This window comes from Pseudomonas sp. JZ134, assembly GCF_051027695.1.
Taxonomy (GTDB): domain Bacteria; phylum Pseudomonadota; class Gammaproteobacteria; order Pseudomonadales; family Pseudomonadaceae; genus Chryseomonas; species Chryseomonas luteola.
Genome location: NZ_CP069251.1, coordinates 518,735 through 633,514 on the forward strand (window position 1 = coordinate 518,735; position 114,780 = coordinate 633,514).

General features: G+C 54.0%; 109 protein-coding genes, 3 pseudogenes and 1 riboswitch (1 of these 113 running past the window's edge). Of the genes and pseudogenes, 58 read left to right on the forward strand and 54 right to left on the reverse strand.

The genetic code is table 11. The annotated features are described in order from the left end of the window. The 6 genes in view from narH to JQR86_RS21830 are tightly spaced (at most 59 nt apart) and all read left to right on the forward strand, a layout consistent with a single transcriptional unit that may run on beyond the window. Positions 1–1,005: the 3' portion of a nitrate reductase subunit beta gene (narH, locus tag JQR86_RS21805; protein ID WP_434155028.1), read on the forward strand. Its footprint begins 528 nt before the window's first position; only the last 1,005 of its 1,533 coding nucleotides appear in the window; its start codon lies off the left edge, out of view; its stop codon occupies positions 1,003–1,005. Positions 1,006–1,009: 4 nt separating this feature from the next. Then, entirely contained in the window at positions 1,010–1,717 is a 708-nt protein-coding gene (gene narJ / locus JQR86_RS21810; RefSeq protein ID WP_074825623.1) for a nitrate reductase molybdenum cofactor assembly chaperone, read from the forward strand. Between the two features lie 11 nt (positions 1,718–1,728). Next, positions 1,729–2,433 (forward strand): respiratory nitrate reductase subunit gamma, encoded by a 705-nt coding sequence (narI, locus tag JQR86_RS21815; protein WP_010798583.1) that lies wholly within the window; start codon positions 1,729–1,731, stop codon positions 2,431–2,433. Continuing rightward, on the forward strand, positions 2,430–2,987 hold the full coding sequence (locus tag JQR86_RS21820) for a fused DSP-PTPase phosphatase/NAD kinase-like protein (protein ID WP_010798584.1): 558 nt from the start codon (positions 2,430–2,432) through the stop codon (positions 2,985–2,987). The genes narI and JQR86_RS21820 overlap by 4 nt, the downstream gene beginning before the upstream one ends. Before the next feature lie 4 nt (positions 2,988–2,991). Beyond that, positions 2,992–3,876: a peptidylprolyl isomerase gene (locus JQR86_RS21825; RefSeq protein ID WP_434155030.1), complete on the forward strand. Its 885-nt coding sequence runs from the start codon at positions 2,992–2,994 to the stop codon at positions 3,874–3,876. Positions 3,877–3,935: 59 nt separating this feature from the next. Continuing rightward, positions 3,936–5,153, forward strand: a complete 1,218-nt coding sequence (locus JQR86_RS21830; RefSeq protein ID WP_434155477.1) for an MFS transporter — start codon at positions 3,936–3,938, stop codon at positions 5,151–5,153. 164 nt (positions 5,154–5,317) lie between these two features. Here JQR86_RS21830 and JQR86_RS21835 read toward each other — a convergent pair whose 3' ends face one another. After that, positions 5,318–7,522 (reverse strand): OsmC domain/YcaO domain-containing protein, encoded by a 2,205-nt coding sequence (locus JQR86_RS21835; RefSeq protein WP_434155031.1) that lies wholly within the window; start codon positions 7,520–7,522, stop codon positions 5,318–5,320. Positions 7,523–7,997: 475 nt separating this feature from the next. Here JQR86_RS21835 and JQR86_RS21840 point away from each other — a divergent pair, with 475 nt between their 5' ends. The 6 genes from JQR86_RS21840 (at position 7,998) to JQR86_RS21865 (ending at position 13,566) form a co-directional block, all read left to right on the forward strand. Then, positions 7,998–9,734: a glycoside hydrolase family 5 protein gene (locus JQR86_RS21840; RefSeq protein WP_407363478.1), complete on the forward strand. Its 1,737-nt coding sequence runs from the start codon at positions 7,998–8,000 to the stop codon at positions 9,732–9,734. Between the two features lie 197 nt (positions 9,735–9,931). Further along, positions 9,932–10,054, forward strand: a complete 123-nt coding sequence (locus tag JQR86_RS21845) for a hypothetical protein (protein WP_258019980.1) — start codon at positions 9,932–9,934, stop codon at positions 10,052–10,054. A 634-nt stretch (positions 10,055–10,688) separates the two neighbouring features. Then, the gene (locus tag JQR86_RS21850; RefSeq protein ID WP_010798589.1) at positions 10,689–10,937 is read left to right on the forward strand and encodes a hypothetical protein; all 249 of its coding nucleotides are present in this window, start codon (positions 10,689–10,691) and stop codon (positions 10,935–10,937) included. A gap of 162 nt (positions 10,938–11,099) precedes the next feature. Further along, a complete protein-coding gene (locus JQR86_RS21855) occupies positions 11,100–11,615 on the forward strand; it encodes a cupin domain-containing protein (RefSeq protein ID WP_010798590.1) in 516 nt (171 codons plus the stop codon). A gap of 426 nt (positions 11,616–12,041) precedes the next feature. Then, entirely contained in the window at positions 12,042–13,235 is a 1,194-nt protein-coding gene (locus tag JQR86_RS21860; protein ID WP_434155032.1) for a GAF domain-containing sensor histidine kinase, read from the forward strand. Positions 13,236–13,329: 94 nt separating this feature from the next. Beyond that, positions 13,330–13,566 (forward strand): hypothetical protein, encoded by a 237-nt coding sequence (locus JQR86_RS21865; protein ID WP_010798593.1) that lies wholly within the window; start codon positions 13,330–13,332, stop codon positions 13,564–13,566. A gap of 47 nt (positions 13,567–13,613) precedes the next feature. Here the strand turns inward: JQR86_RS21865 and JQR86_RS21870 are convergent. Next, positions 13,614–14,227, reverse strand: a pseudogene (locus JQR86_RS21870) (NAD(P)-dependent oxidoreductase). A 111-nt stretch (positions 14,228–14,338) separates the two neighbouring features. Here JQR86_RS21870 and JQR86_RS21875 point away from each other — a divergent pair. Next, complete coding sequence (locus JQR86_RS21875) at positions 14,339–14,713, forward strand: winged helix-turn-helix transcriptional regulator (protein WP_407363482.1); 375 nt, start codon at positions 14,339–14,341, stop codon at positions 14,711–14,713. Between the two features lie 18 nt (positions 14,714–14,731). Here JQR86_RS21875 and JQR86_RS21880 read toward each other — a convergent pair whose 3' ends face one another. Further along, the gene (locus JQR86_RS21880) at positions 14,732–15,781 is read right to left on the reverse strand and encodes a DUF1615 domain-containing protein (RefSeq protein WP_074829387.1); all 1,050 of its coding nucleotides are present in this window, start codon (positions 15,779–15,781) and stop codon (positions 14,732–14,734) included. A gap of 338 nt (positions 15,782–16,119) precedes the next feature. On the opposite strand from JQR86_RS21880, the gene JQR86_RS21885 reads away from it, so the two are divergent. Beyond that, positions 16,120–17,271, forward strand: a complete 1,152-nt coding sequence (locus tag JQR86_RS21885; protein ID WP_312271507.1) for a dienelactone hydrolase family protein — start codon at positions 16,120–16,122, stop codon at positions 17,269–17,271. A 19-nt stretch (positions 17,272–17,290) separates the two neighbouring features. Further along, complete coding sequence (locus tag JQR86_RS21890) at positions 17,291–17,629, forward strand: YceK/YidQ family lipoprotein (RefSeq protein WP_010798598.1); 339 nt, start codon at positions 17,291–17,293, stop codon at positions 17,627–17,629. A gap of 232 nt (positions 17,630–17,861) precedes the next feature. Here JQR86_RS21890 and JQR86_RS21895 read toward each other — a convergent pair whose 3' ends face one another. Next, the gene (locus JQR86_RS21895) at positions 17,862–18,038 is read right to left on the reverse strand and encodes a hypothetical protein (RefSeq protein WP_197873173.1); all 177 of its coding nucleotides are present in this window, start codon (positions 18,036–18,038) and stop codon (positions 17,862–17,864) included. 494 nt (positions 18,039–18,532) lie between these two features. On the opposite strand from JQR86_RS21895, the gene JQR86_RS21900 reads away from it, so the two are divergent. Beyond that, entirely contained in the window at positions 18,533–18,718 is a 186-nt protein-coding gene (locus JQR86_RS21900; protein WP_122044094.1) for a hypothetical protein, read from the forward strand. 74 nt (positions 18,719–18,792) lie between these two features. Here JQR86_RS21900 and JQR86_RS21905 read toward each other — a convergent pair whose 3' ends face one another. Together JQR86_RS21905 and JQR86_RS21910 are read right to left on the reverse strand one after the other, a co-directional pair. Continuing rightward, on the reverse strand, positions 18,793–18,933 hold the full coding sequence (locus JQR86_RS21905; protein ID WP_019364986.1) for a hypothetical protein: 141 nt from the start codon (positions 18,931–18,933) through the stop codon (positions 18,793–18,795). Between the two features lie 154 nt (positions 18,934–19,087). Beyond that, the gene (locus JQR86_RS21910; RefSeq protein ID WP_434155033.1) at positions 19,088–21,145 is read right to left on the reverse strand and encodes a UvrD-helicase domain-containing protein; all 2,058 of its coding nucleotides are present in this window, start codon (positions 21,143–21,145) and stop codon (positions 19,088–19,090) included. 708 nt (positions 21,146–21,853) lie between these two features. On the opposite strand from JQR86_RS21910, the gene JQR86_RS21915 reads away from it, so the two are divergent. The 3 genes from JQR86_RS21915 to JQR86_RS21925 all read left to right on the forward strand — a co-directional run bounded on the left by JQR86_RS21915 (position 21,854) and on the right by JQR86_RS21925 (position 26,391). Then, a complete protein-coding gene (locus JQR86_RS21915; protein WP_434155035.1) occupies positions 21,854–23,275 on the forward strand; it encodes an OprD family outer membrane porin in 1,422 nt (473 codons plus the stop codon). Between the two features lie 337 nt (positions 23,276–23,612). Continuing rightward, positions 23,613–25,160, forward strand: coding sequence for a TerC family protein (locus JQR86_RS21920; protein ID WP_434155036.1), 1,548 nt, complete (start codon positions 23,613–23,615; stop codon positions 25,158–25,160). 223 nt (positions 25,161–25,383) lie between these two features. Then, on the forward strand, positions 25,384–26,391 hold the full coding sequence (locus tag JQR86_RS21925) for a TerC family protein (protein WP_150346384.1): 1,008 nt from the start codon (positions 25,384–25,386) through the stop codon (positions 26,389–26,391). A 48-nt stretch (positions 26,392–26,439) separates the two neighbouring features. Here the strand turns inward: JQR86_RS21925 and JQR86_RS21930 are convergent, their stop codons facing one another. Continuing rightward, positions 26,440–27,747, reverse strand: a complete 1,308-nt coding sequence (locus tag JQR86_RS21930) for a glycoside hydrolase family 5 protein (RefSeq protein WP_434155038.1) — start codon at positions 27,745–27,747, stop codon at positions 26,440–26,442. A gap of 486 nt (positions 27,748–28,233) precedes the next feature. After that, a riboswitch (Fluoride riboswitch) is annotated at positions 28,234–28,295 on the reverse strand. Between the two features lie 43 nt (positions 28,296–28,338). Then, positions 28,339–29,229 carry an LUT family class A beta-lactamase gene (blaLUT, locus tag JQR86_RS21935; RefSeq protein WP_312271513.1) on the reverse strand — a complete coding sequence of 297 codons (891 nt, stop codon included), beginning with the start codon at positions 29,227–29,229 and terminating at the stop codon, positions 28,339–28,341. A gap of 312 nt (positions 29,230–29,541) precedes the next feature. On the opposite strand from blaLUT, the gene JQR86_RS21940 reads away from it, so the two are divergent. The 3 genes from JQR86_RS21940 to JQR86_RS21950 all read left to right on the forward strand — a co-directional run bounded on the left by JQR86_RS21940 (position 29,542) and on the right by JQR86_RS21950 (position 32,614). Next, positions 29,542–30,561, forward strand: a complete 1,020-nt coding sequence (locus JQR86_RS21940; protein WP_010798608.1) for a 2-hydroxyacid dehydrogenase — start codon at positions 29,542–29,544, stop codon at positions 30,559–30,561. 12 nt (positions 30,562–30,573) lie between these two features. After that, entirely contained in the window at positions 30,574–32,193 is a 1,620-nt protein-coding gene (locus JQR86_RS21945) for an L-lactate permease (RefSeq protein WP_286786801.1), read from the forward strand. A gap of 61 nt (positions 32,194–32,254) precedes the next feature. After that, positions 32,255–32,614 carry a DUF5064 family protein gene (locus JQR86_RS21950; RefSeq protein WP_286786802.1) on the forward strand — a complete coding sequence of 120 codons (360 nt, stop codon included), beginning with the start codon at positions 32,255–32,257 and terminating at the stop codon, positions 32,612–32,614. A gap of 95 nt (positions 32,615–32,709) precedes the next feature. On the opposite strand, the gene JQR86_RS21955 is transcribed toward JQR86_RS21950, so the two are convergent. Beyond that, a complete protein-coding gene (locus JQR86_RS21955) occupies positions 32,710–32,961 on the reverse strand; it encodes a hypothetical protein (RefSeq protein WP_010798611.1) in 252 nt (83 codons plus the stop codon). Positions 32,962–33,284: 323 nt separating this feature from the next. On the opposite strand from JQR86_RS21955, the gene JQR86_RS21960 reads away from it, so the two are divergent. Next, entirely contained in the window at positions 33,285–34,118 is an 834-nt protein-coding gene (locus JQR86_RS21960; protein WP_125889164.1) for an isocitrate lyase/PEP mutase family protein, read from the forward strand. 6 nt (positions 34,119–34,124) lie between these two features. Here JQR86_RS21960 and JQR86_RS21965 read toward each other — a convergent pair whose 3' ends face one another. Then, a complete protein-coding gene (locus tag JQR86_RS21965) occupies positions 34,125–34,505 on the reverse strand; it encodes a hypothetical protein (protein ID WP_074829344.1) in 381 nt (126 codons plus the stop codon). Positions 34,506–34,695: 190 nt separating this feature from the next. After that, the gene (locus JQR86_RS21970; RefSeq protein WP_434155041.1) at positions 34,696–35,595 is read right to left on the reverse strand and encodes a LysR family transcriptional regulator; all 900 of its coding nucleotides are present in this window, start codon (positions 35,593–35,595) and stop codon (positions 34,696–34,698) included. A 168-nt stretch (positions 35,596–35,763) separates the two neighbouring features. On the opposite strand from JQR86_RS21970, the gene JQR86_RS21975 reads away from it, so the two are divergent. Both JQR86_RS21975 and JQR86_RS21980 read left to right on the forward strand, forming a co-directional pair. Further along, positions 35,764–36,924 carry an aspartate aminotransferase family protein gene (locus tag JQR86_RS21975; RefSeq protein WP_434155478.1) on the forward strand — a complete coding sequence of 387 codons (1,161 nt, stop codon included), beginning with the start codon at positions 35,764–35,766 and terminating at the stop codon, positions 36,922–36,924. Between the two features lie 2 nt (positions 36,925–36,926). Continuing rightward, complete coding sequence (locus JQR86_RS21980; RefSeq protein ID WP_434155042.1) at positions 36,927–37,679, forward strand: SDR family NAD(P)-dependent oxidoreductase; 753 nt, start codon at positions 36,927–36,929, stop codon at positions 37,677–37,679. A 152-nt stretch (positions 37,680–37,831) separates the two neighbouring features. On the opposite strand, the gene JQR86_RS21985 is transcribed toward JQR86_RS21980, so the two are convergent. After that, a complete protein-coding gene (locus JQR86_RS21985) occupies positions 37,832–39,028 on the reverse strand; it encodes an MFS transporter (RefSeq protein ID WP_434155043.1) in 1,197 nt (398 codons plus the stop codon). Positions 39,029–39,114: 86 nt separating this feature from the next. Here JQR86_RS21985 and JQR86_RS21990 point away from each other — a divergent pair, with 86 nt between their 5' ends. Both JQR86_RS21990 and alaC read left to right on the forward strand, forming a co-directional pair. Continuing rightward, positions 39,115–39,612, forward strand: coding sequence for a MarR family winged helix-turn-helix transcriptional regulator (locus tag JQR86_RS21990; RefSeq protein WP_434155045.1), 498 nt, complete (start codon positions 39,115–39,117; stop codon positions 39,610–39,612). Positions 39,613–39,746: 134 nt separating this feature from the next. Continuing rightward, positions 39,747–40,991: an alanine transaminase gene (alaC, locus tag JQR86_RS21995; RefSeq protein WP_434155046.1), complete on the forward strand. Its 1,245-nt coding sequence runs from the start codon at positions 39,747–39,749 to the stop codon at positions 40,989–40,991. Between the two features lie 27 nt (positions 40,992–41,018). On the opposite strand, the gene ddlA is transcribed toward alaC, so the two are convergent. The 5 genes from ddlA to JQR86_RS22020 form a co-directional block, all read right to left on the reverse strand. Further along, positions 41,019–42,113: a D-alanine--D-alanine ligase gene (gene ddlA, locus JQR86_RS22000; protein ID WP_434155047.1), complete on the reverse strand. Its 1,095-nt coding sequence runs from the start codon at positions 42,111–42,113 to the stop codon at positions 41,019–41,021. Between the two features lie 135 nt (positions 42,114–42,248). Continuing rightward, positions 42,249–42,440, reverse strand: a complete 192-nt coding sequence (locus JQR86_RS22005) for a hypothetical protein (protein ID WP_010798621.1) — start codon at positions 42,438–42,440, stop codon at positions 42,249–42,251. A gap of 373 nt (positions 42,441–42,813) precedes the next feature. Further along, positions 42,814–44,583, reverse strand: coding sequence for a D-lactate dehydrogenase (gene dld, locus JQR86_RS22010; protein ID WP_434155048.1), 1,770 nt, complete (start codon positions 44,581–44,583; stop codon positions 42,814–42,816). 370 nt (positions 44,584–44,953) lie between these two features. After that, positions 44,954–46,756: a glycoside hydrolase family 15 protein gene (locus tag JQR86_RS22015; protein WP_434155050.1), complete on the reverse strand. Its 1,803-nt coding sequence runs from the start codon at positions 46,754–46,756 to the stop codon at positions 44,954–44,956. Between the two features lie 11 nt (positions 46,757–46,767). Continuing rightward, the gene (locus tag JQR86_RS22020; RefSeq protein WP_074829320.1) at positions 46,768–47,661 is read right to left on the reverse strand and encodes an SDR family oxidoreductase; all 894 of its coding nucleotides are present in this window, start codon (positions 47,659–47,661) and stop codon (positions 46,768–46,770) included. A 453-nt stretch (positions 47,662–48,114) separates the two neighbouring features. On the opposite strand from JQR86_RS22020, the gene JQR86_RS22025 reads away from it, so the two are divergent. Then, the gene (locus JQR86_RS22025; RefSeq protein ID WP_434155479.1) at positions 48,115–48,444 is read left to right on the forward strand and encodes a DUF2809 domain-containing protein; all 330 of its coding nucleotides are present in this window, start codon (positions 48,115–48,117) and stop codon (positions 48,442–48,444) included. A 23-nt stretch (positions 48,445–48,467) separates the two neighbouring features. On the opposite strand, the gene JQR86_RS22030 is transcribed toward JQR86_RS22025, so the two are convergent. Next, positions 48,468–48,848: a c-type cytochrome gene (locus JQR86_RS22030; RefSeq protein WP_074829311.1), complete on the reverse strand. Its 381-nt coding sequence runs from the start codon at positions 48,846–48,848 to the stop codon at positions 48,468–48,470. 274 nt (positions 48,849–49,122) lie between these two features. Between JQR86_RS22030 and JQR86_RS22035 the strand changes: the two genes are divergently transcribed. Both JQR86_RS22035 and JQR86_RS22040 read left to right on the forward strand, forming a co-directional pair. Continuing rightward, positions 49,123–49,347 (forward strand): curlin repeat-containing protein, encoded by a 225-nt coding sequence (locus JQR86_RS22035; RefSeq protein ID WP_404628363.1) that lies wholly within the window; start codon positions 49,123–49,125, stop codon positions 49,345–49,347. Positions 49,348–49,365: 18 nt separating this feature from the next. Continuing rightward, on the forward strand, positions 49,366–50,481 hold the full coding sequence (locus JQR86_RS22040) for a hypothetical protein (RefSeq protein ID WP_434155052.1): 1,116 nt from the start codon (positions 49,366–49,368) through the stop codon (positions 50,479–50,481). Between the two features lie 125 nt (positions 50,482–50,606). On the opposite strand, the gene JQR86_RS22045 is transcribed toward JQR86_RS22040, so the two are convergent. Next, the gene (locus JQR86_RS22045; RefSeq protein ID WP_434155053.1) at positions 50,607–51,806 is read right to left on the reverse strand and encodes an N-acetylmuramoyl-L-alanine amidase; all 1,200 of its coding nucleotides are present in this window, start codon (positions 51,804–51,806) and stop codon (positions 50,607–50,609) included. 830 nt (positions 51,807–52,636) lie between these two features. Then, entirely contained in the window at positions 52,637–55,030 is a 2,394-nt protein-coding gene (locus JQR86_RS22050; protein ID WP_434155055.1) for a TonB-dependent siderophore receptor, read from the reverse strand. 256 nt (positions 55,031–55,286) lie between these two features. Between JQR86_RS22050 and JQR86_RS22055 the strand changes: the two genes are divergently transcribed. Next, positions 55,287–55,463 carry a hypothetical protein gene (locus JQR86_RS22055; RefSeq protein WP_167517189.1) on the forward strand — a complete coding sequence of 59 codons (177 nt, stop codon included), beginning with the start codon at positions 55,287–55,289 and terminating at the stop codon, positions 55,461–55,463. Between the two features lie 75 nt (positions 55,464–55,538). Next, complete coding sequence (locus JQR86_RS22060) at positions 55,539–55,694, forward strand: hypothetical protein (RefSeq protein ID WP_159435118.1); 156 nt, start codon at positions 55,539–55,541, stop codon at positions 55,692–55,694. Between the two features lie 69 nt (positions 55,695–55,763). Here JQR86_RS22060 and JQR86_RS22065 read toward each other — a convergent pair whose 3' ends face one another. From JQR86_RS22065 to JQR86_RS22075, 3 genes are all read right to left on the reverse strand, one after another. After that, positions 55,764–56,384, reverse strand: coding sequence for a LysE family translocator (locus JQR86_RS22065; protein ID WP_434155056.1), 621 nt, complete (start codon positions 56,382–56,384; stop codon positions 55,764–55,766). A 188-nt stretch (positions 56,385–56,572) separates the two neighbouring features. Then, complete coding sequence (locus JQR86_RS22070; protein WP_434155480.1) at positions 56,573–57,160, reverse strand: glutathione S-transferase family protein; 588 nt, start codon at positions 57,158–57,160, stop codon at positions 56,573–56,575. Beyond that, positions 57,160–57,585, reverse strand: a complete 426-nt coding sequence (locus tag JQR86_RS22075; RefSeq protein ID WP_434155058.1) for a VOC family protein — start codon at positions 57,583–57,585, stop codon at positions 57,160–57,162. The genes JQR86_RS22070 and JQR86_RS22075 overlap by 1 nt, the downstream gene beginning before the upstream one ends. Positions 57,586–57,699: 114 nt before the next feature. Between JQR86_RS22075 and JQR86_RS22080 the strand changes: the two genes are divergently transcribed. The 4 genes and pseudogenes from JQR86_RS22080 (at position 57,700) to JQR86_RS22095 (ending at position 63,624) form a co-directional block, all read left to right on the forward strand. After that, the gene (locus JQR86_RS22080) at positions 57,700–58,608 is read left to right on the forward strand and encodes a LysR family transcriptional regulator (protein WP_434155060.1); all 909 of its coding nucleotides are present in this window, start codon (positions 57,700–57,702) and stop codon (positions 58,606–58,608) included. An 816-nt stretch (positions 58,609–59,424) separates the two neighbouring features. Further along, entirely contained in the window at positions 59,425–62,472 is a 3,048-nt protein-coding gene (locus tag JQR86_RS22085; RefSeq protein WP_434155062.1) for an ATP-binding protein, read from the forward strand. A 158-nt stretch (positions 62,473–62,630) separates the two neighbouring features. Further along, positions 62,631–62,849, forward strand: a pseudogene (locus tag JQR86_RS22090) (aldolase); the annotation flags it as partial. A gap of 112 nt (positions 62,850–62,961) precedes the next feature. After that, on the forward strand, positions 62,962–63,624 hold the full coding sequence (locus tag JQR86_RS22095) for an HAD-IA family hydrolase (protein WP_010798637.1): 663 nt from the start codon (positions 62,962–62,964) through the stop codon (positions 63,622–63,624). Positions 63,625–63,710: 86 nt separating this feature from the next. On the opposite strand, the gene JQR86_RS22100 is transcribed toward JQR86_RS22095, so the two are convergent. The 4 genes from JQR86_RS22100 to JQR86_RS22115 all read right to left on the reverse strand — a co-directional run bounded on the left by JQR86_RS22100 (position 63,711) and on the right by JQR86_RS22115 (position 70,267). Beyond that, the gene (locus JQR86_RS22100; protein ID WP_434155065.1) at positions 63,711–65,930 is read right to left on the reverse strand and encodes a beta-glucosidase; all 2,220 of its coding nucleotides are present in this window, start codon (positions 65,928–65,930) and stop codon (positions 63,711–63,713) included. A gap of 391 nt (positions 65,931–66,321) precedes the next feature. Beyond that, positions 66,322–67,956, reverse strand: a complete 1,635-nt coding sequence (locus JQR86_RS22105; RefSeq protein ID WP_434155066.1) for an APC family permease — start codon at positions 67,954–67,956, stop codon at positions 66,322–66,324. 84 nt (positions 67,957–68,040) lie between these two features. Further along, on the reverse strand, positions 68,041–69,297 hold the full coding sequence (locus tag JQR86_RS22110) for an NAD(P)/FAD-dependent oxidoreductase (protein ID WP_434155067.1): 1,257 nt from the start codon (positions 69,295–69,297) through the stop codon (positions 68,041–68,043). A 7-nt stretch (positions 69,298–69,304) separates the two neighbouring features. Further along, positions 69,305–70,267 carry an ornithine cyclodeaminase family protein gene (locus JQR86_RS22115; RefSeq protein ID WP_434155069.1) on the reverse strand — a complete coding sequence of 321 codons (963 nt, stop codon included), beginning with the start codon at positions 70,265–70,267 and terminating at the stop codon, positions 69,305–69,307. Between the two features lie 105 nt (positions 70,268–70,372). Between JQR86_RS22115 and JQR86_RS22120 the strand changes: the two genes are divergently transcribed. Next, positions 70,373–71,149, forward strand: coding sequence for an AraC family transcriptional regulator (locus JQR86_RS22120; protein ID WP_010798642.1), 777 nt, complete (start codon positions 70,373–70,375; stop codon positions 71,147–71,149). A 352-nt stretch (positions 71,150–71,501) separates the two neighbouring features. On the opposite strand, the gene JQR86_RS22125 is transcribed toward JQR86_RS22120, so the two are convergent. Together JQR86_RS22125 and JQR86_RS22130 are read right to left on the reverse strand one after the other, a co-directional pair. Further along, a complete protein-coding gene (locus tag JQR86_RS22125; protein WP_376739000.1) occupies positions 71,502–72,071 on the reverse strand; it encodes a methyl-accepting chemotaxis protein in 570 nt (189 codons plus the stop codon). Continuing rightward, a pseudogene (locus JQR86_RS22130) lies at positions 72,051–72,812 on the reverse strand (PAS domain-containing protein); the annotation flags it as partial. The pseudogene JQR86_RS22130 and the gene JQR86_RS22125, both read right to left, overlap by 21 nt. A 322-nt stretch (positions 72,813–73,134) precedes the next feature. Between JQR86_RS22130 and JQR86_RS22135 the strand changes: the two are divergent. Continuing rightward, positions 73,135–73,512 (forward strand): VOC family protein, encoded by a 378-nt coding sequence (locus JQR86_RS22135; RefSeq protein ID WP_434155070.1) that lies wholly within the window; start codon positions 73,135–73,137, stop codon positions 73,510–73,512. Positions 73,513–73,612: 100 nt separating this feature from the next. On the opposite strand, the gene JQR86_RS22140 is transcribed toward JQR86_RS22135, so the two are convergent. Together JQR86_RS22140 and JQR86_RS22145 are read right to left on the reverse strand one after the other, a co-directional pair. Next, the gene (locus JQR86_RS22140; protein ID WP_026003721.1) at positions 73,613–73,954 is read right to left on the reverse strand and encodes a carboxymuconolactone decarboxylase family protein; all 342 of its coding nucleotides are present in this window, start codon (positions 73,952–73,954) and stop codon (positions 73,613–73,615) included. A 153-nt stretch (positions 73,955–74,107) separates the two neighbouring features. Next, positions 74,108–75,043 carry a LysR family transcriptional regulator gene (locus JQR86_RS22145; protein ID WP_434155072.1) on the reverse strand — a complete coding sequence of 312 codons (936 nt, stop codon included), beginning with the start codon at positions 75,041–75,043 and terminating at the stop codon, positions 74,108–74,110. A gap of 145 nt (positions 75,044–75,188) precedes the next feature. Between JQR86_RS22145 and JQR86_RS22150 the strand changes: the two genes are divergently transcribed. From JQR86_RS22150 to nfsB, 7 genes are all read left to right on the forward strand, one after another. Continuing rightward, entirely contained in the window at positions 75,189–75,362 is a 174-nt protein-coding gene (locus JQR86_RS22150) for a hypothetical protein (protein ID WP_434155074.1), read from the forward strand. Between the two features lie 40 nt (positions 75,363–75,402). Further along, the gene (locus JQR86_RS22155; protein ID WP_434155076.1) at positions 75,403–75,954 is read left to right on the forward strand and encodes an ester cyclase; all 552 of its coding nucleotides are present in this window, start codon (positions 75,403–75,405) and stop codon (positions 75,952–75,954) included. Positions 75,955–76,206: 252 nt separating this feature from the next. Further along, positions 76,207–77,214 carry a zinc-binding alcohol dehydrogenase family protein gene (locus tag JQR86_RS22160; protein ID WP_434155078.1) on the forward strand — a complete coding sequence of 336 codons (1,008 nt, stop codon included), beginning with the start codon at positions 76,207–76,209 and terminating at the stop codon, positions 77,212–77,214. A gap of 20 nt (positions 77,215–77,234) precedes the next feature. Then, positions 77,235–77,750 (forward strand): DJ-1/PfpI family protein, encoded by a 516-nt coding sequence (locus JQR86_RS22165; RefSeq protein WP_434155080.1) that lies wholly within the window; start codon positions 77,235–77,237, stop codon positions 77,748–77,750. Continuing rightward, entirely contained in the window at positions 77,747–78,916 is a 1,170-nt protein-coding gene (locus JQR86_RS22170) for an L-dopachrome tautomerase-related protein (RefSeq protein WP_434155082.1), read from the forward strand. Before JQR86_RS22165 ends, JQR86_RS22170 begins: the two co-directional genes overlap by 4 nt. Positions 78,917–78,932: 16 nt before the next feature. Beyond that, positions 78,933–79,709 (forward strand): glycine betaine ABC transporter substrate-binding protein, encoded by a 777-nt coding sequence (locus JQR86_RS22175; protein ID WP_434136554.1) that lies wholly within the window; start codon positions 78,933–78,935, stop codon positions 79,707–79,709. A 17-nt stretch (positions 79,710–79,726) separates the two neighbouring features. After that, on the forward strand, positions 79,727–80,380 hold the full coding sequence (gene nfsB / locus JQR86_RS22180; protein ID WP_434155085.1) for an oxygen-insensitive NAD(P)H nitroreductase: 654 nt from the start codon (positions 79,727–79,729) through the stop codon (positions 80,378–80,380). Positions 80,381–80,466: 86 nt separating this feature from the next. Here nfsB and JQR86_RS22185 read toward each other — a convergent pair whose 3' ends face one another. The 8 genes from JQR86_RS22185 to JQR86_RS22220 form a co-directional block, all read right to left on the reverse strand. Then, a complete protein-coding gene (locus JQR86_RS22185) occupies positions 80,467–81,228 on the reverse strand; it encodes a ParA family protein (RefSeq protein ID WP_150346359.1) in 762 nt (253 codons plus the stop codon). Between the two features lie 92 nt (positions 81,229–81,320). Next, a complete protein-coding gene (locus JQR86_RS22190; RefSeq protein ID WP_074829264.1) occupies positions 81,321–81,500 on the reverse strand; it encodes a hypothetical protein in 180 nt (59 codons plus the stop codon). Between the two features lie 409 nt (positions 81,501–81,909). Continuing rightward, positions 81,910–85,002, reverse strand: coding sequence for an error-prone DNA polymerase (locus JQR86_RS22195; protein WP_434155087.1), 3,093 nt, complete (start codon positions 85,000–85,002; stop codon positions 81,910–81,912). Then, positions 84,978–86,393, reverse strand: a complete 1,416-nt coding sequence (locus JQR86_RS22200; protein WP_434155090.1) for a Y-family DNA polymerase — start codon at positions 86,391–86,393, stop codon at positions 84,978–84,980. The genes JQR86_RS22195 and JQR86_RS22200 overlap by 25 nt, the downstream gene beginning before the upstream one ends. A gap of 10 nt (positions 86,394–86,403) precedes the next feature. Next, complete coding sequence (gene imuA, locus JQR86_RS22205; protein WP_407363522.1) at positions 86,404–87,021, reverse strand: translesion DNA synthesis-associated protein ImuA; 618 nt, start codon at positions 87,019–87,021, stop codon at positions 86,404–86,406. Next, complete coding sequence (locus JQR86_RS22210) at positions 87,018–87,371, reverse strand: hypothetical protein (protein WP_407363523.1); 354 nt, start codon at positions 87,369–87,371, stop codon at positions 87,018–87,020. Before JQR86_RS22210 ends, imuA begins: the two co-directional genes overlap by 4 nt. After that, positions 87,355–87,543, reverse strand: coding sequence for a hypothetical protein (locus JQR86_RS22215; RefSeq protein WP_407363524.1), 189 nt, complete (start codon positions 87,541–87,543; stop codon positions 87,355–87,357). Before JQR86_RS22215 ends, JQR86_RS22210 begins: the two co-directional genes overlap by 17 nt. Positions 87,544–87,695: 152 nt before the next feature. Continuing rightward, positions 87,696–88,574: a LysR family transcriptional regulator gene (locus JQR86_RS22220; RefSeq protein WP_407363525.1), complete on the reverse strand. Its 879-nt coding sequence runs from the start codon at positions 88,572–88,574 to the stop codon at positions 87,696–87,698. A 156-nt stretch (positions 88,575–88,730) separates the two neighbouring features. Between JQR86_RS22220 and JQR86_RS22225 the strand changes: the two genes are divergently transcribed. From JQR86_RS22225 to JQR86_RS22235, 3 genes are all read left to right on the forward strand, one after another. Next, a complete protein-coding gene (locus JQR86_RS22225) occupies positions 88,731–89,819 on the forward strand; it encodes an NADH:flavin oxidoreductase (RefSeq protein ID WP_407363526.1) in 1,089 nt (362 codons plus the stop codon). 301 nt (positions 89,820–90,120) lie between these two features. Further along, positions 90,121–90,495, forward strand: coding sequence for a hypothetical protein (locus JQR86_RS22230; protein WP_434155092.1), 375 nt, complete (start codon positions 90,121–90,123; stop codon positions 90,493–90,495). Next, positions 90,492–90,686, forward strand: a complete 195-nt coding sequence (locus JQR86_RS22235) for a helix-turn-helix transcriptional regulator (protein ID WP_074829234.1) — start codon at positions 90,492–90,494, stop codon at positions 90,684–90,686. The genes JQR86_RS22230 and JQR86_RS22235 overlap by 4 nt, the downstream gene beginning before the upstream one ends. Positions 90,687–91,100: 414 nt before the next feature. Here the strand turns inward: JQR86_RS22235 and JQR86_RS22240 are convergent, their stop codons facing one another. The 4 genes from JQR86_RS22240 to JQR86_RS22255 all read right to left on the reverse strand — a co-directional run bounded on the left by JQR86_RS22240 (position 91,101) and on the right by JQR86_RS22255 (position 93,336). Beyond that, on the reverse strand, positions 91,101–91,481 hold the full coding sequence (locus JQR86_RS22240; protein WP_407363528.1) for a hypothetical protein: 381 nt from the start codon (positions 91,479–91,481) through the stop codon (positions 91,101–91,103). Positions 91,482–91,573: 92 nt separating this feature from the next. After that, positions 91,574–91,909: a hypothetical protein gene (locus JQR86_RS22245; RefSeq protein ID WP_407363529.1), complete on the reverse strand. Its 336-nt coding sequence runs from the start codon at positions 91,907–91,909 to the stop codon at positions 91,574–91,576. Positions 91,910–92,005: 96 nt separating this feature from the next. Then, the gene (locus tag JQR86_RS22250) at positions 92,006–92,617 is read right to left on the reverse strand and encodes a hypothetical protein (RefSeq protein ID WP_407363530.1); all 612 of its coding nucleotides are present in this window, start codon (positions 92,615–92,617) and stop codon (positions 92,006–92,008) included. Positions 92,618–92,634: 17 nt separating this feature from the next. After that, positions 92,635–93,336, reverse strand: a complete 702-nt coding sequence (locus tag JQR86_RS22255) for a hypothetical protein (protein WP_407363531.1) — start codon at positions 93,334–93,336, stop codon at positions 92,635–92,637. A gap of 159 nt (positions 93,337–93,495) precedes the next feature. Here JQR86_RS22255 and JQR86_RS22260 point away from each other — a divergent pair, with 159 nt between their 5' ends. Then, the gene (locus JQR86_RS22260; RefSeq protein ID WP_407363532.1) at positions 93,496–94,539 is read left to right on the forward strand and encodes an IS110 family transposase; all 1,044 of its coding nucleotides are present in this window, start codon (positions 93,496–93,498) and stop codon (positions 94,537–94,539) included. 227 nt (positions 94,540–94,766) lie between these two features. Here the strand turns inward: JQR86_RS22260 and JQR86_RS22265 are convergent, their stop codons facing one another. The 6 genes from JQR86_RS22265 to JQR86_RS22290 form a co-directional block, all read right to left on the reverse strand. Then, on the reverse strand, positions 94,767–95,069 hold the full coding sequence (locus tag JQR86_RS22265) for a hypothetical protein (protein ID WP_407363533.1): 303 nt from the start codon (positions 95,067–95,069) through the stop codon (positions 94,767–94,769). A gap of 80 nt (positions 95,070–95,149) precedes the next feature. Next, a complete protein-coding gene (locus tag JQR86_RS22270; RefSeq protein WP_289929747.1) occupies positions 95,150–95,416 on the reverse strand; it encodes a hypothetical protein in 267 nt (88 codons plus the stop codon). 75 nt (positions 95,417–95,491) lie between these two features. Continuing rightward, complete coding sequence (locus tag JQR86_RS22275) at positions 95,492–95,968, reverse strand: HEAT repeat domain-containing protein (protein ID WP_407364037.1); 477 nt, start codon at positions 95,966–95,968, stop codon at positions 95,492–95,494. A gap of 60 nt (positions 95,969–96,028) precedes the next feature. Then, on the reverse strand, positions 96,029–96,946 hold the full coding sequence (locus JQR86_RS22280) for a hypothetical protein (RefSeq protein WP_407363534.1): 918 nt from the start codon (positions 96,944–96,946) through the stop codon (positions 96,029–96,031). 97 nt (positions 96,947–97,043) lie between these two features. Further along, positions 97,044–97,784, reverse strand: a complete 741-nt coding sequence (locus JQR86_RS22285) for an HNH endonuclease (protein WP_150346350.1) — start codon at positions 97,782–97,784, stop codon at positions 97,044–97,046. An 89-nt stretch (positions 97,785–97,873) separates the two neighbouring features. Then, positions 97,874–98,161, reverse strand: coding sequence for a barstar family protein (locus JQR86_RS22290; RefSeq protein ID WP_407363536.1), 288 nt, complete (start codon positions 98,159–98,161; stop codon positions 97,874–97,876). Between the two features lie 544 nt (positions 98,162–98,705). Between JQR86_RS22290 and JQR86_RS22295 the strand changes: the two genes are divergently transcribed. Genes JQR86_RS22295 through JQR86_RS22305 form a run of 3 tightly spaced genes read left to right on the forward strand, consistent with a single transcriptional unit; the run spans position 98,706 to position 104,383 of the window. Continuing rightward, positions 98,706–99,857 carry an efflux RND transporter periplasmic adaptor subunit gene (locus JQR86_RS22295; protein ID WP_434155098.1) on the forward strand — a complete coding sequence of 384 codons (1,152 nt, stop codon included), beginning with the start codon at positions 98,706–98,708 and terminating at the stop codon, positions 99,855–99,857. A 3-nt stretch (positions 99,858–99,860) separates the two neighbouring features. Then, entirely contained in the window at positions 99,861–102,995 is a 3,135-nt protein-coding gene (locus JQR86_RS22300; protein WP_407363538.1) for an efflux RND transporter permease subunit, read from the forward strand. Next, positions 102,995–104,383 carry an efflux transporter outer membrane subunit gene (locus JQR86_RS22305; RefSeq protein ID WP_434155100.1) on the forward strand — a complete coding sequence of 463 codons (1,389 nt, stop codon included), beginning with the start codon at positions 102,995–102,997 and terminating at the stop codon, positions 104,381–104,383. Before JQR86_RS22300 ends, JQR86_RS22305 begins: the two co-directional genes overlap by 1 nt. 51 nt (positions 104,384–104,434) lie before the next feature. Here the strand turns inward: JQR86_RS22305 and JQR86_RS22310 are convergent, their stop codons facing one another. Continuing rightward, on the reverse strand, positions 104,435–105,091 hold the full coding sequence (locus JQR86_RS22310; protein ID WP_289929754.1) for a response regulator: 657 nt from the start codon (positions 105,089–105,091) through the stop codon (positions 104,435–104,437). Further along, a complete protein-coding gene (locus tag JQR86_RS22315; RefSeq protein WP_434155102.1) occupies positions 105,091–106,554 on the reverse strand; it encodes a HAMP domain-containing sensor histidine kinase in 1,464 nt (487 codons plus the stop codon). Before JQR86_RS22315 ends, JQR86_RS22310 begins: the two co-directional genes overlap by 1 nt. Before the next feature lie 196 nt (positions 106,555–106,750). On the opposite strand from JQR86_RS22315, the gene JQR86_RS22320 reads away from it, so the two are divergent. Further along, positions 106,751–107,269 carry an STN domain-containing protein gene (locus JQR86_RS22320; RefSeq protein WP_434155104.1) on the forward strand — a complete coding sequence of 173 codons (519 nt, stop codon included), beginning with the start codon at positions 106,751–106,753 and terminating at the stop codon, positions 107,267–107,269. A gap of 115 nt (positions 107,270–107,384) precedes the next feature. Here JQR86_RS22320 and pgm read toward each other — a convergent pair whose 3' ends face one another. The 3 genes from pgm to JQR86_RS22335 all read right to left on the reverse strand — a co-directional run bounded on the left by pgm (position 107,385) and on the right by JQR86_RS22335 (position 109,724). Next, on the reverse strand, positions 107,385–109,049 hold the full coding sequence (pgm, locus tag JQR86_RS22325) for a phosphoglucomutase (alpha-D-glucose-1,6-bisphosphate-dependent) (RefSeq protein WP_407363543.1): 1,665 nt from the start codon (positions 109,047–109,049) through the stop codon (positions 107,385–107,387). 239 nt (positions 109,050–109,288) lie between these two features. After that, positions 109,289–109,435, reverse strand: coding sequence for a hypothetical protein (locus JQR86_RS22330; RefSeq protein ID WP_010798681.1), 147 nt, complete (start codon positions 109,433–109,435; stop codon positions 109,289–109,291). Positions 109,436–109,529: 94 nt separating this feature from the next. Next, positions 109,530–109,724, reverse strand: a complete 195-nt coding sequence (locus JQR86_RS22335) for a hypothetical protein (protein ID WP_074829165.1) — start codon at positions 109,722–109,724, stop codon at positions 109,530–109,532. 174 nt (positions 109,725–109,898) lie between these two features. Here JQR86_RS22335 and JQR86_RS22340 point away from each other — a divergent pair, with 174 nt between their 5' ends. The 5 genes from JQR86_RS22340 to JQR86_RS22360 all read left to right on the forward strand — a co-directional run bounded on the left by JQR86_RS22340 (position 109,899) and on the right by JQR86_RS22360 (position 114,312). Continuing rightward, a complete protein-coding gene (locus JQR86_RS22340) occupies positions 109,899–110,090 on the forward strand; it encodes a hypothetical protein (RefSeq protein WP_074829162.1) in 192 nt (63 codons plus the stop codon). Between the two features lie 201 nt (positions 110,091–110,291). Then, positions 110,292–111,542 (forward strand): M20/M25/M40 family metallo-hydrolase, encoded by a 1,251-nt coding sequence (locus tag JQR86_RS22345; protein ID WP_407363544.1) that lies wholly within the window; start codon positions 110,292–110,294, stop codon positions 111,540–111,542. A gap of 182 nt (positions 111,543–111,724) precedes the next feature. Next, the gene (locus JQR86_RS22350; protein WP_010798685.1) at positions 111,725–111,937 is read left to right on the forward strand and encodes a DUF2934 domain-containing protein; all 213 of its coding nucleotides are present in this window, start codon (positions 111,725–111,727) and stop codon (positions 111,935–111,937) included. 522 nt (positions 111,938–112,459) lie between these two features. After that, positions 112,460–113,926 (forward strand): family 43 glycosylhydrolase, encoded by a 1,467-nt coding sequence (locus tag JQR86_RS22355; protein WP_434155107.1) that lies wholly within the window; start codon positions 112,460–112,462, stop codon positions 113,924–113,926. A gap of 191 nt (positions 113,927–114,117) precedes the next feature. Further along, entirely contained in the window at positions 114,118–114,312 is a 195-nt protein-coding gene (locus JQR86_RS22360) for a hypothetical protein (RefSeq protein ID WP_010798688.1), read from the forward strand. Positions 114,313–114,780 lie beyond the last annotated feature (468 nt).

Consider the following 114,780-nt stretch of genomic DNA (forward strand, 5'->3'; position numbering starts at 1 on the left):
ATGTTTCTCCCTCGTCTATGTGAGCATTGCCTGAACCCTACTTGCGTTGCCGCGTGCCCGTCAGGGGCTATTTATAAGCGCGAAGAAGATGGCATTGTCCTGATCGATCAGGAGAAGTGCCGCGGCTGGCGCATGTGCGTAACCGGGTGCCCTTACAAGAAGGTTTATTACAACTGGCATACGGGCAAGTCCGAGAAGTGCATCTTCTGTTATCCGCGCATCGAGAGCGGTCAGCCGACCGTGTGTTCGGAAACCTGCGTGGGCCGTATTCGCTACCTGGGCGTGATGCTATACGACGCCGACCGGATTCTTGAAGTCGCCTCCCAAACCAATGTTCAGGATTGCTATCAGGCGCAGCTGGACATCTTTCTTGATCCGCACGACCCGGCCGTAATCAAGCAGGCTCGCAAAGACGGCGTGTCGGATAACTGGATCGAGGCGGCCCAGCGCTCGCCCGTTTATAAAATGGCCTGTGAGTGGAAGGTGGCCTTCCCGCTTCACCCTGAATACCGAACCGTTCCGATGGTCTGGTACATCCCTCCCCTGTCGCCGATTCAGGAGGCGGCCGATGCAGGCGCCCTGGCTACCCTTGAAGGCATCCCGGACGTAGATAGCCTGCGTATCCCGGTCCGCTACCTGGCTAACCTGCTGACGGCGGGAAAAGAGGAGCCCATCCGCGACACGCTACGCAAGCTGCTGGCGCTGAGGGCCTACATGCGTCGGCGCAATATCGAAGGGATTGTCGATACCACCGCGCTCGATGCGGTCGGTCTGACAGAGCGACAGGCCGAGGAGATGTACCGCGTAATGGCAATTGCCAACTACGAGGACCGGTTCGTGATCCCGACCTCGCATAAGGAAGTGGCCGAAAATGCTTACGACCAGCGCGGCATTGCCGGCTTCCATTTCGGGCAGATGACTTCCGAAGGGAACAGCCGTTTCATGCTGTGGGGCCAGGACACCCGCAAGACCCGGGGTGAGCGCTTCCCTCTCGACAGGAAGTAACGTGATGATAACGTGCAAGGCACTTGCCGGACTGTTGCTTTACCCCGACCAAGCCCTCATGGAGGCCTTGCCGGATATTCGATATATCCTGAATGACTCACCGCTGCCCGCCACACAACGTGACCAGGTCATCGCTTTTTGCGACCATCTGGCAGCGTCTGATCCTTTACAGGCGCAAGGGAATTATGTGTCGCTGTTTGACGGTGGCTCACGCGCCCTCTCGCTCTATCTATTCGGTCATGTGCACGGCGACTCACGGGATCGGGGCCAGGCCATGGCTAACCTCGTCGAAGATTATCGAGCCGTTGGGCTAGAGCTGTCAGGCGATGAGTTGCCTGATTTTCTACCGGTCTTTCTGGAATACGTTTCGTGTCATGCACCTTCCGACGCCGCCGTCCTGCTCGGTGAGATTGTAGAGATCGTTGCGCTTCTGGCCAGTCGTCTCGAGAAACGCGGAACACCGTATGCTGCAGTGCTGCGCGCTATCGAGGCGTTAGGCTCACGGCCAGCAGACACCGAGGTAGTCGCCTCCAGACTGGCCGAGGGAGAACAAGAGGATACCCCTGAAGCACTGGATGCCCGCTACGAAGAAGCACCTGTCAGCTTCATGGAGCCCGCAGTTGCCGATAGTGCCTGCTCGAACGCAGCCGCCTTGGTTGCACAGTTCGAACGTGATGTGCAGGTTTCACCCATCCGTCTCATAGAACGCTAGAGGTATGCCGCATGAATTGGCTCAACCAGTTCCTGTTCGGGTTTTACCCGTACCTGTGCATGATCTGTTTTTTTCTGGGCAGTTGGGCACGATTTGACCGCAGCCAATTCTCCTGGCGAAGTCAGTCAAGCCAGTTTTTGAGACGCCGCCAATTGGTGTGGGGCAGTAATCTTTTTCACATCAGCATTCTGGGCCTTTTTGTCGGCCATACTGCGGGGTTACTTACGCCGCCTGAGGTCTACCATGCCCTCGGCCTGACCGTGAAAGCCAAGCAGATCCTGGCTATCGTGACGGGTGGTGCGCTCGCCGCCCTCGGCGTAGTGGGCGGAATTTTGTTGATCCATAGGCGCCTGACGGATGCCCGCATTCGCCAGACCAGCAAGCCGACCGATATTTTCATCCTGCTCTTCATCTTCTTCCAACTCTGCCTCGGGATCAGCACGCTGCCCGAATCGTCGCAAAATCTGGACGGCACCTACATGCTGGTGCTTGCCGAGTGGTCTCGCAGCATTCTCTTGTTCCGCCCGGGCTCGGCGCAGCTGGTGGCCGACGTGCCTTGGGTCTATAAGCTGCATCTGGTTTGCGGTATGACGCTGTTCCTTCTTGTGCCTTTTACCCGGCTCGTCCATGTTTGGTCTGCGCCTGTCTGGTACCTGGGCCGCCCTGGATGGCAGATCGTTCGCAAGAACGCCAACATTTCCAAGGAGGGCGTATGACGCCTTTCCAGCGAATGCTCTGGCTGTTATCCGGTGTTCTGTTCATGGAGGCAGCCCTGGCAGCGGGCGCTGCCGATGATGTAGCGCCACAACCGGGGATTGCGCCGTTCGGGGATCAGATTGCCGAGCAGCGATTGCCGCTTTACCACCGTGTTGCGCCGCTGGTGGCTATCGCTGGACCGATTGAGGACGAGGGTGTGGTCGAAGCCAAGCGCGTAGGTTTCGCCATGATTGTGGATCTGAGGCCAGCGGAAGAAATCGCATCCGAAAAACAACATGCGGAATTCGCACGCATCCGCTACGCCAACCTTCCCGTTCAGGACCTGCCGACACAGGAGCAGGTCAAGCAATTTTCGGACTTGCTGGCCGATCGCAGTAACCTACCGCTGTTACTGCACGGAGGAACCACCGACCAGCCCGGTGCCATGTGGGCCTTGTACAGGGCCTCGCTCGGCGTTCCGCCCAACATTGCGCTGGACGACGGCATAACAGCCGGACTACAGCAGAGCACCTCTGCTGTCCGTACCCGGCTCGACGAGCATAAAAAAAAGTAGGGACATGACAATGATCACCGTTGACGGTATTGCCATTACTGATGACCTACTTTCGCTGGAGGCCCAACTGCAGGATGCCAATGACCCAGCCGCTGCCTGGGAACAGGCCGCACGTGCACTCGTCGTTCGAGAGCTGCTTTTGGCCGAGGCTACACGCCACGGTATCACCGGTCAGGATGCTGAGCCCGGTGAGGAGGCCGACGAGGCCGCCATCAGGCGTCTGCTCGAAACTGAGCTGAAGCTTCCAGAGCCAACCGAGACAGAGCTGGAGCACTGGTACCAGCACAACCTTGATCGTTTGAAGCGTCCTGACCGTTGGCAGGTCCAGCACTTGCTGATCGCAGCGAACCCCGGTGATGAACGCGCCATTGGGGCGGCACGGGAAAAGGCAGAAACGATGCTTGCAGAAGTGCTTGATGACCCGACAGCACTGACCGTGTTGGCGGCCCGCTTCTCTGACTGTCCATCAAGCACGCAGGGCGGCGATCTAGGATTGATCGAGCGTGGAAGCACAGTGCCGGAATTCGAAACCCACCTTGCCGGACTGGCAGCAGGTGAGGTATGCCCCACAGTCGTTCAAAGCCGGTTCGGCCTGCATATCATCCGTGTGCTGGCTTGTCATAAAGGACGGGTACCGCCACTGCAGGCAGTACGCCCGCGAATTATCGCCTTTTTGCAGGAAACCAGTTGGCGGCAGGCCGTGCAGGGCTATATCGCCTCACTGGCCGCACGCGCCAGCATCAAGGGCTTCGACCTTTTTGCAGGCGAAAGCGCCCCTGCTTGCCCATCAGCGTGGCCGGCAGGATCATCGTGCACCGCCGCGGGCGCTTCCGCTGTTCACGCCCCGAACCGAGACCCCGTGATCATTCCCGCGAGGAACTGCTCTTGAAAATCGGATCGGCAGCAATCGCATCCTCAACCAGCACACAGTCCTTGCGTGTGCTCGTGATGAGCACCTTGGCATTTCTGATCTCCTTTGCCGTCTGGATGATGTTTGGTGTGATCGGCATCCCCATTCAGACCTCCCTAGGGCTCAGTGCATCTGAGTTCGGCCTGCTTACCGCCACGCCAGTCCTGACCGGCGCCATTTTCCGGTTGCCGCTGGGTATCTGGACAGACCGCTTCGGTGGTCGAACAGTGATGACCCTGCTGCTTCTGACGTGCACCGTTCCCCTCTGGCTCGCCTCCTACGCAAACCAGCTCTGGCAATTCCTGTTGTTGGGGCTGGCACTCGGGCTTGTGGGAGCATCATTCTCGGTTGGAACGCCCTACGTGGCTCGCTTTTTTCCCAGCGAGCGCAAGGGATTTGCGATGGGGGTATTCGGAGCAGGCACCGCTGGCGCCGCCATCAACATGTTCCTGGCGCCCACCCTTGTTGCCCGCTACGGCTGGGAGAGCGTGCCGCGTGTGTATGCCGTGGCGCTTCTCGTGACGGCGGTTCTGTTCTGGATAATTGCCGCACCGGATACCAGAGCCCCTGGACGCTCCGTTCCGGTTAGACAGCAGCTGGCTGTTCTGCGAGATGGGCGCGTCTGGAAATACTGTCAGTATTATTCCGTTGTATTCGGGGGCTTCACAGCGCTCTCGATCTGGATGCCACAGTATTACCTGAACGAATACGGTCTCTCGATTGCTCAGGCTTCACTGCTGGCAGCCTGCTTCTCCCTTCCTGGAGGTGCCCTTCGAGCGCTCGGCGGCTTGCTGTCAGATCGGCTTGGTGCTCATGCTGTAACGTGGTGGGTATTGTGGATCGCGTGGATCAGTCTGTTTTTACTCTCCTATCCACAAACCGATTTTACCGTTCAAACTGTCCGGGGACCGATGAGCTTTCATCTTGGCCTTCCGGTTTGGGGAGCAACAGCACTGCTATTTATTCTGGGTATCGCTTTTGCCTGCGGCATGGCTTCTACCTTCAAATACATCGGCGATGATTTTCCACAAAACATGGGCATCGTTTCAGGCATCGTCGGCATGGCGGGAGGACTGGGAGGGTTCCTGTTGCCTATCCTGTTTGGCACACTGCTCGACTTCCTGGGTATCAACTCAAGCTGCTTCATGCTGCTCTACGGCATCGTGTGGGTGTCGCTGGTCCTGATCTACATCACCGAAGTACGACGATCACCTCCATTGGGTACCTCCTCTAAAGAGCAGACCCATCATCCGTAGCCGGGCAAAGGGCAGTTCTCCTCTGCCCCAACGCAGTAACAGGTCCGTCTTGCGAGTGCGCCTGATTACTCAAATAGCAGGTAATCAGGCGATTGCACTGCTGGCATCCGCCAGGCGTATAGTCACTGGGAGCGACTCTAGCCACTACGCTCCTTCAACGACAGCTAATGGGCAGAGGCAGCGGCCTTGGCACGTGCAGTATGCAGTTTCTTATAGCTGTCGATCAGTCGCAGGTGTCTATCCAGCCCCTCCAGCTTCATGCTGGTGGGCGTCAGGCCAAAGAAGCGGATGCTTCCATCCACTGAGCCCAGCACTGCATCCATGCGCTGATTGCCAAACATCCTGCGGAAGTTGACTTCATAGTCGGCCAGCTCCAGCTCCTCGTCCAGCGATACCTCAAGTACTGCATTCAAAGCCTGATAGAACAGGCCACGCTCAACGGTATTGTCGTTGAACTGCAGGAAGGCACCGACCAGTTCATGCGCTTCCTCGAACTGCTTCAGTGCCAGATAGATCAGCAACTTCAATTCAAGAATTGTGAGCTGTCCCCAAACAGTGTTGTCATCAAATTCGATGCCAATCAGGGTAGTGATGTCGGTGTAATCATCCAGCTCACAGTTTTCCAGGCGCTCAACCAACGCTTCCAGAGCGGCGTCATCCAGACGGTGCAGATTCAGAATATCAGCGCGAAAGGACAGCGCCTTGTTGGTGTTATCCCAGATCAGATCCTCTACCGGATAAATCTCCGAATAGCCCGGCACCAGGATACGGCAAGCCGTTGCCCCCAGGTCCTCATATACCGCCATGTACACTTCCTTACCCATATCCTCGAGGATACCGAACAGGGTCGCGGCTTCCTCAGCATTGGCATTTTCACCCTCGGCTGAAAAATCCCATTCGACAAATTCGAAATCCGCCTTGGCACTGAAGAAACGCCACGACACCACACCGCTGGAATCAATGAAATGCTCAACGAAGTTGTTCGGCTCGGTCACGGCCTGGCTTTCAAACGTAGGCTGAGGAAGATCATTGAGACCTTCGAAGCTGCGCCCTTGAAGCAGTTCTGTGAGGCTGCGCTCAAGCGCTACCCCCAAGCTTGGATGCGCGCCAAACGAGGCGAATACGCCGCCGGTACGTGGATTCATCAAGGTGACGCACATCACCGGGAACTCACCTCCGAGCGATGCATCCTTTACCAATACCGGGAAGCCCTGCTCTTCCAGTCCTTGGATGCCAGCCAGAATAGCCGGGTATTTTGCCAGCACGTCCTGCGGTACGTCAGGCAGGGCAAGCTCCCCTTCCAGGATTTCACGCTTCACCGCGCGCTCGAAAATTTCCGACAGACATTGCACCTGCGCTTCAGCCAGCGTGTTACCAGCACTCATGCCATTGCTCAGGTACAGGTTTTCGATCAGATTGGACGGGAAATACACCACCTCGCCGTCCGACTGACGTACAAAGGGCAGCGAACAGATGCCGCGCTCGACGTTGCCGGAGTTGGTGTCATACAGATGCGAGCCGCGTAGCTCCCCATCAGGGTTGTAGATTTCCCGGCAGTATGCATCGAGAATTTCAGATGGCAATGCATCCTTACGGCCTGGCTTGAACCACCGTTCGTTCGGGTAATGCACGAACTCTGCATTGGCAATGTCTTCACCCCAGAACTGATCGTTGTAGAAGAAGTTACAGTTCAGACGCTCGATAAACTCGCCCAAGGCTGACGCCAACGCGGCTTCCTTGGTGGCCCCCTTGCCATTGGTAAAGCACATCGGAGAATGAGCGTCGCGTATATGCAGCGACCACACGTTGGGAACGATATTTCGCCATGAAGCGATTTCAATCTTCATGCCCAGGTCGGCCAGAATCCCCGACATGTTGGCAATAGTCTGCTCAAGCGGCAGATCCTTGCCTGCAATAAAGGTGCTCGTGTCAGAGGCCATGCTCGGTATCAGCAGCGCCTGAGCATCGGCATCCAGGTTGTCCACTTCCTCAATGACAAATTCCGGGCCGGTTTGCACCACCTTCTTTACCGTACAACGGTCGATGGAGCGCAAAATGCCCTGGCGGTCTTTGTCAGAGATATCTGCCGGCAACTCGACCTGAATCTTGAAAATCTGCTGATAACGGTTTTCAGGATCAACAATATTGTTCTGCGAAAGACGAATGTTGTCGGTAGGGATATTGCGTGTCTGGCAATACAGCTTCACGAAATACGCAGCACATAACGCTGATGAAGCCAGGAAATAATCAAAAGGCCCAGGCGCCGAACCGTCCCCCTTGTAGCGGATAGGCTGATCGGCTATGACCGTGAAGTCATCGAACTTAGCCTCAAGCCGAAGGTTATCGAGAAAATTGACCTTGATTTCCATGCAAAACTACCGAAACGTGAATAAGCGAATTGGCTGCCATTATCCCGCATCTCGACAAGAAGTTTTTGCTTTTGGACGAAAGCGAAAATAGATCATGAAAATATTCAAGAAATATCGAGCCGGATAGGCGAAAGCGCCAGAATGGTCTCGCCTGAAAGCCAGATTTCTGACTGCCCAAGGGGTCCCTTCTTGACCAGGCACTGCCTACTCGACCTGAAAAATCAAACCCGATAAACGGTCTTCCTGCTGAAAGCATTGCGCCATCAAGTATTTAGCAAAGCTATCAGGACTTTAATCCTAAATGTTTCCCTATGTGTAAAGGTTTTGGCACGTCATTTGTAATCAAGGGCACAAGCGTCAGGATGCGCCTCTTGGTACCTCCAGTACCAAGACCTCATTACTTTTTATTTAGGGCAGCCCCTCGTATTCATGGACGCGAGACCTAGCCCATCACTAGCAGAGCAGTATGGTGATTATGAGCACGTCCATTCATTTTTCTAAGCGATTCTTCAAGAGCTTGCCCCTTCTCGTGGGTCTTACCTTTGGCTCGGTAGCCGCCCAAGCCGAACCGGTCGATCTGGTTAGTCTGAACCTGTCCGGTGCGGGATTTGCTCCCCATGTTCTACCTGGAATCAATGGCACCAACTATATTTTTCCAGTGGAATCCTATTTCCAGCAGTGGAGCGCCAGGGGTATCAAGACCTTCCGCTTCCCCATTATCTGGGAGCGCCTGCAACCCAAGCTGGGTGGCCCGCTGGATCCAGCCTATGTTGCGTTGATCGACCGCACCTTTGGTTATGCGCAAAAGCACAACATCAAGATCATTCTGGACCTGCATAACTATGCACGCTATCGCGGCCAGGTGATTGGCACCAGTGGCGTTCCGTATGCTCGCTACCAGGAGATCATGACCAAGATTGCCCAGCAGTGGAGTAACCAACCCGCCCTGTACGCCTACGACATCATGAATGAGCCCAACGGGGCCCTGGCCTATTGGGCGACCGCCGCACAATACGGTATCAACGGTGTGCGCGCAGTGGACAAGACCCGCCCGATCATTGTGGAAGGTAACGGCTGGTCGAGCGCTACGCGCTGGGCGGAGTGGAATGATCCCTTGCTGAACCTGAAGGATCCGTCCAACAACATCATTTTCTCGGCGCACTCGTATTTCGATGAGAACGCCGGTGGCAGCTATGGTGACGTAGACGTCAACAAGCTGGACGTGATGTATGGCGTGAATCGGGTCAAGCCGTTCGTAGAGTGGCTGAAAAAGCATGGTAAGCGTGGCTACATTGGTGAGTTCGGCGTACCGGATAACAACCCGCGCTGGAACATCCTGATGGACAATATGCTGGCCTACCTGAAAGAGAATTGCGTACCGGCATCCTACTGGGCGGCAGGTCCGGGTTGGGGCAATTATTTCATGTCGGTTGAGCCGGTAAATGGGCAGGATCGCCCGCAGTGGCCGACCCTTAAGAAGTATATGGACAGCAGCAGCTGTACGGAAATAGGCCCGAAGAAGGCAAGCTCCTCCTCCACGACGCCAACGCCATCCACTCCGTCTGTGGGTAAAGCACCGGTTGCAACCGCGCCGTCCGCCGGTATTGGTTCCTCAACAACACCGTCGACTTCAAGACCATCAGTGGTGGCTCCAACCACCATACCCGCTGGAGCGACAGCCAGTGCAGTTAGCAGCGTAATCAACAACTTTACTAACGCCGATTGGCTCAATGGTGTTTATCGCAAGAAAGCCGGTTTCTCGATCCCCGCTACGGCCGCCAATAAGGCTGCCTTCATAGTAGGTGCTTCGGTGCGACTTGCTAACGGAGAGGTCAGAAAAATTACCTCTGTCCAGATCGGCACTAATATGGCTGTGTACCTGGAAGGCGCTCCGGTAAAGGGATCGATCGTAGGCTATCCCAACAAGCTGGCGCTGGTATCAGCAGTACTTACCACAAGCACGATCAATAACTTTACCAACGCTGACTGGCTCAACGGAGTGTACCGCAAGAAGGCTGGCTTCTCGATTCCTGGCACCTCAACCAACCAGGCGGCATTCAAGGTAGGAAAATCTGTACGCCTTGCCAATGGCGAGGTTCGCAAGATTACCTATGTCCAGGCAGGTAAAAACCTTGGGGTTTATCTCGAGGGCGCTCCGGTAAATGGATCGACCGTAGGTTATCCCAAGACATTGGTGGCGCTAGCCAACTAATCGGAGCTATGCATCCAGAGCCTCTTTCGCCAAGAGGCTCTGGAACTTAATCGTTGTCCTGCATAGCAATTGATTCGGTTCATCATAAGTCCTTGAAACATAATGAAAGCATTTATAAGCGTAATAATCAGGCATCCTTGTAGTTACTGTCTTTAATGAACCAACACGTTCATAAAATCAGTTAAGTGAATCCGCTATTGAATGCTTTTATAGAATGGCTGCTGAGCGAGCCCAAGCGCACCAGTGATTGGGACTGGTTAGGTGATCTGGAAGCACGTAGCGCTGAAGAGGAGCGTGACGATACAGATGTTACGTTTTAAGCATATTGAGGCGTTATCGGTATGCTTCATTTTCTGCAGCTTGCCGCCGTGTTGAAAGCCTTTATCCGCTTAATATAACGTTAGCTACCTCTTCCCCATGATGCGATCCGTGAGAGGAAAGCTGCCTCAAGCTTAAAGCTTCTGCTTTATCGGATAACGCCCTTTTCTTTTCGACTGATAAGGTTTGATATACAGAGAAGCCTTATCCTTACAACCGAACACCCGCCTTGCCACGGAATGAAAACCAAGCGCTCTTTACTAGCAAGCTTTCAACGGCAACTGGCTAAGAACTGGAAGGAGCGGAGCATACTTTTGCAGGGTCAGTAACTCAGGGACAGCGGGCAGCACGAAGCCCTGCATGCTCCAGCAAACCTCGTTATCATTGCTTCCGCTCCAATAACTCATCTCACTTGACCACTCTTCATCAGGCGAAGCCAACTTCCTTTGTTAAGATCTCTCCTTCTTCAGATCACGCCGGTTTTCTGACGGGCCCAGCATCAAGCGTATCAATCACCATTGTAATTGGCGCCTATCGGCCATAAGTGATCGTTCGGAGGATGATGCTCGGAAAAGCATCGTTGCAATGCTATTAAAGTAGCCAGGCAAGCAATCAGACTTGCCAGGTAGTTGGACTATGGAAACGAGTGATCGCCCCGTGAAACCTGACAATGTGGTTCATGAGTACACGTCTGCATTAGTACTGGGCATTCGCTTCGTCTGTGTATTGGCGCTGTCTGCAATGATTGCCGGTAAGCTTTCCAGGCTTATGGGTACTGACAATGTTGTTGTTTATTTCCTGGTGTTTATTGCGCTGGTCGTGCTGTTGAACAAGATTCTGGAAAGCCTGTTTGCGCGCCGCAAGTTGGTGCCGGAAGAGGAATGAGATTTACATTACTGCTTCCTATACGATCGGCACCATTGATCGCTGACGCGGTTAGCGATCGCACTTCATGGTATCGCTTGCACAAAGGAGCAAAAACGGAATCCGTCATCGCTCTATGATTGTCTATGCTGCATAACCAGACGCCCCACGGATCTCGCAGCCATGACAACAATTCCCTCCAACAAGGCAGCCGTACTGGCTCAAGCGCTTATTCGCAACCTGAACAATGCGTCGCTGACGCATGAAACCTACGGCCCTTTGTTTGAAAGTCAGAGCGGCAGCCTTTCTGAAGGAACAGCCGCACAAAAGCTTGGTTTTTCGCTGGATATCGTTCCGCCAGGCAAGCGCTCATGTCCCTATCATTTTCACCATGCTCAGGAGGAGGCATTTCTCATTCTGGAGGGCACGGGTACGTTGCGGGTAGCAGGCGAGCATGTGCCGATACAGGCCGGCGATGTGCTTTTTATTCCCGCCGGCCCTGACTATCCACATCAGATCATCAATACGTCTCACGCTGAGTTGAAATACCTGTCAATCAGCACGAAAGAGTCGCCCGAAGTCGTGGAGTATCCAGATTCGGGTAAGTACCTTGCGACTGCCAGTGCCAAGGGAATCAAGGCGTTTCGCGCCCTACAGAGGACCGAGGCCAACTTGGACTATTGGGAAGGTGAAATCTGAACACGGCTGTGTTCTGGAGGCCTCCCTATGCCCGAGGTTATGTCGTTAGAGAGGCATTGCTTGCTGCCGTGACCTGTATGGGCGTGCGCTTTTTCCATTTCCAGCCAGCAGCCATCCTGCTACAGGCACAGTCGTTATAGAACGCCGTTCTGCTGATACGGCAGCGCTTCACGCTCAACAGCGTCCTACTGTGTAAGCCTCCGGGCACGCCTAAGCCAGGGATGTGTCATGCAGGCGGCTCTTGAGCCATCCGAGGGTAAAAGACGGCAATGGCAAGCGACTTTGAAAGTCGTCTCCCTGGCCAGGAGTCTCACCTGTGTAAACTGTATACGTCCAAAGGTTGTCAACGATACGATAATCGCGTTCACTACCCTGATCTATCGTCAGGGGCAGCCGTGAAGTACGCCTCGCTTCAAGGTATAACTCATGATGCGTACACTCGAGAATGATCTTTCCATCATCGCTAGAATCAGTGCTGTTGGCGTTATTCTCAAGGTCATATCTGAAAGCACCCTTCTTCGTTTTGTCGCAATCGCACGGGTAACTGAAGATTCCTGGACAACCTGTGCCGTATTGGACCTGATCGGCTTTGGGCTCAAGGTAGGCGATCCTCTGGATGTCACCACAACACTGTGCCGCGACGTCCATGCAAGCCAGGACTCGATCCTGATCAATCACGCCAGTGCAGATACGCGCTACTGCAGTCACCCAACCCCTAAGCAGTATGGTTTTGAAAGTTATATCTCGGTTCCCCTCTTCCGGCGCGATGGCAGCTTCTTCGGCACGTTGTGCGCATTGGATCCAGAGCCCGCGAATCTGGACGAGACGAAAACCTTGGCAATGATGAGTTCGTTTACTCATCTGCTTTCGCTGGAAATAGAAACCCAGGAAAACCTTATCGAAACCGAAAGCAAGCTGCTTGATGAAAAGCTGACGGCCAAATCCCGAGAGCATTTTCTTGCCCTGGTTGGCCATGATCTGCGCAATCCACTGTTCTCCATTTGTGCGGGTGCACAGCGGCTGCTGAAAACACCGCGCGAGGATCAGGAGCGCTCGCTGGTCGAACTGATCCACTCTTCTGCCCAGCGAGCCCTACGAATGGTGGAAGACATCTTTGATTTCTCCAGAGGACAGCTGGGTAACGGCATCCCGCTAGCCAAGGAGGAGCGCGGCAACCTGGAACTGCACCTTCGGCAGGTCGTCAATGAGCTACAGGCAACCTACCCTGATCGCTGCATTGAAAGCGCGGTAAGTACATTGGGGACGGTCTATTGCGATTGCGACCGCCTGGCGCAGCTTCTGTCGAACCTGACAGCCAACGCCATTCAGCACGGCAATCCGCAAAGCCCTATTCTGATCCGTGCAGAGGTGGAGAATGGTTTACTGACGCTATCCGTTCACAACGATGGCGAGCCTCTTTCTGAAAACATCCTGTCCGGCCTGTTCCAACCGTATTGGCGAGCCAGCCGAACGACGCTTCAGACCAACCTGCAACAGGGGCTGGGTATCGGGCTGTACATCGTCAATGAAATCGCCCGCTCCCATGGTGGCCATATGAAGGTAAATTCCAACCGAGGCAGCGGGACGGTATTCACCCTCACCATGCCAGTAAATCGCTAGCAAGCAAGCGCTCTAGCATCGCCTTTCGAGCCGAATGGCAGGAACATCGGCGGTGCTGTACCTGTCGAAGTGAAAACATCGACAGAATGGTTTTATGACAGTGAACGCCTTGAAATACCGCCTTGCCTCGCTCGATCCGCCCGTCAAGTACACACTTGAGAGTCGCGGCGATGTATTTGTCATTACGCTCATCGACCCGCGAACACCTGCCAAGGTTGAGCGGAGCCTGCTTAATCGTCATGCCGCGAATCAGGAACTCATGAACACCATCATTGAAGATGCCATCCATGAGCTCCGTCGCAAAAGTTCTGCCGTTGCACGGGATTTATAAGCGCAACCGCTTACGAGCAAGCGAACGGTAACGATTCTGTCCTCGTTTTAGTACCCGACGGTAAACCGGTTGCGGAGATGCCTGCCTTGCTCCAGTTCGTCAACCATGGCGATTGCATAATCTTCGAATGAAATGTGGCTCCGTCCCTTCTGATCTACCAGCAGGCTGTCTTCACCCAGTCGAAACGCCCCAGTGCGTGGCCCATGTACGAATTCGGCCGAGGGCGAAAGAAAGGTCCAGTCAAGCGCTGGCTCCCTTTGTAACCGCTCGAGAAAGAGAGCACCCGCCGAAGCCTCTGGCTTGTATTCCGCTGGGAAATCAGGCGTATCGATTACTCTGACTCCGGGTGATACCTCAAGGCTTCCCGCGCCCCCCCCACTACCAGATAACGTCTGATCCCAGCCTTTTTTACCGCTGAGATAAGAATTTCCGGGTTGCTGCTGGTAAACATGACGGCACTGATAACGGCGTCATGACCCTTTAGGACACCCGTTAGTTCAGCTTCGTTATTCGCATCGACCGCTACCGGTAGTACACCTCCTGCCTTTTCTATACGAGAGGCATTTCTGGCAATTGCAGTCACTTGATGCCCTCGCTTCACCAACTCATCCTGAATGCACGAGCCGGCATTTCCTGACGCGCCAATTAATGCAACCTTCATGTATAGTCTCCTTCCGTTAGTTAGTAACTTTCGGAAACCACGTTAATTGACGCGGTACGTTCCGACAAGAACGCACTTTTTTCTCACTTGGTTACTTTGAGGTGACTGCCAATGAATCAAGCGGCTCTGGCACCCGACACATTTAGCGCTGACTGTCCAACCCGACGGATACTGGATCGAATTGCAGATAAGTGGACGGTGCTGATACTTGATCTTCTGCTGGAAAGCCCCCTAAGGTTCAATGAGCTATTGCGCCGAATTGGCGGGCTTTCCCAGAAGATGTTATCGCAGACATTGAAAACGCTCGAGCGGGACGGTCTGGTCTTGCGTACGGCATTTCCCACCGTTCCGGTCACCGTGGAATACCGTATCACCGAGCTGGGCGTTACCCTCGCCGAGACGCTCCAGCCACTTCGGTTGTGGGCAGAGGCGAATATGGAGGCGATCGATCAGGCCCAACTGCGCTACGACAGCACGCCTCGGTAAACCAAGGCGTGCTGCACGTCACTTCGCACGCGCCAGACAGCGCTGGTAGCGCTCCTCGACACGCTTGGCAAACCAGGCGGTGGTTAGTTTGCGGGTAATCTTGGGGCTTTCGAGCGTAATGCCTGGCAATATGGCCCGAGGTAGCGATTTACCCGCTTTCTTCTCAGCCAGCTCGAAAACGCGGGTGTACAATTTGGATTCCTCGAAATCGAGTGTTTCTCCTTTTTCAAGCGCACGTCGTATGGCCAGTTCACTCATGTCCAGTCGTTTGCCCAGCTTACGGACGGCCAGTTCGGTTGCACTCGGCTCCAGTGAGCCATAGCGGATCAGATCGCCGTCCAGCGCAAGAGAAACGCCTGTCAGACTGCTCACTGCCCGCTGAAACGCAGCATTACGGCTCGAATACCAACCGGCATTGTAATCGGCAAATCGGTAGATCTGTTGGGTGTAGCTGACCGGATAGCCAAGCAGGTGTGCCGTCCCGAAATAGACACCGCCGCGTCGGGTAAAGACCTCGTTACGGATCGATCCGTCAATCGTATAGGGATAACCTCTGGATTGGCGCTCAGCGAACGCTACGCTAACTTGCATCGGCCCGCCAGTTTCAACAGGGTTGAAGCTACCAAAGAGTGTCTTGCCCAGCGGAACCATGCCAATGAAGTCATCAAAGATATCGCTCAGCTCTTTTTCAGTATGCGCCGCAGCAAGTCGCTCGTTATAGGTTTTGCCGTTGGGTGACCGTAGGCTTAATGCGGTACGGACCAGAAAGGCCGGTATATGCAACTTGCCTGCGCGGCGATCGATTTCCTTCTTCGCAATCGAGCCCATGCCTGGCACTCGAGGGTTTGCCTGAAACGTGGACTCCTGCTCGGTCACCGCCAATACGGAACAGATGTTTTCGGTCGTTGGAGGAATTTTTTGCGCATCGAACGCCGTATAAATATCCCTGGCCCAGCCCTGGCGCTCAGACACACTACCAGGCATGAGCCTGACAATCCTGGCTTGTACTTCAGTTGGGCTGGGCGCAGATACCTGCTGCGGAGAGTGTGTTCCACATCCTGCCAGCATCAATAGGGCTGTAAGTCCAAGAGCGTACCGGCCATAGCGTAAACCGCTATCCAGTCCCCTGGAAATGGAGTGGAATGATACAAGGAACGTGGCCACCGTGGGTGTGAGACGGAGGGTCTGCAAGGATTATGGTTCCCGTGTCGAGGTGAGATGCGTGTGAGACCTGCCCCCTATCAAAAGAATTCCACCTCGATAGCAAACGTAACGGCCTGCCTCATCCTATCGGATATCCGCCTGAACAGCTGAGATCCGGATTGCCAGAGGGCCCATCCATTTTTAAGTTGTCATACTGCTGTCTATACTCTCGCCTCAATAACAACAACAGCCGGAGTCGCACCTTGAATATTCTGAAATCTCTCGTGCTTTGCGGGATCAGCCTTGCCGCAACGGCAAATGCCCAGGCCCAGTCAGCTTCCGCTCCCATTACGGCCGACGCACTTCCCGGCAATTACCTGCTGCTCAAACAGAAGATGACCTATCCAGATAGCTGGCTGTCAGGTCATTACAAGCACTTTTCAAAATGGCGTACCCATGCCCAAACGCTACTGCGCGAGGCGTTGCTAACGCCAGATTCAAAGCGTGCCTTCAACGCTCAGGTTATTGATCAGCAGCAGCGTTCAGGCTACAGCGCTCAGAAGATCAGGTTCACGCTGACGGATGAAAGTCGTGTCAACGCTCTGCTTCTCTTGCCTGATACGCCCGGCCCTCATCCCGCGGTGCTAATGCTGCATGACCATGGGGCGCGCTTTGATATTGGCAAAGAGAAGATGGTCAAACCATGGGGTGATCAAACAGTATCTGCTTCCGCGCAGCAGTGGGCCGACAAATATTTCTCTGGCCGCTTTCCTGGCGATGAGCTGGCCAAGCGGGGCTATGTCGTGCTTTCGGTCGATGCCCTGGGTTGGGGTGAGCGCGGCCCGGTGACATACGAACAGCAACAGGCGCTTGCCAGCAATTTCTTCAATTTGGGACGTTCCCTTGCCGGAACAATGGCCTATGAAGACATGCGCTCGGTCGATTTTCTGGCAACGCTCCCCATGGTCGACGCACGTCGCATCGGCGTTGTCGGGTTCTCCATGGGAGCTTTTCGCGCCTGGCAGTTAGCAGCCCTTTCAGACAAGGTTGCGGCAACTGCTGCCATTTCCTGGTTTGGGACTTACCAAGGCCTGATGACGCCGGGGAATAACACATTACGCGGCCAGTCATCGTACTACATGCTGCATCCAGGCATACCGGCCCGGCTCGATATTCCGGACGTTGCCGGAATTGCTGCACCCCGTCCGTTGTTGCTTTTCAACGGTGGAAAGGACACGCTGTTCCCTTCAGAATCGGTCGAAGCGGCTTACGCCAAGGTGCACCGCATCTGGCGTTCTCAACAGGCCGAGCTGAATCTCAACACACAGCTGTGGCCCGAACTTGGCCACGTGTTTGTGCAGGAGCAACAGGAAGCCGCTTTTGTCTGGCTTGATCAGTGGCTCAAGCCACGTTGATATAGAAGGAACGATAGGCATGAAGCTTGACACGATTGCCATTGGCGTCCTGGCGCTGAGCCTGACTGGGTGTGGAACCCTCAATACGGTGTTCCAAGACGATGCGACTACCAGCTACAAGCTCAGGCAGCAGAAAACCTATTGCGAGTCCATAAGCCGGGTCTATAGCGGCGTGGCGTACGATTTCTGCTCACTCAACGCTCCGCCCGTTATCTATCCCCCACCTCAGGAAAAACATGCTGTTCCACTGATTGCGGTAGATATGGCGCTTTCTGGTGTGTTGGATACGTTGGTATTGCCTTACACGATCTATCAGCAGAACAAATACGGCAGTATGGAAATCAAGGGCCAGAAATAGTTTCTCCTTTTCCTTGCAGCCAGTAGTACCCGCTCGTAAGCGTTTGGATCTGCACTCGGTTAACCAGGTGTAATCGAGTACAGATGCTTACAGCGTGAACTAGGAATCGACCGAAGAACGGCCCAGGGCCAGAATACTGCACGGAGGCGTAGCCAGCAGTGTCTCGGCAAAACTTCCCAGCTAGAGCAAGGGATAGTGCTCCGTACGACCAACTACCAACACATCCACCTCATCACGGCTGCAATAGTTGATCACTGCAGCAATGGGCTGCAATCGCCTCGACATAATCAAACATAACCAGGTGCAATGCCGCTCGGCTGGCTTGCGCCAGCGCTTGGGCACGCTTAGAGGCAGCAGTCCGCTGACAGCTGTTGTCCACCACAAAAAGGAGGCGTTGATAGCGATTCATCGCGCGGCTCCTTTGGGGCTCTCCCCCTACCTGATGCCACTATCGTCATACGCCTGTAAAGCCAAGGCTTGATACACATCAAGGAAATGAAGCAGACCTGCGTATTGCGGGACACCATAAGTCACGGCACGTGATGTCACCCAGGTAGAAGATGTTTCTCAGCCTGCCCCCAGTTATGGATATCGGCAGCGCCGATTATCCATACGTCGCCAGGTTTCGCATATGACGCAAAGGAGTGCTTAGCTTGGAGGTACGTTCAAGTGGGGCCTACGGAACTGACTGACATGGTCCAGGCTACCGCGCTCCGCTCAAACGACAGTCTGTAGTACGGCACGTCGGTTACCTACGTAACCAAGGCCATGATCGCTGGCGGTGAAATAAGGCTGAAATGAAAAGAGCGGTATGTATACAGCACGCACAAGCCTTGATGTAAATCAGTACCAGACGCTCTACATGAGCGTAACTATGGACGAAACCTTACATGGTCCCTGCCCATGAACATACTTATCAAACAGTCACCAGCCCACTCCCTGCTCCAGCTCATGATTCACGGTTGCGATCTACAAGCCGGAACAATGTTGGCCCAGGAGCGCCAGCATGAGCAGTCAGGCCCCATTCGCCTGTCCAGACATTTGAGACAGGGCTCCACTGCTTTTTTGGATCTTTATCAAAAGCGCTAATCGCTGTCAGGTTAATGTGTCATCCCTTGTGCTTACGCAACAGCTCGCATCAAGCACGAGGGATGGCACCCGTTTCAACGGACTGGATCAATGTTGCCAGTCGCCTTTTTAAGCTGTACCTGTTTTTGCGTACCCAGCAGAAAAGCCGCTTTTTCGGCAAAACTGGTGTGGATATGCAAGGCATTGGCTGGATTACGAAACAATTGATGAGTCATGGCGCTACCCTCTTTAACTGGTGGGCTCTTCAAGGAAGAGACAGGTTCACCATAGGCAGCGCAGGCGCAGGCTAGAAATGTTTTGTAGCACTAGTCATCATCAGCCAAATCGATAATCGGAGAAACAGATTCCTTTTCAAGGGTTTAGCCGCTATCAACATGGCCCTCTCGATTTGGTCGTATACCAGAGTACACGACTAACTCCTCGTGTGATCGCGACATAAGAGAGCCTTGATGACTCATCGGCCATTGCTTGATCATAGGTGTTCTGAAAAAAACCAGACGCTCTATACAATGCGTTGCGCAGCGGATGGGGTAAGGCACCGGCTCCGTCGTCCACAACAATGGCTACTTCAGCCTGTAATCCCTTCGCGCGGTGAATGGTATAGCAGCGAACAGGTAGCGCCTTGTCGAGATGGCTTTGAAGAGTCTTGAGCGTCTCATTGCGTCGGCTCAACACCAACACCGCAGTCCGCTCCGAAGAGTTCCGACTTGCAGCGTGGGCGCACTGAGCCTCGATCTCCTTTACCACTTCCGGCAGGCGACTCTTGAAATCGAACCGTGTAACCGCCTGCACGCCATGATCACCTCGCTTGACAGTCCTGGCGGCCTGGCAGGTCTTTTCCTGCTTGAATACTACGCCAGCCAATACTCTCTCAGCGTCCCGAATAATGGGTTCCACGGAGCGGTAGTTGGTAGCCAGCGTCAGAACGGTACTTTTTCTGTTTCGCCCCTGGCTTGGAAAATGACGGTCGAAGTTCATGAAGAGTTCGGGAGAGCTTCCTCGCCAGCCATAAATGGATTGCCAGTCATCCCCTATCGCCATAAGACTGATTGCCCGCTTCTGACGGGCCAGATATCCATGGACGGCTTGTAGCCACAATACGATCTGTGGGGAGATGTCCTGAAATTCATCGATCAGCAGATGACTGAAGGGCATCAGCATTTCCGGACAGATACTCCGATCGTTTCGATTGAGCCGATCGGTAAGCTCCTGAAACGCACGGTTGAACGTCAGCAGGCCCCTCTCTTTCAGACAGGCTTCAAACGTTTTCCAGAAGAGCCCCAGGGCCTCGATAAAGATCTGCTCGCGAACGGAACACTGCACGCTATCGCTTTGTAGACGATCTATCCGTAGTCCCAGGCTTTCGATAAAGCCCGCCTGGACGTAGAACGCCTCAAAAAGCGGAACCGCTACGAACTCGCCCTCCAGCTTGAACGGCTTGAGTGGAGCGGGCCTGTTTCCTTCGCTTTCATCGCTTTCGTTAGCGATATTCAACAGCTTGTCGACCTTCCTCTTGAACGCCGGGACGTCTGAATAGGCACGCTGGTAGGCCTGTTTGAGCAGGTCCAACTGCACAGGATGAAGACGGCCGCCTGTCAATGGATTGTCCAGCTCGGTAGCCGATGCTTTGCGATCGGACAGCTGCTCAAACCATACCGGCGCACCTAATGCGTCCTTGGCGAGCATACCCATCGCCGAATGAAAGGTCCGTACGCAGCTGCGCGCCTGCTCAGCTGAAAAAGAGAACTTCCAGAAGGACAATACCTTGATAAGCTGCTCGCGCAGCTGCGCGCAGGAGTCGTTAGTAAACGATATGACTGTGAGCTGTTCGGGCTTGATATCCAGATGGCACAGCATGAAGACTACGCGCAGCACCAGCGTAGTGGACTTACCCGACCCTGCACCTGCAAAGATGCGCGTAGCCGGGCTGCGGCTGACAATCATACCCCACTGCTCGTCTGACGGCGCCCGGATCACTCCTGCTTTGACGGCTTCGGCTACGCGCTCATGCATCGCCTGAACGTGCTGCTCGGTTATAGACAGTAACGCAGGCCCATAGAGTCCTTCCGTGGTAGCTCTATGGGCCTTGGGCTCAGACTCCAAAGGCTTCTTGGCTCGTCCGCTCGGCTTCGTCGATCGCTTGGTCGCAGTCGCACTCTTGCTTTGAGCTTTTTTAGCTGTGGGAGCCGGCTTGCCACGCTTTGGAGAACCTTTTGCACCGTTTTCAGGTTTTTTGCGTGGGTTGACTTTCTGGGTGGGCTTACGGGCGACCATGGACTTGAGTTTATTGGTCAGCAACGAGCCCGCCTGCTTGCTTGGCTTGGGATGAGACAGCGGGCCATCACCATTGCTCTGCAGGTATTCCGTGGTACGTGGAAAATAGTTCGATAACGCCCCTGCTAGGTAGCGTTTAACAGCAGACAGCATGTGGATTCTATCCGGTTGAAACTCACCCTCAATGATACGGCGTTTTGGCTCGTTGTGCTGGATAGATAATCAGGGGAATGCTCAGTGTGGCTGCAACGAGCAGAAGCAAACTACCGGCAGCCAAGCACCCTTTTGAAAAACCATGCACCATTACAGAGCACACCTGTGCACAGTCGGTGCGCATTTCATTACCAATATCTTTCTCAGGCGTAACAATGGTTTAGCGACTGTTACCAAATGTATACAGGCTTAATGATATCGAAACTGCCCTGATTTTATGCATTTACGCCATAAATATATGTGTAACGGACAAACATAAACCTGACTAATCAGTCATGTTTCCTTAGGTACAGCTTCTGCATAGAGCCCTGCGACGGGCATGAAATCCTGGAACTGTTTCTATGGATCTCCATGCCGTTAAATGGCCTGCTTGGTTGCCTTGGCCCTGTCTCGATACGCCATTCGGGAAGTGAGCAAAGCGCAATAGAAGCAGAAACCCATTTTATTCAAATTGACTCGGCGAGACGGGTTTCTAAGCCATGGGCCTAGTACGTCTCGATTGAGGGAGAGCAAATACGTAAGCGTTGCGTTAACCGTCCTGGCAGAGCGTATGGCGCCGCGCCGCGGACACTTTCCTTCTGCCTGTCAGCAGGAAAAGCACCATGGGGCGTTTCACTCGAACTCCTATAAAAATCATAAGGAAAATAGATGTCTACTTTGTACCGCGCCGGTTTTACCCTTTCGCTACTTGCACTTTCGCTTGCAGCTCAGGCTCAGTCTCCGGCCCCTGATGATCCCAGCTACATCAATGAAGTCCAAAGCCTTCCCAATGTACAGAAGCCGGTCAAAGGCCAGGCAGGCGCCAAGGGATTTTTTGAAGACGATACGCTAACGCTGACCACGCGGAACTTTGCTGCTCGGGAGATCGGGCAAGACCGTTTCGGTTTCACCTATCCTAAGAACGGCTCCCGTCACTTCACTCATACTCGTAATACCTGGGTTCAGGGCACAGCGCTCAAATACAGCTCCGGTTATACGCAAGGTACCGTGGGGTTCGGTATCGATGTTGCTGGGTTCAATGCCATCAACCTGGAGCGAGGCAAGGGACGAATCGGTGGTGGCGGCAACCGTACGCTGGCAGACAGTGACGGTCATGGCCACGATGAATGGTCAAAGCTAGGGGTAGCTGATGTCCGTTTGCGTGTGTCCAATACCGAGCTTAAGGTCGGTCGCTTTCTGATTGATACACCCGTGGTCAGCTATAACGACAACCGCGCTCTGCCCTCCAGTTTTACCGGTGTCGGGATCGTCAGCGATGAATGGGACAACCTGTCGCTTCAAGCCGGCAGCTTCCGCCGTGCCAGTCCGCGAACCGGTGCAGGCGATGAGAAATTCACGACCGAATACGGTACACGCGAAGTCATTGGTGATCATTTGAGTTATCTGGGCGGTAACTACAAGCCGCTGGACGGGTTCGAGATCAGCCTCTACGGCGCACAGTTTGAAGACGTCTGGAACCAGTATTACTTGGGATTGAGCAAGACCGGCGGTGATATCAAGACGTTTGGCTGGAAAGCTGCATTCAATGGTTATCGTACCCTCGATCAAGGCGATGCGAAGGCTGGCAATATAAACAATACTGCCTGGAGCATGGCGCTTACCGGCAGCCATCAGGCTCACAGCCTGACGTTCGTGTATCAGCAGATTGAAGGAAACGAATACTTCGACTATGCCCACGAGACCGCTGCGATCTACTTGGGCAACTCAATGTTTTCGGACTATAACGGGCCAAACGAGAAGTCCGCCCAGGTCCGGTACGAGACCGACTGGAGCTACTTCGGCGTTCCGGGCCTGACAACGGGCATCTGGTACGTTAAGGGCTGGGACATCGACGGTACGCATTACAATCCCGGCAGTGGCAATTACGCTAACTATGCCGAAGTACTACAACAGGACGGGGAAACCCACCACGAACTCGGGCTGGTCGGCACATACCAGGTCCAGTCCGGCCGGATCAAGGACAGCAAGTTCCGCCTGATGCTGACCCGTCACAAGGCTAGCCAGAATCAGGTAGACGGCAGCTTCAAGGAGATCCGCCTCGTTTCCACATTGCCATTCAACTTCCTGTAATACCGAAGGACGCGCTTCGGCGCGTCCTTTCTCACCCTGCTGGTCCATAGCAAATTGTAATAGTTTCGCTTTAGGCAAATGTCTATCACCCGGTTAAGCTCTAGGCTTTCCACTCTATCCAAGGTGTTATGAACACGTCCTCCGAACCTCCCAGTCGACGCTTCCCTTCCATATCGAGCAGCCCTGCTCCGCGTCACGTTGCCACTTCCTTACGCCCTTTCTGTTTACCTCACAATGCCCTCTCGTTGCCACGGTGCCTGCCCGATCATCCCATCGCGCACACCGATACTGCACACGTTCGGCTATTCAACTTCCAACAGATAGAGGCCTGATCCACATGGAATGGATTGCTGATCCCACCGCGTGGCTGGGGCTTGCCACGCTGATCGTGCTTGAGCTGGTCCTAGGCATCGATAACCTGGTGTTTATTGCCATTCTGGCAGACAAACTGCCGCCTCACTTACGTGACCGCGCCCGCATCATCGGCCTGTCGCTGGCGATGCTGATGCGTCTGGGTCTGCTGGCCGGCATTTCGTGGCTGGTAACCCTTACCGCTCCGTTGTTCGAGGTATTTGGCAAGAGCTTTTCCGGGCGCGATCTCATTATGCTGTTTGGCGGTATTTTCCTGCTCTTCAAAGCCACGATGGAATTGCATGAACGCCTTGAAGGACATGTCGTTCAGGCACGAAACAGCAAAACCTACGCGGCTTTCTGGCCTATCGTCGCTCAGATCGTGGTGCTGGACGCGGTCTTCTCGCTGGATTCCGTGATTACCGCGGTCGGCATGGTCGACCATCTCTCCATCATGATGATCGCGGTGATCGTCTCGATCGGGGTAATGATCGTTGCGAGCAAGCCTCTGACCCACTTCGTCAATGCACACCCTACCGTCATCATGCTGTGCCTGGGCTTCTTGATGATGATCGGTTTGAGCCTGACCGCCGATGGTTTGGGCTTTCATATTCCGAAGGGCTACCTGTATGCCGCGATTGGCTTCTCGATTCTGATCGAGCTGCTCAACCAGATCGCACGCCTGCGACGTCGTAAGAAGCTGCACGGAAACCATCCCTTGAGGGAGCGCACGGCATACGCGGTCATGCGCCTGTTGGGCGGGCGTAAGTTTGAAACGGACGAGGTGGATGACGAGATCACCGACCTGCTGGATGATGACCATGATCAAAGCGTCTTCCATCGCCAGGAACGCATTATGATCAGCAGTGTATTGAACCTGTCCGAACGGCCGATTCGCAGCCTCATGACGGTACGCTCCGATGTGGACTACATCGACCTTGCCAATACAGATGAGCACAATCGCCAGCGTCTGATGGACTCCCCTCACTCACGCCTGCCGGTCATACGAGACGGTAAAGTTGATGAGCCGCTGGGATTCATTCATAAGAAAGACCTGCTTCGTGAGTTGCTGGCAGGACACGATGTAGCATTCGATAGCGCTATTCATGTTCCTATCGTATTGCCAGAAACCTGCGGGGCCTTGCATGCGTTGGAGCAGCTTCGCCATGCGTCGACGCACATCGCGTTTGTAGTCAACGAATTCGGTGATTTCGTAGGTGTGCTGACCATTACCGATATGCTTGAGGCCATTGCAGGTGATCTTCCAGACGCCAGCGAAATGGAAGTGCCTGATATCCGCAAGGACAAGGACGGTTTTATCGTCAGTGGTGGACTCCCGCTGGATGTTCTCAGGCAGCGCCTGGGCTTTCAGGCCAAGGCCACTCAGGACTATCAGACGCTGGCCGGCCTCGTCATGAGCCTGCTGGATCGGTTGCCTGTCAAAGGTGATCGCGTGGAATGGCTAGATTGGAGTCTCACCGTGACCGATATTGACGAGCGACGCGTTAGCCGCGTTTATCTTCGCAAGCGATAAGGCCATTGTCAGGGCTCTTGGAAAAGGCGGCTTCACGCCGCCTTTTCTGTTCACCCGCATTTGCTCGTTCCCCTCATGAAGTCGCAACGTTTTGTCAAACTTGTCAGTTGAGACGCTGCAGGAAAGGACTTAACGTAATCAGCGTGACGCCGGGCCCCTCTGACGGTTCCTACCGCCATGTCGGAGTCACAGCTGGTACAACTTCGACTGTAAGGAGGGGCTCATGAACACCCTAGAAGCGTTTCTGTTCGCCGATTTTCTTGGTACGGCCACATGGTTGTGGCTTGCATTTCTGGCTGTCGTCATCACCCTACTCACGCTTGATCTTGGGGTTCTGCATCGTGACAATCACGAGATAGGGATCAAGGAAAGTCTATTCCTCTCGGCAGGCTATATCAGCATGGGCCTGTTGTTTGCCGTATGGGTATGGTTCCAGAAAGGCGGTGACGCCAGCATGGACTACCTGACCGGCTTTCTAATCGAAAAGTCGCTCTCCATGGACAATGTGTTTGTCATGGCGATCATCTTCAGCTTTCTTGGTATTCCTCGACAGTATCAGCACAAGGTGCTGTTCTGGGGAATCATGGGTGTAATCGTCCTCCGAGCGCTTATGATTGGCCTGGGCGCAGCCCTTATCCATCAGTTCAGCTGGATCCTCTATGTGTTCGGGGTATTTCTTGTCGTCACCGGCATCAAAATGCTGTTCGCCAAGGTGGATGAAGCCCCAAACCTGGAAGATAACGTCCTGGTCAAGTTCTTGCGCAGACGGATGCGCGTTACGAATGAGCTGCACGAGCAGCACTTCTTTGTAAGGAAACCTAATGCTGCCGGTCACACAGTCTGGTGGGCAACACCGTTGTTCCTCGCGTTGATTTTGATTGAGTGTGCTGATCTGGTGTTTGCGGTGGACAGCGTACCGGCGATCTTCTCGATCACACAGGACCCGTTCATTGTCTACACCTCGAACATCTTTGCGATCCTGGGTTTGCGTGCACTCTACTTTGCGCTGGCTGCCCTGATTCATCGCTTCGCCTACCTCAAGTATGCGCTGGCGTTGGTTCTGGTGTTCATCGGGAGCAAGATCTTCCTGGTGGGCATCATTGGCAAAATACCTGCCGCCTTGTCATTGAGTGTAACGCTGGGCTTGCTGGCGGGTGGCGTACTGGTATCACTCTGGAAAACCCGGTCAACGGAACCTGCCAAGATCGAGCGCCCCAACGCTGAGCGCTGATCAGGTTAATGCTCAAGCCCTGGCGCCTTACTCGCCAGGGCTTCTGCTTTACCAATGCCACCAATAGGCGTGCGTGTTTGTCTTTGCCTGGCAGATTGGAAGCCATGATGTCAGTGCAAACTGACAAACGAATGGCTTAGGTAGGGGAGCCGGTGCAGGCTGAGGTACTGGCGCGGGCTCAGGTACGGGCTGCGGTTGTGGAGCCGGTACTGGCTGTGGAATAGGCACGGGCTTTGGTTGAGGTTGCGGCTCAGGCCTGGGTTGGGGCACGGGCGGAGTTGGGCTTGCCGCTTTTTGTGGCCCAATAGACACACACGAATTACTAGTCTCCACGTATTTACGCAAGATCGGCCATTGGATGCGGTCCTTGCCGTCAACAGGCTCCACACTCAATACATAGTCGTCACCCCATCCTGGCCCGGCAGCCCAGACAGAAGCAGGGATACAATTTTCAGCGAGGTACTTGAGGGTATTGTCGAGCGCAGGTAACCAGGCAGGATTATTGTTCGGAACACCGATTTCTCCTAGATAACCTTTCTTGTTGTTAGCTTTCAACCACTCTACAAACGGCCTGACCCGATTGACACCAACCATAGGATCATTCATCCCAGCATCCCGAGGATTGGTGTAAGTGCCAGAGTTATTGTCGTCCAGGTAGGTATGCGCTGAATAAAGAATCTTGTCGGCCGGATCCTTGACGGAGAGCAGACCTGCACTTGAAGACGACGACCATAACCAGGCACTAGAGAAGTTTTCACCTTCCACCAGTATGTAATGGGTATTATCGATGCGGCGAATACCATTGATACCCGCCTGCATGATGGACGCCACCGTACCCGACGTCGCATAGGGTTCATTCATCACGTCATAGGCGAACAAGGCAGGGTGACTTCCCCATGCCACTGCCATTCGATACGTGACATCACGAAACGCGTCTAGCGGGACATTTCGACTGCCAATCAGCTGATTTTTGTACCGCGCAAAGTTATGCAGGTCCAGAATAACCCGCATATTGTATTTGTGGGCGTAGTCCAGCGTCTGGGTTACAAGCCCAGCATAAGTTGGATCAAACGATGCGTAGGTGGTTTTCTGCAAACGTTCCCACAGGATGGGGAAACGAATGGTCTTTATGCCCTTTGCGCTCCACGCCTTGAAATGCTGCTCCGTAGGAAAGATGTAGTTAACGCCATTAGCGCCCGGCAGCACCTCGGCTGCAAAACTTGCACCCGACATGTTCAGACTTACCAGGTCGATGCCTGCTTCGGCCGTTGACAACATGGATAACAATCCAGCGGCCAGCACTATCTTTGTGGCGGCCACGGCAAAACCTCGGGGCTTTAAGATCGCACCCTTCATAGCAGCTTCCTTGCATGAGTTGAAGTCTCCCTTCCCGCCTCTGTGTAAACAGAGTGCGGGGTAAAGGCCTCTCCAGCGCAGCGCTGGAAGGCCAGGAAGAACTATACGCGCTACGTTTGAAATCAAAGTGATAGCAGCGTCATAGTTATTTAGCTTTCACGATATGCCTCATGAGATTTGACGCAATCTTGTGCGCCAGATGTACTTTTGGGTTCAGGCGAAGCCCGCTTAGAAGATTGATCACACCTCCACGCGCGACATCTTCTGAATAGCGTATCGATGCTCCGGAACCCAGACCGGTCATGAATAGCGCCCCCAGTTGGAAGGAGGGAAATCGTTACACCACGCCAAAAGCGCAACGAGCAACGAGCAACGAGCAACCAGGAGAGCTACCGGTTACAGCGGCGGGAAAAGCAACGTACATGATTGATTTTTCCTGATATGGACGGAAAGATACAGGCACACGCCTACGAACCCTTCTAGACAGGGTTCGTAGGCATCATTAGCCCAAGAACAGTTAAAGGAGGAATACCATCTCCTGTACACCAGTTTAACTACCCGCTGCGCATGAGCGTAGCGTATGGGCTAGAATCAGCCTGTCACCCATTCAGCCACAATGCGCGCCGCATCGGCCAGTACGTCATTGCGCGCTTCCGCCTGCGGGTTTTCAAGAGCGGAATAGAGAGCCAGCACAACGGGTGCACGGCGAGGCGGCCAGAGGATAGCCACGTCGTTGGCCGAGCCGTAATCACCCGTACCTGTCTTATCGCCTACCTGCCAGCCAGCCGGTACCCCGGCCCGGATACGCTTGCCACCTGTGGTATTGCCTTTCAACCACGCCTGCAACTGATGCTGTTTATCCGCAGCCAGCATGTCACCCAATGCCAGACGTTGCAGGCTCATTGCCATGGCCTGAGGGGTACTCGTATCACGAGGATCTCCCGGAATAGCCGAATTGAGTTCGGTTTCCCACCGATCGAGGCGAAAATGCGTATCGCCTATCGAACGGGCAAATGCGGTGACCGCTTCAGGGCCCCCCAGCTTTTTCATGAGCACATTGGCCGCGGTGTTATCACTGTACTGAATGCCTGCGGCGCACAATTCGGCAACGGTCATCCCAGTGGAAACGTGCTTTTCCGTCACGGGAGAGTATGTGACCAGATCGGCCCGGGTGTACGTGAGCCGTTCTTCGAGGAGCCCCGGTTCGTCTTGGCTTCGGGCGAGAAACGCTGAGGCGAGCATGACCTTGAACGTGCTGTTCATGGCAAACCGCTCATTGGCGCGATAGCCCAACTGTGCTCCATTTGCGGTATCGATGGCGCATACCCCAAGCCGTCCATTCAGCTGCTGCTCCAACTTAGCCAGCCGATCTTGAAAGGAAGCATCATCCCGATTAGCGCCAGCCAGCGTACCTAGCGAATAAGACGCAGACACCACAGCGCTAGCCAATAAAAACGTTCGACGGTTCAGGATGACATTCATGGCGCGGGCTCGTAATCGACTATGTAGGAAAACAACCTGCTGGTTACAGACGTCACGTCGCCGGTAACCAGCAGGGAAACGGTGCAAGCGTAGCGCTGATGGAAGTCGGCTTACCAGCACAAGCTTTCTCAGGATGTTTGCACAATTCGCAGTTTTCGTGCTCAGGCTCAGTGAACCCCACGTTGAAGTAGCAGCCTAGACGGTTTCGTCTAGGCTTGGGGTATCTGTATCAGACGTGGGCATTGCCATACTGGCCGCGCAGTAGCAGACGTGGGACGACCACTTCGTTCTTTTGTGACTTGAGGAGATCGCATGAAAATCACTGTTTTCAGCGCCCAGCCCTACGATCAGCGGTTTCTTGACGAAGCCAATAGACACCATTTCGCCCATCACAACTTCGAGTTCACCTATCAAAATGTCCCGCTCTCGCTTCAAACCGTTGCGCTCGCGCAGGGCAGCGACGCCATTTGCACCTTCGTCAACGATCAACTCGATGCGCCTGTTCTCGAAACACTCAAGGAATATGGGGTTAATGCGATTCTCCTGCGTTGTGCAGGTTTTAATAATGTAGACCTCGACGCTGCCGAGCGACTAGGACTCTTTGTTGCGCGTGTCCCTGCCTATTCACCCGAAGCAGTGGCCGAGCACACCATTGCGCTTATCCTTACGCTTAACCGGCATACGCATCGGGCTTATAACCGCGTCCGCGAAGGCAATTTCATGCTGGAGGGGCTGCTGGGGTTTACGCTGCATGGCAAAACGGTCGGGGTTATCGGCACCGGCAAAATCGGTTTGGCAACGGCCCGCATCCTGAAAGGATTTGGCTGTCGCCTGCTGGGATACGATCCCATGCCTGCGCCTGAATTCAAGACGCTTGGGGATTTCGTTGACCTCGACATGCTACTGGCACAATCGGACATCGTGACGTTGCACTGCCCCTTGATGGACGCAACCCGCCACATTATCAATGAACGCACCTTGGCCGAGATGAAGCCCGGCGCCATGCTCGTCAATACCTCCCGCGGCGGACTGGTGGACACGGCCGCTGTTATAGAGGCACTGAAGAGCCGTCAGTTAGGCGCCCTGGCCATTGATGTGTATGAGCAGGAAAGTTTCCTCTTCTTCCATGATCGCTCATCCGACATCATTGATGACGATGTCTTCCAGCGGCTGATGACCTTTCCCAATGTAATTGTGACCGGACACCAGGGCTTCTTTACCGTCGAAGCGCTACGCGAGATTTCCGAGGTGACACTCCGTAACCTGGAATGCCTGGTGAACGGGACAGCATGCTCCAATGTGCTGATCAACAGGGATCCGGCCGGCCGCTAAGGGAGCCCCGTCATGTGGCAACAACTATACGACCCGCTTGGTAACGCCTATCTCTCGGCTTTGGTGGCCGCTGTTCCTATCTTGTTCTTTCTGGCAGCACTGACGCTTCTCAAGTTGAAAGGGCTGACCGCCTCCCTGCTGACCCTGGGCATTGCCGTGGTCTCCTCTCTGTTTCTGTTCGGCATGCCCCTTGGCAAAATCCTGAGCGCCGCGCTGTTGGGGATCGCCAACGGTTTATGGCCGATTGGCTATATCGTGCTGATGGCGGTGTGGCTTTACAAACTGGCAGTCAAGAGCGGCAAGTTTGATGTCATCCGTGGCAGTATTGCCACCATTTCTGAAGATCAGCGCATTCAGGTCATCTTGATTGCGTTCTGCTTTGGTGGCTTTCTCGAGGGTGCTGCAGGCTTTGGTGTACCTATTGCCATCTGCGCGGCGCTTCTGGTCGAGTTGGGTTTCAAGCCGCTCAAGGCTGCCATGCTGTGCCTGCTGGCCAATGCTGCGGCTGGCGCCTATGGCGCCATCGGAATCCCGGTAATTGTTGGCGCGCAACAAGGCTCTGTGCCGCTGGATGACATGGCGCTGATGATGATCGCCATTGTTCAGCCAGCCACCCTGCTTATCCCGATGCTCTTGATCCTGGTACTGGATGGGTTGCGTGGCATCCGTGAAACATGGCCGGTCCTTTTGTTGATCGGCGTGCTATTCAGTGGTCTGCAGACGCTTACGCTGTATCTGCTAGGACCGGAGCTGGTGGATATCATCGCTCCGCTTGTATCCATGGGGGCCCTAGCGCTATTCATGCAGGTCTGGCAGCCCAGCCGTATCTATCGCGAGTCTGACGCACCGCCACGCTCTACACAGCGTTGGTCTCTGATGCAGGTTCTGGCAGCCTGGTCGCCTTTTTATATTCTGACCGGAATCGTGCTGCTGTGGAGCCTGCCCGCATTCAAATCGCTGTTTGCAGCGCAGGGCCCGCTAGCGGCCAGCGTGCTCAAATTGAATGCCCCGTTTCTTCATCAGCAGATCGAAGAAATTCCACCAATTGCCGCTGTAGCTCATACCTTACCCGCTACCTGGAGCGTTGCGCTAATCAGCGCGCCGGGAACAGCCATTCTACTTTCAGTACTGTTAACCACACTGCTTTCTCCTACGCTTTCATGGCAGGGTGCAGGCGAGCAGTTGAAGCAGACCATAAAAGAGCTGTGGCGTCCCTTGATCATGATCTGCCTCATCATGGGTGTTGCCTATATCGCCAATTTTTCAGGTGCCTCTTCTACCATCGGGCTTGCCTTGGCAGAAACCGGAAGCATCTTTCCACTGCTTTCTCCTGCTATCGGCTGGCTGGGCGTTTTTATCACCGGCTCGGTGGTCAACAACAACACGCTATTTGCCCATCTGCAATCCGTGACAGCGCTTCAGATTGGCACCAGCCAGGCACTGCTTGTCGCCGCCAATACCAGCGGAGGCGTGATGGCCAAGCTGATTTCACCGCAATCGATCGCCATTGCCGCAGCCGCCGTGGATCAGGTAGGCGCTGAATCTTCGATTATGAGAATGGTGCTTCAGTACAGCCTGGCACTGTTGGCGTATGTTTGCGTCTGGACATTCATACTGTCGCTGCTGATTTGACGGTTACATCATCCACCAGCAGCGTTGAAACGTTAGTGATCATTTCTGCAGGAGTTTGCTCATGTTCGTGCCCGGCCGCATCGAAGTCGATCAGGTTGCCAATGGATACCTTCCTGCCATGCATTTGCTACTGGAATATACGGTCGACCCTGTTTCCTCAAACCAGCATGCTCACTTTTACCTCTCAGGTCACGTGGGCCAACGTGCGGTAGAAGAAAAGTTTTCCATGCACCGAGACGAAGCCTATAACTTCCTGGCGGAAATTGATCATCGCCTGCGCCGCTATGGTGTGCCTCTACCCAAGGCGAGCGTCTTTACGCATCACGAGGATTACGACCAGATGTTTGAAGATTTAAGAGAAAAACTGCATACCCAGCCGGGAGACCCCATAGATCTCGACCGGTTGGTAGGTGGTGAGTAAGCTGTCAGGGAGCGTCTAACAGCTCCAGCTTTATCGCCTGTCCGAGTCGATGCCTGCCTGAGCTCTAGAACTCAGGCGCATGAGGCGGACTTTTATTACTGCTTGATACGCTCAAGAATCTGATTGGTCGTTGCGATGGCTTGCTTGTTGTTCTTTTCAACATCTTCACGAATCAACATAGCCAGAACGGTCAGAATGGAGGACCGGCAGATCTGAGACATCTCGCCTGACTCTTCCATCAGCAGGCGATAGAGAATCGATGAGGCAAGCTTACGGTCATAAGGTGGCAGTGAGTCGCTGCTGGCTAAAAGGGTAAGCTCTTCATTAAGCACGGCGTAGGCGTCCATTCGGCATATCCATAATGTTGAGCCTGGGCGCGGCTCTGATAAAAATGCCCTGAAAGTGAAGATCCTGACGATGGATCCCTGTACGCGAGCTTTGAGACACGACGTTTAAAAGAGTTTAGTGCCAGCTGTCGCCTCCATAGGCCATTGATGAGATTAGTCGACTCCGTCTCAATTCAGTTTAGGAAATCGCATCCGTTGTTTCCGCTGACAGACGGCGGTCTGCTCCAGCAATGACTGCGTCAAGATGCAGGACCCGGTTTGACTGCACGTCGTCAAAGCAGCTGCAAGAATTACCTGACTATTGAGCCTGAAAGGACCTAGCCATGGATGTTTTCGAGAAAGCGGCACTCTTCAAGAAGCTTCATACGTATGATCAACCGCTGATCCTGCCCAATCCATGGGATGCCGGTAGCGCCCGCATATTGAGCCGGCTTGGCTTCGAGGCCTTGGCAACGACCAGCGCAGGATTAGCCTTTAGCCTGGGGCGCCAGGATGCACGCGGGAGCCTTTCCCGTGATTGCGTGTTGGCCAATGCGGAAAGTATCGTTCTGGCAACCGACCTGCCGGTCAGCGCAGACCTGGAAAACGGCTTTGGTGACTCGCCAGAAGCAGTGAGCGAAACGATACAGCGGGCGGCTGAAATAGGACTGGCAGGCGGCTCGATCGAGGATGCCACCGGCAACGCAAGCTCGCCTCTCTACGACTTCAACCATGCGGTGGAGCGTATCGCGGCTGCAGCTGAAGCCGTAAAGGAGCTGGGTTACCCTTTCATGCTGGTCGCACGTGCTGAGACCTATACCTGTGGTGGTGCAAGCCTCGATGATACGGTGCGGCGTCTCCAAGCCTACGAAGCAGCAGGAGCAGATGTCTTGTATGCGCCCGGGCTGCCTGATCTGGAAGCCATACGGCTGATTTGCGAGTCCGTATCCAAGCCAGTCAATGTTGTGATGGGCCTGTCTGGAGCGAACTATAGCGTGAGTGAGCTGGCCGAAGCGGGAGTCAAACGGATAAGTCTGGGTAGCTCATTGGCGCGAGCGGCATGGAGTGGATTTATCGCAGCGGCATTGGAAGCTCGCGATGAAGGCACATTCGGCTTTGCCGAAAGCGCCGTTTCTTTCGCAGAAATCAACAGCTGGATGAACAGAGACGGAGAGTAAAACGCATCATCCTACTGAAGGTACCTCATTGCTTCCAGGCTGGCCCATCAATTGCCCAACCAGGGCACGTGCCAGCTTGAGGCATTCGAGGGCCGCCTGCTCCAGTGTTTCCTGACCGGAAAAAGAGGAAGCATCGATCAGCGTCATGGCAGCATCAAGCATCTGGGCCTGATTGGAAAACTCGCTCCTCAGCTCTGTATCTGAAAGATCAGTCATTAAATTGGCGTCTGCCGCTTGACCATCTGCACGTCCATCATTGGACGCGTGCTCCCTCAGGATCAGATTGATGAACGCATATTCATCCTTTGTAAGATCAAAAGCGCTACCCTCCTGCTGTGCAGCAGGATTTAGCAATCTGTTCGCCGTGCCTGTATAACGTGTTTTCATGATTGATCGTGATGAACTACATCTGAATGTTCAGTATCAATTCGCTCGACCAGTGCTATTGACAAGTCATTAAGCACATGATCCACCTGTTATACGTATCGGTTATCGAGGCGTTAACTTAAGGGCAGCAAGATAAAAGCAACAGTTGTGCCAGTTAGCGACAGCTATGTTTGAGCGGAGAGCAGCATCCTTACCTAAATGTCTCTAACGCATAATCAACAAAACTGCGGAGTTTGGGTGAGCGATAACGGTCCTGGGAATAGACTAGGTGCATGGGCCTGCTGGGCAATTGATAATGGTCCAGCAGCTTGACCAACCTGCCCTGCTGCAGATCTTGCCACACCAGGACGTTAGGTAGCATAACGATTCCGATCCCACTGAGCGCGGCCTGCCGAAGCCCCTGGGCACTGTTGACTATGACACGGCCACTGATATCGATGGAAACCTCGCCTTCCGGTCCGCCCAAGCACCAACGCTTTTCGGTCCATCGCCACTCCGTGCCGGCAGGATAGGCGAAGGACAAGCATTCATGGTGGGAAAGCTCTTCCGGCCGCTCTGGGTAACCATGCCGCTGTAGATACTCAGGCGATGCACATATCGTCAGGCCATATTCCATCAGTGGTCGGGCAATGAGCCGTGACGCATCCAGCGTGCCCAGGCGAATGGCGACATCGAAACCCTCCTCAACCAGATCGACTACTCGATCCGTTAATACCACGTCGAGCCTGATTTCTGGGTACTGGGCCAGATAGTCTGCCAAGGCAGGCATCAGGCATTCCGAGCCAAACGTGGGCGGTGCCGTGAGACGTAAGACTCCATGAGGATTAGCCTGCGCCTGCTCAGCCAGACGCTCCGAATCGGCTACGAGACCCAGCACCTCGACGCACCGCTGATAATAGACCGACCCGAACTCTGTCAGACTTTGCCGCCGAGTAGTCCTGCGCAAAAGACTCATGCCGAGGCGCTTCTCCAACGCGCGGAGATGGTTGCCGATCATCGTAGTGGACAACCCACACTGTTCACCTGCTGCAGTCATGCTGCCACTTTCGACTACACGTACAAACACCGTCATGGCTTGATAAAGATCCATTTTAAAGCCTGGATTCAAAGTGATAGAACAATCATAGCGTTTATCTCATATTGCTACATAAAGATACTCAAGCCTTCTCTAATAGGAGGCTTTATGACAGCTATCTCTTCAACCTCTACCTTCGGATTTGGCCAGACGTCTGCATTTACAGGCTCATCCCTGCCCTTGATGCAGACATATAGCCCGTTGACGGTCAGCTTTGTAAGGGGCAAGGGAACGCGAGTGTGGGATCAGCAAGGAATTGAATATCTAGATGCTGTTGCGGGTATTGCAGTAACCAATATCGGTCACTCCCACCCGCGGATTACCCAAGTCATTCAGGAGCAGGCCGACCTGCTGATGCACACCTCCAATCACTACAGCATTACCTGGCAGCACGAGTTGGCCGAGCGTCTGACACAACTTACGGGTATGCAGCGCGTGTTCTTTGGCAATTCGGGCTCGGAGGCCAACGAGGCCGCTTTTAAACTTGCCCGTCGGTATGCTCAGCATAAAGGCGTCTTAACACCCAAGGTGGTCGTGATGGAAAATGCATTTCATGGGCGTTCACTCGCCATGATATCCGCCAGCGACAGCCCTAGTGTTCGCAACGGCTTCGGGCCGTTGATCAACGACTTTGTCAGGATACCGTTTGGTGACTTGGACGCACTTGACGCCGTAACCCAACGGTATGGTGACCAGATTGTAGCATTGCTGGTTGAGCCCATTCAGGGAGAAGCCGGCGTGATAGCGCCACCCGTGGGTTACCTTACCGCGTTACGTACGCATTGCACGCGCAACGGCTGGTTGCTCATACTGGATGAAATTCAGAGCGGCATGGGTCGTACAGCTGCCTGGTTCGCCTATCAACATGAAGGCATCCAACCCGATGTCGTTACACTCGCCAAGGCGCTTGCCAATGGCTTGCCTATTGGCGCTTGCCTGGCAGCCGGCATTGCTGCCGATCTTTTCACACCAGGAAGCCATGGCAGTACCTTTGGTGGAAATCCGCTCGTATGTCGAGTGGGATGTGCGGTGCTGGATGTTATCAAGGAAGAAGGCTTGGTCCTGCATGCGGCACAACGGGGTACACAGCTCAAGGACCGCCTCGAGAACCGCTTGAGCCACCTCCCACAGGTTCAGGCAATACGCGGCCATGGTCTCCTGCTGGGCATTCAGTTGAATAAGCCCTGCCGATCATTGATGCAACGGGCGCTTGACCGGCATCGGCTGCTAATCAATGTCACACGGGAAAATACTATTCGCCTGTTACCGCCATTGATCATCAGCGAAGCGGAAGTCGACACGCTTGCGGACGCCATACACGATCTGGTTAGCCAGGAGTGGTAATCATGGATATCTGTCTTGATGACAAGACGGCGCTGGTCACGGGTGCAAGCGCTGGCATAGGGGCTGGTATTGCAAAGCTGTTGGCTGCCGAGGGTGTCAACCTCGTTCTGCTTGCCAGGGATACGGATCGGTTGCAGGCCGTCGCTTGTGAGGCGTCCATGCTGGGCGCCCCTACCGTAAAGCTTCTTACAGGGGACCTGGCTGACGAAGATGCGTTGCACAGTATGCTTGAAGCGATCGAAGGCAGCGTCATTGATATTCTGGTCAATGCCGCAGGCGCCTCGCGTCCTGTCGCATTGATGGCAAGCGAAGAGGAGTGGCGCCAAGCCTTTCTGCTCAATTTCATTGCAGCCCGGCGGCTGACTCATGCCGTACTTCCCGCTATGCAGAACAGACGTTGGGGTCGGATCATTTCAATCAGCGGGTCCATGGAGCCGCGCAGCTTGAACGCGGCGAGCGCAGCCAAGGGTGCCCTGCATCTCTGGTCGAAGGGACTGTCCTGTGAGGTCGCCGTGCAAGGCATTACCGTCAACTGTATTGCGCCGGGTCGAATCCATAGCAGGCAAGTCATGACCCAGCTGCACCCTTCTGCTGAAGCCAGGGCCGACTTCGTTCAGCGTCATATTCCGGCCGGTTATTTTGGCGAGCCTGAAGACGTTGCTGCATTGGTCGCGTTTCTCGCCTCACCACTGGCACGCTACATCACCGGCGCGGTTATTCCGGTAGATGGCGGTATGCATTATTTTGCACACTGACATACGAACCCTATCTGATTTTATCTCCAGAGGGTCCAGAAAGGCTTCGTTGCCCCTGCCACACAGCCGCTCGACTCAAACCGGGATGCGAGTCAGCCACCCTAAATGGAAAGGCGATCGGTACTGGACCAGACTGACCGCCAAGGTAACACCTAACGAGGCTGTAAACGCCAGCTATGAGACTCGAACTGAGCGGCAGGCTTAAAACGCATCACGATTGCCATCAGCACCACAATACCGAATGCCATCAGCAGCCATGCCTGGGAAAGATTGGTTGAGTGTTCTCGTATCAACCCCGCCAGGAGGGGCATACCGCTGGCAATGATATAACCACCCCCTTGTACGAACCCCATCAACGCGCCGGCGCCTTTGGCATCGCTGACGTGATCCATAGTCACGATCAGGGAGAGCGGAAACAGTGCGCCGATTCCGATACCGAGCAATACGGCGGCGGGAATGGCCATTGACAAGGGCGCGATCACGAGTCCTGCCAACCCTGCCAATATCAGCAGCAACATACCTAATAACGGAACACGCCGATCAGGAAAGCGGCCGATGAACATTGATACGGAAAGCCCTGCTGCTACTTCCGTTAGCGTCAGTGCGCCGAGCAGATAGCCGCTGTCAGCTGCAGACCACCCCAACTGAACATAGAACGGCGGGAGCCAGGCGAGTACCAATGTATACGCACCAGTACCGATACCAAAAGCCGCCATCAGCAACCAGGCTCTACCGGCACCCAACGGGAGCCGGACGGGCGCGGTGGCGGCTGGTGCAGTTTCATGTGAGGCAGTCTGCCTCCACGCCAGCGCACCCAGGACTGCAGGAACGGACCACAGGGCAAAAGTGATTTCCCAATTACCGGTGATCTGTGTCAGCGGCGACGCTGACGCTGCAGCAAGCGCGGCCCCACCCATGATACCGGTGGTGTAAAGGCCCATCAGCATACCTACACGGGTAGGAAAGTGACGTTTGATATAAGCGGGCAGTAGCGCCTGTACCAACGCGATGCCCAGCCCTGCAAGCATGGCCGTCAGGACAAGCCCGGTTGTCGAAGGCAGCAGCCAGCGTAATACACCTGCAAAGGCAATCGCCACTACGCCAGCCATAACCCCTTTATATTCCCCCAAAAGCACCTGAAGCCGTGAACCAAACAAGGCACCCACGCCCATTGCAAATACGGGCAATGTCGTCAGCAGACCTGCCGAAGCATTGGTAAGCCCAGTCGTATGCTGGATTTCATCGAGCAATGGTCCAATCGCAGCCAGGATGGGCCTTAGGTTAAGGCTGACCAGCATCAGGGCCAACACTACTGGCCAGGTTCTATAGGTGTGGTTCGAGGCAGTCATGCACAACTCTTTTTGATTGTCTGGATTAACCTCTCTATGATTACCTTAATACAAAGTATCTTAACGTCAGGATATGAGGATATAATATGACTGATCGAGCCCTGCTTGCTGCTCAGCAATGGAAAACTCAACGGCCGGATATAGACCCCTTCCCTATGCAGGTCCTGGGGAGATTTGGCGAGCTTGCCCAGCTGATTACGCGGGATTACATCAACCCCTTCTTTGCCCGCTATGAATTGCATCCGGGCGAGTTTGATGTATTGGCCACTCTTCGGCGCTCGGGAGAGCCATTTTCATTGACACCAACGGCGCTTTATGAGGCGGCAATGATCTCTTCAGGTGGCATGACCAACCGCCTGGATCGTCTGGAGCACGCCGAATTGATAGAACGGCGCAAACATCCCTCTGACCGCCGCGGTACACTGGTCGCCTTGACAGACAAAGGGCGAATGCTGATCGATGAGATGCTGGCGCCACATGTTGAAAACGAGCGCCAGGTATTGGCCGCACTGACCGACTCAGAACAGCATCAACTGGATCAGCTCCTGGGCAAACTGATCGCAGGCCTTTCGAAGGGTGTGTAATACAGAAGGTCATTAAATAAAAAGAAAACTGTCTATGCCGCTTCGCTGTTCTCTCGGCTACAGTCATGTCACGTCACATGCTGTGACCTGCGTCGCTCGGACGGTTCCGGGCGCTTACGTCTATCGAGGAAAACATGGCTGACTCCAGCTCCATGCGTCGCTTCACGCGTATTGATCGTCTCCCCCCTTACGTTTTCAACATTACCACTGAACTCAAGCTGGCCGCTCGCCGTCGTGGCGAGGACATCATCGACCTGAGCATGGGTAATCCGGACGGCGCCACACCGCCTCACATTGTGGAAAAGCTGTGCCAGGTCGCCCAGCGTGAAGACACTCACGGCTACTCCAGCTCTAGAGGCATTCCTCGCCTGCGCCGCGCCATCTCGCGCTGGTATCAGGATCGTTATTCAGTCGAAATTGATCCGGAGTCCGAAGCCATCGTCACGATTGGGTCAAAGGAAGGTCTCGCCCATCTTATGCTGGCAACCCTGGACGCCGGCGACACGGTACTGGTACCCAACCCCAGCTATCCGATTCATATCTATGGTGCTGTTATTGCAGGTGCCCAGGTACGCTCCGTACCGCTGGTACCGGGTATGGATTTTTTTGCCGAGCTTGAGCGGGCTATTCGCGAAAGTATTCCCAAGCCAAAGATGATGATCCTGGGGTTTCCATCCAATCCCACGGCTCAATGCGTTGAGCTTGAATTTTTCGAGCGCGTCATCGCCCTGGCCAAGCAATACAACGTTCTGGTCGTTCACGACCTTGCCTATGCCGACATCGTGTTTGACGGCTGGAAGGCACCTTCCATCATGCAGGTGTCAGGCGCCAAGGACATCGCCGTCGAGTTCTTCACTCTGTCAAAAAGCTACAACATGGCCGGCTGGCGAATCGGCTTCATGGTAGGCAACCCCGAGTTGGTCAGTGCGCTGGCGCGTATCAAGAGTTATCACGATTACGGGACATTTACGCCATTACAGGTAGCTGCGATTGCAGCACTGGAAGACGATCAGCAATGCGTACGTGATATTGCTGTGCAGTACCAGCAACGTCGGGATGTATTGGTAAAAGGTCTGCATGAAGCGGGCTGGATGGTCGAGAACCCAAAGGCATCGATGTATGTCTGGGCCAAAATCCCTGAAGCCTATGCGCACCTTGGCTCGCTTGAATTTGCCAAGAAGCTGCTGGCGGATGCCAAGGTATCGGTCTCACCCGGGATTGGATTTGGAGAATACGGGGACGACCATGTCCGCTTCGCGTTGATCGAAAACCAGGACCGTATTCGTCAGGCCGTGCGGGGTATCAAGGCCATGTTTCGGGCCGACGGCATCCTTGCCAAACCTGCGGCTCAAAAGGCTGTAAGGCTGAACAAAGGCTAAGGCAGACTGCCTTAGCCTTCTTCTCGACTAACGTGAATGCTTAAGTGCACGCTCCTGGGCATGACGCTCCTGCGCCAGCTCAATCAGCCGAGTGATCAAATCCTGATAAGACAGCCCGCTAGCTTCCCAGAGCTTGGGATACATGCTGATATTGGTAAAGCCCGGGAGTGTATTGACCTCATTGATCAAGACCTCGCCACTGGCTGTCAGAAACACATCGACCCTTGCCAAACCCGAACATCCCAGCACCTTGAATGCGTCCAACGCCAGTGAGCGTATGCGCTCGCTGATCGCATATGGCAGATCCGCCGGGACATTGACCTCAGCCGCTGCGTCATCAATATATTTGGTGTCGTATGAGTAGAAACCACTGTACACAACGATTTCTCCGCACGCACTGGCGACCGGCTCCTCGTTTCCGAGAACTGCACACTCGATTTCACGCCCCTTGACGGCTTGCTCCACCAACACCTTAGTATCGTAGGCAAATGCCTGAGCCATCGCATCAAGGTATTCGGCTTCCGTTTCCGCCTTGCTGACACCTACGGACGATCCTTGATTGGCAGGTTTGACGAACACCGGCGTCCCTAACGCTGCGGTGACCTCACTGAATGAAGTGCGGGCAGCGGTCAGGCGGCTGAATGTCAGGAAGGGAGTAACCGGTAATCCTGCATCGCGCAGTAGCCGCTTGGTAACATCCTTATCCATGCAGACAGCAGACCCCAGCACGCCAGACCCGACGAAAGGCAGATCGGCCATGCGGAGAAGCCCTTGAAGAGAGCCGTCTTCGCCCAAGGGGCCATGTACAATCGGGAAAATGACATCAATTTGCCCCAGCGCCCGGGCAGAGGAGGTTTCAATCAGTTGCTGCTCACGCTGTCCTGGCACAAGGGCCATGGCTCGATTGGACCGATTGAGTGCAATGAGCGCGGGGTCTTCAGCATGAAGCAGATAATTGGACGCATCATTGAGATGCCATCGGCCTTCCTTGTCGATTCCGATAAGAATGACCTCGAAGTTCGCCTTGTCGATGGCGTCGACAATATTTTTGGCGGATTGTAATGAAACCTCATGCTCCGAAGAGCGACCACCAAAGATGACCCCTACTCGCGTCTTGCTCACGACCCTGCTCCTCAAGCGTTATACGCAGCCATAGGATACAGGGCAGAAGCGATTTGAAAATCGGGGCTATTGAATTATCGATTAGAAAACTGATTACGCGAACCAGAATCGCCCAGCCTGAATAAAACACAGTTGTCAGGCACTAACGCCCTGATGCTGCCATTCGGCTTCAAGCTGAGCCTCCAGCAAACTCAAGGTATTATAGGCTTCCGAGTAATCCAGAAAAGTTTTCTGGACGAGCAGGCGGGCCTGGTCTACCTTTATTTGGTACTGACGAATTTCCTTCTGCAGCTCTACGAGCCGTCTCGCCTTATCTCTTTCCGCCACGCCATCACCCTCCATGAGACCTGAAAAGAGGCGGGCTATTATGTGCTGCAGATCACATTACGGAAATGCCGTCTGTCTATCTTTTTAAACCGTTCAGCGGCTTTATCATTGACTAATATCAAAATGATATCTAGCGATATGGCTACGGTCTTTTACCTCTTCTAAATTAAAAACAGACATACCAAGCCTGAATCTTAGTTCTTGATGATCGGAGACATACTGGTAAGCCGTCATCCTTCCTTCATCGTGCATTCATCATTTCTTCACATTCGATACGTAACATTTATATCGACCGCTTTAGTTTCCCCACGGTTACCCGTTCTAAGGCGGTCATTTATTCTCTTCGCCTGATTTAACTCAGCATCTAATTTCTTTACTCAATCACCCTTCCCGCCTGTATTCCCGGCTCTGCCCAATGGCTGCACTTGCTGGTGTGACCGATGCCTGGGTTGAAGTTATTGCATGGATCGAGCTTGCGGTAGAACGCTTTTAGGCCCGGCTTGGCATGGTAGAGATGGCCCACGTTGTGTTCTGCCGGATACTCTGCACCGCGCTGATCCAGTAAGTCCCACATGCGATGCTCAATCGCCAGACAGTCATTACCTTTCTTGACGATGTAATCCTGATGGAAAACATGGCAGAAGAAATGACCGTAGTACAGCTTATGGACAAGCTTGCCATCGAGGTCAGCGGGAAGCGTTTCGAACCACTCCCGGTCATTGCGTCTCAATGCAATGTCCAGCGCCACGATGTCTTCCACCTCCTTAGGGTGAACGTCCCGATAACGTATCGCTGCGCTGGCAGCGGCAAAGCGATGCAGGAACGCCTTGCGCCCCTCCTCAGCGGTACACCTGAAATAGGCACCACGGGCTTGACCGAAAAAGCTGTCCAGGTAACGCTGCGTCTCATCGATCAAAGGGCCCGCGACCTTGAGTATCAAATGATGCTCATACTGATCCCGATACGCTTTCATTCGCTTGGGCAGATGGCTTGGGAACAAGCGGCTCAGTGCCTGCAGAACCCGGTCACCCAGGTGCGATGGTAGAAAGCTGAAGCGGTTGAATACCTCATCGAAACGGCTCTTGAGCGAGAACAACTTGGGCAGCCGTTCGGTGCCCAGGCGGTCGATGATGAGAAAAGTGTCTTTGCCGTAGGCTTCTGCGACATCGAAGGCATCCCGATGCATGTACTCACCGGCAATGGGCAGTTGCGGAAAGTTGGCGAGCATATGCCGCCGGATTTCCGTAAGGTCGGCGGTATCGTTAGTGCCGATATAGAAAACCGCGGTATCTTTCTCGATGGGAAAGGTATCCAGCCGAACCGCAAAAACAGCCAGCTTTCCTGCGCTGCCAGAAGCCTCGTACAAGCGGCTCGTGTCGGCGTTGAAGCGCGCCGGGGTATTGGCATCCACCTCCCGCACATGGCTGGTGTAGCCCTTGTCAGAACCGGCCCCTGCGTCACGTTCGATGTGGGCTTCACTGTACTGGTGATTATCCAGCCGCGTCAGGATTTCCTCCGGCGTACTGCCTAGCGCAACACCAAGGTGATTGACCAGATGAAGCTCACCACGCTCATCCAGACGCGCATAAAGCGCCATCTGGGTATACGCCGGGCCGCGCTGGATGAGCGAACCGCCTGAATTGTTACAGACGCCACCCAGCACGGACGCACCGATGCAAGAGGAGCCAATCACCGAATGAGGCTCCCGGCCGTGAACTTTCAGTTCTCGCTCCAGCTGATCAAGGGTGGACCCAGGAAAACAGATCACCTGCTCTCCATTCATGATCAGCTGGATCTTCTTCATGCGCATGGTATTGATGAGCACAATGTCACGGTCGTAATCGTTGCCGTCGGGCGTTGATCCGCCTGTAAGCCCTGTATTGGCCGCCTGCATGATGATAATCGTATTGGCTTTCACACACGCCTTGACCACCTCCCACTGCTCCAGAAGCGAACCTGGCTGAACGACGGCAATCGCATCACCCGTACCAAAGCGATACCCGCTGCGAAATCGCTTTGTGCGAGAGGGGTCGGTCAATACGTGCTGAGGGCCGACCACCCCTTTCAAATGGTGAATAAGCGCCTCCCTGTCATGAGCAATGGCGTCGTCTACAGCAGGAGCGACGGACGATGACGCGTGCATAAGAACTCCAAAGGCAGTAGCTAAAGATTGGCTTCCTCCATGGTAGACCTGGCTCCCCCGCGCTTCCACCCACTCGCGGCGAAGGTCTAATTCCAGTAGAAACTGCCGTTATCCACCAGAGAAGAAGAAATAATCTGGTAATTGTCAGGCTTTGCGATTTGAAGCCGAGATCTTCAAGAAAACGTTAATTACAGGTTTGAGCGGGTATAAGGCCACTTGGGAAGAAAAATATCTAGAGTCGCTACAAAACCTGACTTTTAGTCAGGCCTGTGCAGGCAAACGCAGGCTTGATATCTATTAACTCTGCTATTCCCAATCCCTAGCATCGTCTGTCTGCGCTCATTAGAGAGGTTTTGTTAACCGCTCTTACTCAGGACTCGGTCTTGGCAGGGTCATCAACGGCCAGAATGGCATGGATCATGGCAAGATGACTTAAACCTTGAGGGAAGTTGCCCAGTGCTTCGCCGGTCTGGGGGTCCATCATCTCAGTCATCAACCCCACCCCGTTGGTTGATACCTTCAGCACGTCCTCCATCAATGCCTTGGCGCGCTCGTTGTCACCCAGCACAGCATAAGCTTCAACCAGCCAGAACGAACAGGCCAGAAACGCGCCCTCTTCTTTCTCCGCACCGCTATAGCGATACACCAGCGGGCCGCGCGCCAGTTCACGATGGATTGCTTCACATGTAGTAATCAACCGCTGCTTGCTTTCAAAGCCGAAGCGAATGGCAAGCAAGAGGCCGGCGTCCAGCTTGTCAGTACCGGCATAGAAGGTATAAGCCTGCTTGGCCTCGGACCAGCAATGTTCATTAATCCAGTCACGAATACGATCACGCTCACGCTCCCAGCGCTTTTGCATCGTATCGGGAATGTGACCCTTTTCTGCCAACTTGACTGCTCGATCCAAGGCAAACCAGCAGCCTAACTTGGACATGGTGTAATGCTGCTCTTCTTCCAGCTCCCACATCCCGGCGTCCTTGCAATGCCATTGATCAGCGCAGAGATTGGCCAGCTCGACCAGCATTCCGGCGGTATTAAAATCCAGGATATGACCGCCCTCCACATACATGAGGATGGTTTCTAAAAGATCGCCATACAGGCTCAGCTGGCATTGATAACTTGCTCGGTTGCCTACTCGAACAGGGCTAGACTTTCGATAGCCCGGCACATTGATCACCCGTTCTTCCGGCGCCTTATCGCCCTCCAGAGTAAAGCAGGTATGTAGACGATGGCCGTGCCAGCGGATGACGTTCTGCAACCACGCCAGCGCAGCCTGTGCTTCTGCCATGGCACCAATGCGCAGGAATGCTTTGATGGTAAACACCGCATCTCGTACCCATGCATAGCGGTACTCGTAATTCTTGTTGCCTCCCAATCTTTCAGGCAGCCCACACGTAGGTGCCGCCACGATAGCGCCACTTGGCGAATACAAGAGAAGTTTTAGCGCGAGAGCCGAACGAATGACTGCTTCCTTGAACACCCCCTGGTATTGCAGGCTTTCAGCCCATTCCCGCCACGCCATGTCACTGCGATCAATACGCTTGTCGACTTCCTCAAGTGTTGGCACAGCCAACGGCTCATTCTCGGCCGCCATCAGCGCCAATACGGTACGCTCCCCTTGTTTCAACGTAACGTGTGCACGCACCAGCCGGTCGGTACATTCATCAATCACCACCTCATCGCCGTAGCACAGCATGGCCATCAGACCATCGATATGCATCACTTCACCGTTCGGTGTCTGGCGAATCCACGGTGAGATGGTCTGGCCTCGCGTACCAGGCACTAACTCGATACTAAGCGTTACCTCACCCTGTACGCCCTCAATACGTCGCCCTAGCTCGGACCAGGGCAACCGGCCAGCAGATCCACTGTTAAGCGACTCGGTCAGGCGGACCTGACCCGAGTCGGTCTCAAACAACGTTTCCAGTACATTGCTGCTTTGCAGATAGGCACGTTGGGCTGTGTACGGTTGGACAGGGGTAATCGAAAAATAACCACCGCTGGGCGCATCCAGCAGACGATCAAACAGAGGGGGTGAGTCCATATTGGGGGCACACCACCAATCGATGGAGCCGTCAGCCGCTACCAGGGCAACCGAGCGGCCATCACTTAACGCAGCATAATTTTCCAGGGGTGCGTACCCCTCAATGCGGTGCGTCTCGAACGTCTGCATGATGCGATCCGTCAGGCCATGCCGCCGGTTGCGCCGTATACTTCACCCGTCACATAGCTGGACTCCTGGGAAGCCAGAATGACGTAGATCGGAGCCAGCTCTGCCGGTTGGCCAGGCCGCTTGAAGACGGTCTCGCTGCCAAACGACGGAATCTTCTCTTGAGGCTGGCCGCCGCTGGGCTGAAGTGGAGTCCAGAAGGGTCCGGGTGCTACCGCATTGACGCGGATACCCTTGGAAATGACCTGTTTGGCCAACGCCTTGGTAAAGGCAGTGATCGCCGCTTTAGTAGGCGCGTAATCCAATAGGGTTTCCGACGGTTGCACGGCCTGAATGGACGTGGTGTTGATAATAGCGGCACCGGCCGGCATATGCGGAATTGCCGCCTTGCATAGCCAGAACAGCGCATACACATTGGTCTTGTAAGTGGCGTCGAATTGATCAGTGGTCAAATTGGCGATGTCTTCAACGGCTGTCTGCTTACCTGCCACGTTGACTAGAATATCCAGTCCACCCAGTGCATCCTTGGCTTTGCCAATCAATTCATTGCAAAAGGCCTCGCTTTTCAGATCGCCCGGAACGCAAACCGCTTTACGACCTTCCGCTTCGATCAGTTGTACAACTTCTTTCGCATCCGCCTCTTCTTCAGGCAAATAATTCAGCACGATGTCGGCTCCCTCGCGCGCATAAGCGATCGCCGTTGCTCGTCCGATACCCGAGTCCGCGCCGGTAATAAGCGCCTTGCGGCCCGCAAGACGTCCAAATCCCTTGTAACTGGTTTCACCGTGGTCAGGGCGTGGCTGCATGTCCTGAGCGAGACCGGGCGGATTTTGCGGCTGCTTCGGAAATTCTGGCTGGGGATATTGGGTCAGGGGATTCTGCATGGTGTACTGGTTATCAGTAGGCATAAAATAGTCCTCTCGTCAGTGACGCCGCGATGAAAAGATGAAGGCGGCTTGGATAAGGACAGCGGACGTGTCCAAGTGCTGTCTAAAAATGGGAAAGCCTGACTGCGGAGATGGTTCCATCCGATTTTGGATCGAACTTAATGCATTAAGTGCTTGACGATCCTAAGTGGACGTAATGTGACGAGAGAGATATGAAATAAAAAGCGGTCTGAAGCTTTAAAATCGTCCCGCAAAAGATATTTAGAAAAATTCACCAGCCTTTAGCTGGCTCGTCCACAGGATGGGTTTGCTACAGCATATTCCTACCAGTAATCGAGACTACATAAAATTACTCTCAACTCATTACGCGCTCCTGCTGACTGCGCCCAAAGGAACCGTAACAGACTCCATCTTGGTCTAGCCCTTTGTGCTGTAATAGCGCTCGGGCTAACCTCTCGCCAGTTTCCTATCATCATTCCTGACGCTCTTGGAAAATACCCAGGCGATGCGCTTTGGGCGCTCATGATCCTTACAGGTCTGGCTTTGATCGCGCGCCGCGCCAATGCTGTATGCCTGGCGGTAACAGCGTTTGGTATTTCATGTGCCGTGGAGGCAACGCAGCTTTACCAGGCGCCCTGGATCAATGCGATTCGCTACCATCCGCTAGGCCATCTTGCCTTGGGCACTACGTTTTCCTGGATGGATATCGTTGCTTACGGTATCGGCATATTGGCGGGCGTTTTGATCGATGGCCTGGCCAGACTCACAGTAAAGGCTAGCCACTCACTCAAAGCAGACGCCTGAAATGATTCTGGCGCAGCAAGCGCTTACTGTCCTTTGTTCTGGAAGGTCGCAAGATAGGCAAGCAGGTCGGCAATCTGCTGCTCATTACTCATTCCCCAGAAACGCATCTTTGTGCCGGGTACGACCTTGTCCGGATCCTTTAAGTAGGCAGCGAGGGTTTCCTCATTCCAGACAATTCCTGACGCTTTCATGGCCTCGGAATAGTTGAAGTCTTCAGTAGCCCCTGCCTTGCGTCCGAAAATAGCGTTGAGTTCGGGGCCGAACGAGCCCCTGGCATAGGTCCCCACCTTATGACAGTTACCACACCAGGACGTAAAATACTTTTTCCCTGCTGTTGCGTCACCGGCACCATAGGCGACTCCGTGCACCAGCAAGGCCAACGTCATTAACACCCAGTTTCGCATGTCTTCTCCCGAATACGATTAGCGACGCCTGACGATCATTATGCCTATGTAATACAGCCACGTTCATTGATATGAAACGTAATGACCAACCATGGCCAGAAGTCAAGGCCTGCACTCTCCTACTTTGCATAACGTCATCGCTCAGCTGACAAGTGCTCCTGCTTGTCAGCGCTTCAGGACCAATGGCTTTGCCAGCCTGTTGAAGGTGGTCTATAGGTTCCTCTCTCGGTCTTGTGACTGACTGAGCCCTAATGGACACACAAGGAAAGTTATCATGTTCAAGCTCACCCCCCTGGCGCTTATCGTCCTTGCCTCGTTCAGCAGCCTTGTCGTAGCTGAAAACAACCGCGCCACACAAACGCAGAGTGGATTCGACAATGAGGCTTCCCTGGAGCAGCGTGGCGACGGTAATAACGCGACACAGGAGCAGCTGTTAGCAGACCACCAGAGCTCAACCGTTATACAAACGGGCAATAACAATGACGCCGACGTACTGTAACAAGCCTCTGGCCATAGAATGACGCTTGACCAGACGGGTAATGGCAATAGCGCTGCTGTCCATCAAGCTACCGCCGGGAGTGGAAGCGAGGCTTCGATCCTGCAGGTTGGCGATACCAATATTGTCACTGTAAACCAGCAGGGCGGTGACTCTGGTTACGACGCCACCTTATACCAGGAGGGCAACAACAATACTCACACGATCGAGCAAGCAGGCGATGGGCGCGCCACGTTGACAGCCAATACCCTGGGTAACGGCAACACGATTAATGCATTACAACGAACGGGTGTATCGGCCAGCCTTACTCAGCTAGGTGAAAATAATCAGATCACACTTGAGCAGAGCGGTTATAGCAATAACAGAGAGGGAGACAACGCTTCTGTAGTGCAAAATGGCGATGCGAATGTACTTACTTTGAATCAACTGGGTTACAACCCAGGTAAAACCGCCACGCTGTCTCAGGAAGGCAACAATAACCTGTACACGATCGATCAAATCGACGATGGCGTAACAACATTGGTGGCGAATACCCTGGGTAACGGAAATACCATTACGGCGCTTCAGGAAAAAGGCAAATCAGCCACGCTTTCCCAACAAGGCGATAACAATCAGATCGCACTGGCCCAACGTGGTGGCCCGATGGAAGCTGATGTAAGTGTTGTGCAAAACGGCAACGAAAACAGCGCAACAGTTGATCAGTCAACAGGGAGTCGTTATGGCGCTTATTCCACCCGCCTGGCTCAAGAGGGAGATGCCAACACTGCTTCCCTCACTCAAGGAGGCGGCCTGAACGTGATAGACGTCGCCCAGGACGGTAACGGAAACGAGCTGACCGTCGACCAAAACACAATAGCCAGGACCCTCATTGGCCGATCTACCGGCACTCGCAACCAGGCAAGCATCAGCCAGGAAACATCCATTACCACCCTGTATTTCTCGCAGGAAGGAGACGCCAATCAGCTCACTGTCGATCAGGCTGGCATCAATAGCCAGGCACGTGTCGACCAGTTTGGTACTGCCAATGGAGTCTTTATTTCCCAACGCGGACCTACGGAGTTATTTACCGGGCCGGCTAATTCAGCAACGGTCATGCAGAGCGGAGCAGGTAACACCGCTACGCTTTATCAACAATGAGCGGTGTGGGTCCTGATAAAGCAATAAGCAGGGCGGCCTGTTCGGTATCGCTCCTTGCTCAGCGTTCTTGACTCCTCGGGACTTGGTTGGACTGACTGGCTTATTTCCAGTCAGTCCAAATCAACTCATGCCGTTGCGGCTGTCTTCTGATCTGCAAGGTAAGTCCCCACCGGTGGCCGCTGGCTGAAGTAGGTGTGTACCCCATGAAATATACGATCAGCGACTACTTGCTGGTGACGGGGATTGAGCAATCGTTTGCTGTCCTGAGCATTGCTCATGAACCCCGTTTCTACCAGAATCGACGGGATGTCAGGTGACTTGAGCACAGCAAAACCAGCTTGCTGGACCTGCTTCTGATGTATCTTCGCAACGGTACCCAGACTCGTTAGTACGCTGTGTCCCAGATCCAGGCTCGAAGCAATGGTAGTGCTCATGGACATGTCCAGAATAACGTTGGCGAGGTCTGGATCCTTGTCTTGCAGAGGCAGGCTATTGGTTCCAACAAGATCGGCATCGTTCTCCCGCTTCGCCATCCAGCGAGCCATAGCAGACGTCGCACCGCTGCTGGAAAGCGCAAAGACAGAAGCCCCACGGGCACGGCGATTAGGTGCTGCATCGGCATGGACCGAGATAAACATGTCGGCGTCATACTGGTGAGCGATGTCCACGCGCTTGCGCAGTGGAACGAAAATATCCTCGGTCCGTACCAGCTTGGCCTTGTAGCCTTTCTCCTTATTGATCCGCTTGGCTAGATTATGAGCAATCGCCAGGGCGACCTTTTTTTCATAGGCACCTTTAGCACTGATGCATCCAGGGTCCTTGCCACCATGACCAGCATCTACGACAACCACCAGATCACGGCCGGGACGCTTCTTGGCGCGAGCTATCGATGCCGCATGCGCTACTTGTGTGGTTGCAGGCCCCATTGGGTGAAGGTCAAACACCAGTCGATCACCAAAGGAGCCGGACGGGCCAAGCACCAGGCTGTCGAGTTTTACTGGCTGCTTCAGTTCGAGGACGATACGGCTGCCTGTCGTACCATGGGCTCCACCCCGAATCGTTTTGATTGCTGAGCCGGTAACATCCAATTTTGAAACATTGGTGGCTAACGTCGTATTAGGTAAGTCGATGACCAATCGATGAGGTGAGTCGAGCGTGAACGTGCGATAGTGGCTCGGGCCATTGAGATCCAGTACCAGGCGAAAGCGACCAGCGGTACGTGATGCCCTTACGGAACGTACCTCACTTGAAGCGGCAAAGGCGTTGGGAAAGGCTGGCAGCGTCAGCCCTGCCAGGATGAAGTTTAGAAGGTGACGACGGTTCATAACTACAACACATTTCGGCGAAACAATTTGTAACCATATAACATATCGAACTGGCAGACCAAGGTTACGGTGGGCACAATGCGCTATATTCCTGATTTATCGATCCGTCATTTACTGGAAGGCCCACTTCTTATATTTACGTGGTAGCATCGGAACGCCAGGTGCTCTAGAGTCGGGCTGTTATAAAGGGAATAGTCTGCCTAAACCATTCTGCCGCGCGTAACGTTCCGAATGGATAGTTATGTGCCCACAGTTAGATGTACGTATCTCTCAAATTGAGACGTTAGCTAATCTCATCTTCATCAATCACACACTAGTGACCCTAAATAGCCACTAACTGAGAGGTATTCCAGCGGGGTCGTTTCTGATCTGGGCTGTAACACTGTGGAGTACCGCCCTACTCTACTGATCTGCCTTGCGACAGTTATACAGTTACCAACGCAACGATTAGGTGGATGGCAAGATACTTTTAAATAACTTTTCTCGGCCAAGCGCCTAGCGGTCAGAGACGCTTTATTTGCGATACAGAATTGCCGTGCCGTTATTCCCATGAAATAACGGCACGGCAAGCGACTGATATTCAGTCCAGAACCGCGCTATGCATCCCTTATGGAGGCATGCTGAAAACCGTCGCTTAGCGCGCGGCTCGTCACTACATCAACGCAAGGCCGAGACTTGCCATAGCGCTGCACCCATGGAGCTGACAAACCAGACGCGCTTAGTCACCGCCTGGTTTGTTCGTTATCGATATCACCTAATCGGCCTATCAATCCAAAGAACGCTAAACAGTCCTATGGGCTGGAAACTCTTTTCCAGCCCATAGAGACGCGTTACAAGCTCCACCTTAAACTGAACATGACGTTACGCGGGTCACCATAGACACCTGTACCGCTGGAGTTAGGTATGCCTTGCCAGTACTTTTCATCAAACACATTGTTCAGGTTTACCTGACCATCCCAATGTTCATTGAATTGATAGCCCGCCATAAGCCCGACCACAGCATATGAATCCTGAACGGCGCGACCGGTACCAACACGGTTATAGGTTTTGCTCTGGGCAAGCACATCTGCACCAATGCGCCAGTCGCTCAGCGCTCCGGTCAAGCGATAGGTAGTAGCCGCTTTGAACAAGTGCTTGGGTTGCTCAGGGGCAAACAAGGTACCCTTATTATAGGTTTGATCTTTCACGTATTGGCTGAGCACCAAGGTGTAGGAGGCCGAAATGTCCCAGTTGGGCGTCAAGGCACCTGACAGCTCGGTATCAATACCGCGGCTACGCACCTCTCCTGCCGCTTCATAACAGGTACGGTTCTGGTTTCGGCAAAGCGTAGGCTGATCTGGCACTGCGTATGCCCGGTTCTGCTGGGTCATATCGAACACCGCGATGGAGGCGTTCAGATTACCCTCCATGTACTCGCCCTTTAGACCGATCTCGTAGCTTTCCCCCGTCATCGGCTCAAGCGTGGATCCACCCAAGTCCTGCTCGGTCTGCGGCTTGAAAATCTCGGTGTAGCTGGCATAGACCGAGTAGGTGTCATTCAAGTCATAGATGACCCCCGCATAGGGCGTCACCTCTCGGGTTACCGTGTAATCCCCGGTATCGCTCGCACGGTTATCGTAGTCGTACCATGTCACGCGACTACCCAGGATAACGTGCAGCGGATCAATGGGATTAAACCGGGCAACACCGTAAACAGCTTTTTCCGTTGCCGTATTCTTGCTCGAATAGGGAAGCCGGTTGCTCAGGCTGGGCTTGGCAATGACACCGGGATCAAAGTTGTAGATATCAACCGGCGTTGCTGTCGGCCAGTACCCTCCTTTTTGATCAAACCGCTCTTGCCGGCGGCTGGCGCCCAATGCCAGTTCATGCTCGCGTCCAAACAACGTGAACGGGCCAGATACGGTTGCGTCCAGGTTAGTCTGTACGTCCTTGCTGTGGTATTGACCGGAAGACTGCGTGTAGGCATTACCCACCGGGGGATTAAGGTAACTGGATAAGGTATTCGATTCCGCCCAGATTCGAGCAGCTGCCAGCCTGGCACTCCAACCGTTGTCGAAACGGTGGGTGACATCGGTGAAGGCGGTAATGTTATCCCGATCCCAATATGCCCAGTCGTTACTAAGAAAGGTCGACCGCGACAGGTGCAGATTTTCCCCATTAGGTCCGGCGGGCAGGCTTCCCCAGTCCGATACGGCATCGTCGCGCTGTTTTGAGGCTCCCAGAGTCCAGGTGGTGGCGTCGCTGAGATCGGCTTCGAGGATACCGTAAAAGGTCTGCCGCTGCTTTTCTCGCTCATCAACAAAGCTGCCATCGTCTTCATAGGCTGCGACCACGCGCCCACGCAACGTACCACTTTCGTTCAGCTTGTTGGATGCGTCCAGCTGGGTACGGTAACGGTCCCAGCTGCCAGCGCTGGTGGTGATACTGACTTGCGGAGTAGCGGTGGGACGCTTGCGCACCAGATTCAATGTCGCTGAAGGGCTGCCAGCGCCAGTCATCAGGCCTGTAGCACCGCGCACGACTTCCACGCGGTCATAGATGGCAAGATCAGCGCCGCTGATGGTATCGAGCGTAAACGTGCTAATGCTAGTGGGCAAGCCATCGTACATCAGGTTGTCGATGGTGAATCCACGCGCGAGAAACTGCTGGCGGTCTCCACCGAGTTTACGCAGTTGTATGCCGGGTGCGTATTTGACGATGTCATTGAGTTCATTAAGGGCCTGGTCGTCGATACGCTGGCGCGTCATTACACTTACCGATTGAGGCGTCTCGCGTATCGACAGAGGCAACTTGGTAGACGTACTCATGCTACCTGTCGTGTAGGAGCCGGACCCTTCTGTTGCAGCTATATCGCTGGTAATACTGCCTGAGCCCTCCGCTACTACCTGAGTGATACCCAGCTGCGCCACTTCCTCACCCGCAGCCGATCCTGCCTCGGCAATAGTCAGCACGTTACCCTGAATACTGCCTACCAGATCACTCCCGGCCAACAGCGCCTGTAGTGCCACTGCAGGCTCCATCTGGCCCCGTACGGCAGGCGCTGTCTTGCCGGCCACTGCTGCCGAAGTATAAGAAACCTGAAGACCACTGGCCTGGCCCAGTTGTCTCAACGCATTTGCCAAGGGCTGGGACGCAAGATCAACTGTGATCGGGGCGGCAAGTACTGTACCGGTAGTCAACAGCGAAACGGTGAACACCAACGGCCGCAGGGGAAACGCTTTCATTATTCAGAAGTCCTTGAAAAGTGCGAGCACCGCTATACCAGGCCGAACGATGTCGAACTGGGACGTTTTGTACATATGAAAAACGGCGTACAGGCAAAACTGGCAAGATGCTATAAAAGTGACCTATCAATGTAAATGATAAATATTAACAATTAATAATCAATTACAGACATATAACGAATGCCATGGTGACTTCATGTTGTCCATGTAGTGGAAAAACGCTTGAAAAATCGCTAATCGACATTGGATCTACGTCATGATGACCAATGCAAAAAGGCATGAATGCGTATGGTTTGAAGTAACGGAAGGATTATTCTGGCCGCAGGCGGGCGAGTTGCCGGTTATATCCGCTGGTGCGAGATTGGCTTGTGACTCCAATCAGATAGAGGAACGGCAGTTGGACCTTAACGATGCCACAACAAAGCCGGTTTGAGATAAATGCCAAGCGCCTGTCGACGCAACGCCTGACCTTGTCTTTGTTTCGCTCGTTGTCTCTGCCCTGACAATTATGGAATGTTGGCAGGTATGGACAGGCTACAACGAAGCGCTTGAGCAAGCCGAAGCCAATACATTCAACCTGACTCGCTCGATTGCGCAGCATGCAGAAAACAGTATCAAAGAAGTCGATACCCTGATCATAGGTGCCTCTGCTTTGTTTCAGTAGCTTAGAACACAATAGACGAGATCTAGCCTCAAGAAAGGCTACCTAGTAAGCCGCTAAAATTAGAGACTTTCAGCGCTTGCTGAGCGCTAGGCGGGCGGCAAAGAGGAGGAAAACGCCCCCAGTAAGTCGGTCCATCCACTGGATCACTTTTTCACGACGTAAAATCTGGGCCAATGGGCGAGTCGCACCGATCAACGCCATGGACCAGATGAATCCAATCACCACGTGAATGCTTACCAGGCCAAAGGTCCAGAGGATCAAGGAGTGTCCCTGAGGAATGAATTGAGGCAGGAAGGAGACGTAGAAAATTCCAACTTTAGGATTCAATACGTTGCCCAGCATCCCTTTGAGAAACCAGTTCGTGTTCTGCACGCGGGTAGTGTCGTTGGCGGCCATTGAACTGCGGGGCCGCACAATCATATTCAAGCCCAGCCAGCACAGGTAGGCAGCGCCACAATACTTGAGCACATCATAAGCCAGCTCGGATACGGCAATTAAAGCCCCAAGGCCAAAGGCAACGGCGGCGCCCCAGATCAAACACCCCGCATTGATGCCCAGTGCTGCCCGGATGGCCTGCGCTCTTCCCTCAACAGCCGCTGTGCGTAACACCAGGGCAGTATCAAGCCCTGGCGTTACTGTAAGTAAGGTAGCAGCCAAGGTAAACGCAACGACGTTATCAATGATGGGCATGGCTCAAAGAACGGTAGAGATGAAAACCAAACCTTAGCGCGTTTTAGCGTAACCCGACCATACCGCACGTGGAGTAATTCCTTTTCTGGAGCGCAACACTCTGTCATTACGCTGTGTTGCGCCCCTGCTTGACTAACCGATCCTCAAAGGCAAACTCCTGCCTCATAGGTGCCACGCTCATAGATTGATCAAGGCTTTTGCAAATAGCCGGGCAGCGCTTCCAGCCGCCTGATCCACCGTGCGACATGATTATAAGGTTCTAGATCCACATCGCCTTCTGGCGCCAGCACGACGTAAGGATAGACCGCGCAATCTGCGATGGTGGGGCGGCCCATTGCAAGCCAGTCGTTGTGTTCCAGATGCTTGTCGAGTAGCGAGAGCGTCACCACCGCTTTCTCAAGCGCCTGCGATTTATCCAGGTCGTAGCCAAATTTCTGCACCAGCCGTGCAGCACATACGCTGTGCTGCACTTCATTGGCAGCAAACGAGAGCCACTGAACGATCTCGGCTTGGCCTTGCGGATGCGCTGGCCACCATGCCAAACCACCATATACACCCGCCAGATAGACCAGAATGGCCTGCGAGTCTCTGACGACCTGCTTGCCGTCTTCCAGGATAGGTAACTGGCCCAACGGATTCAGCTCCGACAGCGGCGGCTGCTTGTGTGCTCCGCTCAGAAAATCCACTGGCACACGTTCAAGCTCAATATTGGCCAATGACGCAAAAAGCCTCACCTTGTAGCAGTTTCCGGAAGCCTCCAGATCATACAGTTTCATCATGCATCCCCTTCAACAAGCTGATTGAACTCGAGAACGTTGCCATCGGGATCGCGGATAAACAGCGCGACGCGTCTAGGACCAATAGGATGCGGCCCTTCCGTAATCATGATCCCCTGCTCGTTCAACCACCTCTGGAGTGCCTCAAGGTCATCTACAATAAAGGCAGGATGAGTCATACCCGGCATCTTTATCGGTTCATCCAGTAAAACATTGTGAGCATGGGGTATACGGGTCCCGTTAAAGATCAGGTTTATACGAACCCCATCAGGGCTGAGCATCTCATTGGCCTCATACCGAGGAAAATGTGCGCTCTCCATAAATCCGAGGGCCTGATAAAACGATATCGCTCGGTTTTTATCACTGACACGAATCCCGATGTGGTCGTATGAGAGAATGCGAGCAGGACTTGGTTGCTGGTTCATAGGTTGCACCTCCGGTTGACATCAGGCGTTCTAGTTTCTGCTGATCCATCCGTTTCACCTATGCCGTGAACCTGAGAAGACTTATGCAGTAATTGCACAGATAAAGGCGCAGCAATGGACAAGCTCAAGGCGATGGCCAATTTCATTCGGATAGTGGAAAACGGCAGCCTGAGTTCAGCGGCAGAGGCAACCGGCCAGTCGGTGGCGTCGCTTGTACGCTCACTGGCGGCCCTGGAGCGTCATCTGGGGGTTCGGCTATTGAACCGCAGTACGCGCCGTATGGCCCTTACTGTCGAGGGTGAGGAGTATCTTGCCTGGAGTCAGCGGATGCTGGCTGATGTCGACGACATGGAGCAGCGCCTGGAAGCTCGCGATGGCGTAGTTAGAGGTGTGCTCCGGCTAACGGCGCCTGTCGAATTCGGACAACGCTACGTTGCACCTGTCCTAAACGACTTTCTTAAGGAGCATGAAGAGGCAAGCGCCGAACTGACGTTAAGCGACGAGATCCTCCCGCTGCTGGATGAGCGCCTCGATCTTGCCCTGCGGATCGGCCATCTTCGTGACTCGACCATGATCGCACGGAGAATAGGAGGTACCCGCCTCGTTACCTGTGCCAGCCCTGATTACCTTCGCGCCTCACCTGTCATTGATAACCCAGGCTCATTGCGTGAACATGCTTGCATCCTGTTGTCATCACAAGGCCGGCACTGGTACTACCGGCACAACGGAAAGGAGCTAGCCGAATCCATCACATCTCGGCTGGTCTGCAACCAGGTTAGAGCAGCCACCCTCGCCTGCCTGCAAGGCTTGGGCATCACACGGCTGATGCATTATCAGGTTGCCGATGAGCTTGCTGAGGGTCGTTTGATCAGAGTCCTCGAATCGTTCGAACCTGCGGACCTGCCCATTCATCTGGTCTATCCGCACGCCCTGCAGCTTTCGCCCCGTGTGCGCGCCTTCGTGGACTGGGCTTGCCCGCAGCTGGAAAAACGTACACCTGATCCGCGGGTACGCCGCCTGTAAAAACCAGGCGGCCTCAGGTTTTTACACTTTCAAACACGCAGAATCAGAGGCATAACATAACGCTACCTGCTCAAGCGATACGCCTTGTTGTCCATACACTATTGAGTTTGGAGCTCGGCCTTGCAAAAAGGACAGAGCCAGGCAAGCGAGTCGCTCTCCGGATGAAGCGAATAAATACAAGCCCGGAGCTCACCGCACTCTTCGCACTCGACACGACGGTTCAGTTGGTCATCGTCATCATCAGGCATGCCAGACATAAGAACATCCATTTAATATGAGTCGGTTGTTACTAGAGGCAGACAGCATGGAATTCAGGACGGCCTCATGTCCTGAAGGCTTTTCTAGAGCCAATCAAGCCAGCCGACACTAGTAAAAAGGTAAAACGCGTAAAAGGGAATAGCCGTTTGCCACCTTGATACTGCGCTTATCAAGCCAAGCCGTCTATTACCAAGAGGTATTAAAGAAGGTATAAGGTGGGGCTCAAGGCTGCGAAGATTGAAATGCTGTGCAAGCTACCAGTGGCCATCCATCCCGCAAATAGTTTTCATCTAGGTAATAGACTCCTGCTCGACTAGCTTTCCCTTCTATTGCATGCTCCGCTGCCTGTTTCCATCGCACCCCTTCGTAGAGAATGGCCGCCTGTGCTTCAGAAAAAGGAGTCGTGTATTTCTACCTCTTCGAATAGCTTGTATATGGCCGGATGATCAAAAGCACCGGCCGCTGCGCTAGATGTCGTATCATAAAAGGGCTTCGTCTAGTCAGCCTTGGCTGGAATGCTCGTGCGCAGCAGGCTTTACCTTTGTTGAGGATCTACCCTTGGCTTTACCCGGCAAGCCCACCCCCAAGGTTCGTCTACGCAGACGTCTTCTGACGCTTTCATTGGCAGGCATTGCGCCAATTGCGCTGATTGCCGGGCTTGGTCTGGTGGCCATCATTCATGAGCAGAAGTCGATAGCCGAGCAGCGGAGCCTCGAGGCCACGCGCCTGACAGCAACGGCAGTAGACGTTGAAATTAACCGCTCGCTGGACCTGCTACAAACCCTTTCGCAGTCTCCTTTTCTCGATGATGGCAACCTCGACAGCTATCAGGAATTGGTCCGCCGTGTCGTCCCGCTGGTGCCTGGTTGGAAAACCGTCATTATTGCCACACCGGATGGTCAGGTACTGAGAAGGATTACCGCCCATCATGTGAGTGCAGACGGCCCGTTGGCAGAACCGGAAAGTTTTATGCAGGTCGTAAGCACTCTCAAACCTGCGATCGGCCAGTTGGCGGCAGGCCCCTCAGGCACATTGGCCATCCCCCTGCGTATGCCGGTCATGCGCAATGGCAAGCTGGTTTATGTCTTAACGGCGGTGCTCAAGCCTGAGGTGATCTCTAACGTTATCAACCTTCGACGTCTGCCCAGCGATTGGGTCGCCACCGTAGTCGATGCCAATGGGCGCCGCATTGCGCGTACGCGCGACCATGAGAAAACCTTGGGCAAACCTGCTGCCCCTTCACTGATGGCAATGGTCAAGCAGAACACAAACGAAGGCAGCGGGCTGACACAGACGGTAGAAGGTATAAGGGTATATTCCGCCTATGTGCATTTGAAGCAGAGCGGATGGTTTGTCGCAACGGGCATTCCCGCACACGATATTGCCAAGGGGGCCCTCAAGGCGTTTGCCATTTATGGTGGAGGCCTTCTGTTGTCCCTGATTGTCGCGCTGTTGGCCACACGATATGCCTCGCGCCGCATCAATAACCCGATGCGCGCCTTGCGGCATGCTGCATTGGCCATGGGTCAGAACCAGGCACCTCATCTACCGGAAACCGAGATTCGAGAGATCGATGACGTGGCCCAGGCGCTGATCACATCGGCGGCGGCACGCCAGGAGAGCGAGCACCAACGTGACCTTTTAGTATCACGCCTGCAAAAAGCCCAGACGGCTCTTTCACAGCAAGTCGAAGATTTGGAAGGACTCTATGCACTCAGTCAAAGCCTGCTGCAGTTATCGTCGCTGCACGACCAGTTAAGTGCGATTCTGAACTTGGTCTGCGAGCTGCTGAACGCACCTGGAGGGTTCATCGGTTTGGAAGGTACAGCACCAGCGCTCGATCGGCTGGTCAGCAAAGGAATATCAGATGCTGCCCTACCGGTGTCATGTCTCCATGATCAGGTGCAGGGCAACCTGGTAGAGCACTCAAGCCGGCTGCGCGCTGAGGGTTTCAGAACGCATCACGATGTAACGATACGGCGTGATGGTCAGGACACACTGGGCTGGCTAACGGTGCTGTTCAGAGAGACCCATGAGCTTTCACCACGGGAGATTCGGCTGGTCGAGATCTGCGCAGCGACAGCTGCCCTCTTTATAGATCGCGCCAGCCAACAGGAAAAAGCCCGGCGCTCCGAACAGCAACTTCACGTAGCGCTTAACTCTTCAGCTATTCCCTTCGCCATTCTCTCTCCTGCTACAGAGGCACAAACATCGGCTGAAGACTTCACCCTGGTCTATATCAATGACGCTGGGGCGACGGCCCTACGCTCCCGTGCAGCGGCGCTTACAGACAAGCCCGTTAGCGGAGTGCTGTCTGGTTGGGCGCAGGGCGACATCTATCATGCGCTACGTGAAACAATGATCAGCGGCGAGCCTAGATCGCTCGAGTCGCTGGTACAAACGAGCACCTGCAAGGGCTGGTTCCATATCGTAGCCACGCCGTTCCAGAACAATATTGCTGTCTGGTTTGCCGATATCAGTGAGCGCAAACTTCAGGAGCAGCAGCTTCGCGAGGCTGATCGCCAGAAAGACGAGTTCCTGGCGACATTGGCCCATGAATTGAGAAACCCGCTGGCGCCTATTCGTCAGGCAGTCAGCCTGCTGGAAACAGGTCAAATCAGCGAAGAGCAGCGCCGGTGGAGCCAGGACGTCATCAAGCGTCAGGTGACCCATATGGGGATGCTACTGGACGATCTGCTTGATGTTTCCCGGATAACCCGCGGCAAGATCGAACTGCGTAAGCAGCCCACGCAGCTAGCCTCTGTGATACGTGCCGCCGTCGAAACGACTAAGCCTCTGTTCGAGACGAAGGGGCACACGCTGACTGTCGAGCTCCCTTCAGACTCTGTCGCTCTGAATGTGGACCCGTTACGACTGGAACAGATTCTGATCAACCTGTTGAGCAACGCAGCCAAATATACACCCCAGAAAGGTCGGATTACGGTTACCACAGCCCTTAATGGCAACAAGGCCTGCATCACTGTTTCAGATAATGGGATTGGCATTGAGCCTGACGCCCTGGCCTCCCTGTTCGAGATGTTTGTACAGGTTCCCAGATCCAGCGAAGAAACCAATAGCGGATTGGGTATTGGATTGGCACTGGCTCAATCCCTGGCTCAACTGCATGACGGCACGCTTACTGTTGCTAGTGAGGGCTCAGGCAAGGGCGCCTGCTTCACCCTCAGCCTGCCTTATGATGAGACGCTGGAGGCACCGCACGACGTCGTCTCAGCGCCTGCCGTCTCGACAGCGGCACATCGCCGCATCGTAGTTGCCGATGACAACCCTGACATAGCGGAAACCATGGCCGAGCTACTGCGCCTGGAAGACCATGAGGTCTCATTAGCCTACAACGGCTTTCAGGCGCTGGAGCTGTTCAAAACGCTCAAGCCCGACGTGATGCTGCTGGATGTAGGTATGCCCGGCATGACGGGGCATCAGGTCGCTCAGGCTATTCGGGCATTGCCGGAGGGCAGACACACGCTGCTTATCGCGATCACGGGCTGGGGACAGGATCAGGACAAGGAAAAGGCCCTGCAGGCCGGCTTCGACTACCACTTTACCAAGCCGGTAAGCATTGCTGATATTTATGCCCTGCTCCAATAGCCAGACGTTAACTGAAAAGAATGCATGGCTCATAGCATGACACTTTCAAACCCAGCTCTGAAGCACCGGCGGGCCATATCGCATCGAAGGGTCACCATCGACGAGACGCTCCATGGCCTTGCTCTGGGTTGTCATGAGAAAGGCTGAATAGCAGTGCCATCGCAGAAGCCTGGGGTGACTTGTATTACCTGGAGCGGTCAGCGAAGGTACAGATACGCGCAATGAGCACAGCCAGGTAGGCTCCTTGCTCGCGTGGCCCTGCGATCATACGTAAGACCGCCGAGCAGATGCGCGAAGGCGACCTGGAAAGCGCTCGTCTGCACCTCACCAGCATCAAGCGGACTCTGGATCACCATGGACCTAACTATGCAACGTAGTAGGAGTAGATCCCGCTCCGGCGATGCAGAGCGGAACACACTTACTGACGCACCGGGGACGGGTTCGGTACTATGCGGTACGCCACTCATTCACTTATCCCGAGAGCTACGGATGACATTGCCCACGCGACCCTATTCTGCCTTTCTTTTTGATATGGATGGCACACTGCTGACCAGCATCGCCTCCGCTGAGCGTGCCTGGACGCAGTGGGCATTGGGTCATGGCCTTGACCCGGCTGACCTTATTGCCGTCATGCATGGCGTACGCGCCGTGGAAACCGTTCGCCGTTTTGCGCCACCCGGCGCGGACATTGAGGCAGAGACGCGGGCCATTACCGAGGCCGAGATAGCCGACACCTCGGATGTAAGGGAAATTGCGGGAGCGGCAGCCTTTCTTGCCAGCCTGCCGGAAGGCCGCTGGGCACTAGTGACCTCAGCCTCACGTCGTCTGGCTGAGGCACGCCTTGCCGCTGCGGGTATGGCGCTGCCTGCCGTCATCATTTCGTCTGAGGACGTTGAGCATGGCAAGCCCGCCCCTGACTGCTTCCTGGCAGGCGCCAAAGCCCTTGGGGTCGATATCAGTGAGTGTCTGGTATTTGAGGATACTCATGCAGGCATTACGGCGGCGCAGGCTGCTGGCGCCGATGTAGTGGTCATTACGGCCACTCACAAAACACCACTGGATGTCGCCCATCCTGGCCTTGCGCACTACGCGGACGTGCGTATCGAGCATGAGGCGGAAGGCCGGTTCCGGCTGGTTACGGCGAGCAATTGAGATAACAGGGCAGGCCTCTAGATGTCATTGTCAGGCCTACCCGTAACTGGCAGGCGCGCCGCAGCACAGGCTACGGCGCTTACCTTTTAGGGTGCCAGATAACGCTCGTCGAGCCGTACTCGCACCTTGTGCGGACGATCCATTGCATTAGCGCCTGCACTTACGTTGTAACTCCCTGCATGGATATGCCAGCTGTTGAACCGCTCATCGAACCGGGCAACCAGACGCGGATCAACCGTCACTTTTACCCGCTTGGTATGCCCTGGCTTGAGCTCAACGCGATCCCAGCCTACCAGGCGACTCGTGAATCCGTTTTTCCTGGATGGGTTTTCGATATAGAACTGCGGCGTATCGATACCCTTAACCCGCCCACGGTTGGTGACGTCCATGCTCAGCACCAGCTTGCTGCCACGTGTTTCGGCATTGAGGTTACTGTATTTGAACTGGGTATAGGACAGTCCATAGCCGAACGGAAATAGCGGCTTCTTGCCCTCTCGCTCATACCATTTGTAGCCCACGTCAGCACCTTCAATGTTGTAGTTCTCTGAGAAAAACTCCTCAGGTACTACAAAGGGACTGGAGGTTGTAGTTGAAGGGTCACGCATGGTAGGCCGTGGCAGTTGGCTTTCATCCTGGGGAAAGGTAACCGGCAAACGACCAGATGGGTTGACACTGCCAAACAGGACACCCGCAATGGCCTCACCGCCTTTGGCTCCAGAATACCAGGCCTCCAGTACTGCTGGCACTCGGTTGAGCCAAGGCATCTTTACGGGTCCGCCTGTCTCAAGCACAACGGTTGTTTTTGGGTTGGCCTTAGCAACCACCTCAATTAAGGCATCCTGATTATCAGGCAGGCTTAAATCAGGAACATCGACTCCCTCGGTTGCCCATTGCTGAGCGAAGACGATAACGGCATCTGCGCCTTTGGCCAGTCTGGCCGCCCGCTGAATATCCTCTCCGCTGTCATAGACCACCTGAGCGCGTGGCGCTTCGGCCTGGATGGCCTTCAACGGTGATGAGGGATGATAAACCTGGCTGACATAATCAGAACCCGCCGGCAGAACCAGGCTTCCGATGGGTGTCACCTGGGCAGAGCCGCCACCTGATAAAACACCGGCATCCGCATGGCTACCTATCACAACGATACGTCTTAACGTACGTGAGAGCGGTAACTGATTACGGTCGTTTTTCAGAAGTACGATACCCTGCTCTGCCGTCGCCTTAGCCACCTTGGCATGAGCCTTGAAGTTTATGTCGGTCAGCTTGGGCGGATGATCAACCGCGCCCACAGCAAACAGGCTGCGCACCACGCGCATGGCCATATCATCCAGCCGCTCCTGGGATACACGTCCTTCCTGCACAGCCTGCTTCAAAGGCTCGCCAAAGTAGATGACTGGGTCCAAATTTTCACCGGACTCCTGATCCAGTCCTGCAAGTGCTGCTTTCTCAGTACTGGCAGTAGCGCCCCAGTCGGACATGACCCAGCCCTTGTACTTCCAGTCACCCTTCAAGACCTGATTGATGAGAAAGGCATTTTCCGAGGTATAGGTGCCGTTGTATTGGTTATAGGAAGTCATCACCGAGCCCGGCTGACCTTTTTCGATAGCCAGCTCGAAGGCCAGGAGATCGGACTCACGTGCGGCCCCTTCCTTGATATCGGAGCTCACCGCCACGCGGCCCGTCTCCTGAGCGTTCAAGGCATAGTGCTTGATCGTCGAGACAACGTGCTTACTCTGTATCCCTTTGATGGAGTAGCCTCCCATGATGCCTGCCAGTAGAGGATCCTCTCCCACATTCTCGAAGTTACGACCACTGCGGGGTTCCCGAACCAGATTGACGCCGCCAGCCAACATGACATTGATACCCTTGGCGTGTGCTTCGGTGCCGATAACCTTGCCACCTCGGTAAGCCAAATCAGGGTCAAATGTAGCAGCCAGCATCATGCTGGAAGGCAAGGCCGTGGCATTGTCGTTTGGGCGAATGTTTGAAGGATTGGCCACACCCATGCTGGCGTCACTTTCCTGCAACGCAGGGATGCCAAGGCGAGGAACCCCAGGAGCATAGCCTGCCGAGCCGACAGCTCCGTCAGGCTTGGGCGTATTGCCGATTGGAAACGGAAAGCCCACCTGGGTGTGCAAGAGCGAAATCTTTTCGTCGATGGTCATCGCCTTGACAGCAGCTTCGGCACGACGGTCTGCTGAATCTTTATGGTCAGTTGAGTAGGCCGCCCAACCATGCTCAACGTTAAATAAAGCAGCACCCACTATTGCAAGCGAAAAACAACTACGCAGGTTTGTTATTTTCATGTCTTATCCCGAGCCGAGCGATTACTTTCTTATTGAATGTGCTTGGGATGTATCACTGCTCAAAGACCTACCCTAAACACGTTTGTCCGGAGCGTAATGAATAGGATATAGGGAATAGATGACGATGACGCCGAGCCCTCACTGATCCTTGAATTCAATCCTTCTTCTCTGTCCTTGATCGATACTCAACCGGTCGGCTCAGCTTACGTTTCTTTAACACACCGCTCTTCCGTCTAGAGGCTGAAAGGCCCTCCTCCTTCTAGCCGAGGAGAGCCGGCCGGCGTGACCAACCGGGAGACAAAGGACAGGATAACCAGGCGATCAAATCCATGATGCTGCTTATAACGCTCAGGCAATACAGGTGCGGTACCTTACAGAGGCTCAGCATCAACTACCGTAACGGCATGACAGGAATATTCTTAGACGGGCCGTGTTCTTCGACGACTGCCGCGCCCGCATTCGATTCATCGCTGTCCAGGTCCACTAGATGCGAAGGCACTCCGCTAGCGGCGCCCCAGTAGTAGATGACCAGCGCAAACAAGGCTATGACTGCGATGTCGTAGGGATGGGTCAGCCAACCAGTGCCACCAAAGCTTCCCTGGTAGGAAAGGCCAATCATTCCAGCATAAAACGCAACCAACCAGGCCGCGCTCTTTATCTGCTGCTTCAGGCTTACGTCACGAGTCGGCGCCCACTTTCCACAGAACACATAGATCAGCGCCATTACCATTTGCAGCCCCAGCAGCCAGACTATGGTACTCCAGGCGGACCAGTAAACGATAAGCGCCGCAACCATGAATGAAACCGGCCCGATTACTCCGAACGCCCGGACCTTGAAAGGACGTGGCAAGTCAGGCGCGTTACGGCGTAAGGCTGCCACTGAAAGTGGTGCGATGGCATAGCTCAGAACCAGCGCTACCGATACCACATTGATCATGGCCTCCCAGGAGGGAAACGGCAGTGTCCAGAGCAGCGATAGCCCGAATGTCAACCACAGCGCTGGTCGAGGAATGCCCGACTCGGTGTCGACCTTGGTAAAGAGCTTAAACAGTGTTCCGCTCTTGGCCCAAGCATAAACGACCCTGGGAGAGGCGTTCATATAGATATTTCCGCATCCAGTGGGTGAAATTACCGCATCACATACCACCAGAAAAGCCAGCCAGCCCATGCCAAGCAGAATCGCAATATCCCTGAAGGGAAGACTCATTTCCTGGCTGACCGCTTGCCATCCCTTGCTTAACAGTTCGGCAGGAACACTTCCCAGAAAGGCTATCTGCAACAAGACATAGATCAACGTAGAAAACAGAACCGATAGGATCAGTGCAATCGGTATGGTTTTCTGCGGATTATTCACTTCGCTTGCAACCGAGATGATCGGTGTCAGGCCCAGATAAGCAAAAATGATCCCACCTGCCGAAACCGCCATTTCAATCCCTGAAAGCCCAAAAGGCACAAACCCTTGTGCGCTAAAGTTCTCAGGTTTGAAAAACGCAAACAGCACCACGATTACCGCCAGCGGCACAAAGAACTTGAACACACTGATAAAGTTGTTCGCTCTTGCAAACGTCTTGACGCTTGAATAGTTGAGCTTGAAGAAGAGACATAATAACGCGAATTGAACCAGCCATCCGAGTAGTGTTGGACTACCCCCTTGCACCTGGGTGAGGCTGGGAAACCAGGCAGACGCATATTGGCGCGCAGCAACGACTTCGATGGCTACAAGGCTCGTGAAAGCAATCACCGTGATCGAGCCCATGAGGTACCCCATCAGCGGTCCGTGGGAATATACCGGATACCGGATGATCCCTCCGGTTCTTGGCAGAGCAGCACCCAGCTCACAATAGACAATGCCCAGCAGCAGCACAGCAAAGCCACCAATAAGCCAAGACAGAATTCCGGCCGGCCCTGCGATGGAGGACACGTGACTGGCCGCAAAGAGCCAGCCGGAGCCAAAGGTTCCGCCCAACCCTATGAGGGTCAGATCGACAAGTGACAGGTTCCGCTTGAATCTACCCTGAGAAGGCATAGTTATTACCCTTTATAAGTTTTATAGGCAGGTGTTGAAACGCAACGGTGTTATGGTTGCGAGGGCGGCCGATCCGCTGGCCGCTTAGAATCGAGTTATTCGAAAGGGCTTGAGGTTGAGGTCACAAGGCATACCCATCAGCCGCTGACTAAGCAACCGCCCCGTAATGGCAGCCTGGGTAAGACCCAAATGCTGGTTACCAAATGCAAACCCGAGATGGGCATGATCCGGATGTACATCGATGACCGGAAGCGAATCAGGAAGCGTAGGCCGCTTTCCCATCCACTCACTGGCCTGATTGATCAACTCGCTACGGTGTGGAAATAACTGACGGGCATGATGGCGTAATGTTTCGAATCGAGCCGGCTGGGCCGGCAAGGTCAGCCCGCCCAGCTCGCTGATACCGACAACTCTGAAACCGCTATTTAGCGGACTTAAAAACACCCGACGATCAACCGAACAGACTGGGCGATTCAGAAAAGTTTCAGAGCTTTGCACGCTCAGGTGATAGCCCCGTTCAGCCATCAGCGGGACGCTCATGCTTAGCGTTTTTAGCAGTTCACCGCTGCTTGCGCCGGCACAAAGGGCCACCTTGGAGAACATTCGGGTTTCCAGGCCAAGCTGAAGCTCGATATGGTGAGCATCAACTACCCGTATCGCAGCAACTGGCTGCTGCATAAACACGCCGCCTGCTGAGGTATAGGCCTCAAACAGCGCCGCACCCAACCAGGCGGGATCACGTACACGGTAGGCTTCGGGAAAATGCAGGGCATGGCTCATACGGCCCGCTAGATTAGGCTCCATATCGTCCAATTGCTGTCTCCCGATTAGCTCTACAGGCTGATCCCATGCCTGCAGGTGCTTAACCTCGCGGCGAGCAGCCGATAGGCCCGCAGCCGACTCCCAGGCCAGCAAATAGCCGCACCTCACCAACAAATCGGATTGCCCAATGGAGGAAAGGCACGCTTGCCAAGCCGGTACTGCCTGGCGATTCAAGTCGGCCAAGGCTGTTCGGGAAGCATTGACCATGGCGGGACCGGCTGCCCGAGTAAAACGTGCAAGCCAGGGCAAACTGGCAGGAAGGTTCGCCTTGGGAATAACTAATGGCCCATGCCTGTCCAGCAGCAGACGTGGCGCACTTTTGAGTGTGCCCCAAGTGGATAATGGATCAATCGACTCCGTTGCAAGAAACCCGGCATTTCCCCAAGATGCGCCCTCACCCGGCCTGCCAGCATCTATTAACGTGACCTTACGGCCCTGCCGTTGCAGCGCTAGCGCCGTGCAAAGTCCAACCAGGCCAGCCCCAATAACCGCACAGCGCAACGAATCTAAAGCCTCCATGATGCGCCTACCTGTTTGCCGATGAACGTTCATAGGCCAGTATGGCGGCAGCCAAGTCCTCCACAGAGGCGCCGACAGACTTGAACAATGTCATTGCAGCATCAGAACTCTCCAGCGCAGCGCGCCCCTTGTGCTTACCGTTGCAGAGGTCGCTGAATTCGGCTTGAATGGACTGCGGTGTGATAACGCCTTGTTTGATGGGGGTGATCAAATCACCCGTTTCGGAAAGTGTACCTTCGCGCGTATCGACAAAAATTGCACAGCGGCGAACCACATCATCATCTGCCTCACGCATCTGAGGAGTAAAGCTGCCCACCAGATCCACATGCACCCCGGGGCTCAACCATTCGCCCTTAATCACAGGCTCATTAGCAAGCGTTGCACAACTAATGATGTCGGCGGCTACGGCAGCCTGCGCAAGTTCATCCGGCCGTACTGCTTGCGCTACTATTCCCTGCTGGATGAGTTCCTGGGCAAAACGCTCGGCAGAAACCTCGTTTCGATCGTAAACTCTGACCTGCTCGATCTGCCTTACCGAGAGATGGGCAGGAACAAGATAATGTCCCATACGCCCAGCCCCAACCATCAGCAGTGTTTTCGAGTCGGGCCGGGAAAGATACGTTGATGCCAGTGCCGAAGCTGCTGCGGTGCGGCGTGCCGTCAGTTCATTTCCGTCGAACTGACCTAGCGGGAGACCTGTCTTGCCACAGCTGAGCAGGTAATGGCTACTCAAGCCCGGCTTGCCTCGAGCGTTGTTACCAGGAAAGACATTGACCTGCTTGACGCCCACATACTCACCTTCGATCCAGGCGGGCATCAGCAACAGCATGGCAGCAGGATCTCCAGGTACTTCGATACGGTGATGATGGCGCACCGGCGAGTGGGCCGTACGCGTGAAGATTCGGGAAAGGGCCTCGATAAGCGCAGGCCAAGGCAAGGCCTCAGCCAACTGTTTTGCGTCTAGATACATAGTAGGTGCTCGACATCAAACGAGCCCCCAGCCTAGTATGCTAATGCAAGCCTATGTTGACCCAGATTATGACAGCCTTGTCTCAAACTATTAGGTTTACGCGCTGTGCAGACTTCCTTCCGAACTAATCTCATTGCGACCAGCCATGGCGTCCATACCCATAGCTATCCCCAGATACTGATTGGTCAACAAGGAGTTATGCATTGTGAGCTGCCTGCCAACAGCGGAGAGGTCGCGCGTGGCGCCATTGGCCTCTTGCCCTGCGATACCGAACACCGGTATCGCGGTGCCTCCGAGCGGTGCCAGTTGCTGGTAATCGACCTCAACGTCGAAGACGCCTTCATCAAGGCCTTTGAGGAGGCCTGCACGGTCTCTATCGAATCGCGACTGCTGAGCGAGCCTGCTCTACTGCCTCCAAGTCCGGGTGTGCTAAATCTGCTAAGCTGGACGGACTATCAGGTTCGCCACCTGAACAGCCATACCATGCCGGTACTTCAATATCAGTTGATCTCGGCTTTTCTAGGAGAATTGATACTACAGGGAGCATATACACCCGTTGCCTCTCTAAAATCAGGCAGGCTCGAAAAAGCCCGCCTTGATGATTATATAGATCATCATATGCATCGGCTTATAGAGAACGAAGAACTGGCCAACCTCTGCCATGTCAGCACAAGCCATCTGTATGTGTTGATCAAACAGCTCTCAGGCCTGAGCCCTCAGCAATACATAGCTGCCCGACGCATGCTCAAGGCACAACAGCTGATCAACGAACGAAAGTTTAATTTGATTACTATTGCTCACCGGGTGGGCTTCTCGGACGGCGCCAGTTTCAGCCGGGCCTTTCGCCGCCATTTTGGCCATGCTCCCAGCGCAGCGAATTAATGTAGCAAGAGGCTTTAAAACTGATCTGAGTCAAACATCCAATGTTAGCCAAGACTCCTACAATTAATCCGGCCTTTCCTGTGCGACAGACTTTTTCTGCTAAAGCGAGGCTATTTTGTAGGAAACAAAAAACCCGCCGAAGCGGGTTTTTGCTGACCGTGCTCGATATCCATATCAAGCTGCCATCCTGGCTTGGTCATCATCCTTGACCTGACTGAGCGCGTCCTGCGCTCCATCCAATATGTGTAGATTAGGCCATGACTTAGCTGAGTAATAGCGCTGCTTTTCCCACGCTTGTGTAAGCCTTTTGCTATAGATAAAGCAGCTTGGCCCTACACCAGACTTATACCGACTAGAGCTCGCTGGCAAACCGTTTGACTGCTCCCACGACCTGTTTTGCCCCCTCCTGAATCTCGACGATCGCCGTACCGGCTTGTGCAGCCAGATCCAGTCCCCGCGCGGCCTGTTCACGGCTGCTGGCCATGCCGCGTACGGCGGTTTCGGTCATTTTCTGATTCTGCTGCACGACGCCTACAATTTCTTCTGTCGCCGAGCTGGTACGCCCTGCCAGTTGCCGTACTTCATCAGCGACCACGGCAAAGCCTCGCCCCTGCTCGCCGGCACGAGCGGCTTCGATTGCGGCATTAAGCGCCAGCAGATTGGTTTGGGCAGCAATGCCGCCAATTGTCTGGACGATAGAGTTGATCAGCAGTGACTGCCGGTCCAGCGCTTCGATCCCCTCGGCAGCAGCCTGCATTTCAACCGAAATCTGCTGCATGGTTTCGACGGCATTATTCACGACCGCAGCGCCCCGCTGAGCGATGATGTCTGTTTGCCTGGAGATATCAAAGGCTATTCCGGCCGCTTCGCGCACCTCGGCCTCCCGAAGTACCTGATCCGTCACGACTGTTGCGAATTTCACGACCTTGTAAAGCCGGTTATGTGAGTCATAGACCGGGTTGTACGTGGCCTCGAGCCAGACTTCGGCACCGTGGCTATCGACTCGCCTGAAGCGGCCGGCAACAAATTCGCCCCGGTTCAGCTTGGCCCAGAACGCCTCATACTCTGCAGAGGATGCTTCTTGCTGTGTGCAGAAAATACGGTGGTGCTTACCTGCTATCTGCGGCTCTGAATACCCCATCGTCCTGAGGAACAAGTCGTTGGCTTTGATCACCGTACCGTCAAGGTTGAATTCAATGACTGCAGTAGAGCGCAGCAATGCATTGATGAAATGCTCGTTCTCCTTGGCTAGTTCGATGGTTTTGGTTACTTCCTTGCCAAAGCCCTGGATATAGGAAAGTTTGTTCTCTTGGTCCCGTACAGGTTGCCAATGAATACTTAGCCAAGCGAGCGTGCCATCCTTGCGGATATAGCGATATTCGTCACTGACCGGGAGCCCTTTGGCAACGGCTGCACGAAAATTGTGGAAGCATGGCAGCGTCTTCACATAGGGAGGCACGATATCCGCCATCGGACGCCCTATCACCTGGTCAGCCGAGTAGCCCAGCGTCTGAAGAAATTTGCTGTTGGCACTCTGAATACGGAACTCAGGATCAAGGGTCAAGGCAACCATGGAGTCATTCATTCCATTGACGATCTGACGTAACGCTGTCAGCTCTTCGGCCTGGACTTGCAAGTCCTTTTTCAAGCGAGCATTGAACATGATGCACCGGCTAAACCAAGAAAGGGTCGATGGTTAACGGCAGGGCTGGAGTATTTCTTGAGTAGCCAAAGGCAACTTTTTTCTTAATATCCAAGGTACATCAAATCGCTCTAGCTGAATGCTTTCAGCATGGAGCTCATGAGCAACGGCGGCTAACTTGGTTACCTGTTTACTTTGCTCAAATGTGTCTTTCAAGTATGCACATATATATGGGCTGGTATTATAACTGATAAGCTATTGAATAAGCCGTTGTTGGGCATGTTCACAGCAAAGGCTTTATAAATCGCACCATTGTCAGCGTCCGATGCACAAGAGGTACGCCATGCAGATCGACAGGATCGACCACCTTGTTTTGACCGTTCGCAACCTTGAGCGGACCTGTGACTTCTATACTTGTGTGCTGGGCATGGACGTCATCACATTTGGCGAAGGACGTAAGGCCTTGGCGTTTGGTGAGCAGAAACTCAACCTGCATGAAGCGGGAAAGGAGTTCGAGCCCAAAGCCGAGAAGCCGACACCGGGTGCCGTCGACATTTGTCTGATTACCCGTATGCCTATTGAGGATGTCGTGACCCATCTGCATTCGACAGGCGTTACAGTGATTGACGGACCGGTACGGCGTACCGGTGCCACCGGAGCAATCGTCTCGGTTTATTTTCGAGACCCGGACGGTAACCTAATCGAGGTATCGAATTATTAGTTATCTTCAAAGGTAACTTTTACAAAAGCATCCTGGCAGCGAATCGATATCGTCAAAATTCGATTAGCGGCCAGGAGTACTGTAAGAAGATCCGCTTTCGCTACACGGAAGTCTTGGCCGCGTACGCATCCATTACACGGGCTGAATACACCATAGCCGCACCCGCATTGATTGCTACCGCTACGCCCAGCGCTTCGGCAATTTCTTCTTTACTGGCGCCTTTCTTGATAGCGGCATCGGTATGGACCGTGATACAGCCATCGCATTGACGGGTGACGGCAACGGCCAGCGCAATCAACTCACGCGTCTTGGCATCTAGGTGATTGGTCTTGTTACCCGCCTCGCTCAAGAGCGAGTAACCGCGCACAGTATCAGGGCTCAGCTTGCCAATTTCGCCAATGGTGCTAACCAGTTGCTTCTGATAGGTGTTCCAGTCGTACATCATGGTGATTCTCCTGCTATCGGTTGGAGTGATGCGTTCCCAGTGTTGAAAAGCAGTATCGGGAACGTCTGTGCCGATAGTAGGAGTGCTTCGAGCGGGTAAACACCGCCATGACGCGATAACACTTTCACTCGATTCGAGAAAATAGTGTTATCAGGCAATACGTTTCGTATCGAGCATGGAATAGGCCTGAATCAGGTCTGCAAATCCCGACTTGAGCCACTCATACAGTAGCCTGACGCCAGGAGAGAATTGCTTGCGGTGCGGGCAAACCATATGCAGCGCACAGCTCTCGCCGGGAATCTCCGGCAGCAGGACCTCCAACCGCCCGGCTAATACATCTGCACTGACATCCAGCCATGACTTGTAGATAATCCCTTCGCCCTCAAGTGCCCACCGGCGAACAATATCAGCATCATCACTCATCAGTGGGCCTTTGACGACGATGGTTTCACGGCGACCGTTGACGTCGGGAAAGACCCAATTGTCATACACCCGACCATTGAGCATATAAAGCAGGCAAGGGTGCTCCGCCAGATCCTTGAGAGAGGCCGGCCGCCCGTGCCGCTCGAGGTAAGCAGGGGACGCGGCCAGCACCCGCCGATTCTCGGGCGCCAGTGGTAAGGCAATAAAGCTTGCGTCCTCCATCATCCCGTAGCGCAAGGCCACATCAACCGGATCGCGAAAGACATTCGCCACCTGATCGGACAGAAACAACCGAAGCGCAAGACGGGGATGCTCGCGGCGAAATGCCGTGAGTCGTGGCAGGAGCACGTTACGTCCCAGGTCTGAAGGTGCAGCCACCTGTATGACGCCCTCTAGTGCAGTGCTTTCCGGTTGAAGCCGCTCACGGCCTTCCCTGAGTGTACTGAGCACATCATTGGCATAGGGCAAGTACCGCTCCCCCTCCCCTGTCAGCCGGAGGCTGCGTGTTGAGCGCGCAAAGAGACGGATATCAAGCTCGCGTTCAAGACGCTGAATTGCAGCACTGACCTGCCCTGGCAAGAGATCCGCCTCTCTGGCCGCCGCCGAAAAACTGCCAAGCGCTGCCGTGCGAACAAACAAGGCCAGATCGTCGAAACGGATCATTTTCACTCCTCCTGAGAAAGTGCTGCTTGATTCTGCGGGTTTTTGTGGAGCTTGGCGACAGTGAAGATGCGGTCATGGCATGCAACGTCCCGATGCGAACGTAGCGACCCATCCCGTTATCCCGACACCACCTCAAGGAATTCTCATGCGCCGCTTACTCAATGAAGATACATCCGCTGAAGCCCAGGTCGAAAAAGACCGCGACACAGCCGAGAAGTGTACAGAGGCGAAGCCGTCATGCCATGACAAGAGCCCAACGCAGCCAACACTCGAAGCGGTAATAGAGCCGCCTTTCTGGATCACCAATGGTCTGCCTTGATCATCCACAAACCCATCCGGTTTCAGAATGGAGATATTCCATGCCCAACACTTCTCGTTTTTCCCTGGCCGCTACAGCGGCATTTGCGTTATCCGCACTGCTTGCTGGCTTTACCCCTCAGGCTCAGGCTGCTAGCAATCCCTTGATTGAGCCTCGTGTGCTGATTGTTGACCCGGCGGCACAAGCTGATGCATCGGTTCAGGCAGCACGCCGATATGGTACTTTCTGGGCCACAGGTAACGAAGAGTTGGCTCGGGAGGCGCTTGCGCCTCAGTTCATGGATCGCACCCTGCCGCCAGGCAGAGCTCAAGGAGTAGAAGGGCCTCTGGCGGCCTCGAAGGCTTTTCGCGCCGCCGTACCGGATCTGGATTGTCAGATCGAGCAGATGATCGTGGCGGGTGATCGGGTTGTGGCGCATCTGCGTTTTACCGGTCACTTCAGCGGGCAATTCCAGGGTATTAAAGGCAAGGGACAACCGATTGATTTTATCGCGACCGACATCTACCGCATCGCCAATGGCCGCATCCAGGAGAACTGGCACATCGAAGATAACCTGACCCTTTTGCAGCAACTGGGTGTAGTTGGAGCATAGCGGCTACACGCCAGACGTCATCTTTTTCCAGCCCCGGCTCCGTCAAGGCAACCGGGGCTTTGTTTTTCCAGGGGGGATCCCTGGCGCGGCGTCAAAGCACTCATGCAGTATTGCTTTCCGCTTACTTCACTCCATTTTCACTGCGCCAGTGAAAGTCCTGCCCGTTTCGATGGCTGTTTGCTCCCGTCGTGAATCGCGATGATGGCTCCACGGTTAACGCCCCTGTTCGTATGTTCACTTATGGAGTCCCCCATGAAAGCAATTGCCTATACCCAGCATGGCCTGTCCATCGATGATTCTCGCTCGCTGGTTGATATCGAGCTGCCCACGCCAACCCCTGGTCCACGCGATCTTCTGGTTGAGGTTCAGGCCGTTTCGGTCAACCCTGTCGATACCAAAGTCCGTGGTGGCTCGGCTACTGACACGCCGCGCGTGCTTGGCTGGGATGCGGTGGGCGTCGTACGTGAGGTGGGGTCAGAGGTGACACTCTTCCAACCGGGTGATGACGTTTACTATGCCGGCTCGATTACCCGCCCTGGCACCAACAGTGAGCTTCATCTGGTGGATGAGCGTATTGTAGGCCGCAAGCCCGCCTCGCTAGGCGCGGCCGATGCCGCTGCACTCCCTCTGACGTCCATAACCGCTTGGGAATTGCTCTTTGATCGACTAGGCATTCTGGAGAATGGTGGCAAAGGCGAAAGCCTTCTGATCATCGGCGCCGCAGGCGGGGTCGGCTCAATCCTGACGCAACTGGCCCGACAGCTCACCCAACTTACCGTTATCGGTACGGCTTCGCGCCCTGAAACCCAGGACTGGATCCGAGCGCTTGGCGCGCATCATGTGATTGACCATAGCCAGTCACTCACTAAAGAACTGGCTCGCATCGGTCTCAAGGAGGTCAGCCATGTTATCAGCCTGACTCATACCGATAGCCATTTCCCACACCTTATCGAAGTGCTTCGCCCACAAGGCCGCCTCGCACTGATCGACGATCCCGATACGCTGGACGTGGTACCCATGAAGCGCAAATCCCTGTCATTGCACTGGGAGTTGATGTTTACCCGCCCGATGTTCGAAACATCCGACATGATCCGCCAGCATGAGCTGCTGAACCGGGTAGCGGAGCTTATCGACCAAGGCGTGCTGCGCTCTACGCTGGGAGAGCATTTCGGCCGGATCAATGCGCAAAACCTGCGCCGTGCCCACGCCCTTATCGAGAGCGGGAAGGCCAAAGGCAAGCTTGTCCTGGAAGGCTTTTAGCCTCTGATAAGGAGTAGCCCATGTCACGTATTGCTGCAGTCAGCACGACAACATCCCTGCTTCCGAAGGACATGCTCGACATCGTGTCCTTCTGGCGGCAGGCAGGTCATGAAACCTGTATGTTCTCGTGCGATGACCAAGCTCCTCTGGCACATATTGACCCTGTCGAATTCGACGCCCTGGTAGTGCTTGGTAGCAGCGATACGCTTTGCCCACTCGGTTACAACGAGTCGCTATGGAATAGCGTGCAAGGCTTCGATGCCATCAAGAAGACGGTTGCCGGCATAGGGACTGGGGCATTGGTACTGGCCCATGCCGGCCTGCTGGTTGGCAAGCGTGCCACCTGCAATCCAACACCCGCTGTGATCGCTGACCTCAAACTACACGGCGCCCTATACAGCAATGAATCACCTGTCGTGGCCGGCTGGATCGTAACAGCGACACGAGGGGGCACTCGTTCTTTTGCCGAAGCCGTTTTGAATAACTTAGCCGCTGCCAAGGCACTCCATTTTCATTTACAAGGAGCCACCCAATGAAGCATTTGATTCCCACCCTGCTGGCCGCAACCATTGCCGCCGTGAGTACGTTGTCGTTTGCGGCAGCTCCTGCACCACATGACCTGCCACATGAGACATCCATTGGCCAGCTGGAACCTGTGTTTGCGTTCTATGACGCCATGCCGACCGGCGTTACGGTTTCCGAGCAAGGCCGCCTCTTTGTCAATTTCCCACAATGGGGTGACAACGCACCCTTCAGCGTTGGCGAAATACGTGACGGCAAGGTAGTCCCCTACCCTGATCAGGCCATCAATACGCCTGACCAAAAGGCACCGGCCAAGCACTTCATCAGCGTGCAAAGCGTTGTAGCGGACGGACAAGGACGTTTGTGGGTACTAGATACTGCTGCGCCGAAGTTTAGTGCTCCTCAACCTGGCGGCGCCAAACTGGTCGCGATCGACCTCAAGAGCAATAAGGTTGTGAAGACGCTGGTTTTCCCTGCCAACGTCATCCTGCCAAGTACGTATGTCAATGACATGCGCTTTGACTTCCGTACCGGGAAGGAAGGTACGGTGTATGTCACCGACTCGTCTGTCAGCGGGCCGGGCGCCATCATTGTCATGGACATCGCCACCGGCAAGGCAACTCGCCGTCTTGATGGAGACGTCTCGACCTCTGCCGACAAGCGTTTTATTCCTACCGTGGAAGGCGAAGCCATGCTGGCACGCGGCGCAGATGGAACCGCTAAACCGTTTGGTGTGGCATCCGATGGTATTGCCCTGTCGCCGGACGGTCAGACTCTCTATTTCAGCCCACTTTCGAGTCGCCACCTTTATGCAGTGCCAACCCGTCTGTTACGGGATGAGCATGTGACTGAAGCACAGCTATCGGCTGCGGTACTGGATATGGGCGAGAAAGGCGCCTCCGATGGCCTTGAAGCCGATGCCAATGGCGCCGTCTATGCCAGTGACTACGAGCACAACGGTATTCGCAAACGGCTTGCCGACGGCACTTGGCAGACCATCGTCCACGATCCTCGTGCAATCTGGCCTGACACCCTGTCCATCGGGCCGGATGGCTATCTCTATTTCACGGCTAATCAGCTAAATCGCCAGGCTGGCTTTCATGGCGGCAAGGATCTGCGTACCAAGCCTTACAGCCTGTTCCGTGTGAAGATCAACGCCGCTCCGGCGCCAACCCGCTGATACGGGAGAGCTCATCATGCATAATCCGATTCGTATAGGTCATATTGGGCTGAGCTTTCATGCTGCCAGTGCCGCCGTGGTACAACGTATTGTTGAGCGTCATGGTTATCGCGTAGAGAGCGTAGCTGCTCCCCATGAAGCTATGTTCAAGCACTATGGCGCTGGAGAAGTGGACTTTTTGGTATCGGCCTGGCTACCGGCCAGTCATGGGGGCTATCTGGCCCCCTATGCCGAACAGACCCGTACCCTGAGCGTTCTGTATCAGCCGTACTGTATCTGGGGCGTGCCGGACTATGTGCCTGCCGAGGCGGTGGCAAGCATCGATGATCTGAAGCGACCTGACGTTGCGGCACATATGAGTCTGCTGATACAGGGCATCAATCCGGGAGCCGGTATCAGCCGCTTTTCGCGCGACATCATCGAGCAGTATGGCCTTGATCAGGTTGGCTATCACTTCGCCAACGGTACGCAAGCCCAGTGTTTCGAGCGATTCGAGCAGGCCGTAGAGCGTCGCGAATGGATCGTCGTCCCCCTCTGGCACCCTCAGTTCCTGCATTACCGCTACGCCATCCGGGCGCTACACGAACCACGCGGCCTTCTGGGCGGCCAGGATGACGCCACGCTGATTGTGCGCGAAGAAACGGCTGCCCATCTGGCGCCGGCACTGCTCGATGAGCTTTCTCAGCTCTCGCTGGGAAACGCCACAATCAGCGAACTCGATTACTGGATCTGCCGGGAAGGGCTTTCGCCTCTGGAAGCGGCTGATCGCTGGCTGGCCCAATCTTTCACCTGACCTGAGAGAAGATACCTATGAATCTATCTACATTACTTAGTCAGCGGTACACCACCAAGGCATTCGACCCTTCGCGAAAGATACCGCACGCCACGCTTGAAGAACTGCTTGGTTTGCTACGCCAGAGCCCTTCATCCGTAAACTCACAGCCCTGGCATTTCGTGGTTGCCTCAACTGACGAAGGCAAGGCTCGCTTAGCCGTCTCGACACAAGACACGTTTGCCTACAACCAGCCCAAGGTGCTCAATGCGTCCCACATCATAGTGCTCTGCACACGCACCGATATGACCGAAGAACATCTTGGCGCCATCCTGGAGCAGGAGGATATTGCTGGTCGCTTCCGGTCTGAAGAAGCCAAGGCCACACAGGACAAGAGCCGTCGTCATTACGTGAGTCTGCATCGCTACGACCAGAAGGATTTGCAGCATTGGATGGAAAAACAAACCTACCTGGCCCTAGGAACGCTATTGCTGGGTGCTGCCAGTCTGGGTGTCGATGCCACGCCTATGGAAGGTTTCGACTCTCGCAGACTGGATGAAGAGCTCGGCCTTCGTGAACAGGGCTTCACAAGTCTGGTTCTGGTAAGCCTTGGCTATCGAGCCGATTCAGACTTCAACGCGAGCCTGCCCAAGTCACGCTTGCCAGCTGAGCGCCTCTTCACTTATGTATGAACGGGCCAGGCGCCAGACAAAGAAACTGTTTGGCGCCTACCCTTTTGGATACAGGCATGAGCAGCTTGCCTTGATCATATATGCCGCTATCGCTCCAGCCAGTCGAACAACGCCTTGTATTGTTGGGTCAACTTGTGGCTAGGGTCCAGATGGATAAGCGGCTTGCTCTGCTGGTGGGACTCTTTCATCTTGACCGACCCCATAAGGTACGTCGGGATAATCGGCATGTCCGTCTTTTCCAGTTCACCTAACAGCGCTCGGGGAACACCGGCATTGGCCTGAAACTGATTGACGACGATACCTTCCACACGCAAACGATCACTGAAGTCCTCCTTGATTTCTTCAATATCAAGAAAGAGCTCACGTAACGCATTAAGCGAAAACGTATCGCAATCAAAAGGAATAAGGCAGCGGTCGGCTGCAATCAGGGCCGATACACTATAAAAATTCAGCGCCGGTGGTGTATCGAGATAGATACGATCGTAATCATCGATCAACTTCTCGAGGTATTTTCCCAGCTTCTGGATCTTATATTTGGCTTCGAGCTTCATCTGAATATCTTCCAGCTCGCGGGAAGCCGTTATGATGCTCAGATTATGAAAGGGCGTCTCGAGAATAGAAGCCTTGGCTTTCTTGGCGGAATCAGAAACCGTTTGCTTGAAGAAGTCGGCAATACCGGCCGGAATCTCGTCGCCTATAAAGCCTGTCAGATAATGAGTGGAATTGGCCTGTGGGTCCAGGTCAATCAGAAGTGTGCGAAAGCCCTCAGCTGCGCTGATGGCGGCGAGGTTGCAGGCAATACTGGTCTTGCCCACGCCTCCCTTTTTGTTGAAAACCGCTCTGATCATTTGCTTTGAAAACTGCTCCTTGCATAGTAAGACGGTAGTGAGCACAACACGTTTAAAGCGGCACTCCTTAACCAGAGTCCCGCTTCCGCGTTTTACACTGCCTCGGCCAGACTTTCCCTGGTCAGCCGGACGTCTTGCAGCGCATCAATGCGTGTCGAAAGCTTCTGAGCAAAAGCATCGGCTTCATATTCCGTATAGAACTTGACCGGAATATTATTCAGCCAAACAACCCATGTGGATTCAGCTTGTACTTTTTCTATGCGTATATCCATTTCACATGCTCTAAGCTTTAAAGAAATCGACTTCTCGTTTTTGCGCCTACCTTTTAACCTTCAAGAAATAGATTGTCTATATTTCTATAATAAATAAGTAAGCAAAGCTTAATATTCAGTTGTTTTATTACACTATTATTTCAATAGCATTAAATTTAAGTTTCATTGCGTCTTTATGAGATCATAGTGCTATCAACATAGCTATTATAACGCCTTGCTTGATTGGCTTCTGGCACGCCCTTACGTGTATCAGCATTCACACTGACGCATTGGGTTAAAAAGGTTGTGCCAGACCAGGTTTGCAACTAGGCGGACGGCTCTCGTATAAAATACGACAGTGCTCAAGGTCAGCTAGGCAAGCGCGACGATAGGCTCAGACCCAACCGCACCTTACCCGCAGTTAACCTCACTATTTGAAATCCCGGCTCCGGGTATCCAGTCCGTCAAGCAGCTCGCTCAGGTCTGTAAGACGACCCGCAATGAGATGCAGCACTCCTTCCTTTCGTTCAACCGTACCATCGATACGCAGCAGCCTCGACTGCAGCAGTTCGCGTCGCTGCCGCTCGGCAAGGTCACGCCATACGACCACATTGACCATTCCATACTCATCTTCAAGCGTTACAAAGGTGACGCCACTGGCAGTACCAGGGCGCTGCCGACCAACAACGAGGCCGGCAATGCGCGAGAGCTGCCCATGATATCGCTCGGCAAGTTCGCGCGAATCAAGCAGCCGGCGAGTCCTGAGCTCAGCCCTAAGCAGTGCTAATGGATGTGGCCCCAGCGTAGTACCTGTAGCGGCGTAGTCGGTATACAGATCGTCTGCCACAGTAGGCTCTGGTAATTTGACGTGTTCCTCGCTCACCACTGCGCCCTCTGTGAAGAGAGGCAACTGCGGCTCGATAGCTGCCATATTCCAGCGGGCCTGATAGCGATGCCCCGCCAGGCTTTTGAGCGCGCCAGCGTCTGCCAGACATTCACGCGCTCTGGCATCGAGCCCTGCTCGCAGGCAGAGATCGGCCACACTCAAAAACGGCTGTACCGCACAGGCTTTTTCAATAGCGCGTCCGGCTGATTCCGAAAGCCCTCGAATCATTCGCAAGCCTAATCGGATTGCAGGCTGGTCGGTGTCTGCCTGCTCCAGACTACAGTCCCAATGGCTGTGACAGACGTCGATTGGACGCGTTTCAATACCGTGTCGCCGGGCATCCTGTAACACCTGATCAGGGCTATAAAACCCCATGGGCCAGCTATTGATCAAGGCACAGGCAAAAGCGGCCGGCTCATGGCATTTCAACCAGCAACTGGCATACGTCAGTAACGCAAAGCTGGCTGCATGGGATTCAGGAAATCCATAACTGCCAAAGCCCTGAATCTGCCGAAAAACACGTTCGGCAAACTCCAGGGTATAGTCATTGGCAAGCATCCGCTCGGTCAGTCTTTGCCGATGCGGCTCAAGGCCGCCGTGGCGCTTCCAGGCAGCCATGGAGCGGCGCAACTGGTCGGCCTCGCCAGGCGTGTAGTCTGCAGCCACAATAGCCAGCTCCATGACCTGCTCCTGAAACAACGGAACCCCCAAGGTACGCTCGAATACACGCTTCAGGCGGGAGGGATAAGCGATAGGCTCCTCGCCGTTACGGCGGCGCAGATAGGGATGAACCATATCACCCTGGATAGGCCCGGGACGAACGATTGCCACCTCGATGACCAGATCATAAAACGTTTGTGGCTTGAGCCGTGGCAGCATGGCCATCTGGGCCCGTGACTCGATCTGAAAAGTGCCTAGGGTGTCTGCACGACTGATCATGGCGTAGGTCTTTCGGTCTTCCTGAGGAATGGTGGCCAGGGTAAGTTCACGTCCTTTGTAGTGCCGAATCAGATCGAAGCAGCGGCGTAGCGCGCTAAGCATGCCCAGCGCCAAGATATCTACTTTTAGCAGCCCCATGGCGTCCAGATCGTCCTTGTCCCACTGAATAACGGTACGCTCGGCCATGGCTGCATTTTCTACGGGTACAAGCGTCTCCAGTGATTGCTCCGAAATGACGAATCCACCTGGGTGCTGCGAGAGATGCCGTGGAAACCCAATCAACTCACCGGCCAGGACGAGCACTCGCTTGAGCAACAGACTCTCCGGGTCGAATCCGGCCTCCTGCAGGCGATCCGGAGGCGGTATACGATCGCTCCAGCGACCGCAGCATTCAGCCAGGGCATTGATCTGATCCGCCGGCAAGCCCAGCGCCTTGGCCACGTCACGCACGGCGCCAGCCGCGTGGTAGGTATTGACCACCGCCGTCAGGGCTGCACGTATGCGCCCGTAACGTTGAAAGACATACTGGATGACCTCTTCACGGCGCTCGTGCTCAAAGTCCACATCAATGTCTGGCGGCTCGTTTCGCTCATGGGAAATAAACCGCTCGAACAGTAAATTGATTCGCGTCGGGTCAAGCTCGGTAATCCCCAGGGCAAAGCATACCGCCGAGTTGGCTGCTGAGCCCCGACCCTGACAGAGAATGCCTTGCTCTCGTGCAAAGCGGACGATGTCATGCACGGTCAGGAAATAACTCTCGTACCGCTTCTGGCAGATCAGCTCAAGCTCACGATCCAACTGTTTCGTAACAGTGTCCGGTGTACCTTCCGGCCACCGCCAGGTACTGCCCTGCTCTACCAACCTGCGTAGCCAGCTAGTGGGCGTATGCCCCTGAGGCACCACCTCCGAAGGATAGTGATACTGTAGTTCGGTAAGCCTGAACCGACAGCGCCGGGCAATCTTCACCGACTCGGCTAGCAATGCTGCCGGATAGCACTCAAACAGTGTCTCCAGGGTACGCAGGTGGCGTTCGCCATTAGGGAACAACCGCTGCCCAGCTTCGGCGACCGTTACATGATGCCGGATGGCGGTCATGGTGTCCTGCAAGGCGCGTCGCCCTCGTGCGTGCATATGCACATCGCCACAGGCGACCAGAGGCAAATCCAAGGCGGCGCCTAGCGCCTGAAGCCTTACCCATCTTTCGGCATCATCCGGACCATAATGTCGCTCGACACCTACCCATAGGCGCCCGGGAAAGCACTCGCTCAACCAGCTACCCTGCGTATCGTCGTCCGTGTCAGGCAGCCAGATCGCCAGAAGTCCCAAGCAGTGATCCGTAAGGTCCTCCTTGAGTAGACGATAACGGCCCTTTTCGGCACGGCGCCTCGCTCGGGTAATCAGTCTGCACAGATGTTGGTAGCCGCCCAGGTCTTCCACCAGCAGCACAACCTTGGGACCTTCACTGGTACAGAATTCAGCACCCACAATTAGAGGTAGGCCATGTGCTTGTGCGGCTTGCCAGGCGCGTACGATACCGGCAAGCGTGCACTCATCCGTAATGGCCAGCGCCTCATATCCCAGGCGTTTGGCCCGTTCAAATAACTCATCGGCACTGGAGGCGCCTCGCTGAAAACTGAAATGGGATAAACAGTGCAGCTCCGCATAACCAGTGCTCATGCGAACCACCCATGCAACCACCACCCCGGCCGCTGTGCGATTGCCTGATAAGCCCAGGCCAGGCGGCCATTGGGAAGCTCCACCAGATAGTAGTCCCGGCGTATATCGCTGCCGTCCCACCAGCCAGACTCGATCCGCTCGGGGCCGGCCAGAATACGGGGTGCCGCCTCGCCCAGTGGAATAGGCTCACGTAACAGCCACGCCGGGCGCTTCCCCTGGGCAAGCATCTGTAGATCACATGATTTGGCATCCTGGCGCCAGGATGCCTCCGGCCGATGATCCCCCTGGCCGCCAACCGCATAGACGGCCGAATCACCAAGGCGTGTTCTGAGGCGTTCGCGTAACTGCTCCCACGATAGCGTCTGCTGTGGTCGCGGTTCAAACAAACTACGGTGCTCCGGTACAAAGGCTGGAAGTTGCTCCGCGACCAGCCGCAACGCCAGAATGGGCGCCGTAACCTGATGGATTTCCAGCCGCCCACGGGCATATTCAAACAACAGGCCCGCATCCCGTTCGGGTGTCAGGAGTCCTACCGTGATCAGGCTATCCGGTTGCGCACGGTGCTCCAGATACAGCATGAAGCGCTGCACACCACTGTCCCTTCCGGCCAGGTACATGGCCAGATCCAGCGTCAGGCGACGTAACGGAAACAGAAGTTGCTGGTTCGACTCCACTTCAAAGTTAAACTCTACCCGCATATCAAAAGTATCAGGCGGCCGGTAAAAGCCCAGCGCCAATGGCCTTCTACCCAATAACAGATCGAGTTGGTTCAGCAAATCGGCGGGAAAGCGCCTGGCTATTTCGGCTCTGGGCAGATCCATTACCTGCCTGAGTCGTCTGAACCCCATACGGCCAAGCGATTGCACCAGAGCGTTATCCAGACCAGCCCGGTCCAGCGGCAGGGGGCCGAGCCTTTGCCACAACTCCGTATCGTTCACGATAACCAGATCATCCGAGACATTGGCCATGATGCGCGCGGATACAGGATTGGGCGCCAGGGTAATACGGTGGCTGAAGCCGAGCGCCGCCAACTCGTCACGTAGGCGTCTGGAAAACGCAGGCCAGGGGCCAAACAACGGCATGCTCGATTCAACTTCGAGCAGGAGCGCTCGCGGATAATGCAGACTCACCTGGGCACTAAAGCCATATGCCCAGGCAGCCAGAAGATTCTGGCTGCGCTCGATATCGTCCAGATCGTATTCGGCTGTTGCAAAGCCTGGGCATAAGGTTTGTGCAGCAGCGAGGGTCAACCCTGGCGCCAGCCCCAATGCCCTGGCACGGGCATTGACTGCACGCAGGACGCGCCGTTGTGGCGTACCTCCGAGCAAGACCAGGGGTTCGGTACATTCGGGACGGTGACGCAGCACACTGTCCAGCGCCAGCTGTGGCAGCAGGATACACGCCCATTTCATAGCAGTCCCCTTAGCGCCAGGCAGCCGCAGGAAGAGGCAGTGCTTTCGGTTGACCGCCACGGCACTTGAGGATGCGCAGCTGTAGCGGGCTGGGCTCTATCACCAACCGTAGAGCAGCAGGTGATGGATTGGCAGCCTCTTCAAGGCTGCGGTAGACAAACGCCAATGTCTGCCCGGTCTCGGCCGCCACTTGTAGCCTGCGTAGCGCCTTGTCATCCGCACGCTCCGGCCAGCACAGTACCGCACCACAACTGCCCGAGCGAAGGCATTGCTCTGCAGCCCATAAGGTTTCCCGCCCCTTGGCTTCGACGATACTTACCAAGCCCATATCGACCCCAGCGGCGATCCAGGCCTGGGGATAAGGCAAGTAAGGGGGTGCAATCAAGGTAACTCGCTCACCGCTTTGCGTCAGCCGGGCAAGCGTAGGCCAAAGCAGCTTGATATCCCCTATTCCGGTATAGGGCAACAGGATCTCAGTCAAGGCAGCCTCAGGCCAGCCGCCAAAAGGCAATCGCTCATCCAGCTCCGCATATCCGGTTGGCTGAATGCCTGTTCTGACCTGAACGCCGTGGCCCTTCCAGACCCGACGACTATCAAGCAGGCCCTCGAGCGCTACAACATTACTCATGGCGTGCCTCCCGCTTTACGCAAGGCACGGGTCAGCTGGAGATTCTCTCCGGCCAGCGGCTTGAGCAGTAGCCTGAGCAAAGCCAGGCGCGCATGCCGAACCGAATTAAATGCCTTAAAGCGGGAGATGTGCCGATGGGCCTTTACCAGACCGCTGTAAGTATCAACGAGGACTGGTTTGTTATATGGCTTGCCTTGCAGGTAATTGGCCTGCTGGGCTTTTGCTAGAACGCCACGTAACCTATCCAACGTCTCGTTGAGTAAGTGATCATAGCGAAGCAGTGATGATTGTGGTCGGAACAGAATGACTTGCAGATCAAGCGAGTCGATCGCTTCACTGAGCTTGTCCATGTGGCCCTACCTTGAGCACGACAACGTTTTCAGCATCCTTGCAAGCCGCTGTTTGAAGTGTGCTCCCAGAGAGCCTGTGCGCCAGATGAAGATAATCTTCCTGCGCCATCCAACAGACAGGGTCGACCTGTTTTTCAGGGCTGAGTCGTCGTAAAAGGGCAAGCATGAACATGTGAGACCTCCTTTGCTATTACTGTATAAATAAACAGTAATAAGACAAACGGTATCTCGCAATCTTGACTCCGACGAACGGTATATCAAAAGGCTTTTATTTAGTATGCATTCTTCTTACCTCATCACTGAACCCATAACGTGCTCTACCCTTCAAAACCTGTTCAGGCGATTTCCAAGCAGCTCCAGGAAAACCTTTACCCTAAGGGGGATATAGCGCCGAGTCGGTAGTAGCGCCCAGATAGACAGCGCCTGCGGCTGTACATCATCCAGGCTGACCTCTACCAACGAACCGGCTGCCAGCGCTTCATGCACATCCCAATAAGTCAGCTGGGCAAGGCCCAACCCCTGAAGGCAGGCAGTACGAATACCTTCAAGGCTGCTGCTGGAAAGCCGTCCCTCGACACGAACCGAGCGCACCTGCTGCTCCGCCATGAAAGACCAGTGCTGAAGGCCGTTCAACAGGAGACAGGCGTGACGGGACAATTCACTTGAGTTAACAGGCGTGCCGTTGAGCCGCAGGTATTGTGGGGAGGCACATAACACACGTGGATTGACTGCCAGCTGCCGGGCAATCAGGTTCGAGTCTCGCAAAGGTGCAATGCGAATGGCTACATCGATACCGCCGCCCACGATATCGACAATACTATCACTCAGATTCAAATCCACCTTCAAGGCAGGATGATCTGCCAAGAGCTGGGGTAATAGAGGCGCAATCACCGTGCGGCCAAAAACCGCTGGCGCGGTGATCTTCAGCACACCGCGAGCACCAGAGGCCTCTGGAGAAAGCGTAGCACGTGCAGCTTCCTCAGCCTCCAGCATGGTCTGGGCATACGGTAAAAACGCCTCGCCTTCGGGCGTCAGCGATACGGAGCGGGTCGTACGGTGAATCAGCCGAACCCGCAATTCACGCTCCAATGCCGCCAGCCGACGTGAAACAGACATAGGAGTCATACCGAGGCGGCGGGCCGCACCTGACAAACTCCCCGCGGCTGCAATAGCTGCCAGGACGGCAACATCTTTCATATCCATAGACTTTAACGCCTACCGTTATACCGGTTACTCACCTGTGCAGGCTACAGAAGCACTCAAGATCTCGCTATCGTAACCACACGATCCCTCTTCAAGCCTATCGATAAAGGCTTGGCAAACTTCTTTTTGCATTAAAGCCTTTGGAGACATCATCCCATGGTCAAGACACTTTTCACCCATTTCGATATAAACGGAGTATCGTTAAACAACCGCCTCGCCGTAGCCCCAATGACACGTGTCAGTGCCAATGAGGACGGGACCCCGAACGACACCATGAATCGTTACTACGAGCGCTTTGCATGTGGTGGGTTTGGGTTGATCATCACGGAAGGCCTGTATACCGATCAGGCTTACGCCCAGGGTTATGCGTATCAGCCTGGGATGAGCGATAACGAGCAAGCCCAGGCCTGGAAACCTCTTGTGGATACCCTGCATGCCCAGGGCAGCAAGGTCTTTGCCCAACTCATGCATGCCGGCGCACTGACTCAGGGCAATCGGTTCCGCAACGACACCCTCGCTCCCTCGGCCCTCCAACCCAAGGGCGAGCAGATGACGTTCTACCGTGGCCAAGGCCCTTATCCCCTGCCAAAAGCAATGACCGAAGCAGACATCGCTGATGTCATCAGCAGCTTTGCCCAGGCAGCCAAGCGGGCGGTGGAGATTGCGGGATTCGATGGCATAGAGATCCATGGCGCTAATGGCTACCTGCTCGATCAGTTCTTTACCGACTACACCAACACGCGTGATGACCGCTGGGGTGGCGATATTCGCCAGCGTCTCTCGCTGAGTCTTGAAGTATATAAAGCGGTTCGCTCTGCAGTTGGGGCTAACGTGCCCGTGGGAATTCGTATCTCCCAAGGCAAGGTGAACGACTTCGAGCATAAATGGAAAGAAGGCGAAGCCGGTGCAGAAATTGTATTTGGTACGCTGGCCGAAGCGGGTATCGACTTCATCCACGTGACCGAGCATGAAGCGTGGCAGCCCGCTTTTGGCCAAGGGCCCAGCCTTGTAGCCTTGGCACGCCGCTATGCCCCTAACGTTACAGTCATCGCCAACGGCAAATTGCATGACCCGGAGCGGGCAGCACAGGCGCTGGAAGACGGTGCCGATCTGATTGCCATTGGACGCGGTGCGCTGGCCAATCCCGACTGGCCGCAAAAGGTGGAGAACGCACAAGTACTGGCCGAATTCGATCCTAGTCTGCTAGGCCCGATTGCCCATATCAAAGAATCCGAAACGCTTTGATACCTAGGTCTTTACCAAAGTAATATTCAAGCGATACAGCCACCCAAACGGCCAGACATCTGTCTGGCCGTTTTGCTTCAGTTCTACGTGCTTTCGCCTTGCGATACCGGACAATAGTTCGTAGCCCCTTATTTTTCTGCCTTGAATGTCAGCGCGATCAGGCTCTTCGCCTCTTAATGTATCTTCCCACAAGGTCCTTGTAGCCGGGCCAATCAAAATCCGGTTATTTATGTAAAGCTTGCTTTACATATCTCATAAGGTGGTCAATGATGGAAAGTAGGCTTTACATCAGGAGCATTACATGTCCCGGTATCACTATGAGTTAGGCGCTGCACTTATTCTTTACGCGATCGTTTTGGTAGCTTCGTTGACGCTGTTACACCATCTTGAAGACGCTAGCCTTGTCGTACGCACTACGGTTTCGTTATTGCCCATCGCCCCGGCCGGGTTGATGTGTTGGGCGATCGTCCGGCAGCTTCGCCGCCTTGATGAGATGCACCTGCGCATCCAGCTTGAAGCGCTCGGCTTTGCCTTTGCAGCTTCCGCCCTGCTGACCTTCAGTTATGGGTTTCTTGAAAACGTAGGTTTTCCCCATATCAGCTGGCACATGGTGTGGCCAATCATGGGACTCATGTGGATGATAGGGCTGAGAATAGCGACGCTACGTTACCGATGAAAAACAGACTCAAGGAGCTGCGCGCCGAACGTAACTGGTCCCAGGCCGATCTCGCCTCGCAGCTCGACGTTTCCCGACAAACCATCAACGCCATCGAAAACGGCCGCTACGATCCTAGCCTGCCACTGGCTTTTCAGATAGCACGGATTTTTGCCTTGCCTATCGAGGCAATCTTTGATGATGAACAATAAAAGTTACTAACATATTCAGACATGAGTGTATTTTCATGGCCTAAATGGCTTCGAGTGTCTCAAGCGCAGCCAGCCATTGAGCTTTAATCTCAGGCTAACTGCCGCCTGGCCTGCTATGCGCAAGGATCATGTGATGCGGTAGCTCAAAATTCTTGTGCGACTTGAGCGACATTTACGCTGTCTGATTGAGACATAACCGGCAGGCTTTAGCAGGCCCAATCGCCCATTCAGAAAGGGGCTGGTTGGATAAAGGTTGTATCTGCACCAAAATCCCCTTCGAGGATATAGCGATCCTTACAGCATGAAACTGACTCTATTTCCCCAAAAGTGGCGAAACCATCAGATCCAGTTCCATTGATGTGCCTAACACCTGAGTTAAGCCGCGCTACGAAGCGGCGTCGGCTTGGACACTTGTTAGCCGGCCCCAATAGGTGCATTACAAACGGGGCAATGACGGAATCGGGTATTCACTCGGGTGGTGGAAGATTTTTGACGTTTTGAGTCCCAGCATGCTGGGCAGTAGAGACCACTATCGGCCTCAAAGATATAGCAGCCCCACTTTCTTCCAGTGGGTTTTTCATCAACGGGCTGTGATGTCTGTTTTAGCAGATCATTTTCTTCTTGGAGCTGAGCGATGCGCTCTTTAAGAGAGGCAGCTTCCAACTTTAGGTCAGCAAGTTCGCTCGAAAGATCAGCTAGCAGATTTTTGAATTCGGCATCTTCAATATTTTTTGAGATTTCACGGAGCCGCTTCGTCAGGCTAAGTGACGTACTTATTGTTGAGATAATATCCATGAGCTCTTCCTTGATAGAATAACGTTTGGTTGAGGGGCGGGCTAGCCCGTCCCAGAGAGGGCAGCGAACGAGTCGAACTACTTGTTAGCGCGTCACCACTCGAATACTAGTTCGTACGCACCACGCGCATCTTTCATCTCGAAAGATCTTTGGCTCAACTCTTGAACATTTTGGTACTTTGAGTTCGCTTTTCCATACAAGCCCATTTCCCTGTATCCCTTGTATCCGAAATCTTCCCAAAATATATTCACATCCACCGAGTCGTGCTGAATCACGAGTTGGCACCCGACCACTTCACCATCGACCTTCGTTCGTCCACCCACGGTCGCCGTGACGGTAAATTCGCCGTGGAAACTTCCAGCATTTCGGTCATCACTAAGATTCTTAATTAGTTCGCACAGATAGTGCGTTCCATCTACATAGTCCACTTAACTGCACTCCTTGATCTATTTAGCGCTAACGCTGTGCTCTGGGACAAACCGAAGCGAAGCGTAGGTTTGTCCCTAGCAGCACTTTGTTAGCCATTACCTGCGCCTCGGCAACATGAGCGGATTGCTTACCCGCCAGTTATAACTCGGAAATTCGCACATATACCATTCAATTGCAATTCGAGCAAAAGTTCGAAATTCTTCATCATTCCATAAATCAACTATTAGATCTCTGCTTAGTCTTTGAATTTGTTTAGAGCCTTGATATACCCAACCCAAATAGGAATCTAATTTAGGCTGACTTTTACCCTTGAAATGGCCATGAGGTATAGATGGATGAAAATCGCAGTCATACTGATGAAAGACCCAGTCATTTAAACCCTTTTTTCTCGATAGAAACTGGAAGTAGCCTTTCTTGTCTCTTCTCAAGCCCGGCTGGGCTCCATCTTCGCCTGATTTGTTCAAGTCTGATGGAGATGAACCGTTATCACGCTCATCATTTTCGAGAGACCAAACCTCGTCGCTATTCCACTCCTCTACAAGAAGGATTCTTGTCGCTTGCGCGTAGACTGGATCGCTTGGCTCACACATGTTTTTTAGTGCCAGCATTCTCTCAAGGTAATGGGTCCAACTAAGTTTCTCAGTATGAAAGTAAAATCGAGATAGCTCAAAATAGAGCTCGGATGCTTCTCTTTCCAGATAAATCAACAGGAGTCTCCTTTTGGCTAACGTCGCATTAAGCGGCTAGTCCGCTGCAATGCCTTGTTAGGCTTAATTATTACGGGTGTAAAACCCTTCTGTATAGCAAGCTTCTTAATGTCTTTAGGCCTAGGCTCATTGGGCTTTTTCCACTTTTCTTTGAGACCGCCACCGATTGCGCTGTCTAAATCGAACACTAACTGAGAGCAAAAGTGTTTACTCAGGTCAATCAACCACCTCTCTGGCACGCCTAGCTTTCTAAAAATCCTGTTTGATTTAACGGGATTGGCTGAGATATATAGAAGCCCCATCGGCACAAGCATTGCCGCAATAAAAAAGCTTATATATAGCCATTGACCAGTTAATGAAAGGAAACATGTCAGCACAATTAATACAAGCAAGCCAAAATTAAATCCAAACTGGCTCAGGCCAGAGTTCAATGTTCTTAACAAATTATAGGGCGAGCCTTGCTTTTGATTAATACCTTCTATTAGTTTAACTAATTGTTCTTCTGTTAAAGGTGTCGGTCTTTCCAGAAGTAATACTCGACTATTGTTGTCAACAAATGAATCTAAAGACACTGGCAATACTCCAGCAGGAGTTGCCTCTATAATTTTCTGGTCAGAGATGGCGAGCGCTGCATGGCTAAACCTACTCCTTGTAGAAAGCCTAATTCCCCAGCTCGTCGCCGTACAAGCGGAAGAGACTAAGATGTCGCCTGCTTTCATAGATCTCCCTTATATTCCTTATGAGCCTAACTTTTAGTTAAGGGCTGGGCTTTAGCCCGTCCCAGTGAGCGAAGCGAACGGTTTGAAGGCTGTAATGGACTCTCCCTGCACCACGTTTCTTCTATAACACAGTGGTGACTGTTCGCTGGGAGAGGTGCGATGAAACGCATAGCGGTTGATTTGGCCAAGTCCGTTTACCAGGTTGCCGAGAGTGTTCAGGTCGGTCGGGTGGATCGACGCAAGCGGCTCGACTCCAGGGCATTTGCGCAATATGTACAGGAGCAGCTCGAGCCTGTCGAGTGGGTGATGGAAGCCTGTAGCACCGCTCACCATTGGGACCGGTTGATGCAGGAGAAAGGACATCGTGTCGTGCTCTTACACCCTCGTTACGTGCGCCCGTATCGGCGACGCAACAAGACGGACCGCAACGACTGTGACGCCATTCTGGAAGCAGCGCGCTGCCAGGAAATCCGCCCGGTTCCGGTCAAGAGTATGCAGCAACAGCAGGTGCAGCAACTCCACAAGCTGCGCGAGGGTTGGAAGAAATCCCGTGTTCAACGCATCAACCTGTTGCGCGGCATCCTGCGTGAAGCAGGGGTTGACGCACCGAACGGCATCAAGCCTTTTCTGCGCCAGACGTGCGAGCTGATCGAGCGGCCCGAGGTACGCGCCTTGCGCGGTGCATTGCAAGTGGTGCTGGCCGAGATCAACTTATATGAACAGTCGATGCGCGAGTGCGAGGAGCAACTGGCACGCTGGCATGCCGATGACGAAATAGTCCATAAGCTCGACGAAGTCAGTGGCATTGGCCTGCTGACAGCCAGTGCTTTGAAGACCGCCGTTGGCAAGCCTGAACGTTTCGCCAGCGGCCGACACCTCAGCGCCTGGCTGGGCATGACGCCGAACGAATACAGCAGTGGGGAGCGTCGCAGGCTTGGACGGATCAGTTGCAAAGGCAACGTCTACGTCCGCACTTTGCTGATTCATGGTGCGCGAGCCGCGTTATTGGCAGCTAAACGCTGCAAGGCGCGAACACCTGAGCGGCTGACTCATCTGCAGCGTTGGGCCTTGGACACCGCTGAACGCATCGGCCATAACAAGGCCGCCGTGGCATTAGCCAACAAGCTGGTAAGGATCTGCTGGGCGGTGTGGTGCCATGAGCGACGGTTCAGCGGTAACTGGCAAAGCACAAAGCCTGCCTGACGGCGAGGCTAACAATGAAGTAATGGTTCTAGTGGTTGTGGTGAGAAGCGAGACTGTCGGAACAGGCGAGTCCTGCAGCAGAGCAAGGTCGATAACAATGATGATCTTTGTGATCGCTTGAACGCTTGGCCCCTGCTGTGCGAACTACAGAATGGCCAGGGCAGTGCCCAGTAAAGGCCGGATATACGAATGCAACCGCGCTGACGACAGGATCGAAAAAGTTATCCTCATCGCTTGTTGGGAGAGCCCATATACGAATTGTTAGGCGCCACGACCGTAATGGTGTCGCCTGACTGCATCTCGATCGCGACGCCACCGCCAGCGAGTTCCTTAGCAGCCAGGACTGAACAAGACGGCCCCCACGGTTGCGTGGTCGGGACAACGAGTTCGGTGACTCCGGAAAGCGTAAGGGAGAACGGCTCTAGGTGCGACGGCGCTCCCGCAAAGTCAATGCGACAGGTACGCGCTTCCCAGTCGAGGCAGATGCCGACCAGAGTTGCATCGTGGAAATCAGTGGCTGACAAATCCATTTTCGTGACGCCTAACGATTAAGCTAAGGGGCCGGCTTTAGCCGGTCCCAGTGAGCGAAGCGAACGGTTTGAACCTGTTGTTAGGGTTGTCCAACAGCGCCTCCCCAGTTTGCATATAGCGTTTCATTGGATAGTACCCAATTCTTAAAGTGCTCAATTGCCTCGGGTAGCGAAGCGAAAGACACCAGGTCGAATTTTCCACCACGCTCAAAGTAGAAGCACTCGATCTCATCGCCATAGTTGAGAATGCAAAAGCAACAGTCTTGGGGTGTTTCGTTGATGCGGATTTGCCCCATGCGGATTCCGGCAGATTTAAGCTCGGTGGCTAGGTTTGCGAATGGCGGCATGGGAACCCTAACGTTTGGTTAAGGGGCGGGCTTTAGCCCGTCCCAGTGAGCGAAGCGAACGGTTTGAACCAGTAGTTAGGCATTGGCGCTATTTAGCATAATATTACGCAGAGCTACTTCTGCTTGGAAAGCTACGTGTTCGCTTTTGCTAGTTAAACAAGCTTTTATTGCATCAATCTCCACAGGGCCTACGGTGTTCATTTGGGCTAGTGCGCTAAGAGCGTCACATACAACAAATTCGCTGCTATCCGATAATTTCTTAGCAAAAACACTATTTAGTTCAGTGCTATTTTTGTCGATCCTAGAAAGAGCGGAGATTGAGGCTTGCCTTACGCCGAGACTATTATTTTCAGTAAGTTTAATAAGTTTATCGACAGCACATATCGACCTTTTTCCTAAAGAGCCGAGTGCGCCTACACACCAGAAGAGCACATCACCATTTTCTGATTCTAGTGCGTCTATGAGGCTAGGTATATCAACATCAGCATCGTGACTTAAACTGGCCAATGCAAGAGTGGCCGATTTTCTTTCACTCTCGTCATTAGATGTTATCCAGTGGAGCCATTTTTATGTTTGATTCATATGTCACTCGGAGAGTGCCTAACGCCGCATTCAGCGGCTTGTCCGCTGCAATGCTTTGTTAGCCTTGCGATGTTTTCTGTTTACAAAATACAAGCGCATGTCGCTCAATTTTGTTAATAATCTACCAACTACGAAGTACATAAACCAATTGTAGTATTTTGCCTCGATGACTTTTTTGTAGTCATCTCTGTAATGCTCATTTCTCCAAGCTTCAATATCATGCACAGTTATATCTGTGCAGTTAAGCGCTCCATTAAAAGCTTGCTCAAGTAGATATTCCTCCAGAGAATCTTTTGACTCCAGAGATTCTCGGGTAAGGCGAAATTTTCTAAACTTACGTATCTCATAATCTCTTGGGTATATGGGGATGGTTTCTTCTCGACCATCTTCAGTTTTCACGTCTACTATGTACTTTACTTCTGATCCGAAACACTTGTTCTTATACGTAGACCGCATTGGGTGAATTAATGCGGTCATGTGGTTCTTGAAAAAGTCCCCAATTGGGTCCCATCTTTTTATCCATTCTTTAACCACATATTTCCCATGCGAAGTCGAAAGCACTATTTGTGAACGGACTTCCTTTGAGTCTAACAAACCATTGAGCTTGATTCGTCTCATGTTTACGCTGTAGAAATCGACTGGATCATACTGTTTAGAGTAAACCTCGTATGGTTTAAGAATTTTCGGCTCTTCGTCGAAATCCTCTAACTCGATGTAATAGTTACGACCCGCCAAAAGAAAGATCTTAAATATAACCACAGGACGGTCTTTAAAGTTCTCTAAGACGATGCTGCTCACATACTTATCTTGGCAGTATGAACTTGAGCAAACCGAGTACTGCCCTCGAACATATATTCCTGACTTTCGCAAATAATTTCGAACAGCGAAAGTAAGAGCTATCAATGAAATAAATATTGCAATTAAAGAAATCAACAGTTGATAGTTCAATAATCACTCCTTTATGGCTAACGATTCAGCTAACAGGCGAGTAAAAGCGTAGCTTTTGCAAGTCCAGTGAGCGGAGCGAACGGTGTTGAGCGACTTGTTATGTTTCATTGCTAATGAGATTTTTCAGCTGGGCGATGGTAAGCCATGGCCTTGAGCGGTGCAGTATCCTATGGCAGTTTGAGCACACCATCGCTATGTCTGATATTTTGGTTTTCTGGGCTGGAAGCATTTCGCTAACTGGAATTGTATGGTGAGCCTCAATGAAGTTGAAACCTCTTTGGCCATAGGCCTTTTCGAAGTCGAAATTGCAAGCTTCACAAAAAAGACGCTTATTTTTTCTTTTAAAATGCTCTTTTGCTTGCGAGATTAACGCTGAGTTTCGCTCTCGTGCGAGATGTCTTCGCTCAACAATTTTCCCTTCAGGAAAGCCTTCTGACGAAGTTTCATGGCTTTTAAAGTCTGATTCTTCAAGATCCAGGGTCCAGAATTTTCTTTTCTTGTTGTAAGGCGTGGAGCCTAGGCTTTCGCAGTATTCAATATATTTTTGATCTAGATCGCTGTTTTCGACTAGTTTTCCAAGAAGCTTGGAAATTGCAGGGGTGGTGTCTCTTCCGTCGCCTGCGTCTTCGCTGTGAGATTGTATTGAGTTGTTGGTATAGCCAATATAACGGCTAGGGGCGAAGCGCAGTTCTTGACCAACTTTGTATGCAATAAGACACTTTCCCTTTCTTATTAAATCCGAGCAGTAAAGCTGTTCATCGTCTGTGCCTTCGCACAAATAATCCTCGAATAGTCGGAGATTTTCTATAATCTCATCTTGTGCTGTTACGACGACCATGTTTCGACCTCAAGATGGGACATAACGATTAAGCTAAGGGGCGGCGGCACGCCGTCCCAGCGAACGAAGTGAGCGATTTGAGCGCCTTGTTAGGCATAAACCACCTCGCTTGCGCGCTGCGCATATTCACCTTGCATTTCAGTAAGGCATTCTTTTAGTAGCACAGCCTCATGAGGTAGGCGCTGAGAGAACTGCGGCCAGCCCAAGAACCTCACTTTGTATGGCATTTCAACCAAGCCAGTTATGGCGTCCCAGAAAGCGTCCCAGTTAGCACCATACCAGCCCGGAAAATTTAGCGACTTCATCAGCAACGAGTGCAGTTCTTCTGCGCAAGTGATAGCTCGGAGATCGATCTCTACTAGCTGTACGCGGGGCATATGTTTTGCCTAACTATTATTAGACGTCACGTGACGGATAACACGCTGGACGAGTCTGACGCATAACCTTCCTTGTCATTTCCATTTTCCTTTCTAGAGCGGGGCTTTCCAGGGAGCAGTGACGGTATAAGCGTGTTATACATCATCCACAGGGCTGCACGGCTGCGGGAGTAAATCGAGCTCAGACATTACTCGATTCACATGGAGCGCGTCTATTACAGGTAGGTTTAATTTTCAAGCAGAAGAAACGAGATTCAGTTCATGCCCTTCGCTTACACTGATGCCTATACCAGCACTCCATGTCATAAGCATGTAGCGTCTAAGGCCAATGTCTGCTTTGCGGTTTTCCTTAAAGCGCCAGCAAGGTATCAACCAGCCGCTCGCCTATAAGTAAGTCATGCCGACTGGCGGTGCGAACCGTCTTTTAAAAAGCCTGAGGGCAGACTTAAGGCGGAGGGCAAATCATCCATAAGACGGGTGTCTCCCCTCTTCCCAGCCGCTACCTTGGCGCACATTTTTAGTTTGGAAAAGTGTGCGTCTACACATGAAATCGAAAGCCTTTCTGTATCTGGCTGTGCTGTGGCTAGCCGCCTGCAAACCTGAAGCGCCTGCCCAGGCACCTGCAGCACCGCCGGTTGAGGTGGCAGTGGTAACGCTGAAGTCACAACCTGTCCCCCTGGTTGCCGAGCTTAACGGCAGAACCGTGGCCCATATGGAGGCTGAGGTTCGCCCACAGGTGTCAGGCATCATTACACAGCGTACCTTTGAAGAAGGAACACTCGTCAAGGCTGGGCAGGTGCTCTACCGCATCGAACAGGCGCCCTACCGTGCCTCGCTCAACCAGGCCAAGGCCTCGCTGGCTAATGCCCAGGCCACGTTGCAGGCCGCCAAGCTTAAAGCCGAACGCTACAGCGATCTGATCAAGATCGAAGCCGTCTCCCAGCAGGAAGCAGACGATGCCAAGGCCAGCTATCAGCAAGCTCTGGCTACCATTGCCGAGCGCAAGGCGGCGGTTGAGTCTGCACAGATCGACCTGAATTTCACGCAGATTAAGGCACCTATTGCCGGGCGGATCAGCAAGAGCAGCATCACGCCGGGTGCTCTGGTAACTGCCAATCAGGAGACCGCGCTGGCGGTTATCCGTACGCTGGACCCTATCTACGTAGACATCACTCAATCCAGCGCCGCGCTGCTCAGGCTCAAGAAGGCCTTGGGCAATGGCGTAGCCGCTGGCAGCACCGATGTTAGCCTTCGCCTGGAGGACGGCTCGCTCTATCAACATTCAGGAGTGTTGAAATTTGCAGAGGTTGCCGTGGATCAGGAGACCGGCTCTGTCACGCTTCGCGCACTTTTCCCTAACGCTGAAGGGCTTCTTCTGCCCGGCATGTATGTGAGAGCCCTCTTGCAAGAGGCCGTTGCGCCTCAGGGACTCCTTGCGCCTCAACGAGGCATTACCCGAGATGCGAAAGGCAATGGCATGGCCCTGGTTGTAAACACCAACAACACGGTTGAAGCACGTGAAGTGGTTACAACCCAGGCTATTGGTAGCAGTTGGCTGATTCAAAGCGGATTGGCGGAAGGCGATCGCCTCATCGTTGAAGGCACCGGCAAGGTCAAGGCGGGGGCGACGGTACATGCGGTTGAGTTCAAACCGGCAGGTTCCGGTGAGGCTCGCGCCACGCAGCAGGGACAGTAGCCGATGTTTGCACATTTCTTTATCAAGCGACCGGTCTTCGCCTGGGTCATCAGTATCGTCATCATGCTTTTTGGCCTCTTGGCGATACGCACCCTTCCCATCGCCCAATACCCGGATGTGGCGCCTCCCGCTATTTCGGTCAGTGCCTCCTATTCTGGCGCCTCGGCCGAGACCATGGAGAACAGCGTTACGCAAATCCTTGAACAGCAACTCAAGGGGCTGGATGGCCTTCAATCATTTTCCTCCAGCAGCAGCTCCACAGGGCGAACCAGCATTACTGTGACCTTCAACCAGGGGGTCGATCCCGATAACGCTCAGATTCAGGTCCAGAACAAGGTTCAGCAGGCGCTTACGCGTCTTCCCTCCGAGGTACAGCGACAAGGCGTCTCGGTGACCAAGGCGCAGAATGATTTCCTGCTGATCATGGCCCTTTACGACGACACGGATCGTTCATCCTCTACGGATATTTCTGACTACATGGCCAGTAACCTGCAGGACCCTATCTCACGGGTTCCAGGTGTGGGCGATGTGCAGATTTTTGGCTCTGAATATGCCATGCGCATATGGTTAGATCCTTCGAAGCTGGCTACCTATGGATTGATGCCATCTGACGTCACGGCGGCCGTACAGGCCCAGAACACTCAGGTCTCCGCTGGGCAGATTGGTGGATTGCCTTCTCCACCGGATCAGGAACTTAACGCGACCGTTACCGCGCAATCACGGCTACGTACGCCCCAACAGTTCCGGGACATCATCCTAAAGAGCGATTCGTCAGGCGCGCATGTACACCTGGGCGATGTAGCTCGGGTGGAGCTGGGCAGTGAGAGTTACGGCATTGTCACTCGCTTGAACGGCCATCCTGCCGCGGGGCTTGCGGTAAAGCTTGCACCTGGAAGCAATGCACTTTCTACAGCCGAAGGCGTAAAGGCGCTGGCACAGGAGCTGTCCAGTAACTTTCCTGAAGGCTACCACCTGGAATTCCCGCTCGACAGCACAGAATTTATCAAGCTTTCAGTTCACGAGGTCATCAAGACGCTCTTCGAGGCGATTGCCCTTGTTGTCGTAGTGATGTTCATTTTCCTGCAGAGCTGGCGCGCAACCCTTATCCCGGCGATTTCCGTTCCGGTGGTGCTGTTAGGCACATTCGGCGTGCTATGGATTGCAGGATATTCCATCAATACGCTCACCCTGTTTGGCGTGGTGCTGTCCATTGGCCTTCTGGTAGACGACACCATTGTGGTGGTGGAAAACGTTGAGCGCCTGATGACGGAGCGCAAGCTGTCTGCCCTTGACGCCACCATGGAGTCGATGACGGAAATCAACAGTGCGTTGATCGGGATTGCCATGGTGCTGTCTGCCGTTTTTCTGCCTATGGCTTTCTTTGGCGGGTCGACAGGGGTTATCTATCGGCAGTTTTCCATCACTATCGTAGCGTCCATGGTGCTGTCGGTGTTTATTGCACTGACACTCACACCCGCCCTGTGCGCAACATTACTCAAGCCAGCCGAGCATCAGGCGCAGTCTGGTTTCTTCGGCTGGTTCAACCGCACCTTCAACAAGAACCTCAACCGCTATGAGCATGGGGTGACGGGTGTACTCAAACGCCCGGTACGGTTCATGCTCATTTATGGATGCTTGGGTGCCGTACTGGTCGTGCTGTATATGCGTTTACCCAGCGGCTTTCTGCCTACCGAAGACCAGGGCTCGAACATGGTGCAGTTTACCTTGCCGGTCGGAGCCTCCCAGAAGCGCAGTCTGGAGGTTGGCAAGACCATTGAGCGCCACTATCTGGAAACCGAAAAGGACAACACCAAAGCAATTTTTACCATTGTCGGATTTGGCTTTGGCGGAAGCGGCCAGAATACGGGCCTTGCGTTTGTTGCCCTTAAAGATTGGAGCGAGCGCACCGATGAAAAAGATCGGGCCGATAGTATTTCTAATCGCGCCATGGCCACCTTTTACCGTTCCCGCGATGCGCAGATCTACGCCCTGACGCCACCTGCGATCCAGGGCCTGGGCCAATCGTCTGGCTTCACGTTCCAGCTACAGGCATCAGCCACAACGGACCGTGCTCAGCTCCTGGGCTTTCGTAATCAGCTGTTAGGGCTGGCCGCAGCAGAGCCGTCCCTGGCCGCAGTTCGCCCAAGCGGCCTGGAAGAAACTCCACAGCTCAAAATCGACATTGATCAATCCAAGGCGGTTTCCAGCGGGCTAGCGTTGAGTGATATCAACTCGACGTTAAGTGCCGCCTGGGGCAGTACCTATATCAATGACTTTATCGACCGGGGTCGCGTCAAGCGGGTGTACATGCAGGGTGACGCCCCGTTTCGCTCGCAGCCTGATGATTTGTACCAGTGGTATGTGCGTGGTCAGTCCAACGCGATGACACCTTTCTCGGCCTTTGCCACTACGCATTGGGAGCGCGGCCCGGACAACCTTGAACGCTTCAACGGCCTTGCCTCATACGCGATTCAGGGTCAGGGTGCTCCGGGTGTCAGCTCGGGTGAAGCCATGGACACCATGGAGCGCTTGGCCAGCCAGTTGCCCCAGGGTACAACCTTTGCCTGGAGCGACCTGTCCTATCAGGAGCGCGAATCCAGCGGGCAGGCCATTCGCCTTTATGCCCTGTCCATCCTGATTGTTTTCCTCTGCCTGGCAGCCCTCTACAACAGCTGGTCGATTCCCTTCTCAGTGCTCATGGTCATTCCGCTGGGTATTGTCGGCACCATTCTCGCGGCTACCTTGCGAGGGCTGGAAAACGATGTGTTTTTCCAGGTTGCGCTCATTACCACCATTGGCCTGGCTTCCAAGAACGCTATTCTGATCGTCGAGTTTGCCGAGGCGGCCGAGCAGCGTGGGCTCTCCATCTGGAATGCTGCGCTTGAGGGTGCTCGCTTGAGACTTCGCCCGATCGTTATGACCTCGCTGGCCTTCATGGCAGGTGTGCTGCCTCTGGCCGTTGCTACCGGTGCAGGTGCCAACAGCCGCATCTCCATTGGCACCGGCATCATTGGCGGTACGCTCACCGCAACAGTGCTTGCGATCTTTTTCGTACCGCTGTTCTTTGTGCTCGTCCGCGGCCTCGCTATCCGCTTCCAGAAGAGCAAGACCCCATCCGTTTCGCAGGAGACACCGTGATGCGCCTGAGATGTTTAGCGCTGCTCATGCCGATGGCTCTGTTTGGCTGCACCCTCGCTCCCACTTATGAGCGACCCGCCGCCCCGGTTCCTTCGACGTGGCCGCAGGGAACTGGCTACACGCCCTCTGTACAAGCCTTTGTGCCAACCACTTGGGAAGCGCTTGTGCTGGATGCCGATCTACGATCCGTTATAACGCTTGCGCTAGCCAATAACCGGGACTTGCGCAAAGCGGCAGCCAATATCGAGTCGGCTCGGGCGCAGTATCGTCTGCAGCGCTCCGAACTCTGGCCCCAGTTAAACGCCAGCACCAATGCTTCACGCTCTCGTACTCAGGTAGAGACACTCGGGCAAAAGCAGACCGTCTACAGCAAAAGCGTTTCGGCAAGCGTTGGGCTTAGCGCCTATGAGCTGGATTTGTTTGGACGCGTGCGGAGCCTGTCCGAATCAGCGCAGCAGAGTTTGCTGGCTACAGAAGAGGCTTCCCGCGCCACCTATATCAGCTTGATCGCGGAAACAGCCAATGCCTACCTGACGCTCGCCTCTGACCGGGCGCAACTGAGGATCTCGGAGGAAACGCTGGAAAGCGCGGGTCGCACGGTCAGTCTGATCCAGGGGCGGCTCTCGGCAGGCATCGCCTCCCGTGTAGACTTGCGGCAGGCCCAGACGATCTATGAACAGGCACGCGCGGATATTGCCAACTACCGGACGCTTGTTGCTCAGGACCGCAATGCACTGGAATTATTGGTCGGGCAGACACTGGATGATGCGGTGCTACCCCAACCATTAGCAGCAGATAACCCATTGTTTGCAGAGGTCTCGCCTGGACTGTCTTCCGATGTCCTGCTCAGGCGCCCGGATGTGCTTCAGGCCGAACATAACCTGTTGGCAGCCAATGCCAATATCGGGGCTGCTCGGGCAGCATTCTTTCCACAGCTGAGCCTTACTTCCTCTGTAGGCTTGAGCAGTCATGGATTGTCATCGCTGTTTTCAAGCGCCAACAAGGTCTGGTCATTCATGCCCTCTGTTAGCGTCCCGATCTTTACCGGCGGCGCCAATACAGCCAATCTGAACTACAGCAAGGCCCAGCGGGACTATTACGTCGCTGACTATGAGCAAAGCATCCAGACCGCTTTTCGTGAGGTAGCTGACGCGCTGGCCAAGCGCGGCACACTGGAGGAGCAACTTTCTGCGCAGGCGGCCCTGCTGGAGGCTGCCAGCGAAAGCTACCAGCTCTCGGATGCACGTTATAGACGGGGTATTGATACCTTCCTGAATGCGCTCGATGCGCAACGTACGCTCTATAGCGCCCAAAAATCGCTGGTCAATGCACGTCAAATCGCGGAGGAAAACCGCATCGAGTTGTACAGAGTGTTAGGTGGTATCTGATAAACCAAGGCCCGGCCGAATACCGGGCTGGGCCTTTACTAGACTGCGCTTTCAGGACCCATGATGCGTCATCAATCCTTGCTTCCAGGCGAAGGCAACGGCTTCTGTACGATCAGCCAAGTCGAGTTTGGAGAGCAGGCTGCTAATATGGGACTTCACTGTTTTCTCACTAATATTTAGTGCAGTAGCAATGCGCACGTTACTGCCCCCAGAGGCAAGCTCGCGAAGCACATCAAGTTCACGCTCGGTCAGCTCCTTGAAGGGATCGACCTTGGGCTCGCGAATTCCCCTGACCACTTTGAGAAGCTTCGACGCGATAAAGGGATGAATAATGACCTCACCTCGCGCGATCCGGCGGATCATATCAATCAGCTCATCACCCAGCATCGTCTTGACCAGAAAGGACTGAGCGCCTGCCTCGATGGCAGCAAAGGCCAACTCATCTTCTTCGGTAGAACTCAGGACAGCTATCTGGCTACCCGGACTTACCTCCAGCAGTCGCTTGATGGTTTCCACACCGCTCAACCCTGGCATCATCAAATCCAGCAAGACAAGCTCCGGCTTGGACGCCTGAGCGAGCTCAATCGCTGTCTGCCCATCTCCCGCCTCGCCTATCACATCGAACTCGCCGGTAATGTCGAGCAGACTGCGGATACCCTGTCTGACAATGGCATGGTCATCAACCAGCAACACGGTGGTTTTCATCATTACCCTTCTGTGGGCTTAAAGGAGACTTCAACGGTGGTTCCCTGGCCGGGCTCGCTGCGAATATCAATACGCCCTTCCAAAAGCCAATGGGCTCTTTGACGCATATTGCCTAGGCCCATTCCCGAGCTGGTGTGCCCTGGATGAAAGCCTTGACCATCGTCCTCGATTTTAAGAACAAACCGCTCTCCCTGACGAACGAGGGATATCCATAGATGCGAGGCGTTGGCATGTCGAAGTGTGTTGGTTGCCCCTTCGCTGGCAATCAGGAGCAGCTCAGTTGCAACCGCATCCTCCTCATTCAACCAGTGCATCACCTCTTCCTGAATATCGACAGACCATTGGATGGCGCTGCCCTCAAGCAGGTTTGCCAGGTTCTGCTTCAAGGCGCTATCCAGACCTAGCTCGGCCACCGTAGGCGCCGAGAGGCGATGGATGACATCACTCATGTCCCGTTGAAGATGCTCAACAAGCTTGAGTGATGAGTTGGCCAACTTGCTCTGCTCGGGATGGGTACTGCACAGGCGGCGTAACAGGCTGAGCTGCAGCCCAAGGGCGAAGCACCGCTGCTTGGCGGTATCGTGCAGTTCGCGGGCCAGCCGACTGCGCTCATCCTGCGCAGCGATAGCCTGCTTGACCTCAATCACACCAGCTACCGCATCAGCCATATGATCGAATCGCTGGGCCAGCCGGCCGAACTCATCATGCCCTTCGTCATTGATACGAATATCGAGTTGGCCCTGAGCCCAGGTATTGGCTACCTGCTCGGCATGACGAATTCTATTTAGCAGGAAGAAAGCCAGCAACAGTGCGGTGCAACAATTACTGATCAGCATGTAGGGCCAAAGCCAACCAAACTGACGGCTCGTATCCGCCCAGAAGGCTTTCCATGGATCAAACCCTTCCATACCCAGAACAAGCCTATCCGCCTCTTGTGGTAGCTGAACAACCGCCGTGCTAAACCAGATATCACTGGTCGTACGCGGCTCATCGCTTTCAACCTTGATACTGTTACCCTGGCGGCTAACTGTCTGCATTCTGGCTTGAAGCGGCTCCGTCAGTTTGGCGGGGTAATGACATTGCAGCCCCTGCTCATTGCGGTACAGCGCTGCAAGACGCCCCTCCCCAAGAGACTGGCTAAAACTATTACCAGCCTTGCCTGTTAATACACCAGAACCAAAGACACGATGGACCAACAATTCAAGCAGTGCCTGGCAGCGTTCAGGCGTAGCGGCGGCTTGCAACAGCTCAGCCACCACCCTGCCCTCTACCGCAACACGGTCGTGCAATTTATCTTCACTTAGCGCCTCTTTAAGCTCAACCTGACTTTTCCAGGTACCGAAGCCGATGATTGCAACTGTAGAAGAACCAGAGATCACGAACAGACTGACAAAAAATTTGATGAACAGTCCGCCTAGCCATCGCTTGGGCGTGAATAACGAGGCGAGCTTGGAAAGAGTAAGCAAGGAGGGCGTGAATCCTGATCATCGGGTTATATGATCATTTTGCCATGAACCCTTCGGCAACGCCTGCAGCCTATCTGCCGGATTATGAAGACTAAGATCGGAAAGCCCACCCCTCTATGGTTTGATACGTCAGGCCTTACCGTCAAATGTGGAATGAATAAGACTCTATGTTTCTCTTTTGCTGCCGCAGGTAATCATGAAGACTCTGCTGTTAGGATTGATGATTCTCGGCCGTACGTGCCAACCCACAGAGGCGGCCTGTCAGCGAAATGCCGCTGACTTTAACTATCCCTCTCAGCGGCTGGATGAAGCGATACAGCAACTTGCCCATAGCACCGGCTGCCCTGTTACTGTAGACCTCGCCCGTTTCGCCGACCGTAAAGTGCCTGCTCTTCACGGTCGCTATACGCCTGAAGAAGCCTTATGGCAGCTGATCAAGGGAACGGGGCTCGAGGGTTACCCTACGGCTGAGGGATTGGAAGCGAACACTCGCGAACAGGATGCCGTCGGGGTCAGGGCAAAGGCTGTACGTAACCTCATCAATGCTAACAACGGCTCGATTACCAAGGCCAAACAGAAGCATTACGAACAGCAAATCAAGGAAGTAGAAACCAGCGCAGCGGACCTGGCTCGCCAGCAGGGTTTTATCAGTGCCGGGGAGCGCAGCTCGTTTCATCGCAGCCTGGACGGGATGCTCAATGAACTGAAGCGCTAGGTCATCTAGCCTATCCAGGTCGCTTTGAGAGCAGGCGGCTGACTTCTATTTCAGACGCCTGCGGGCCTATAGGGAGAGAAGGCTGCTTAGGACTTTTTACCCAAGCGGCCTTTGATCAACCTGCCAAGACGCTATCGACCAGTGCTTTGGCCTCTTCCTGAATGCGCTTGAGGTGCGCTTCACCCTCAAAGCTTTCAGCATAGATTTTGTAGACGTCTTCAGTACCGGAAGGACGTGCTGCAAACCAGCCGTTTTCAGTCACAACTTTGAGGCCGCCGATCGCTGCACCATTGCCAGGCGCCTCGGTCAGGATCTGTGTAATCGGCTGACCGGCCAGCTCGCTGGCAGTTACCTGTGAAGCGGAGAGCTTGCCTAGCTTGGCTTTCTGCTCGCGATCGGCTGCAGCATCGATACGCTGATACACCGGCGAGCCAAATCGCTCGGTCAGTGCCTGATAGCGCTCACCAGGGTCCTTGCCAGTAACCGCCGTGATTTCAGCCGCCAGCAGCCCCAGGATGATACCGTCCTTATCAGTCGACCACGCACCGCCAGTCTTGCGCAGGAACGATGCGCCCGCGGACTCCTCACCACCAAAGCCAAGGCTTCCATCCATGAGGCCATCCACGAACCACTTGAAGCCCACCGGCACCTCAACAACCTTCCGATCAATACCCTGAGCCACGCGGTCGATCATGGAAGACGAAACCAGTGTTTTACCAATACCCGCGTGAGCGCTCCACTCGGGACGGTGAGTAAAGAGGTATTCGATCGCTACCGCCAAGTAATGGTTGGGATTGAGCAGCCCGGTCGAACGCGACACGATACCGTGGCGGTCATGGTCGGTATCACAGGCGAAGGACACATCGAAACGGTCCTTGTTTTCAATCAATCCAGCCATTGCATGGGGCGAGCTGCAGTCCATACGGATCTTGCCATCCCAATCCAGGCGCATGAAGCGGAAGGTAGGATCGATACGGGTCGACAGGACTTCAAGCGGCAAACCAAAACGCTCGGCAATGCGCGTCCAGTAGTGCACGCCTGCCCCGCCCAGAGGATCCACGCCAAACTTAAGGCCCGAACGCTTGATGGCTTCGATATCGATGACCTGATCAAGGCCACCCACATAGCTTTCGATAAAGTCGAATCGCTGCGTCGTTGGCGCTCTCAACGCACGGGCATAGTCCATGCGCTCCACGCCCTTCAATCCTGCCTTGAGCAGCGCATTCGCACGCTCCTGAATCCACTTGGTTACGTTGGTATCGGCCGGACCACCATTGGTGGGGTTGTATTTGAATCCACCATCGGCAGGCGGATTGTGTGAAGGCGTAATGACAATACCGTCAGCCAGGCCGCTGGTGCGGCCTTTGTTGTATTCGAGAATGGCATTGGAGATGGCGGGCGTTGGCGTATAGCCGGGCTCGCCCTGGGTCTCAGCACAGCCTGCATCGATACGGGTCTCAACACCATTGGCAGCCAGCACTTCCAGTGCTGAAACAAAGGCAGGTTCGGACAGTGCATGGGTATCCATGCCGACAAAGAGCGGACCATTTACGCCCTGCTCTTTTCGGTAATCACAAATAGCCTGGGTAGTTGCCAGGATGTGCCACTCATTGAAGCTGACCTTCAGCGATGAACCGCGATGCCCGGATGTACCAAATGAAACCTGCTGCGCCGGATCATCAGGGTTGGGCCGTTCACTGTAATAGCGCGACACCAGGCGCGGTAGGTTGACCAGGGTATGCTCATCGGGCAGGCGTCCTGCGTTAAGGTCGATGCTCATCTGACGTTCCTTTGATGGATTGAAATTACTGCCTCAAGTAAACCATGCGGCGATTCAAGAAGCATTCGAAAGCGGTATGACACTGGTGGGTGTCATTCATTCGCGCTTCGACCCAAGCACTACCACCTAGGGTTCCCTTTTCGTTTCGCTTATGTGCTGCGGTGCTCGGAAATAAGCAGTGAAAACGGCTCGCCAAAAGAAAACCTGGCATTAGCCGGGTTTTCGATAACTGTGTTGCGTTACAGCGGATGATCTACCTCATCATCGCCAAGCGGATTATCAGGAATGATATCGGGACGCAGTGGATCGAATACGTCACTGCCAATGCCCGCATCGTCCGGCACCACAGGATCGGAGCCTTGTGCATCTAAGGGCGCATTGCTCATACGGATCTCCTCCATTTATAGCCATTAGCACCAGGCTTTGGAGGTATAAATCCACCCGTTGTTTATACCGGTCATCCGAACCTTTTGCAGCAGATTAAAGGTGGGTATAGATGTAACGGGCCGTCATCACAAGCGCTGTCACTCCAACCATAATCCCGATAAGACCAGACAATGCCAGTGCCGAAAAATGATAGAGATGACCCGGTGCACTGGCCATGATCAGTATCGCCGAAACACTGATCAACGAAACGATAGGCCCCACTGCCAGATAGCGTTTGAACACTGCCATGAACATGCCTCCCCAAGCTGCTCTGCAGACAGGCATCGTTGATAACACGGAATTATGAAGGCTATAAGTCATCACCAGACGGTTTGCCACTTGCGCCGGTCGTCAAACGACGAAAGGTATAAAGTTTTTCTGATCCCGACCGACAACGCAGCCACATCAATCAAGTAGATCCCTATGAAAAAGGTCAGCCAAACCTTGCGGACTCAAGCGTCCATCATCGAGGCCTATTGCGTTTTGGAAGAGGAAGCTCGTCAGCATCCCGAGCTACGCGTATTCCTGCCTGAACTGCTTGATCTAAACGAACAGGCCTGCACGCTCATTGAGCGCTATATGGCCAAGGCAGCTGTTAAAGCCGCCACTGAATGAATCCAGCAATCCAGCGGATGCGTTTGGGCGCGAGCCTGACATACGTGCTCACTGGCATAGCACAGGACAAAGGCTCACGAGTGATGCCATTGAAGTCAAAATCGTAGCCACCTTGAGCCGCGGTTATGGCTTACACGAAGCGAAATGCAGGCTGCCAGGGAGCGTCTATAGTGTCTGGGCACATAATAAAAAGGACGCCTCATGACTGTTATGCTCCGCCGCGCCACGTGCTCTCTTTCATTGGCAATCGCTTTTGCCTTTTCTACCGCTTCCACCGTACAGGCTGAACCTAATCACCCCGTTCAATCCCATGCCGAACAGTACAAGGAAGAAGCACTCAAGCTACTCGAGCAACTGGTAAATATTGATTCGGGCTCGGGTTATGCACCTGGTCTGATACAGGTAGGTCAGATTGCAGCTGATCAGTTGAAACAGCTGGGCGCTACGATCGAGACTGTTCCAAACTCTCCACCTGATGACAGTCATCACATCGTTGCCACGCTTAAAGGCACAGGCAAGGCCAAAATCTTGCTGATGGCGCATATGGATACCGTTTTCAAAGAAGGCTCAGCCAAGGAGCGGCCTTTCCATATAAAGGATGGGCGAGCCTACGGACCCGGCGTGATGGACGATAAGGGCGGAATCGTAGCGGGCATCTATGCGCTCAAGATATTGAAAGACCTCAACTTCAAGGATTACGCTCAGATTACCTTTTTGCTCGATGCCAGCGAGGAAACCGGTTCCGATGCTGCTACTCAGCTGATTCAACGGGTGGCCAGGGAGCATGACGTTACCCTTAATCTAGAGCCAGGCCGGCCTGCCGATGGCCTCGTGGCTTGGCGAAAAGGAAGCGCGACCGCAACCGTTGACGTTACCGGTAAGGCCGCTCATGCGGGCGTAGCGCCGGAGCTCGGCCGAAACGCTGCCATGGAAATCTCGCATCAGGTCCTCCAGCTTGGCAAACTGGGCGATGTCGAGAAGAAAACTACGGTCAATTTTACTGTAATCGACGCTGGCGATCGCACGAATGTCATACCTGACAGCGCGACTGCCAAGGCAGACGTCCGTGTAGCAGTTCCTGAGGAGTTTGATCGGGTCGAGCAAGACATGGCGCGCGTCTCTGCCAACAAGCTGATCCAAGAGACCGACGTGAAAACTCATCTGCATCGGGGCTTGCCGCCTATGCCTCAAACCGCCGAAACGGATAGGCTCGTGTCGATGGCTCAAAACATCTACGGTGAAATTGGCCGCAAGCTTACGATCGAGGGCAGCGGTGGCGCAGCTGACGCCAGCCTTGCTGCAGGTGTGGGCGTACCAACGCTGGATGGCTTTGGCATCGTAGGCGGCAATATCCATACGCCAGAAGAGTACGCCGAGGTGGAAAGCGTCGCGCCGAGACTTTATCTACTGGCAAGAATGATCATGGAGCTGGCGCAGCGTGATAAAGGTTAAGTCTCTCAATGAAAAGGACTTTTCATCGGACGTATACAGCACATGAGGAACGATAAGGAAGACTAGGCATCCCTTCTTATAGTCCTGTTGCAATCATGCAGGTAGATACTCAAGGCCTACGGCCTCTAAGTCAGAAAGCTCGGCGCCAGACTGCTGAGCCACATCCGATAGGAGGATGAGCGATGGATGATCTGGAACAACGCATACGTCAACGCGCCTACGAAATCTGGGAAGCCGCAGGCCGTCCGGATGGACAGGGATTTGAGCACTGGTTTCAAGCCCAGAGAGAAGTCGACTACGACACCGCAGGGGATCCGCTGTCGGGCGGAATAGAAACCAGCGTGGCGCAGCCCATGCCCAAGCCAAAGCGAAGCCGTACCAAGAAGACAGCCTGACCACAGGTCTTTGCCACTACGTAAAACGGCCAATTCTATTGGCCGTTTTATTTTAGTCGGCCTGAAATGCCTAGAGCGCTATCCACCCTACTCTTATTGGCGTTAGCCGAAAACATGTTCTGTAAGAGTGACTTCGATGAAGTAGCCTTCAGCCTGATCGCGTCATTACGTCATTAATAAATCGGTACACCTCTTTGATTCCGCAAAGGCCGCCTCGCCTGATCAATCAAGCTGCCAAACCGCCTATTCATCATAACATTAGCTCGCCACCACTAGACGTATGAGCAATGTAGGCTATAAATAATCGGGCGATCCCGGTAATAGTCATACCATTATCATGGCTTGCGCTTGAGCTATCTCTGCTGTCGGGCTTGGCGACCCTGCCTTATGAGGTCACCCGTCTTGCAGGGTTCGGCTTGAGGAGCTGCAGTTATGGGCCGTTTTCTTCAGCCTCTAAATCTGTGGCTCACACTGCTCGATAACAACCTGTGTTCTTGCTAATAACAACAACGGAGAAACACCATGGTTCTAGAACTGTGTGCTCAGGTAAGGCGTCTCAAGCGCAACCTTACCAATGCCGCCTGGTTTTCCCTCGCGGTCGCTGTAACAGTATTGATCAACCCGGCCTCCTCTCTGGCGGCAACCCAGTACGATAATCCCATCATCACGCAGCGAGCCGATCCGTCTGTTTATAAGCATACCGACGGGTATTACTACATGACTTACAGCGTACCGGAGTACAACCGGATCGCACTCAGGCGCGCCAGGACTATTGCCGGTCTTGCAAAAGCCCAGGAACAGGTCATCTGGACCAAGCACGACAGTGGTGAGATGAGTACCCACGTCTGGGCACCCTGGATCGATTACAACAACGGTTCCTGGTACGTCTATTTCGCTGCCGCTCAGGAGGGCACCCCGTTCAATCACCGCATTTATGCACTGTCCAACAATACAGCCAATCCGGTAACAGGCTCAGGCTGGATGGAGCGTGGTCAGATCAAGACAAACTGGGAGTCATTCAGTATCGATACGACTACCTTTGTGCATGCAGGCAAACGTTACATCGTCTGGGCCCAGAAAGACCCGAACATCGAAGGTAACAGCAATCTCTACATTGCCGAGCTGGATGGCCCGTTGGCTATTAAAGGCAAACAGGTAATGCTATCGCAACCTGAATACGACTGGGAGAAGGTAGGTTTCTGGGTCAACGAAGCGCCTGCCGTCATGGAACATAATGGCAAGGTGTTCATTGCCTATTCGGGCAGTGCTACCGATGCGAACTACAACATGGGCCTGCTTTCCGCACCCGCCACGGCGGATCTGCTCGATCCTAGCGTATGGACCAAATCACCTGTTCCTGTCTTCAAGAGTAGCGAGCGTAACGGGATTTACGGCACAGGCAGCAATACCTTCACAACCGACCGGGATGGCACCATCCTTCACATCTATAATGCTCGCAACTACAAGGGCATCGTAGGCGATCCGCTGTACGATCCCAACAGGGCCATTTATGTGCAACCGCTCAGCTGGGATTCCAATGGCAATCCAGTCTTTGGTGTTCCAACAGGCGCAGACAAGCCAGTGACGCTGGTCAACCAAAACAGCAGCAAGTGCTTGAATGTAAAAAACGCTAGCCTGGAGGCTGGTATACGAGTCGAACAGACCTCGTGTGATCACACACAAAATGCTCAACGCTGGCATATGATCAACCTGAAGAATGGCTTCTATGAGGTGCTGAGCGTCAACAGCGGCAAAGTGCTTACCGCACCGGCCTCGGTCAACGACTCCCCCCTCTCACAGGAGACATGGCAAAACCTTCATACGCAGCAGTGGCAAATGTTGCCTGGTGCATCAACCTGGTTCCGCTTGGTCAACCGGTCGAGCGGCAAGGTGCTGAATGTACCCGGATGCAAAGTTGGCGATGGCGTTGACGTCGATCAGAGCCAGTGGATGAAGAACGGCTGCCAGCACTGGTCAGCTGTACCCTGAGCAGAACTTTTCAAGGCATAGACATGGACGTCTTGCCCTATAGCCTGCTTCTTTCCTGGTTAGCAGATACGCTGACCACATGCGTGTTCATGCTTTCGCTACTGTTATACGCCGACCGTTAGTCAGTTTTCATTCAAGGTCTTATCCGTTTACACCGATAACGATAAGAGACCAGATGAAGGAGACTGAACATGGCAATCCCGATAACCGGAGCCAGCCCAACAGAAGTCATTGAGCGCGCCCGGCAACTGGGCCTCAGCAAATGGCCAATCCGCGCCGGCCGCACAAAAGAAGGCCACTGGGTACATCACTACTCCATCACCTCCGACGAGCTGATTGCCTATATAGACAGTTTGCTTGTCAGACAATGGAAGAAAAACACATAACTATAAAGGCTTACACTACATTGTTTCGTACAGCCTTGTTCTATATATTTGAAGCAATTTTATATCAATTAACAGCGCTTTTTGACAAAAACCAAACCGCCCCAAATAAGACTTACGCCCTTATTAATTATCCTTTGGACTTTTACTCACGCTCTTTGGCAGCCTCTTAAACGCACCAACAGTTCGCAATCAGCAAAAATATATTATTTACCAATAGATCACAGGCAATCCTACTTATTGCTTATCAAGCTAAACATAGCTGTATTGTTTATCTAAAAAGCAGCCTATGATAATCCGTCGGTCGTCTTATATGGCTTTCCCGATTCTTCTGACTTTTGGGGCATCGGTATTACCCTCTATGGCTCCCAGGGGCATCTGGCCGGACTCATGCTTGGGCGCAACAAGGAGATAGCACTGCGCCTGCAGGTCTACAGTCATTACCGGCATGCTCAACAAGGAGTTGGCTGC

What these genes read in the sequence shown, in the direction of transcription:
- JQR86_RS22065 (WP_434155056.1), bottom strand. Translation starts at nt 56,384, where the DNA reads ATGCCCATCATTGATAACGTCGTTGCGTTTACCTTGGCTGCTACCTTA.
- JQR86_RS22225 (WP_407363526.1), top strand. Translation starts at nt 88,731, where the DNA reads ATGGTCAAGACACTTTTCACCCATTTCGATATAAACGGAGTATCGTTA.
- JQR86_RS21940 (WP_010798608.1), top strand. Translation starts at nt 29,542, where the DNA reads ATGAAAATCACTGTTTTCAGCGCCCAGCCCTACGATCAGCGGTTTCTT.
- JQR86_RS21880 (WP_074829387.1), bottom strand. Translation starts at nt 15,781, where the DNA reads ATGCTGGCAGGATGTGGAACACACTCTCCGCAGCAGGTATCTGCGCCC.
- JQR86_RS22220 (WP_407363525.1), bottom strand. Translation starts at nt 88,574, where the DNA reads ATGGATATGAAAGATGTTGCCGTCCTGGCAGCTATTGCAGCCGCGGGG.
- JQR86_RS21910 (WP_434155033.1), bottom strand. Translation starts at nt 21,145, where the DNA reads ATGCTGTCTGCTGTTAAACGCTACCTAGCAGGGGCGTTATCGAACTAT.
- JQR86_RS21965 (WP_074829344.1), bottom strand. Translation starts at nt 34,505, where the DNA reads ATGAAAACACGTTATACAGGCACGGCGAACAGATTGCTAAATCCTGCT.
- JQR86_RS21840 (WP_407363478.1), top strand. Translation starts at nt 7,998, where the DNA reads ATGAGCACGTCCATTCATTTTTCTAAGCGATTCTTCAAGAGCTTGCCC.
- JQR86_RS22230 (WP_434155092.1), top strand. Translation starts at nt 90,121, where the DNA reads ATGTCCCGGTATCACTATGAGTTAGGCGCTGCACTTATTCTTTACGCG.
- JQR86_RS22190 (WP_074829264.1), bottom strand. Translation starts at nt 81,500, where the DNA reads ATGGATATACGCATAGAAAAAGTACAAGCTGAATCCACATGGGTTGTT.
- JQR86_RS21825 (WP_434155030.1), top strand. Translation starts at nt 2,992, where the DNA reads ATGACAATGATCACCGTTGACGGTATTGCCATTACTGATGACCTACTT.
- JQR86_RS22135 (WP_434155070.1), top strand. Translation starts at nt 73,135, where the DNA reads ATGCAGATCGACAGGATCGACCACCTTGTTTTGACCGTTCGCAACCTT.
- JQR86_RS22360 (WP_010798688.1), top strand. Translation starts at nt 114,118, where the DNA reads ATGGCAATCCCGATAACCGGAGCCAGCCCAACAGAAGTCATTGAGCGC.
- JQR86_RS21890 (WP_010798598.1), top strand. Translation starts at nt 17,291, where the DNA reads ATGAAGCTTGACACGATTGCCATTGGCGTCCTGGCGCTGAGCCTGACT.
- JQR86_RS22075 (WP_434155058.1), bottom strand. Translation starts at nt 57,585, where the DNA reads ATGAACCAGCAACCAAGTCCTGCTCGCATTCTCTCATACGACCACATC.
- JQR86_RS21975 (WP_434155478.1), top strand. Translation starts at nt 35,764, where the DNA reads ATGCAGACATATAGCCCGTTGACGGTCAGCTTTGTAAGGGGCAAGGGA.
- JQR86_RS22210 (WP_407363523.1), bottom strand. Translation starts at nt 87,371, where the DNA reads ATGGACAAGCTCAGTGAAGCGATCGACTCGCTTGATCTGCAAGTCATT.
- JQR86_RS22070 (WP_434155480.1), bottom strand. Translation starts at nt 57,160, where the DNA reads ATGAAACTGTATGATCTGGAGGCTTCCGGAAACTGCTACAAGGTGAGG.
- narI (WP_010798583.1), top strand. Translation starts at nt 1,729, where the DNA reads ATGAATTGGCTCAACCAGTTCCTGTTCGGGTTTTACCCGTACCTGTGC.
- JQR86_RS21855 (WP_010798590.1), top strand. Translation starts at nt 11,100, where the DNA reads ATGACAACAATTCCCTCCAACAAGGCAGCCGTACTGGCTCAAGCGCTT.
- JQR86_RS21895 (WP_197873173.1), bottom strand. Translation starts at nt 18,038, where the DNA reads ATGAATCGCTATCAACGCCTCCTTTTTGTGGTGGACAACAGCTGTCAG.
- JQR86_RS21955 (WP_010798611.1), bottom strand. Translation starts at nt 32,961, where the DNA reads ATGGACGCCTACGCCGTGCTTAATGAAGAGCTTACCCTTTTAGCCAGC.
- JQR86_RS22060 (WP_159435118.1), top strand. Translation starts at nt 55,539, where the DNA reads ATGGAATGTTGGCAGGTATGGACAGGCTACAACGAAGCGCTTGAGCAA.
- JQR86_RS22355 (WP_434155107.1), top strand. Translation starts at nt 112,460, where the DNA reads ATGGTTCTAGAACTGTGTGCTCAGGTAAGGCGTCTCAAGCGCAACCTT.
- JQR86_RS22335 (WP_074829165.1), bottom strand. Translation starts at nt 109,724, where the DNA reads ATGGCAGTGTTCAAACGCTATCTGGCAGTGGGGCCTATCGTTTCGTTG.
- JQR86_RS21985 (WP_434155043.1), bottom strand. Translation starts at nt 39,028, where the DNA reads ATGACTGCCTCGAACCACACCTATAGAACCTGGCCAGTAGTGTTGGCC.
- JQR86_RS22350 (WP_010798685.1), top strand. Translation starts at nt 111,725, where the DNA reads ATGGATGATCTGGAACAACGCATACGTCAACGCGCCTACGAAATCTGG.
- JQR86_RS21900 (WP_122044094.1), top strand. Translation starts at nt 18,533, where the DNA reads ATGAACATACTTATCAAACAGTCACCAGCCCACTCCCTGCTCCAGCTC.
- JQR86_RS22270 (WP_289929747.1), bottom strand. Translation starts at nt 95,416, where the DNA reads ATGCCGCCATTCGCAAACCTAGCCACCGAGCTTAAATCTGCCGGAATC.
- pgm (WP_407363543.1), bottom strand. Translation starts at nt 109,049, where the DNA reads ATGAGCATCGACCTTAACGCAGGACGCCTGCCCGATGAGCATACCCTG.
- JQR86_RS22260 (WP_407363532.1), top strand. Translation starts at nt 93,496, where the DNA reads ATGAAACGCATAGCGGTTGATTTGGCCAAGTCCGTTTACCAGGTTGCC.
- JQR86_RS21905 (WP_019364986.1), bottom strand. Translation starts at nt 18,933, where the DNA reads ATGACTCATCAATTGTTTCGTAATCCAGCCAATGCCTTGCATATCCAC.
- JQR86_RS21960 (WP_125889164.1), top strand. Translation starts at nt 33,285, where the DNA reads ATGGATGTTTTCGAGAAAGCGGCACTCTTCAAGAAGCTTCATACGTAT.
- JQR86_RS21915 (WP_434155035.1), top strand. Translation starts at nt 21,854, where the DNA reads ATGTCTACTTTGTACCGCGCCGGTTTTACCCTTTCGCTACTTGCACTT.
- JQR86_RS22330 (WP_010798681.1), bottom strand. Translation starts at nt 109,435, where the DNA reads ATGAGCAATGCGCCCTTAGATGCACAAGGCTCCGATCCTGTGGTGCCG.
- JQR86_RS22265 (WP_407363533.1), bottom strand. Translation starts at nt 95,069, where the DNA reads ATGGATTTGTCAGCCACTGATTTCCACGATGCAACTCTGGTCGGCATC.
- JQR86_RS22020 (WP_074829320.1), bottom strand. Translation starts at nt 47,661, where the DNA reads ATGCCTACTGATAACCAGTACACCATGCAGAATCCCCTGACCCAATAT.
- JQR86_RS22045 (WP_434155053.1), bottom strand. Translation starts at nt 51,806, where the DNA reads ATGAACCGTCGTCACCTTCTAAACTTCATCCTGGCAGGGCTGACGCTG.
- JQR86_RS22035 (WP_404628363.1), top strand. Translation starts at nt 49,123, where the DNA reads ATGTTCAAGCTCACCCCCCTGGCGCTTATCGTCCTTGCCTCGTTCAGC.
- nfsB (WP_434155085.1), top strand. Translation starts at nt 79,727, where the DNA reads ATGAATCTATCTACATTACTTAGTCAGCGGTACACCACCAAGGCATTC.
- JQR86_RS22095 (WP_010798637.1), top strand. Translation starts at nt 62,962, where the DNA reads ATGACATTGCCCACGCGACCCTATTCTGCCTTTCTTTTTGATATGGAT.
- JQR86_RS21860 (WP_434155032.1), top strand. Translation starts at nt 12,042, where the DNA reads ATGATGCGTACACTCGAGAATGATCTTTCCATCATCGCTAGAATCAGT.
- JQR86_RS21820 (WP_010798584.1), top strand. Translation starts at nt 2,430, where the DNA reads ATGACGCCTTTCCAGCGAATGCTCTGGCTGTTATCCGGTGTTCTGTTC.
- JQR86_RS21925 (WP_150346384.1), top strand. Translation starts at nt 25,384, where the DNA reads ATGAACACCCTAGAAGCGTTTCTGTTCGCCGATTTTCTTGGTACGGCC.
- JQR86_RS21850 (WP_010798589.1), top strand. Translation starts at nt 10,689, where the DNA reads ATGGAAACGAGTGATCGCCCCGTGAAACCTGACAATGTGGTTCATGAG.
- JQR86_RS22235 (WP_074829234.1), top strand. Translation starts at nt 90,492, where the DNA reads ATGAAAAACAGACTCAAGGAGCTGCGCGCCGAACGTAACTGGTCCCAG.
- JQR86_RS22110 (WP_434155067.1), bottom strand. Translation starts at nt 69,297, where the DNA reads ATGGAGGCTTTAGATTCGTTGCGCTGTGCGGTTATTGGGGCTGGCCTG.
- JQR86_RS22100 (WP_434155065.1), bottom strand. Translation starts at nt 65,930, where the DNA reads ATGAAAATAACAAACCTGCGTAGTTGTTTTTCGCTTGCAATAGTGGGT.
- JQR86_RS22050 (WP_434155055.1), bottom strand. Translation starts at nt 55,030, where the DNA reads ATGAAAGCGTTTCCCCTGCGGCCGTTGGTGTTCACCGTTTCGCTGTTG.
- JQR86_RS22105 (WP_434155066.1), bottom strand. Translation starts at nt 67,956, where the DNA reads ATGCCTTCTCAGGGTAGATTCAAGCGGAACCTGTCACTTGTCGATCTG.
- JQR86_RS22175 (WP_434136554.1), top strand. Translation starts at nt 78,933, where the DNA reads ATGCATAATCCGATTCGTATAGGTCATATTGGGCTGAGCTTTCATGCT.
- JQR86_RS22295 (WP_434155098.1), top strand. Translation starts at nt 98,706, where the DNA reads ATGAAATCGAAAGCCTTTCTGTATCTGGCTGTGCTGTGGCTAGCCGCC.
- JQR86_RS21835 (WP_434155031.1), bottom strand. Translation starts at nt 7,522, where the DNA reads ATGGAAATCAAGGTCAATTTTCTCGATAACCTTCGGCTTGAGGCTAAG.
- JQR86_RS21930 (WP_434155038.1), bottom strand. Translation starts at nt 27,747, where the DNA reads ATGAAGGGTGCGATCTTAAAGCCCCGAGGTTTTGCCGTGGCCGCCACA.
- JQR86_RS22320 (WP_434155104.1), top strand. Translation starts at nt 106,751, where the DNA reads ATGAAGACTCTGCTGTTAGGATTGATGATTCTCGGCCGTACGTGCCAA.
- JQR86_RS22255 (WP_407363531.1), bottom strand. Translation starts at nt 93,336, where the DNA reads ATGAAAGCAGGCGACATCTTAGTCTCTTCCGCTTGTACGGCGACGAGC.
- JQR86_RS22215 (WP_407363524.1), bottom strand. Translation starts at nt 87,543, where the DNA reads ATGTTCATGCTTGCCCTTTTACGACGACTCAGCCCTGAAAAACAGGTC.
- JQR86_RS22115 (WP_434155069.1), bottom strand. Translation starts at nt 70,267, where the DNA reads ATGTATCTAGACGCAAAACAGTTGGCTGAGGCCTTGCCTTGGCCTGCG.
- JQR86_RS22290 (WP_407363536.1), bottom strand. Translation starts at nt 98,161, where the DNA reads ATGCCCCGCGTACAGCTAGTAGAGATCGATCTCCGAGCTATCACTTGC.
- JQR86_RS22145 (WP_434155072.1), bottom strand. Translation starts at nt 75,043, where the DNA reads ATGATCCGTTTCGACGATCTGGCCTTGTTTGTTCGCACGGCAGCGCTT.
- JQR86_RS22040 (WP_434155052.1), top strand. Translation starts at nt 49,366, where the DNA reads ATGACGCTTGACCAGACGGGTAATGGCAATAGCGCTGCTGTCCATCAA.
- JQR86_RS22170 (WP_434155082.1), top strand. Translation starts at nt 77,747, where the DNA reads ATGAAGCATTTGATTCCCACCCTGCTGGCCGCAACCATTGCCGCCGTG.
- JQR86_RS22300 (WP_407363538.1), top strand. Translation starts at nt 99,861, where the DNA reads ATGTTTGCACATTTCTTTATCAAGCGACCGGTCTTCGCCTGGGTCATC.
- JQR86_RS22340 (WP_074829162.1), top strand. Translation starts at nt 109,899, where the DNA reads ATGAAAAAGGTCAGCCAAACCTTGCGGACTCAAGCGTCCATCATCGAG.
- JQR86_RS22055 (WP_167517189.1), top strand. Translation starts at nt 55,287, where the DNA reads ATGATGACCAATGCAAAAAGGCATGAATGCGTATGGTTTGAAGTAACG.
- alaC (WP_434155046.1), top strand. Translation starts at nt 39,747, where the DNA reads ATGGCTGACTCCAGCTCCATGCGTCGCTTCACGCGTATTGATCGTCTC.
- JQR86_RS21950 (WP_286786802.1), top strand. Translation starts at nt 32,255, where the DNA reads ATGTTCGTGCCCGGCCGCATCGAAGTCGATCAGGTTGCCAATGGATAC.
- blaLUT (WP_312271513.1), bottom strand. Translation starts at nt 29,229, where the DNA reads ATGAATGTCATCCTGAACCGTCGAACGTTTTTATTGGCTAGCGCTGTG.
- JQR86_RS22200 (WP_434155090.1), bottom strand. Translation starts at nt 86,393, where the DNA reads ATGAAATGGGCGTGTATCCTGCTGCCACAGCTGGCGCTGGACAGTGTG.
- JQR86_RS21970 (WP_434155041.1), bottom strand. Translation starts at nt 35,595, where the DNA reads ATGGATCTTTATCAAGCCATGACGGTGTTTGTACGTGTAGTCGAAAGT.
- JQR86_RS22080 (WP_434155060.1), top strand. Translation starts at nt 57,700, where the DNA reads ATGGACAAGCTCAAGGCGATGGCCAATTTCATTCGGATAGTGGAAAAC.
- JQR86_RS21990 (WP_434155045.1), top strand. Translation starts at nt 39,115, where the DNA reads ATGACTGATCGAGCCCTGCTTGCTGCTCAGCAATGGAAAACTCAACGG.
- JQR86_RS22150 (WP_434155074.1), top strand. Translation starts at nt 75,189, where the DNA reads ATGCGCCGCTTACTCAATGAAGATACATCCGCTGAAGCCCAGGTCGAA.
- JQR86_RS22160 (WP_434155078.1), top strand. Translation starts at nt 76,207, where the DNA reads ATGAAAGCAATTGCCTATACCCAGCATGGCCTGTCCATCGATGATTCT.
- JQR86_RS22030 (WP_074829311.1), bottom strand. Translation starts at nt 48,848, where the DNA reads ATGCGAAACTGGGTGTTAATGACGTTGGCCTTGCTGGTGCACGGAGTC.
- dld (WP_434155048.1), bottom strand. Translation starts at nt 44,583, where the DNA reads ATGCACGCGTCATCGTCCGTCGCTCCTGCTGTAGACGACGCCATTGCT.
- JQR86_RS21945 (WP_286786801.1), top strand. Translation starts at nt 30,574, where the DNA reads ATGTGGCAACAACTATACGACCCGCTTGGTAACGCCTATCTCTCGGCT.
- JQR86_RS22185 (WP_150346359.1), bottom strand. Translation starts at nt 81,228, where the DNA reads ATGATCAGAGCGGTTTTCAACAAAAAGGGAGGCGTGGGCAAGACCAGT.
- JQR86_RS22305 (WP_434155100.1), top strand. Translation starts at nt 102,995, where the DNA reads ATGCGCCTGAGATGTTTAGCGCTGCTCATGCCGATGGCTCTGTTTGGC.
- JQR86_RS22155 (WP_434155076.1), top strand. Translation starts at nt 75,403, where the DNA reads ATGCCCAACACTTCTCGTTTTTCCCTGGCCGCTACAGCGGCATTTGCG.
- JQR86_RS22165 (WP_434155080.1), top strand. Translation starts at nt 77,235, where the DNA reads ATGTCACGTATTGCTGCAGTCAGCACGACAACATCCCTGCTTCCGAAG.
- JQR86_RS22240 (WP_407363528.1), bottom strand. Translation starts at nt 91,481, where the DNA reads ATGGATATTATCTCAACAATAAGTACGTCACTTAGCCTGACGAAGCGG.
- JQR86_RS22015 (WP_434155050.1), bottom strand. Translation starts at nt 46,756, where the DNA reads ATGCAGACGTTCGAGACGCACCGCATTGAGGGGTACGCACCCCTGGAA.
- JQR86_RS22140 (WP_026003721.1), bottom strand. Translation starts at nt 73,954, where the DNA reads ATGTACGACTGGAACACCTATCAGAAGCAACTGGTTAGCACCATTGGC.
- JQR86_RS22310 (WP_289929754.1), bottom strand. Translation starts at nt 105,091, where the DNA reads ATGATGAAAACCACCGTGTTGCTGGTTGATGACCATGCCATTGTCAGA.
- JQR86_RS21830 (WP_434155477.1), top strand. Translation starts at nt 3,936, where the DNA reads ATGAGCACCTTGGCATTTCTGATCTCCTTTGCCGTCTGGATGATGTTT.
- imuA (WP_407363522.1), bottom strand. Translation starts at nt 87,021, where the DNA reads ATGAGTAATGTTGTAGCGCTCGAGGGCCTGCTTGATAGTCGTCGGGTC.
- JQR86_RS21875 (WP_407363482.1), top strand. Translation starts at nt 14,339, where the DNA reads ATGAATCAAGCGGCTCTGGCACCCGACACATTTAGCGCTGACTGTCCA.
- JQR86_RS21920 (WP_434155036.1), top strand. Translation starts at nt 23,613, where the DNA reads ATGGAATGGATTGCTGATCCCACCGCGTGGCTGGGGCTTGCCACGCTG.
- JQR86_RS22285 (WP_150346350.1), bottom strand. Translation starts at nt 97,784, where the DNA reads ATGGTCGTCGTAACAGCACAAGATGAGATTATAGAAAATCTCCGACTA.
- JQR86_RS21865 (WP_010798593.1), top strand. Translation starts at nt 13,330, where the DNA reads ATGACAGTGAACGCCTTGAAATACCGCCTTGCCTCGCTCGATCCGCCC.
- narJ (WP_074825623.1), top strand. Translation starts at nt 1,010, where the DNA reads ATGATAACGTGCAAGGCACTTGCCGGACTGTTGCTTTACCCCGACCAA.
- JQR86_RS22345 (WP_407363544.1), top strand. Translation starts at nt 110,292, where the DNA reads ATGACTGTTATGCTCCGCCGCGCCACGTGCTCTCTTTCATTGGCAATC.
- JQR86_RS21980 (WP_434155042.1), top strand. Translation starts at nt 36,927, where the DNA reads ATGGATATCTGTCTTGATGACAAGACGGCGCTGGTCACGGGTGCAAGC.